Origin of the sequence: Cupriavidus sp. UGS-1 (genome assembly GCF_021213615.1) — a bacterium.
Classification (GTDB): Bacteria; Pseudomonadota; Gammaproteobacteria; order Burkholderiales; family Burkholderiaceae; genus Cupriavidus.
Window position 1 is genome coordinate 517,437 of sequence record NZ_JAJQJF010000001.1, and the last position, 89,613, is coordinate 607,049.

Consider the following 89,613-nt stretch of genomic DNA (forward strand, 5'->3'; position numbering starts at 1 on the left):
GACGATCATCGCGAGGAGCGCGCGCGCATCGGCATCGACCTGGTGATTCCCAGCGTGCTGCTCGACGCGGGCGCCGGGCCGGACTGGCGCTACCGCGATCCGGCCAGCGACCTGAGCCTGAGCCGCTCCGAGGGGCTGGGCGTGGCCAGCTTCGACCTGTTCGCGCGCGGCGGCTTTTCCGCGACGCCGGACGAGCCGCTGCGCTCGGATGCCGAGCGGCTGGCGCAGATCGATCCGTCGACGCTGGCCACCGCCTTCCAGGTCGCGCAGCACAATCCGCTGGTCGGGCTCGAGGGCCGCGCCGGCCTGGTGCGCCGGCTCGGCAAGGTCGCGCAGGCGACGCCGGCCGTGTTCGGCGAGCCCGCCAGGCTCGGCAATCTGTTCGACTATCTGAAGGCGCATGCCAGCGAGGGGCGCATCGACGCGGCCTTCGTGCTGCGCACGCTGCTGGTCGCGCTCGGGCCGGTCTGGCCCGGACGGCTGCAGCTGGAGGGCGTCTCGCTCGGCGACTGCTGGCGCCATCCGGCCAGCCCCGACGGGCTGGTGCCGTTCCACAAGCTGACCCAGTGGCTGACCTACTCGCTGCTCGAGCCGCTCGAGGACGGCGGCCTGACGGTGACCGGGCTCGATGCGCTGACCGGCCTGCCCGAATACCGCAACGGCGGCCTGCTGTACGACTTCGAGTTGATGGTGCCGCGCGATGCGAGCTTTGCCGAGGCGGTGCACCGGGTCGACGAGCCGGCCATCGTCGAATGGCGCGCGCTGACGGTGACCGGCCTGGACCTGGTCGCCGAGGCAACGCGGCAGGCGCTGGGCCTGTCGGCCGACGCCTTCCCGTTGGCGCGCGTACTGGAGGGCGGTACCTGGGCGGCGGGACGGCGCATCGCCGCCAAGCGCCGGCCGGGCGGCCCGCCGCCGTTCGCGATCGACAGCGACGGCACGGTGTTCTGAGTTCCCAGTCCGTGCAGGGCGCGGCCGCCCGCATGCCGTCAGCATGCCGTCAGCATGCCCCCCACGAGCCGCGCGCCTGCACGCCGTCGTTTCGCCCTGGCCAGATCCGGCCACCGCCGCATCGAGGAGTGCCATCATGACCGCCCTGTCTGCCGATCTGTCCGTCGATCCGTCCGTGGCGCTGTCCACGGGGCTTCCCACCGGCATGCCGCCCATCGCGCCGGCCGCCGCGCCTGTGATGGTGGTCGACCATCCGCTGGTGCAGCACAAGGTCACGCTGGTGCGCAGCGAGGACACCACCACCGACAACTTCCGCCGCCTGGTGCGGGAGACCGCGCAGCTGCTGACCTACGAGGCGACGCGGGATCTCGCGATGGAGACCGTGGCGATCAAGACGCCGATCGCGCCGATGCAGTCGCCGATGCTGTCGGGCAAGAAGCTGTGCCTGGTGTCGATCCTGCGCGCGGGCAATGGTTTCATCGACGGCATGCTCGACCTGCTGCCGGCCGCGCGGGTCGGCCACATCGGCCTGTACCGCGATCCGGAAACGCTCGAGCCGATCGAGTACTACTTCAAGATGCCTGACGATATCCAGGAGCGGCAGGTCATCGTGGTCGACCCGATGCTGGCGACCGGCAATTCCGCGATCGCCGCGCTGAACCGGCTCAAGGAGGCCGGCGTCACCGCGCTCAAGTACGTCTGCCTGATCGCCTCGCGCCCCGGCTTGCGGGCCTTGCAGGCCGCGCATCCCGACGTGGCCATCGTCACCGCCGCGATCGACGAACAGTTGAACGAGCACGGCTATATCGTGCCCGGACTCGGCGATGCGGGCGACCGGCTGTACGGCACGCGCTGACGCCGGGGCGCCCGTCCCGGCCCGGCCCGTGAAAGCGCTGCCGTTGCCCCCGCCACGCCGGACCGCGCCATGGACGCGCTAGCTCCCGCCGCGCGCCTGCAGGCGCTGGCCGGCCGCGACGGCAACGCGGGCCGCATCCGCCAGCGCAACGAGGCGCGCATCCTGCGCGCGGCCGAAGGGGTGTTCGCGCGGGCCGGCTTCGCGGGCGCGACCATGGCGGAAATTGCCGCGCGCGCCGGCGTGCCCAAGTCGAACCTGCACTACTACTTCCGCACCAAGCAGGCGCTCTACCGTGCGGTGCTGGCCAACACGCTGCGGCTGTGGCTGTCGCAGGCCGACATCATCAGCGCCGAGCGCTCGCCCGAGGCCGCGCTCGAGCAATACATCCGCGCCAAGATGCGGCTGTCGGCGCGCTATCCCGACGCGTCGCGCGTGTTCGCCAACGAACTGCTGCATGGCGCGCCGGAGATCGGCGACGTGTTGCGCGACGCGCTGCGCAGCCTGGTGGGACGCAAGTCCGTGGTGATACGCGGCTGGATCGCCGCGGGCCGGATGGCGCAGATCGATCCGAGCCATCTGTTCTTCACGATCTGGGCCGCGACACAGACCTATGCCGACTTCGAGGCCCAGATCTGCGCGGTGCTCGGCGTGCAGCGGCTGGAGCGGCGCGATTACGAACGGGCGACCGAGCATCTGGTTGCCCTGGTGCTGCGCGGCTGCGGGCTGACGCCGCCGGCGCCGTCCAACGCGGCAACGCCGTCCCGTCATGGCCGCCGCGCGCGCGCCGCGCCAGCACCTGGAGCGCAGCCCGTCGCCGGCGAACAAGCGACGCCACGGCGCTGCGCGTTCCAGCGCAATGCCGATCCCTTGCCGTAAGGCACACGCAATACCCCCGCATACCCGGAGGCCCGACATGCTCGATCTGATCGTTCGCGACTGCAACCTGCCCGACGGCCGCACCGGCATCGACATCGGCATCGCCGGCGGCCGCATCGTCGCGGTCGAGCCGGCGCTGCCGGCGCAGGCGGCCGAGCAGATCGACGCGGCCGGTCAGCTGGTGTCGCCGCCGTTCGTCGACGCGCATTTCCATCTGGACTCGACGCTGTCGCATGGGCTGCCGCGCGTGAACCAGTCGGGCACCCTGCTCGAGGGCATCGCGCTGTGGGGAGAACTGAAGCCGCAGCTGACGCAGCAGGCGCTGGTCGAGCGCGCGCTGGCGTATTGCGACTGGGCGGTGGCGCGCGGCCTGCTGGCGATCCGCTCGCATGTCGACGTCTGCGACCCGCGGCTGCTGGCGGTCGAGGCGCTGCTGCACGTGCGCGAGCAAGTCCGGCCTTACCTCGACCTGCAACTGGTGGCCTTCCCGCAGGACGGCGTGCTGCGCAGTCCCGGTGCGCTGGACAACCTGAAGCGCGCGCTCGACATGGGCGTGCAGGTGGTCGGCGGCATTCCGCATTTCGAGCGCACCATGGCGGACGGCGCGGCGTCGGTGCGGCTGCTGTGCGAGCTGGCCGCCGAACGCGGGCTGCCCGTCGACATGCACTGCGACGAGACCGACGATCCGATGTCGCGCCACGTCGAGACGCTGGCCGCGGAAACGGTGCGGCTCGGCCTGCAGGGCAGGGTGGCCGGCTCGCACCTGACCTCGATGCACTCGATGGACAACTACTACGTGTCCAAGCTGCTGCCCCTGATGCGCGAGGCGGGCATGGCGGCGATCGCCAATCCGCTGATCAACATCACGCTGCAGGGCCGGCACGACAGCTACCCGAAGCGGCGCGGCATGACGCGCGTGCCCGAGCTGCTGGCCGCCGGCGTGCCGGTGGCGTTCGGCCATGACTGCGTGATGGACCCCTGGTATGGGCTTGGCTCGGGCGACATGCTCGAGGTCGCGCACATGGGCCTGCATGTTGCGCAGATGACCGGGCAGCAGGCGATGCGCGCGTGCTTCGACGCGGTCACCGAGACGCCGGCGCGGATCCTGGGTTTGTCCGACTACGGCATCGCGCCCGGCCGCCGCGCCGACCTGGTGCTGCTGCAGGCCGCCGATCCGGTCGAGGCGCTGCGGCTGCGCGCGGCCCGGCTGCTGGTGATGCGCGCGGGCAAGGTCATCGCCAGCACGCCGCCAGCGACGGCCACGCTGCGTTTGAGCGGCAGGCCGGAGCGCGTCGATTTCCGCGTCGGCGGCGCGGCAGCGGGGCGGTTGCCCGCCAGGTAAATATTTTTTGTGAAAGGGTGTTGACGACCTCCGGTTCGATCTGCATAATTGCGGTCTTCGCATCGCAGCAAACGTGACGAAAGACACGGAAGCGGCGAAACGAAGCCCAGGTGGCGGAATTGGTAGACGCACTAGGTTCAGGTCCTAGCGGTGGCAACACTGTGGAGGTTCGAGTCCTCTCCTGGGCACCAAAATCCTGAAGAGAAGGCCGTTGCAAATCGCAACGGCTTTTTTTTTCGTCTGCGTTTTTCCTTCGCCGACTCTTCCCTTCGTCCGCGCTCTATCCGAGCGCCCGGTCGCGCGGTCCTCGCGTTCTCTCTGCGATTCCCCGCTGCCTCACCCGCCGATTCCATATCGCGACGCGCCGTTTCAGCAGGTGCGCATGGCCGCTGCCGCAGCGCGCGCGTGCGAGCATGGATCGGGTTGACGACCCTAACGGTTGCGTTGCCTTTGACCTATGCTCAGAACAAATCGGGCGCGCGGACATCAGCCCGAAGGTGGTCGCCATGGACATGGTCTTGTTGTCGAGAGAGAGGAAGACCGGCATTGCCGCTGGCCGGGCTTGCGTAGGCACCAACCATCGAAGGACCTGCCGCTGTCGCCGATGGCGCTACGGTTCCTGCGTCGCCGTGCTGCTGAGCGCGATCGCTCAGGCCGAGAGCGGGCCCCCCGGCAGCGAGGCCGTGCTCAGCTGGCAGCCACTGGGCGAGGAAGAGGCCGCCGCGCTGTTGGCCGCGCTGGACCCGGCTACGACGCCGCAACCCACCTCCACCTTTTCACCGCCCGACCCCTTCGAGTCCGCGCCCTCCACCGGGGACGGCGCCGTTCCCCAGCCATCGTCGCCCGAGGCATCGCCACCATCGTCCGCGCCGGTATTGCTGGCCTCGTTGCCGTCGACTCACGCCTCGGCATCGCCTTCGTCTTCGTCCTCCGCATCACGATCCGCGCTGGCGCAAATGGCTGCGGAATCCGACAGCGCGATTCGCGCCGCCCTGGCCGCCGAGCCGCGCGATGGCGCGCGGCGGCCCAGCTGGCTGCTGCACGCCGACGATGCGGCGTCCGCCAGCGGTTTCGTCGACACGCGCGTGCGCACGTTGTCGCTGGCGCTCGACGCGGTGCTGCCGCGCAGCGGGGTCACGATCCAGCCGCGCGTGCAGCTCGCCTACCAGCCGCGCGACGACGGCCTGCCCAACCCCGCGCTGGCCGCGATGCCGGCCGACGACCGCGCGACCGGGCTCGCGGTACGGCTCTACGGGGCACAGCCGACCCGGCTGGCCGGCGTCTATCCCTTCGTCGAGGCCGACCTGTGGCAGGACAGCAGCCGCAAGACCATCAACATCAACGGCACCCGCATCGACACCGACCTGCTGCGCGGCCTGTTCTCGTTCAATATCGGCGCGCATGGCAGCACCCGCGGCGGCGTCAAGATCTGGGTCAAGGTCAAGACCGGGCGCAATGCGGGCGGCATCATCGGCGCCCGCTACCGGTGGTAAGGGAGGGGCAGGGCATCGGCGCGCAAAAAAGGCTTGCGTTCCCATGCCACTGCGATACAATTGCGCCCTCGCGTGCGGCTGTAGCTCAGTTGGATAGAGTACTTGGCTACGAACCAAGGGGTCGTGGGTTCGAATCCTGCCAGCCGCGCCACCTATACGAAGGGCTTCCAGTGATGGAAGCCCTTTTTCTTTGCGCCCACCTCCTGGGTCCGCCTTTGCAGCGGACCTTCGCGCCGGGTCTTCGTGCATGGTCTTCGTGCAGGTTCCTCGTGCAGGTTCCTCGTGCAGGTTCCTCGTGCAGGTTCCTCGTGCTCGGATGCGTGACAGCCGTTACAGCGCGGCGCGACACGATGCTTCCGGCATTCCCTACACTGCGGCCATCCCGATTTGTGCAATGCCGTTCAGCCGGCATGCCGATTGCCATGAAGCCATCGAAGCTGCCGTTCTCCAGGCCGTTCTCCAGGTCGTCCTTCCTGCGGGCCTGCCTGTTCGTTTGCCTGTCCGCCTGCCTGTCCGTCAACGCCAATGCCTATACCGCCGATGATGGCGACACCACGACGAGCGCGGCGATCGCGGCGATCGTCGATGCCGCCGTCAAGCCCGCGATCGCGCAGCATCGGCTTCCGGGCATGGCGGTCGCCGTGACCGTCGACGGCAAACGCTACTTCTACAACTACGGGCAGACCGCAATGCGAGGCGGCCGGCCGGTGACCAAGGAAACGCTGTTCGAGATCGGCTCGGTCAGCAAGACCTTTGCGGCCACACTGGCAGCCTACGCCGAAGCGAGCGGCAAGCTGTCGCTGCAGGATCCGGTCAGCCGCCACCTGCCCGCGCTGCGCGGCGGCACCTTCGACAAGGTCACGCTGCTGCAGCTTGGGACGCATACCTCCGGCCTGCCGCTTGCGGTGCCGGAGCGAATCCGCAGCGAGCCCGACATGGCCGAATACCTGTCGGCATGGCGGCCACCTTACCCGGTCGGCACGCATCGCGTGTATTCGAACAATGGCATCGGCCTGCTCGGCGCGATTGCGGCGGCCCGCCTTGGCGGCGCGTACAGCGATCTGGTCCACGCGATCGTGTTCCAGCCGCTCGGCATGAAGCACAGCTACTTCAAGGTGCCCGCCGAGCGGCAGGCCGACCATGCGCAGGGATATACCGCGGCCGATGCGCCGATCCGGATGAAGGAGGGCTATCTATGGGAGCCGGCCTATGGCATCCGCTCATCGTCCGGCGATCTGGTGGCGTTTGTCGAAGCCAATATGCCCGGCGCCCGCATCGACGACACGTTGCGGCAGGCGATCGCGCGTACCCATGTGCCGCGCTTTCGCGCGGGACCGATCACGCAGGACCTGATCTGGGAACAGTATCGCTATCCGCCGACGCTGCAGCAGCTGCTGGCCGGCAATGCCGCGATCCTTCGCGCCGAAGCCGCGACGCCGATCGTCGCGGCGCCATCGGAGCAGCCGGCGTATCTGCACAAGACCGGTTCGACCAACGGCTATTCGGCCTATGTCGCGTTCGTGCCGGACAAGCGGATCGGCATCGTGCTGTTGGCCAACAAGGCGTATCCGGTCGATCAGCGGGTGACGATCGGCTACGAGATCCTGTCCCGCGTTGCCGAGCGCGCGAAGCGCTAGCGTGCCCCCTTCACGCCAGCACCGTCATCGAGGCACCAACGGAAACCGCACCCGCGCGACCACGCCCGATGGCACGTCGCGGCGGTTGGCGATGCTGGCGTCGCCGCCGTATCGCTCGGCGATCGCCTTGACGATCGCCAGTCCGAGACCGCTGCCTTCGGTGCCATGGACGTCGGCACGGAAGAAGCGGTCGAACACGCGGGGCAGCGCCTCGGGCGCGACGCCGTTGCCGGTGTCGCGCACTTCGATGCAGGCGAGCCACTCGTCGCGATAGGCGCGCAGGTCGATGGTGCCGCCGTCCGGCGTGTACTTGATGGCGTTGTCGACCAGATTGCTGAGCGCCGTGCGCACGTCGGCCAGGTTGGCGCGTACCTCCAGATCGTCCAGCTGTTCGACGCCCAGATCGATGCCGTGCGCCGCCGCGCGCGGCAGATGCATCTCGATGACGTCGGGCACCACATCGCGAATCGCCACCGGCTGCGACGAGGCCCGCTCGGGCGGAGCGTCGGCCCGCGCGAGCCGCAGCAACTGCGAGATCATGCGCGTGCTGCGCGCGATCACATGCTGCAGCGCGTGGTATTCGCGCAGGCTGTCCGGCTCCGACAGCGTGCGGCCGAGGTTGTCGGCCTGGATCTGCAGCGAAGTCAGCGGACTGCGCAGCTCGTGGGCGGCATCGGCGATGAACTTCTTCTCGACTCGCAGCGACTGCGACAGCCGCGTGATCATCAGGTTGATCGACTGCACCAGCGGCAGCAGCTCGCGCGGCACCTTGTCGGTCGGCAGCGGCTCCAGATGGCCGATGTCGAGCCGCGCCGCGCGCTCGCCCAACGCCCCGACGCGCCGCAGCGCGCGCTTGACCGTCACGAAGATCGCCAGCCATGCCAGCGGGATCATCGCCAGCGCTGGCGTGGCACTGGCGATCGCGGCGTCTTCGGCAATGCGCTTGCGCGAGGCCTCGCGCTGCGCGACGTTGATGGTCCACCTGGGCTCGTGCTGCGAGTACACGCGCCACCGTTCCTCGTCGACCGTCTGCGTCGAGAAGCCCGGCGGCGCCTCGCGGCCGATGGTGATCCGGTCGCTGTCCGGATGCAGCGTCGGCTCGGGCGCGCCGAGCCAGATCTGGATCACGATGCCGTCGGAGGCGTCGCGATAGAGGTAGAGCGGCTTGGTCGCGCGCGTCATGTCGTCACTGACGCGGGCCGCCACCTCCTGCAGGCGGCGGTCCAGCAGTTCATGGATTTCGGAGGTGGCCAGCACATACGTCCATGCCGTATGCAGCAAGGCGAAGACCGCGATCACGGTGCTGAGCGCCACGCTGAGCATCAGGCTCAACGAGCGGTTGCGCGATGGCGCGGCGCGCCGGGCCGGATGCGGTGCGCGGGGCGAGGCCTGGTGCGGTTCGGTACGGGCGGGCATGGGGATCTGGCCAGGTGCGCACCGGACTGCCGGCCGCGAGGTTCAGCTCGGGAGATCGTTGGGTGGACTGCTTGGGGGATCGCCGGGGCGATTGCCTTGGGCGCTGCCATCCTGCGTGCTCGATTCGGGCGCCGTGGACGGCGTATCGCGCTTGAGCTTGTCGCCGCCCAGCAGAACGGTCCAGCCGAGGCCGCGCACATTGCGGATGGAGGAAGCACCGAATTTCTTGCGCACCGAGTAGATCAGCACGTCGACGGCATTGCTTTCGACTTCCTGTCCCCAGCCATAGATCTTTTGTTCGAGTTGATTGCGCGACAGGATCGTGCCCGGCCGTTCGAGCAGCGCCAGCATCAGCGCGAACTCGCGCGCCGACAGCGTTTCGGTGTGGCCATCGACCGTCAGGCTGCGCGTATCGAGATTGAGCCGGATGGTGTCGTCGCCCAGGCTCGAGGTCGCGTAGCCCGCCTTGCGCCGAAGCACCGCACGCATGCGCGCCAGCAGCTCCGGAACTTCGAAGGGCTTCAGCACGAAATCGTCGGCCCCGGCGTCCAGGCCCTGTACCCGCGTGTCCAGGTCGTCATGGGCGGTGAGAATCAGCAGCGGTGTCTGGTTGCCTTGCACCCGCAGCCGCCGCAGCAGATCGAGGCCCCCCATGCGCGGCAGGCCAAGGTCGAGCAGGATGATCGTGTAGGACCCTTGCTCGACCGCCTGCTGGCCGGCGACGCCGTCGCGCACCCAGTCGACGCTGCACTGCATGTTTTCCTTCAGCGCGCGCATCAGGCTGGTGCCGATCTGCAGGTCGTCCTCGATCAGAAGGATGCGCATGATTTCCGCTCGATACGCCGTCGAAAAGATAAGCCGGAGAGACATCGGCTCGGTGCCGCTCCGTGACGCGCGGACAGGCCGGCGCGCGCTGCGGCTTTACTTATACCGCCGCGGAATACGCGGGGAAAGTGGCGCTTGTCCCCATCGGTGTGCCGTCGATGCTGTCAGCCGTGGAGTCGCCGGATCTCGGCGTGGCAGGTCGCTTTCCAGGATCGAAAGTCGCGTGCGATTTTCTGATGTGCCGGCAGCGATGGAAGACGACACTTCGCGCCGGTCGGACCCGTTTCCGGCCTCCCCGCCTCTGCTTTGTCCGCCTTTCACAGGCGGATTTTTTTTGCCTGCGTGGTTTCCTGCCGGCAGTCGCTACCCAAAGCGCGTGATCGCAGGATTCGGCCGTCCGCACCCCCGCTCGGAAGATCCTGCACCGTGCGCTCGCGCACGCGAACCGCCGTAGGCGTCTCACATTTCGAGTTGAGAGAAAGAAGTTATAAGAAATCGATCAAGACTTTCTCTAAACGATTCGAGTAGACCCTCAAATTCTCAAAGTTCATTCGATAAATGGTTTGATATCGATGCGCTGTCCCGCGCCGCTCAACGCATCGAATCGAACGCATCGAAACGACGCGCAACGACGCCGGACAGCGACGTCTTTCAGGTCATCACCGGATCGGTCTCCAGCTCCGGCGATGGAATGATGCAGCCACTGAGCACCAGTGTTCGAGGGAAAGATGGGGGCAGTCAAGCTAATGATCTTCAGCCGGTCCGGCCGGATCGAGTGCAACGGCGAGACGCACGAAGTGCCGGCATGCAGCCTGGTTTTTACCAACGGCAATGCGACGGCGATTCCGGCGCGCGATGGCATCGATACCTACGTCTTCCATTCGGGGGACTTCCAGGACATCTACCGCGAACTGCATGAGCTGGCGAGCCGCTACCGACGAGGTACGCAGTTCTGGCGCGAACCGGTCAAGCGGATCACGGTGCCGGAGGAAACGATCAACGTGATCCGGCATCTCGGTGCCGTCGAGCCGCGCGCGATGCTGCGCTTCGCCTATGTCTACTGCATGGGAACGGAGCCCGAGTATTTCTCCCGGCTTCTGCACCATCTGATCGACAGCAGCCGCGACTTCTTCGAGTTCATCGAGGAGAACAGCATGAGCGCGTGGCCGGTCACGCAGTACGCCAAGGCGCTCGGCATTCCGGTACGCAAGCTGAACGTGATGTTCTACGAGAAGTTCGGCGTGTCGGCCAAGAACTGGCTGCTGGAGCGCCGGCTGCAGCGGGCGAGGGAGCTGCTGTTGCTGACGTCGATGAAGGTCACCGATATCGCGCAGGAGTGCGGCTTCAACAGCCATGCGCATTTCAGCGTCAGCTTCCGCCGCCGCTACGAGGCCAGCCCCCGTCTGCTCCGGCAACACCACCAGAGTATCAACGACGCAGCGAACGAGGAATAGAAGGCGATGAGTCTGAACACAATGATCGATGGCATGGACGGTCCCGTCGCGTCCGCCAGTTTCAACATGGCCGAAGCGGTACAGCGCGCGGTGAGCACCGGCGAGACCACCGACTTCATCCTGGCCCAGAAGATGACGGCCGCCTTTACCAACATGACCGCGCTGCAAAGCTCGATCATCAAGGCGATGCACGACACCATCGCCGGCATCATCCAGAAGATCTAGCCATGCAGCGCTTGCCAACAGAGGTCAGGCGCCTGCTGGTCGAGCTGGCGTTCGCCGCCGGCAATCAGCGCCTGCACGCGGAGATCGACGTGTTTCTCGACACGTTGCACCTGCTGGTCGATGACGAGCAGGACCGCGCGATCTGCCGCGCGCATCTGTACATGCAAAGCGGCCGGCTCGTCGAGGCCCGTGCGTGCCTGGGCGACCGCAACGACCCGCCGGCGCTGTTGCTGGCGATGCTGATCGCGGCCCGGCGCGATGTCGCCGCCGCACCCCGCGTCATCGCCCCGTCTCCCCGCACACGTCACTGAGCGGACGCGTCACCGAGCACCGAAGGTTTTCATCATGACTATGGACCCTATCACCATCGCCGGCCAGATGTTGGCCAGTACGGCCGGCAAGGCGACCGGCAAGGAGCCCGCGGCGGCCGACATCCAGGCGTTCATGGACGCGATGTCGGCCCGCGTGCCAAAGCCCGAGGCGATCGTCGCCGAGGCGATGCGCAAAGCGGACGCCACGGTTTCCGCGCGGGTCGAGACCATCACCGCAGGCAGCGCACTCGATCCTGCCGCGATGAAGCGGGCACAGCAGGCCATGCTCGAGATGCGCAACGGCGTCGACCTGATCGCGAAAATCGCGGGAACGCTGTCACAATCGATCAACAAGTTGACGACGATGCAATGAAGCGCTTCCGCACGATGGCCCTGGCCGTGCTCGCCACCATCAGCATGGCCGGCTGCAAGATGACGCTGTACTCGAACGTCGGCGAGGCCGAGGCCAACCAGATGCTGGCCCTGCTGATGCTGCGCCATATCGCGGCCGAGAAGGTGGTCGAGAAAGGCGGCGCGGTGACGTTGCGCGTCGACAAGGGCGAGTTCATCAATGCCGTCGAAGTCCTGCGACAGAACGGTTATCCGCATCACAAGCGGCTTGGCATGGAAGACCTGTTTCCATCGAACCAGCTGGTGACATCGCCCGCGCAGGAGCGCGCCAAGATGCAGCTGCTCAAGGAGCAGCAGCTCGAAAGCATGATCTCGGCGATGGACGGCGTGATCGGCGCCAAGGTCTCGATCGCGCAGAAGGTCGACGAGAACGGCAAGCCGACCGGCACGCCATCGGCGGCAGTCTTCATCAAGTATTCGCCGCAGTTCAATCTCGGCAACTACGAGGTGCAGATCCGCAGTCTGATCCGCGATGGCATTCCCGATATCGCGTCCGACCAGATCAGCGTGGTGATGCAGGCCGCGGACTACCGCTATCAACCACCCGCGGCCGAGGCGCCCCCGCCGCGCTGGCGCCAGTGGCTGCAGGCGCAGCCGGCACAGGCAGCGGCCGCGGTGGCCGGCGGCGTGCTCGCGCTGTGCGCAATGGCCGGACTGTCGCTGTGGATCGCCCGCCGCAAGGGGAGTGCCGATGTCTGATGCCGCCAATGCCGGCGCGCGCGCGCAACAGAGCCTGTGCCCCGCCGTGCAGCGGCTGCACGCGCTGGCGTGGCGGCCAGGCGCCGTGATGCACCAGGGGTGGTGGGGCTATCTCGGGCTGGACGCCTGGCAAGACGACTACCGGCGGCATCCGGGCAGCCGGCGCGCGCTCGATGCGCTGATCGTGCAGCGCCGCGGGTTTCCCGCCGGCCCGCTGCCCGCGACGCTGTCGGACCAGCAGCGGCGCCTGCTGGCCATCGAGCCGCGTTTGCCGATGCTGCTTGTCGCGCTCGGAGCGGTGGCCGCGCGGGCCCCCGAACTGTTGCTGCTGGGCGATTACCGCCGGCAATTGCTGGCGGTACTGGGCGACGACGGCTGCGACCAGCTGGCTGCGCTGGTGCCCGACGGCAAGGGTGCGGCCCTGAGCCGGCCGCCCGAGCAGATCGTCGAATGGCTGCGCGAACTCGGCAGGTTGTGGCTGGACCAGACGTTGCCCGGCAGCACCGTCTGGCAGGCGTTGTCGATCTGCCTGCCACCGCCCGGCTCATTGTTGGCGACACCGCCGGCCGGCCTTGCCTTGCCGATGCTGTTTCGTCTGGAACGTCTGCTATGAATCCCTTTGGACTGACGATCACCGCGGTCCGCGGTGAGTTGCCCGTGGGCGGCATCGTGCCGGCGGCAATGCTCGACCAATACATCGATGCGGCGGCGGCGCTTCGCCGCAACCGGTCGCGGGCCGCCGCCGTGCTGCTGGCAAGCCGGCGCCACCGGGCGCGGGCGCGCCTTCAGGCCGAGCAAATCCTGGTCGAAGCAACCGCCGAGGGCGAGCGGCGCGCGGATGCGGCGGCGCGGGCGGCCCACGATGCGATCTGCGAGGACGTGCTGCGCTGGCTGGTGCACGAGAACGAACTGGAGGCGGTCATCGCGGAGCGGCTGGAGTTGCGCTGCCGGATAGTGATCGCCGATGCGGTCGCCAGCTTCGCCGGCGAGGCCGAGCGCGCGGCGTTGATCGCGCAGCGCGTAGCGGCCCGCTGGCGCGAGCTGTCGTCACACGGCGCCTTCACGTTGCGGTTATGCCCCGACGACGTCGAAGCAGTGGCGGCGCGGCTGCCGGCGGAGCCGGGGTTCACCATCAGCGCCGAGCCGGCGCTGACCTCCGGCCAGGCGCTGGTGGACAGCCCCTACGTCCAGCTGCGCATCGATCTGGACCGTCATCTGGCCGTGCTGTTGGCAGCCATCGGCGTCGAGCCAAGCGCAGCGAGCCCGTGCGCAGGCGAGCCTCACGCGGTCAGCGAGCGCGGGGACGAAAACGATCCGGATGCCCTTGCCAACCAGCTTGACGGCCTCGTAGAGGATGTGGACCGGATGGCAAGAGGCCGGCTTCTCCCACCGCAACGCGACCCCGGCGTGCCCGATGCCGATTCGACGGGATGGCCCGCATGAACCCGAAGGTACAGGGCGCCAAGCCCGTCATTCCAACCGGCCCGGCGCCGGCGGTCCTCCCGGGGCAGGGCGGCGGTGCGGCCAGCCGCGGGCCCCAGCAGGTCAGCCCGGCTCGTTCCGCGATGGATCTCGCGGCTCGCGCGCTGAACGCGTCCCGCCGCCTGCACGAAGCCGGGCTCAACAACGTGCATTCGTCCAAGCTGCACGCGCTGCTGCGCGGCGACCGCCGCAATGATGCGCTGCTGGCGCGCGCCTTCGTCGGCAAGCTCGCCAAGTCGCTGCTGGCCAACAAGGACCCGCGCATCGAGCAGCTGCTGCAGCAGTTCGGCGATATCGAGGACGTCGACAGCCTGTTCGCCGCGATCGAACGCAGCGAGCTGCATCCGGCGGCGATGGCATTGCTGCTCGCCGCGATGGCCGAACAACACCGGCCGGGACGCAAGCGTAGCCGTCTGGAGGAGGCGCTGGAGCGGCGGCTCGGCGCCAACGGCGATTGGGAACTGGCCATGCTCGGCTGGCTCGAGTTCGGCGCGATGACGCCGGAACTGATGTCGCAGCTGAAGTCGCTGTATCAGCGCGCCGGTGTGGTGCAGCAGGGCATGGCGGCGTTCCTGGACCAGTTGGCAGGCATCGGTGAGCGCCGGCGCAAGGTCAAGGTGCTGATCCGCGCACTGGGCGCCGAACTGAGCGGCATCGACGACGATGCCGCCGAGGGCATCAAGCTCGCCGCGGTAGTGCGAGACCTGAAACGCCTGCTGGTCTTCCTCGGATGCGAGGAGCAATGCGGCCGGATCGCGCGCGCCCTGGGCGAACCGCCGGTCGAGCCCGATACGGTGTTGCGGCTGCTGATTCGCATGGTCGACCAGCCGTGGCTTTACCACGACTGGATCTGCGGCGAAGTCGGCGGCATGGAGCTGGGCCGGGAGCGCGGCTTCAAGCTGGTCCGGGACATCACCCGTCTGGCCAAGCTGCTGCCCGAGCCGTGCTTCCGCGACGACGACCACAGGCAGCAGGTGCTGACGGCACTGAACGAGTTCAACGACCGCGCCGAGAACGCGGACCCTGCCGAGGGCGACCCCACGGGCTGACGCCCCTTCAGGTATCGGCCCGATGCCGCGTGCCGCGACTGCCGCGCACGATGGCGACACAGCAAGCAATGAGGACAGCAAGCGCGTCCGGTGGCTCGCGCCGCCGGGGTCGCGCCTGGATCACCGATGGATATTGGAACGCTGCGCAATCTGGAAAAGCTGTTTCGGCTGATGGACGTCAAGCCCGTCACGATCGAGCCGCGCGTCGAAATACGCGACGGCGAGATCCAGGTGTTCATGGAAGTGCGCGACCGCCGCGTGCTGCTGTCCACGATGCGGCCGGTCGATCGCTACGTGGCCGACGCCGCGCTGCGCTCGCTGTTGACGCGCTGGTCGCCGGCCTGCATGGCCGGCGTGCCGCTGCGGGTCTTCCGCGTCGACGACTGCCTGTTCGTGTCGGGCGCGATGCCGGCGGGCAGCGGTGCCGAGCTGTGGTACCGGACGGTCCGGGCACAACGCAGGCTGCTGGAAGCCTGCACGAAGGAGGAAGCATGAGGTTCGTCTTTGCGGCGTTGCTGTTGCCGCTGGCGCTGCTGTGGGGCACCGCGATCGCCGGGTTGGTGTTGGCGATGGCGCTGGCACTGGTGCTTGGCGCGATCGCCTTCGGCCTTGGCTGCCGGACCGCCGTTGCACTCGTCGATGCGATCCGGCGTATCCGCCGGGCATGGCCCGGAGCCCGGCCATGATCAAGCGCTTGAGTACCTGGCTCGCCACCGTCGGCGGCCGGCAGGACGTGGTGCTGGCCGTGATGCTGATGGTGGCGGTCTTCATGATGATCCTGCCGCTGCCGACCATCCTGGTCGACCTGCTGATCGCCATCAACCTGGGCCTGGCGCTGCTGTTGCTGATGACGGCCATCTATGTGCGCGATCCCCTGGACCTGTCCGCGCTGCCGTCGCTGCTGCTGATCACGACGCTGTTCCGCCTCGCGCTGACCGTCAGCACCAGCCGCCTGATCCTGCTGCAGCACGACGCGGGTGAAATCGTCACCGCCTTCGGCAACTTCGTCGTCGGCGGCAATCTGGCGGTCGGCATCATCGTCTTCTCGATCATCACGGTCGTGCAGTTCATCGTGATCACCAAGGGCGCGGAGCGCGTGGCGGAAGTCGGCGCCCGCTTCTCGCTCGACGCGATGCCCGGCAAGCAGATGAGCATCGACGGCGACCTGCGCGCCGGCACGATCGACGCCAGCGAGGCCAAGCGCCAGCGCCAGCTGGTGCAGAAGGAGAGCCAGCTGTATGGCGCGATGGACGGCTCGATGAAGTTCGTCAAGGGTGACGCGATCGCCGGCATCATCGTGATCCTCGTCAACATCGTCGGCGGCATCGCGGTCGGCACGATGCAGCACGATATGGGCGTCGGCAAGGCGCTCGAGGTCTACTCGGTGCTGTCGATCGGCGACGGCCTGATCGCGCAGATCCCCGCGCTGATCATCTCGATCGCCGCCGGCATCGTGGTGACGCGCGTGCCCGGCGAGAAGCGCGAAAACCTGGCGCAGGACCTGGTCAACCAGTTCTCGCGCCAGCCCAACGCGTTGATGATCGCCGCCGGCGTGCTGCTGCTGTTCGCGCTGGTGCCGGGCTTTCCCGCAGTAATTTTCATGCCGCTGGGCGTGCTGCTGGGACTGATCGCGTTCTATGCACGCCGCCGCGCCAGGGCGCTCGCCGCCAATACCGCCGACCAGGGCGGTGCGGCGGCCGGCGCAGAGGGCGAGGCGCGCATGACCCCCGGTGCGGAGCCGCTGTCGCTGAAGCTGGCGAAAGATGTGGCGGCGCTGCCCGGTCTGCTCGACGCGCTCGAGACCCTGCGCTGGCAGAAGTTCGAGCGGCTCGGTCTCGCGCTCCCGAAGATCGAGATGGCTGTCGAGGCGGGTCTGCCCGCCGGCAGCTTCAGCGTGCTGCTGTACAGCGAGCCCGTGCTGAAGGTGGCCATGCCGGCAGGCCGGCTGCTGCTGGCGCGTCAGTCCAGCGCCATGCCGGTCGCCGAGCGCGTCGACAACCTGCCGTTCGGCGGACTGACGCTGCAATGGATCGCGCCCGAGCACCAGGCCTCGCTGGCGCAGTCAGGGTTGTCGCTGCTTGCCGGCGCGCAGGCCGTGTCGTACGCCGCCGCGCTCGCCGTCGACCGCTTCGCCGACGAATTCATCGGCGTGCAGGAAACCCGCTATCTGATGGACGCGATGGAGGCCCGCTACGGCGAGCTGGTCAAGGAGCTGCAGCGCCAGCTGCCGATCAGCAAGGTCTCGGAGGTGTTGCAGCGCCTGGTGGCCGAAGGCATCTCGATCCGCGACCTGCGCACCATCTTCGAGGCGTTGATCGAGTGGTCGCCGAAGGAAAAGGAGACCGTGATGCTGACCGAGTACGTCCGCGTCGCGCTGCGCCGCCAGATCGTCGGGCGCCATGCGCGCGGTGAAGGGCGTATCCATGTCTGGCTGATCGGCGATGGCATCGAGAACATGATCCGCGACTCGGTGCGCCAGACCGCCGCCGGGGCCTATTCGACGTTGCAGGGCGACCAGATCGAAGCGATCGTGGCGCGCATCAAGGCCGGCATTGCCGGTCGCGAGGACATGGAGGGTGCGCTGGTCACCGCGATCGATGTGCGCCGCTTCCTGCGCAAGTTTCTCGAGCGGGAGCTGTTCAGCGTGCCGGTACTGTCGTACCAGGAACTGGGCGACGACGTGCAGCTGCACGTGCTCGGCAATATCGACATGATCGGAGAGTACGACGATGCGTATGCCTGATGCCGATGCGATCGTCTCCCGGGTGGCCGGCCGCCTGACGTTGCCGGCGCTGGACGATGGCGTGGAGCGTTTCGGCCGCGTCGTCGAAATCGGACCCACGCTGATCAAGGCCAGTCTGCCCGACGCGGCGCTGGCCGAGCTTTGCCTGATCGGCGCCGACATGCAGGCGGAGGTGGTCGGCCTGCAGCGAGAGATCGCGCTGCTGTCGCCATTCTCCGAGCCGGTCGGCATGAGCTGCGGCGCACTGGTGCGCCCGCTCGGCACCGAGCATCGGATTCCGGTCGGTCCGCATCTGATCGGCTCGGTGATCGACGGCCTGGGCCGCCGGATGAGCGGTCCGCCGGTGCCGCCCGCATGCGAGACGCGCGCGCTGGAGGCACCGGTGCCCGATCCGTTGACGCGCACGCTGATCGACCAGGTGTTGCCGCTGGGCGTGCGCGCGATCGACGGCATGCTGACCTGCGGCCGCGGGCAGCGGATCGGCATCTTCGCGGCCGCGGGAGGGGGCAAGAGCACGCTGCTCGGCATGATCTGCGACGGCAGCCTGGCCGATGTCGTGGTACTCGGGCTGGTGGGGGAGCGCGGCAGGGAGGTCCGGGAGTTTCTCGACCAGACGTTGACCGCCGAGGCGCGCGAGCGGTCGGTGGTGGTGGTGTCGACCTCGGACCGCCCGGCGCTGGAACGCCTGAAAGCCGTCTATACCGCGACCACCATCGCCGAGTACTTCCGCGACCAGGGCCTGAACGTGCTGCTGATGGTCGATTCGCTGACGCGCTTTGCGCGCGCCGGCCGCGAGATCGGCCTGGCCGCCGGCGAACTGCCGGCCGCCGGCAGCTTCCCGCCCAGCGTGTTCGCGCGCCTGCCGCGCTTGCTGGAACGGGCCGGCTGCGCGGCCACCGGCAGCATCACCGGCATCTATACCGTGCTGGTCGAGGGCGACGACATGACCGAGCCGATCGCCGACGAGGTCCGCTCGATCCTCGACGGACATATCGTGCTGTCGCGCGAGCTCGCGGAAAAGAACCACTATCCGGCCATCGATATCCCGGCCAGCATCAGCCGCGTGATGCACCAGGTCACCAGCGAGCCGCATCGGCAGTGGGCGGGCAAGGCACGCCGGCTGCTGGCCCAGTACAAGGAAATCGAACTGCTGGTGCGGGTCGGCGAATACGAACGCGGACACGATGCCGAGGCCGACGACGCGCTGGACCGTCGCGCCGGGCTCGAGGCCTTCCTGTGCCAGGGGACGGGCGAGCGCGCCGACTACCAGGGCACGCTGCGCCAGCTGCGGCAGGTCGCGGAGGGATGATGGCCAGGCCCAGCACCGCACAGATGCTCGAGCAGTTGCGCACGATCAAGACGTGCCGCGAAGGCGTGCTGCGTCATCGCGCCCGTCGTGTCGAGGCCGACATGCGCGAATGCAGGCAGCAGTCCGATACCCGCAGGGCCGAGCAGGCCGAACTGCGCGTCCAGTGGCGCGCCGCCAACCAGACCGAGCAGGCGGTCGGCCCGCGCGATTTCCACAAGCTCAAGCAACGGTTCGCCGATTTCTATCAGCGCGAACAGCAACTGCAGGCCGCGCTGCGCAAGCTCGCCGATCAGACCGCCGATTGCCAGGCGCAGGCGGCACGCATTGCCCAGGCGCAGAAGGAGAACCTGCGCGGCCAGGAGAAGCTGGCCGCGCTGATCGAGGAGCAGCGATGAGTGTGACTCCGGTGGGCGGGGTCCCGCCCAGGGGTGGCCGCGATCGCGACGAACGTCACAACGTGGAATCCCGGCAGACCGCGCAGTTCGATGCGGCGATGCGCAAGCGCAGGCCCGCCCGGGAGCGGGGCGGCGAAGACAACGAGGCTGCGGTGCCGCCCTCCGTGCCGCCATTCGTGCCGCCGGCATGGTGGTCGATGCTCGGCGGCGCGCGTCCCGAGTCGGCGGCCGCGGCGGCCTGTGGTGGGCCCGACAGCGGCCGCGCCGACGCGGCCGCTTCGAGCGAACTCGATGCCGACCGGTTCGCACCGGGCACGCAGACGCGCCTGAGCGGCAACGGCTTGCATGTCCGCTTCACACAGGGCAGCTGGGCCGGCATGGAACTGCAGGCGTCGCTGCACGCCGGGCAGATCGTCGTCACGCTGCGGCCGCTGAACCGCCAGCAGCACAAGCGCCTGGTCGAAGCGAAGGCGTCGCTGAGCGACGAGGTGGCCAGGCAGACCGGTGAAGTGATCCGATTGGAGGTAGCCGATGCTACTCGATGAATGGAGCGACCAGGACCTGGAACTGGCGCGGGCGATCGGAGCGGGCCGGTCCGGCGCCGCAGCCGGAGGCCGGCGCGCCGGCATCGGCAGCAGTGCCGAAGGCGATGGACTTGGCGCGCTGCAGGCGCTGCGGCGGCACGATGCCGCCGACCCGCTTGCTGACCCGATGGCGGATCCGCTGATGGATCCACTGATCGATCCGCTGAGGGATCCGCTGAGGGATCCGCTGAGGGATCCGGCCCGGCCGCTCGATCCGTTCGACGACGGATTCGACGCTGCCCCCCAGCCGGACCTCCATGCCGATCGCCGCGATGGCGCGAAGGAGCACGGCATCGGCGGTATCGCAAGCATCCGGGACGCCGACGTGCACGCCGAAGGCGCCGCGATCGTGCTGGACCTGAAGTCCAGCGGCGGCGACGGCGTGGTGCTCTCGATATCGATCGACGGGCAGCGCGCCCGCGCGTGGGTCGATGCCGATGCCTGGTGCGATTGGCTGGCGCCGCGCCTGGCGGTCCAGCGCTTCCCGCAGATCCCGCCGGACCTGCTGGGCCTGCTCGGCGACTGGACGTTGCTGCCGCTTCAGCACCATGCCAACCGGGCCGGTCTGGGCTTGCCGCGCTTCTGCTCTGCCGAGCCCGGCAGTTGCGCGCGTGCGATCGCGCCGACGCTGACGTTGTGCCGCGCCGACGCCGAGCTGGACCTGCGCCTGCTCGACTGGCCCGAGCCCTGGATCGCCGCGCTGGCGCAGACCATGGAAGACCGGCGGCCGCCGCTGACGATCCCGCCGATCCCCGTCGCGCTGGCCGCAGGGTGGGTCCGCCTGACGCGCGCGCAGCTCGCCGGGCTGAGCCCGGGCGACGGCGTCGTGCTGGAGCGGCCCGCTGCGATCGAGCACGGCCACGCCTGGCTCGTCGCGGAGCGCCCGCTGGCGCTGGCGTGCCTTGCGCACGGCGCCTGGCATATCGAACACGCATGCAACGAGGAAACCAGCATGGAACAAGGGACCGAGGCCACGCTGCGCGGCAGCCAGCTCGATGACGCCAACATCGTATTGACCGCGGTGGCGGAAGTGGGGCGCCTGTCGTTGTCGCTCGACACGCTGCGCGAACTGCAGGCCGGGCAGACGCTGGAGCTCGCCCATGCCAGCCACGGCCGGGTCACGCTGACGGTCTCGGGGCACGCGGTCGCCAGCGGCACGCTGCTGCGCGTCGGCGACAAGCTGGTGATGCGGATCGAGTGAAGGCCGGTGATTTCAGGCATGGGCCCGATGCCGGCGCTTGCCGGGCATGCCGAGAATGATCGCTCACCCACGGACCAGATCATGTCGCTTGCCGATCATCCTCTGCAGCTGATCCTGCTGCTGTTCGCGCTGTCGTTGCTGCCGTTGTTCATCGTGATGGGAACGGCCTTCCTGAAGATCTCGATCGTGCTGTCCACGTTGCGCAATGCGCTCGGCATCCAGCAGATTCCGCCGAACATGGCGATCTACGGGCTGTCGCTGGTGCTGACGCTGTTCATCATGGCGCCGGTGGGCATCGCGATCGGCGACAACCTGAAGGCCAATCCGATCAAGATGGAAGCGCCGGACCTGTTCGGCCAGGTCGAAACCCGTGTGCTCGAACCCTACCGCGAGTTCATCAAGAGCAAGGCGAGCCCGCAGCAGGTCCGCTTCTTCATGGACATCGGCGAAAAGATGTGGCCCGAGCCCTATCGCAACCGGATCCCGGACGACTCGCTAGTGGTGCTGATCCCGGCGTTCACCGTCAGCGAACTGGTCGAGGCCTTCAAGATCGGCCTGCTGCTGTACCTGCCGTTCGTCGCCATCGACCTGATCGTCTCCAACGTGCTGCTGGCGATGGGGATGATGATGGTGTCCCCCGTGACGATCTCGCTGCCGATCAAGCTGCTGGTGTTCGTGCTGATCGGCGGTTGGGAAAAGTTGCTCGGCCAGCTGATCCAGTCCTATCTATGAGCAACGAAATCATCGCGCAGCTGGCGTCGAACCTGCTGTGGCTGGTGCTGATGCTGTCGCTGCCGGTCGTGGTCGTCGCCTCGGTGGTCGGCGTGCTGGTCAGCCTCGTGCAGGCGCTGACTCAGGTCCAGGACCAGACCATCCAGTTCCTGCTGAAGCTGATCGCGGTCTGCTTCACGCTGGTGATGACCTATCACTGGATGGGCGCCACGCTGATCGGCTATACGAACATGGCGTTCGAGCAGATTTCCGTGATGGGGAAATAGGTGGACGGCTGGCAGCATATCGTTCCGACGCTCGCGCTGACGATGCTGCGTCCACTCGGCATGCTCGTGCTGATGCCGATGTTTTCGGCACGCGCGCTCGGCGGCGGCCTGATCCGCAATGCGCTGGTGCTCGTGATGGCGCTGCCCGCGCTGCCGATGCAGCTCGGGCATGCCGCCGAACTCGCGGGCCGCCTCGGCGAGCTGTCGGTGCCGTCCCTCGCCGTGCTGGTGATGCAGGAGTTCGTGATCGGACTGGTGATGGGCTTCTGCGCGACCATTCCGTTCTGGGCGATCGACATGGCCAGTACTGTGATCGACACCGTGCGAGGGACCTCGATGGCGTCGGTGCTGAACCCGATGCTGGAAGAACAGTCGTCGGTGTTCGGCGTGCTGTTTACGCAGGTCCTTGCCGTGCTGTTCCTGGCCGGCGGCGGCTTCAACGCGATGCTGACCGCGCTCTACGCCTCGTATCAGAGCATGCCGATGCTCGGCGGCTGGCATCTGTCGGCGGGCTTCCCCGGGTTTATCGCGCACCAGTGGCAGATGATGATGGAGCTGTGCATCGGCTTCGCGCTGCCCGCGCTGGTGGTGATGGTGCTGATCGACGCCGCGCTGGGCCTGGTCAACCGCTCGGCGCAGCAATTGAACGTGTTCTTTGTCGCGATGCCGATCAAGAGCGCGCTGGCGCTGTTCGTGCTGGCGATCGGCATGAGCTACGCGCTCGGCGCCTTCCAGCAGCGCTTCGACGCGTTCGGCGGCGTGGTCGCCAATCTGCTCGGGACCATGCGATGACCGAGAAGACCGAACAGCCGACGCCGAAGAAGATCCGCGACGCGCGCCAGGAAGGCCAGATCGCCAAGAGCGTGGAGATTGCCACCGGCATCCAGCTGGCGGTGCTGCTCGGCTATTTCTGGGTGCGTGGCGAGGACATCGTCGACGCCTTCCAGAACATCATCGAGGTGGCGATTGCCAGCATCGGCGAGCCGCTGCGGGTCGCCATGGGGCGCGTGGCGACGGTTACCGGCATGCTGATGCTGCATTTGCTGGCGCCGGTCGGCATCGTGCTGGTTCTGGCCACCGTCGGCGTGGTCATGGCGCAGATCGGTCCGCTGTTCGCGCCGAAGTTCATCAAGCCGAAGGGCGAGCGCGTCAGTCCGCTGAAGAACGCGAAGCAGCTGTTCTCGCTGCGCTCGCTGTTCGAGTTCGGCAAGTCGCTGCTCAAGGTGTCGATCCTCAGCATTGCCTTCTATCTGCTGATCAAGCGCTACCTCTACTCCTTCCAGTTCCTGCCGCTGTGCGGTACCGAATGCGGGCTGCGGGTCACCGGCGTGCTGATCGGCTGGCTGTGGGGAATCCTGGTGCTGTTCTACGTGGTGTTCGCCATCGCCGACCTGGCGTTCCAGAAGCGCAGCCTGACCAGGCAGCTGATGATGAGCCGCGACGAGATCCAGAAGGAATTCAAGAACACCGAGGGCGACCCGCACATCAAGCACAAGCGCAAGGAGATCCATCGCGATATCCAGAGCGGCAGCATGGCGGCGAATGTCAAGCGGTCGACCGCGGTGGTGCGCAACCCCACCCATGTCGCGGTCTGCCTGTATTTCGTGCCCGGCGAGACGCCGCTGCCGCAGGTCATCGAGAAGGGCGCCGATGCGCGCGCGAGACGAATGATCGCGATCGCCGAGGAGGCCGGCGTGCCGATGGTCGAGCAGGTCCATGTCGCGCGCCGGCTGTATGCGCGGACCGACGTCGGCGACTACATCCCCGCCGAGCTGTTCGAGCCGGTGGCCGAGATCCTGAGCCTGGTCAGCGAGATGAGGCAGGCGGAGGAGGCGCTGGACGGCGATCTGGACGGCGATCCGGACGAGGAACCGGACGCCGATTCGGAACGCGACACCGAAGCCGGCACCGATTCCGATTCCGATACCGATACCGACGCCGCCAGCCCGAAGCCGGGCCCGGACGGTCGCGGCGACCCTCGCGGCGATGGCGGCCGCGACCCACGTTCCGAACCCCGTCGCCCGGCCGATCGCTAGGCCGGCACCAGGGACGGTTCCCCAATTGGAGAGCGTTTTCGTGATGAGGACGATAACGGCGGTCCCGGTGATCGCCTTGCTCGGCGGCCTGACGGCTGGTGTTGCTCACGCCGGCGATCCCGCGCCGGCGGCGGCGTGGACCGCGATCGAGCCGCGAGCGGAGCCTGGCGACGACAAGGGCGGTGGCCGGCCCGCCGGTGCTTTCGGCAATGTCTGGGGCGTGCAGAGCGCCGCGGAGCGGGAGGCGAGGGCCATCGCCGATAGCGAGCGCGGTGCATCGCCTGCCGCGACGTCGCCAATGCCAACGGCGCCTGCCGCGCCAGCGCCCGCGATCCGGCAACCTCGCGGCGGAGGTGGCGTCGATGTCGGCCGGCTGGCGCTCAGCACGCTGGCGCGGCACGCTGCGCGCGCCATGGGGCAGGACAACGCGCGCGTGCTGGGTCTCGATGCCATCGCGCCGACCGTCGAATCGCCGATGGCCCGCGCCGATGCGCCACCGCCGGCGCCCGCGGCGCCGCACGCGCGCACCGTCGCCTTCCAGCCAGGTTGGGCTGGAGAGGGCAGCGTATCGAGCCGGGACCTGCCCGGCGCGCGTGCCTCGACGCGGCCGCGCCACGCGCAACTGGCGCAGGCGCCGCCGAATACGCGGCTGGCATCGGCCTACGACGAGCTGATCGACGAAGTCGCGCGCCGGCACGATGTCGCGCCGCATCTGGTCCGGGCGGTGATCAAGGTCGAATCCAATTTCCAGCCGAACGCGCGCTCGCCAAAGGGCGCGGTCGGCCTGATGCAGGTGATGCCCGCGACCGGGCGACGCTTCGGCGCCGCCGATCTGCGCGATCCGCGCAGCAATCTGAGCGCCGGCACGCAGTATCTGCGCTGGCTGCTGAACCGCTTCGACGAGGACCTGACGCTTGCGCTGGCCGCCTACAACGCCGGCGAGGGCGCGGTCGAAAAGTATGGCCGCCGCATTCCGCCATTTGCCGAAACGCAAGGCTACGTCAGCAAGGTGCTGGCGCATCTCGGCCTGACAACGGGGACCGAGGCAGCGTCATTGCGAGCGGTTCCGACGGCCGGCGGCGATGTCCGCGGCAACGGTGGCACGACCGACGAAGGCAGCGGCGCCAAGCCGAGCCGCACGGCAAGGGCCGGCGGCAACGACACCGTGGCACGCCAGCAGGCCGATGCGGCGCTGCGCTCCGTGTCGAACTGGCTCGGCGCGGTGCTGACGTCGAGCGCGCGGCCGCCGAGCCGCGCGGCGACGGAGGAGGCGGCGACCGACAGGACGGCGACCGGCAGGGCGGCCACGATACCAGCCATGGCGGCGGATGCGTCCGTCGACGGGTCGACCTGGACGCGCTTGCCGCTTCCGGTGCCAGTACGCAGGGGACCGGCCTGATGTCGCTGCTGCACACCATGCCGCCACCACCGCCATCGCCACCATCGCGCTGCACCGGCGCGCGGCTTTCAGGTCATGACCGGATCACGCCTCCGTGGCCACTACCCGATGATGCATCGATGAACCCGCCGTCCCTTCCCGGCCAACGCGGCGCCAACGCCTGGCTGCGCAAGCTGATGGACTGTCCCAGCGTCGCGGTGATCGCCGCCAATGGGCCCACCGCGCAGATCGAGGTCGGCGGTGTGTCGGCCCGCGCGTGGTGGCTCGAGGCCGGGCTCTGCGTGGGGCTGCGGATCGAGCTGGGGAGCGACCCTCCCGAGGGCTGGCTCGATGACGCGACGCTGTCGCTGGCGGCAACACCGGCCGCGACCGACGACGCGCTGGCGATCGACGGCGAGGCGTGGCTGCTGTGGCATCGCTACGACCACGACATCGAAGCGAGCCAACTGGAAGAACGGCTTGCGCTGCAACTGGCGCTGGCGCGCCGGCTGGCGGAAAGCGCGCAGACGGCGGCGTCCGGACCGGGTTCGGATATTGGAAGATTGATATGAACGCAATGCAGCTGGGCAAGCTGTCGATCGTTGCCGCGACCCTCGCCCTTGCGCTGAAGGCGCAGGCGGCATCGGGCCCGCTGGGCCTGTCTGGCCCGGAGTTCTCCGTGTCTTCGCGCGGCATGAAAGTCGCCGCGCTGCTGCGCGACCTCGGGGCGAACTATGGCGTGCCGGTGATCGTCAGCCCGGACGTCAACGATACCTTCGTCGGCACGATCGAAGGCCGCCAGCCGGAGCGGCTGCTCGACCAGCTGGCGCAGCTGTACAACCTGGCCTGGTATTTCGATGGCCGCGTGCTCTATGCCTACAAGGCCGGCGAGGTCAGGACCGAGGTCGTCACGCCCTCCTATCTCGATGCGAACGAGCTGGCGCAGTATCTGCGCGAGGCCGGCGTGTTCAAGGGCGGTACCTGCTCGGTGCGGCCGGTCAGCAATTTCAATGCGGTCGAGGTGTTCGGCGTGCCGGTCTGCGTGCAGCGGATCGGCAAGCTGGCCAAGGACCTCGACGAGAAGACGCTGAACCAGACCCAGAACAAGGAGGTCGTGCAGGTCTTTCCGCTGCGCTATGCCTCGGCGGTCGACGGCGCGTACACCTACCGCGACCAGCAGGTCGTGATTCCGGGCGTGGTCACCGAGCTGCGCGAAATGGTGCGCAGCCGCGCGATCCCGGCGCCGACCGAAAGCGGGCAGGTGGTGCCGCCGGCAGGCACGCAGCCGACCTTCTCGGCCGACGCGCGCAACAACGCGGTGATCGTGCGCGACCGCAAGGCCAATATCCCGCTGTACGCGGAGCTGATCAGGCAGCTCGATCAGCGGCCGCGGCAGATCGAGATCTCGGTGGCGATCATCGACGTGGACGCCGCCGACATGCGCGAGCTGGGCCTCGATCTCGGCGGCAGCGTCGGCCTGGGCAATTCGCGCATCAGCTTCAACGCCGGCAATGCCGCGGCCGCCGACGGCACCTTCTCGACGGTGCTGAGCAATACCGCCGACTTCTTCGTCCGCATCAACGCGCTGGAACAGAACTCCAAGGCCAAGGTGCTGTCGCGGCCGTCGGTGGTGACGCTGAACAACGTGCAGGCGGTGCTCGACCGCAACATCACCTTCTACACCAAGCTGCAGGGCAACAAGGTTGCCGAGCTGGCCTCGGTCGCGGCCGGCTCGCTGCTGCGCGTGACCCCGCGCCTGATCGACATGCAAGGGGAGCAGGAGGTAATGCTGACGCTCGATATCCAGGACGGCAGGCAGGAGCCGCCGGCCAACAACATCGAGCAGCTGCCGCAGGTGCGCAATTCCGGCATTGCCACGCAGGCGATTTTGCGGCCGGGCCAGAGCCTGCTGCTCGGCGGCTTCGTCGAGGAAAAGCAGCGCCAGGGCCAACGCAAGATTCCGCTGCTGGGCGACCTGCCGCTGGTCGGCGGCCTGTTCCGCAACGAGACCCGGGAGAACCTGAGCGTCGTGCGCCTGTTCCTGATCAAGGCGGAACCGCACGCCCTCAACTGAAGTGGTCATGAAATACCGATACCAGATCAAGATCCTCAGCGGGCCGCTGTCCGGACGCCGGCTGCGCTTGCCCGAGGGCGAGTTCACCATCGGCGGTGCCGATCCCGACCTGGACGCGATGCTCGAAGGCGGTGGCAGTGCGGTGCTCGACTGCACCAAGCAGGGCGTGTTGCTGCGCACCGAGGTGCCCGTATGGATCGAAGGCGTGCCCACCCGGATGGAGCAAGCGCCGTTGCCGCTGGAGAAGGTTGTCGACATCGGTGGCCTTGCGCTGCTGGTCGGCGATGCCGAGCGGACGCTGTCCGAGCGCAAGGTGCCGCCACGGCGCGACGGTCGCCGCGGCATGGCGGCGACCGTGCTGGCCTACGCCGGCCTGGTGCTGCTGATGTCCGGCAGCGCGGGCGCGGCGATCTGGGCCTACGGGATGCTGCAGCCGGACAGCGCCGTGGTCGATCGCGACGAATGGCTGGCCGAATGGCGCAAGCGCGCGCGGCAGCAGGGCATCGACGTCGCCACCCAGCAGGACGGGCTGACGGTGCTCGGCGGCAGTTGCATGGATTCGAGTGCGCGCAACGCGCTGGTCGACAAGCTGCGCGAGCACGGCAAGCCGTATCGCGACAACACCTTGTGCCAGGACGAACTGGTGCGCAACGTGCAGGCCGTGCTGAACCTGCATGGCTTTGGCGAGGCCCGCGCGCGGCCCGGCCCGGCGGGCGGCACGGTGGTCATCCAGGGCACGATCCACGCCGATGCGCGCTGGCGCCGGGCGGTGTCGATGCTGTCGTCGATGCAGGGCCTGCAGCGGTGGTCGGTCGAAGACCCGGTCGGCGCCAGCGTCAAGACGCTGATCGGCATGCTGCGCGATGCGGGACTGATCGGCCGGCTCAGCGTCGCGCGGGAGAAGGACCTGATCCTGATCACCGGCGTGCTCGACGAGGGCGGACAGCGCAGCCTGTCCGCGGTCACGCACGCGTTCGCCGGCTCCTATCCCGAGGCGCCCAAGGTCATCTTCCAGAACATCCCGACCCGGTCGATCCAGACCGGCATCTTTCCCGCGCCGGTGGTCAGCTTCGGCGGCAGCGGCGAGCTGGCCTTTCTCGATCTGGCCAACGGCACACGGCTGAAGACCGGCAGCCGGCTGCCGGCCGGCCACGTGATCGTGCATCTGGACCGCAACGGCATCGACCTCGAGCGCGAGGGCGAGCTGATGCATCTACCGCTGGAGCTTTGATGGAACCCGATCCGACCGCCACCCCCGCCGTGTATGGCACCAGCATCGAAGGCCGTCTTGCCGAGGACCGCGACGGCGCGCTGCGCAAGCGGCTGCGCGCCGATCTGGCGCGCGCACGCCGGGCCATCGACGCGCAGCTGCTTGAGCCGCAGACGCCGGAGGCCTTCGCCAGGCTGACCGCGCTGCGCGAGGTATGTGCGGCAGGGACACGCACGATCGACAAGATCTGGCGCCGCCTCGCGGAAACGCAAGCGTAGGCGGCGCGTCGGGCTGGCGCACTCGACGGCCAATTCGGCGGCCAATTCGGCAACGCAGTCGGCAACGCAGTCGGCAACGAATTGGCGCAATACCCGAACGCAAACCAAATGCTTTAGCACCCCGGATTTTTCAATAGATTCATGAAGCCTTGATCCGTAGAGTCACCACAACGGGCTTCGAATGGAGAAGCAAGATGGAAGAAGAGCAATTGTGGAAGCAGGCCGTGGAAACGCTCGAACGTCTGCGCGCGACGCTGCAAAGGGAGATGAACGACTGGGCCGAAATCGAACGGCGCATCGACGATCTGCAGCTGCGGGCGGCCAGGGATCCCAAGGCCGCGCAAGAGCTGGCCGCGCTGGCCGCCTTCCTGGAAGCGAGCCGCAACAACGGCGATGACATCCAGGGCCGGATGGAGCAGCTGCAGGCCATGATCAAGGAAATGAACCTGCGCGCCGCGCAGGACCGCCGCGAAATCGAACGCTACAAGCAAAAGGTGTTCGGTGCGGGTGGTGATGAACAACAAACCGCTCCGGTGCCGCCTCGCGCCGAGGGCACGGCGGAAAAGCCCAAGAAACGCGTGCGCCGTTTTGCATGACGAGGCCGTCCTGTCTTGAATCTTGAATATTGAATTGGAGTAGAAAAATGCCTGGACAAATACAAACGCGGCCCAATCCGGAGCTGCTGCTGCAAACCGACGCGCCTGCCAAGGAAGTGCCCCTGACGACCGCCGATCCTGCGCCGTTTGTCGGCGGCCTGCTGGTGCCGCGCAACTACGACACCAAGCCGGTCACCGATTCCGCCTGCTTCGCGATGATGTTCCAGGCGATCGAGAACCAGCGACTCGAAGTCGGCTCGCGCATGGACGAGTACAAGTGGAACAACGAAACGGCGCGCGCGATCGAGAAGCTGAAGAACGCGACCCAGATCGCGATCGACAAGGACATCGGTTCCGATCCGAACAAGACCACCACGTTGCCGAGCGATGTCGCCCGCTACATGTGGGACAACAACCTGCAGATCGACGGCGTCTTTCCCCGCAAATACGCAAGCTTCGAGGAATTCGCGAGCCAGAAATACTCGGCCGCCCAGTTGCGCACTGCCATCGGCAGCCTGGATATCAAGAAGACCGAGTACACCGACATGAACAGCCAGTACATGCAGCAGACCAATATTGCGCTGAGCCTGCTGCAGGTGGTCCAGCAACTGCTGACGTCGCTGATCGACATGGTCAAGCGCATCAAGGAACAGATCACGTCGAAGGTCTGATCGCGCAAGCCAGGGGAGAGCACCGTGCAAAGCGTGCTGAAGCAGACAAGCCCATCCGCAGCGGCGTCGGTTGCAGACGCCGGCCTCGTCGACGGCGATCGCGCTCCGGCGCCTCACGAGCCGATCGCAGCGATCGAGCCAAACGAGCCGAACGAGCCGGACGAGCCGAACGAGCTGGACGACCAGATCGCGGCCCGGCAGGGCGTCGAGCGCTATTTCGCCGAGGGCGGAAGCCTGCGCGCATTGTTCGGGCTCGATGCCGCCGCGCTCGAGGTCCTGTACACGTACGCCTGCCAGCGGTACGAGGCGAACGATCACGAAGGCGCGCGGCAGCTCTTCCTTGCGCTGGCGGCGATCGACCCGCATGGCTACGACTACTGGCTGTCGCTGGGGCTGAGCCTGCAGAAGCTGCATCGGCACGACGAGGCGATCTACTGCTTCACGCGCTGCGCGCAGCTGCGCATGTGGGAGCCGAAGCCGCCCTATCTGGCCGGGATCAGCCTGCAGCTGTGCGGCGACTATCAGAAAGCGGCGCAAGCCTATTCGGCCGCGATCGGGTGGTGCGGGGAGCAGGACGCCTGTCAGGGACTGCGCGGTCTCGCCGAACAATCGTTGCGGTCGTTGCGGGCCTTGCAGCCCGCAACGCCGCTGGCGGCCGAGTACGAAGGTATGGAGGAAGGAAAACAATGATCGGTGCCAATGCACTACAGCCCATCGGGCTGGTTCCCGGCGGGGAGAGGCGGGAACGCCTCGATACGCAGTGGGAGGCGAGCGGACCCGGCCGGACCGGCCCGGTCGGCGGCAGTACGGCCACGCGCGTCACCATGCCGGTGGCTTCGGGGCCGGCGGTCGAGGAGGCCGATCAGGCCGACGAGGTCGCTCGAGCCGCCGCCCTTGCCGCTTCACTGTTGAAGCCACCGCCGCCGGCGCTGCGCGAGGTCGATCGTCGAACCGCCGAGCGCGCGTGGGACAGCGTCATGGATGTGTTGTCCGGCGCGTTCCGTGCCGCGAAGGCGGCTTCGAAGCAGGACGAACGGGGAGTTCAACTGGCGCTGAACGACCTCGGTAGCGCGACCGAATCGATGCACGCGTTCTATCGGCGCGCGCTGAATCCCGAGGCGGTGCTGATGGAACTGCAGGTCGAGAGCGGCATCTTCACGGCCGAAATGATGAAGGCCAACCTCGACCACACGCTGGCGCTGCGCAAGGAAGAAATGGCGGCGATCGAAGAGAAGCAACGCAAGGAGCAGGAGGCCGCCGAGAAGCAGAAGCAGATGCAGCAGAAGGCCGGCAAAGGGCAGGTGCTGGGGCTGGTGCTGAACTGGGCCATGGCCGCCGCGCAGGTCGTGACCGGCGCGTTGAAGATCGCCACCGGGCAGCCCCAGGGTGCCATCGACCTCGCGGCTGGCCTGGTGGGACTGGCGAAATGCACGCTGCAGACCATCGAGATGGCTCACCCCGAACTCGCCGGCAAGCTTCGCCACCATATCGACGAACTGGCGAAATGGGAAATGGGCTTGAGCGTGGTGGCCGGCCTCGCCAGCGTGGTCTCGGTGGCGAGGATCGCCAAGGCGGCCAACGCGATCCTCGGCACGGCAGCCGGCGAGCTGCTGACCACCGGCGTGGAGCAGGGCGGCAAGCGAATCAGTTCGGTCGGCGTGACGCTGGTCAATGCGATGGAGAAGGGGGGTGACGCCGCCGAGGCCGCATCGCAGCTGGTCAAGAACATCGCGCAGACCCTGGTCGACGATGTCGCCGTGCAGCTGCGCAATTCGCTGCGGGTTGCCGGCGGCAGCCAGAAGCTGGCGGAGGCCTTCGCCAAGTCGTTCACCAACGAGGCGGTGCAGAAATTGGTCGAGCAGTCGCTATGGCAGGCGGCCAAGCAGGTGCGCGGATTGACCACCGAGGTCATCCAGTCCACCTTCATCGACCAGGTCAAGAAGCAGCTGACGCTGGCGACGATGCGCGCGGCGGTCAATTTCACGGCCGCGCTGGAGGCGGCGTCGACGACGGCGCGGGTGGTCGCACCGGCGGCGCAGCAGATCACCGTCAATGCGCTGCGCATCGAGGGCGCCAACAAGAAGGAAGAGATTGAGCGCGTGATGATCCACGCGATGATGCTGCAGTTCCTGATCGACTTGATCGGCCGCCAGATCAAGGAGAACAAGAACGCGCTCGAACGGGTCACCCAGGACCATATCGACAATACCGAGAACATCACCAACGCAATCGGCGAGGTTCGCGACGTGGCACTGCAGGCGGTGACCGCCGGCGTTTGATTGCCGACAGTCGTTCCCTTTTCAAGAAGCGGGCGGTGGCGCCGCATCGGCAGGCCGCCGCCGCCGACATCGCGGAAGCGATTTCACTGATTTCACAGGAGCAGCAACGATGAACATCATCACCAATCCGGCCGGCGTCGCGACGCAGCAGCCGATCGCCGTGCCGCAAGCGCCGGCGGCCAGCAGCGAGACAAAATCGGCCCAGGCCATGATCCTGGAATTCCAGGCGTTGATGAGGAAGCTGTACAACACCTACGTGGAGTGCCATGCGGCGCTCGAGAAGAACGTGGCGGACCTGCAGAAGCTCGCCTACCAACGGGCCATCGAGGCGAAGGACCAGCGCAAGAGCGCCGAGGTGGGCAGCGGCATCACCGGGATCGTCACCGGCGGATTCAGCCTGCTGTGCGGCATCGGCGGCGGCGTGTACGGCGCCAGGAATCCGGCGATGGGTTTCGGCATGGGCGCGGACATGGGATCCCATCTGGGTACCCCGGCCGGCAATATCGGCAATATGGTCGGGCAGATCGTCACCGCCGGCACGCGCGGCAAGGCAGAGGAGGCGCAGATCCATGCCGATCTCGCGCGCAACGTTTCGGACTCGGCGGCGCGCGACTCGGGCAAGGCACGCGACAACGCCGACCAGCACCACGATCAATATCTGCGTGAAGCTGGCCAGCTGACACAGGAAATGATCGCGGCCATCAAGGCCACGGTCGCCCCGCGGTAATCGATCGTGGCCGCGCCGAACCATTCCGACAGCGAATCGCCGCGGGCCGCGGCCGTCGTGCCGGCAGACCCGGTCACCGGCTTTCTGCTGTCGCGCGGCCTGCAGACCGTCATGGCCTATCTCGGCGAGTCGGCGTTCGAACTCGGGCGCCGGGTGCGGTTTGGCGGCCTGGATCTGATCTACCGCTTCGAGCAGGGCACCTTGTTGATCTGCGATATCGCGGCGTACGACGTCGCGGCGTACGGCGGGCCCGGCATATCGAGTTCGTCGGATTCGTCGTATTCGCCGTATTCGCCGGCTCCGCCGAGCGCCGCAGGCGACGTCGGCGGCGCGATGCGCGCGCTGGTATCGCTGATCCATGCGATCGAGCGATCGGTGCCGGAGGTCCAGACGGTCGAAGGGCTGGTGCCGTTGATGGAGGGCAAAGCGGGCGGAGGCGATGGGGGCGATGGGGGCGATCGGGGCGATCGGGGCGATCGGGGCGATGGGGGCGATCGCGGCGATGTCGACGAGCAGCAGCTTGGGCGGCGGTTGCTGTCGCTCTATCGCAAGCTCGGCGCGCAATGCTGGCCGGAAGACGATGCTGGCATGGTGCGGGTTCGCTATCGGATGCGGGGCGGCCAACGGCAAGGCGGCCGGCACAGCGGTGATGCCGCATGACGCTACGGCGCAGCCCGGTCCGCGCGGCATGGCCCGGACCGTGGCTGCCGAATCGGCCCGATCAGATGTCGATCAGGCCGAGCCGCCGCGCCCATTTGGACAGGTCAGCGACGTGATGGGCGTCGAGCTTGCGCATCAGGTTCATCCGATGCGTTTCGACGGTCTTCAGGCTGATCGACAGGCGCTCGGCGACACGCCGGTTGGTGTGTCCCTCGGCGACCAGCTTCAGTATCTGACGCTCGCGCGGCGTCAGGCCCGCGGCGGCCACCTGGCTGCCGTCGTTCCCGTCGGCGCGGCGCATCGCGTCGACCTGTTCGAGATCGATGTCGGGATCGAGATAGGCCATGTCCTGCCGCACCGCATGCAGCGCCGCCATCAGCTTTTCCAGGTTGCTGCGCTTGAGCACGTAGGCGTGGGCGCCGGCGCGCAGCGCGGCCGCCGCCCGGTTCTCCGAATGCAGGCCGGCCAGTACCACGACCCGGATGCTCGGCCATCTGCGGCGAATCGTCGCAATGGCATCGACGCCGTCGAGCGAGCGCAATTGGAGGTCCATCAGAATCAGATCGGGATGGAGCTGCAGGCAGGCATGGACGGCGCCGTGGCCGTCCGAGGCTTCGCCGACGATATCGACGGTCGGGTCGGCCTTGGTCAGCAGGGACTTCAGGCCCTCGCGCATCACGGCGTGATCGTCGACAAGGACCACCCGCGTCGCGGGCAGGTGCGCGGCAATGGGGCGGCGCGCCGACTGCACCAGCCGAGGCAGTACGGCGAGGCTGTTCAACGTTGGGATAGTCATGTGTTGCTCCGAAGACGATGCCGGAATCCGAGTCGCGTCCGATGCCAGGTGTTGGCTCGATGGCCCTCGGTTCAGGATGGCGCCAGTCTAGGTAGCGACAATGAGCAATAAATGATGGAACGATGAGATGGAAATGAGGGCCGCCGATCGGCAGCATCGACACCCGGTATCGAGTTCGATCGATGCCATGGATCGAGGTGTGAACGACGCCACTGGAGCGCGACATGAACAGACTGGATGGATTTGACCGCCTGCTGGCGGAGTTCGGCGAATCGATCGGGATTCCCGAAATGGCGTTCGACGAGGATGGCCTGTGCCATATCCGCGTCGACGAGGAGTACCCGATCACCTTCCGCCGCGATGACGACAACCACAATCTGGTGCTGGTCGGATTGATCGCCGAGGAACTGCCGCAGCGGCTCGGCCGTGAACTGGTCGGCGAGATGCTGGCCACCGGGGTCGAACCGCTGCGCGACCACGGCGCGGCGCTCGGGCTGGAGCCGCAGTCCGGCACGCTGATCCTGCATCAGACGATGCCGCTGGCGAAGATCGACCGCACGGTGCTGGAGACGATGCTGGGGAACTTCATCCTGATGCAGAAGGACTGGTCGGCGCGGATCGCCGGTGCGGATGCCGACGGCGCGGAGGCGGAACCGGCCGGCCAGGCCGGAACCCGAGCAGGCCACGCACTGCCGGCCGGTCCGTTGGCAGGCCGGCCGCCCGCCCCCGGCAGTGCCGCCGGCGCGCCAGGCGCACCTGGCGCACCTGGTGCGAAACCCGGCTCGCCGGGCGCCGGTCAGCCCGGTTCCAGGGCCCCGGCCAAGCCGGCCGCGACGGAACCACGCTACCACCCGCATCTGCATCACCGCTGATCGCTGGGCCAGTGGGGCCATTGGGTCAGCGGGTCAGTGGGTCAGTGGGCTACTGCGGGCTACTGAGGGCTGACCGTTGGTCCGCCGCCGGGTTCGCGCCCCCGGGCGCGTGCCGTGGTCCCACGGTGCGAAGATCGACCGGCCGCGGCGTGCGGACGCCACACTGTCGTTGACAACCCCGGCCCAGGCTATCCATCATTCTGGTCGGAAAAGAAGGCGCCCCGGATCGGCATTTGCCGTTGGGACAGCCGCACAAGAAGGAACGGGAAATGATGCAGTGGATTCGCCTGGTGGCGGGCGCGGCGGGAGTCGCCGCGCTGTTGGCGGGGTGCGCGGCGGTGCCGCCCGACGAGTCGCCGATGCGGGTGGCAGTACAACCGACGCGGGACGACGCCCGCGCTCTGGCCGTCGAAGTCTATACCTACGCCTATCCCCTCGTGCTGACCGATGTCACGCGCGAAGTCATGGCGGCACGGGCCGCGGCCGGCGCGGCCGGTCAGACAGCCGTCAATACCTTTGTCCACCAGCGCGGCGCGCCGCGCCCCGGGGCCTCCGACATCGCGAGCCCGGACGCCGACACGTTGACCTCGATCGCCTGGCTCGATCTGTCGCGCGGGCCGGTCGTGCTCAGCGTGCCGGATACCCAGGGCCGCTACTACACGATCCAGTTGCTGGACGCCTGGTCCAACGTGTTCTCCGCGTTGGGCAAGCGGACCACCGGCACCCAGCGCGGCAACTATGCGATCGTCGGTCCGGACTGGACCGGCGCCTTGCCGGCCGGCGTGCGCGAGATCCGCTCTCCGACCGCGATGGCATGGGCGGCGCTCCATATCCAGGTCGACGGCAAGCACGATCAGGCGGCCGCGCAGCGGCTGCGGAACGGCTACCGTCTGACGCCGCTGGCAGCCTGGCCGAATGGCCGCCGCGCCTTGCCGGCGGTGCCGACGATCCCGCCGGCGGCGGTCGACCTGGAGACGCCTCCGGTCGAGCAGGTCGCCGCGATGGACGCGCAGGCGTTCTTCAACCGCTTTGCCTCGCTGCTGCCAGCCAACCCGCCGACCGCGGCGGAGGAGGGCATGATGCAGAAGGTACGCGGGCTGGGCATCGTGCCGGGCGCCCCGTATTCGACCACCGTGCTGGAACCGGAAACGGCGCGCGCCCTGCAGGACGGCGCGACGCGGGCGCTGGCCCGCATCGTCGCGCTGGCGCGCGGCGGCGAGGGCGCGGCGTCAGGGGCCTGGCTGTCGCGCAAGGACGCGGGGCGCTACGGCACCGACTACGACCGCCGCGCCGCCACCGCGTGGCTGGCGCTGGGGACCAGCCTGGGCGAGGACACGCTGGTGTTTCGCGCCAATGCGGACGCCAGCGGCCAGCCGCTGCACGGTGGGAATCGCTATGTGATCCGCTTCGACAAGAACGCGCTGCCGCCGGCCAAGGCGTTCTGGTCGCTGTCGCTGTACGACCAGGCGCAGGATGTTGTCGCGAACCCGTTGAACCGCCATGCGATCGGCAGCCGCGACCGGCTGCGGCGCAACCGCGACGGCTCGGTCGAGATCGTGGTCCAGCATGCGCGGCCGCCGCGGGCGCAGGCGGCCAACTGGCTGCCGGCTCCCGACGGTCCGTTCAATCTGATGCTCCGGCTCTACTGGCCGCAGCCGGCGGCGCTGGATGGCAACTGGAGCGCGCCGCCGGTGCGCAAGATCGGCGCGGACTGAGCGTCAACAGCGCGCGCCAACTGCTGGCGCCAACGCAGCAAAAAGGGGCGGCCCGGAGCCGCCCCTTCGTCATTGCGCCCGCGCTGCAGCGCCGCTGAAGGCGTCCATCAATGCGCCATCAATGCGCCCATCAATGCCCCCATCAATGCGCCGCGCAATCGCATTGGCCCGCCGGATGGGCCGCACGCTCGCGTGCCACCGGCTGGCCCCGCAGACCCGCCGGACCCTCCGCCGCCAGCCGCTCGCGCAACTGCCGGGCCGCGGCCACCATATTGCGTAGCGCCGCCTCGGTCTCGGACCAGCCGCGCGTCTTCAGTCCGCAATCGGGATTGACCCACAGCCGCTCGGGCGGAATCACCTGGCAGGCGCGCGTCAGCAACTGGCCGATCGCCTCGACGCTGGGCACGCGCGGCGAGTGGATGTCGTAGACGCCCGGCCCGATCTCGTTCGGATAGTCGAACGCGGCAAATCCGTCGAGCAGCTCCATCGCCGAGCGCGACGTTTCGATCGTGATGACGTCGGCATCGAGGGCGGCGATCGCCGGCAGGATGTCGTTGAACTCCGCGTAGCACATATGGGTGTGGATCTGCGTATCGTCGCGGACCACGGCCGCGGCAATGCGGAAGGCGCGCACCGCCCACTGCAGATAGTTGTCCCAATCGGCGCGCCGCAGCGGCAGGCCCTCGCGCAGCGCCGGCTCGTCGATCTGGATCACGCGGATGCCGGCCTGTTCGAGATCCGCCACCTCGTCGCGAATCGCCAGCGCCAGCTGCAGCGCGGTGTCGGCGCGCGGCTGGTCGTCGCGGACGAACGACCATTGCAGCATCGTGATCGGGCCGGTCAGCATGCCCTTCATCGGCCGCTCGGTCAGCGACTGCGCATAGCGGGCCGTATCGACGGTGATCGGCTCGGGCCGGTAGACGTCGCCATAGATCAGCGGCGGCTTGACGCAACGCGAGCCATAGCTCTGCACCCAGCCGAACTCGGTAAAGGCATAGCCGCACAGCTGCTCGCCGAAGTATTCGACCATGTCGTTGCGCTCGGCCTCGCCATGCACCAGCACGTCCAGGCCCAGCGCCTCCTGGCGGCGCACGGCGTCTTCGATCTCGGCGCGGATGCGCTGCAGATAGGCCAGCGCGCCGAGGTCGCCGCGCTTGAAGGCCGCGCGGGTCTGGCGGATTTCGGCGGTCTGCGGGAACGAGCCGATGGTGGTCGTCGGCAGCGGCGGCAGCTGCAGCGCCGCGCGCTGATCGGCGATGCGCTGGGCGAAGGGGCTGCGGCGATCGGCCATCTCCGGCGTCACCGCGGCCACGCGCTGGCGCACCTGGCCATTGACGACGCGGCGCGACGCGCGGCGGCCGGCCTGGGCGGCATCGGAGGCGGCCAGCGCGTCGGCCACCGCGGCTTCGCCGTCGTTCAGCGCGGCCGCCAGTACCTTCAGTTCGTCCAGTTTCTCGGTGGCGAACGCCAGCCAGTTGCGGATTTCGGGGTCGAGGCGCGTTTCCGGCGCCAGCGACACCGGCACATGCAGCAGCGAGCAGGACGGTGCCAGCCACAGGCGGTCGCCGAGTTCGGCGTGCAGCGGTGCCAGCCGCGCGAGGATCGCGCGCAGGTCGGCGCGCCAGATATTGCGGCCGTCGATGACGCCGGCCGACAACACGGCACCGGCCGGCAGCACTTCGCGCCAGGCCTGCCACTGCTGCGGCGCGCGCACCAGGTCCAGGTGGAAACCGTGCACCGGCAACGCGGCGGCGCGGGCGGCGTGGTCCGCCGCCGAGTCGAAGTAGGTCGCCAGCAGCAGCTTGACGCCGCAGTCCCCGAGGGCGGCGTAGGCGGTGTCATACGCGTCCAGCCAGGCACCGTCCAGCTCGAGGCACAGCGCCGGCTCGTCGAGCTGCACCCATTCGATGCCGCGCGCCTGCAGCCGCTGCAGGATGTCGCGATAGGCGGCGGCCAGCCGCGGCAGCAGCGTCAGTCGGTCGAAGCCGGCGACATGGGTCTTGGAGAGCCACAGCCAGGTGACCGGTCCCACCAGCACCGGCTTGACGCGGTGGCCCAGCGCCAGCGCCTCGTCGATCTCGTCGAACAGCCAGTCGACCCCGCCGTCGAAGCGCGTGTCGGGGCCCAGTTCCGGCACCAGGTAGTGGTAGTTGGTATCGAACCACTTGGTCATTTCCATCGCCGGCTGCGCCGCATTGCCGCGGGCCAGCTCGAAGTACTGCGCCAGCGTCAGCGTGCGGGGATCGAAGCCGAAGCGCGCGGGCAGCGCGCCGAGCAGGGCGCTGGTGCCCAGCATCTGGTCGTAGTAGGCGAAGTCCCCGGCCGCGACCAGGTCGAGGCCGGCGTCGGCCTGCAGGCGCCAGTGCGTCTTGCGCAGGCCGGCGGCGCACTCGCGCAGCGCCGCCTCGCTCGACTCGCCGCGCCAGAACGCCTCCTGGGCAAACTTCAGTTCGCGTTTCGCGCCGATGCGTGGGAATCCCGGAATATGGGTGCGTGCCATTTCTCGCTCCAATCTCGCTTCAAAACAAGTTGGCGCACAGTGTCCGGTCGCGGGTAAAATGAATCAAGTGATATGTTTTAAACAAAATATGAATGAATTTCATATAACGCGCCGATATGCGGCTTCCTTCGGCGGCGGCATCCCGATGATTTTCTTGACACCCGGCGCCCTCCGGCTTCGGACGACACCATGATCGAGGTCCGCCATTTCCGCTCGCTGGTCGCCATCGCCGAATCCGGCAAGCTCGCCGCGGCCGCCGAGCGCGTCCATGTCAGCCAGTCCGCGCTGTCGCATCAGATCAAGGCGATCGAATCGCACTACGGCCTGTCGTTGTTCGACCGTACGCGTGGCGGCCTGCGTTTCACGCCGGCAGGGGAGCGGCTGCTGGCGCTGTCGCGCGAGGTGCTGGCGTCGATCAGCGCGGCCGAGCGCGATCTGGAGCGGCTCAAGGGCGATACGCGCGGGGAGCTGCGCATCGTGCTGGAGTGCCACACCTGCTTCGACTGGCTGATGCCGGTGATGGACGAATTCCGCACGCGCTGGCCCGAGGTCGAGGTCGACCTGGTGGCGGGCTTTCATGCGGACCCGCTGGCGCTGCTGGCCGAGGGCCGGGCCGACATGGTGATCGGCTCGCTGCCGCCGACGCGGCGGGGGCTGGCCGTGGTGCCGCTATTCCGCTTCGAGATCCTGGCAGTGATCGCCAACGAGCATCGGCTGCGCAACCGGCGGCGGCTCGAGGCGGCCGACCTCGAGGGCGAGACGCTGATCACCTATCCGGTGCCGGAGCCGCGCATCGATCTGATCCGCGAGGTGCTGGAGCCGGCCGGCATCCGGCTGCAGCGCCGTACCGCGGAGCTGACGGTGGCCATCCTGCAGCTGGTCGCCAGCCGGCGCGGCGTCGCGGCGCTGCCGAACTGGGGCGTCAAGAACTACGTCGACCACGACTATGTGCTGGCCAAGCGCATCGGCGCGCGCGGGCTGTGGAGCGAGTTGTATGCGGCGATGCCGGCCGCGCTGGCCGAGCGGCCGTTCGCGCGGGACTTCGTCGCGATCGTGCGCGAGACCTGCGCGCGCGATCTCGACGGCATCGAGCTGCTGCCCGACGACGCGGCGCAGCGGGCAGGGGGCAGGGAAGGCGCGAAGGAAGTCAAGCGAGGCGACCGAACCGGGAACTGAACGCGGCCGCCCCGCCGCGAACCCTCACAGCTCGAGCACGATCCGCCCGCATCGGGCGCGCGAACAGCAGCTCATCATCTTGCCGTTCGCCTCGCGCTCGGCACGTGTCAGCACCACGTCGCGATGATCGATGTCGCCGGCCAGCACGCGCACTTCGCAGGAGCCGCACAGCCCTTCCTCGCAATCGCTCTGCACGTCGATATTGGCGGCGCGCAGCGCGGCGAGCAGCGTCTGGTCGGCGCGCACCGTGACGACGATGCCCGAGTCCTTGAGCTCCGCCTCGAAGGCCTGTTCCTTGCTCGGATCGAGCGCGCCCAGCGTCGAGGTGAAATGCTCGACCCGCAGCGCGTCCTCGGGCCAGTTTGCGCAACAGGCGGCCAACGCGTCGAGCATCCGCGCCGGGCCGCAGGCATAGATCTGCGTCGCGGCATCGGGCTGGCCGAGCAGCGCGCCCAGGTCGGCGCGCGCGCCTTCGTCCCTCGCGTAGACATGCAGCCTGTCGCCATGCAGCGCCGCCAGCTCGTCGAGCAGCGCCATCGACGCGCGGCCGCGGCCGCAGTAGTGCAGCTGGTAGTCGATGCCGAGCTCCTTCGCGCGCCGCGCCATCGCGCTGATCGGCGTGATGCCGATGCCGCCGGCGATCAGGATCAGCCGGCGCGCGCTTTCGTCGAGCCGGAAGTGGTTGCGCGGACCGCGGATGCGCAGCCGGTCGCCGGCCTTCAGTTCGCGATGGATCCACGCGGAGCCGCCGCGGCTGTCAGCCTCGCGCAGCACCGCGATCTCGAAGGCGCGGCTGTCGGCCGGATCGCCGCACAGCGAATACTGGCGCGACACCCCGGTATCGCCGCATTCGACATCGATATGCGAGCCGGGCGACCAGCGCGGCAGCGGCTTGCCATCCGGTGAAACGAGCCGCAGCCGCACGATGTCGTCGGCCACGCGCGTCATGCTCTCTACCACCACGGTGCGGTTGATCGCATGGCTGGACGGCTCGCCGATCCGCACCGGCGTGCGCACCTGCAGCAGCGCGGGGTTGCGCCGTTCGGGGTTCTGGCTCGGGTCCCACTCGACCCACAGATGCTCCGGTCCGCGGAACGAGGTGTTCGGCACGTAGGTGAATGTCTGCTCCGACAGCTTCATATGCGGCAGCCGGCGCGTGAATTCCTCCAGGAAGATCTGCATCTCCATCCGCGCCAGGTTCTTGCCCATGCACTGGTGCGCGCCGTAGCCGAACGTCAGCTGGTCGCTGGCATTGGCGCGGCGGATGTCGAACAGGTCGGCGTCGGCGAAATGGCGCTCGTCGTGGTTGGCCGACGACGTGACGATCAGCAGCTTGGCGCCGGCCGGAATGTCGACGCCGCCGATCTGCACGTCGCGCGTGGCCAGCCGCCGCCAGGCCGCGACCGAGCCGTTGTGCCGCAGGCATTCCTCGACCGCGTTGGGGATCAGGCTCGGGTCCTCGCACAGCTCGCGCCAGGCGTCGGGATGCTGCAGCAGCAGCTTGATCGCGTTGGCGCTGGCGTTGGCCGTGGTCTCATGCGCGGCGACGATGCCGGCCATCATCATCGAATGCAGATAGGAATCGGTGACGACGTCCGGATATTCCTTCTGCTTGCGGATGCCGTACTGCATCCAGCCCGGGCCCGACGGATCCTGCCGCATCTTGTCGAGGATGCGCCCGGCGAGCTGCCAGAAGTTGCCGACCGCGTGCGCGACCTCGACCTGCTCCTCCGGTTTCGGGCGGCCCCAGGTATTGACGGTATGGGCGATCGAATACTTGCGCAGCAGGTCCATGTCCTCCTCGGGCACGCCGAGGAAATGCAGCGCGACGGTCAGCGGCACTTCCCACAGGATCTGGTCGACCAGGTCGGCCTTGCCGTCGTCGATGAAGCGATCGACGTATTCGCGCGTCAGCCGGCGCACCATCGGCTCGTGGTGCTGCAGCTGTTCGGGCGTGAACGGCTCCATCAGCACGCGCCGGCGCGGCATGTGCGCGGGCTCGTCCTCGTTGACCAGCGTGCGGTTCATCGCGTAGCCGTAGGAGGCCAGCACTGCGTTGGCTTCGTCGCCGGTCGGCGTGATCTTCTCCAGCGCGATCGACGGGCTGAACGTCAGGTTGTCGCGGAAGATCGCCTTGATGTCGTCGTAGCGCGTGACGACCCAGTATCCGAGCCTGGGGCTGTAGAACACCGGCTCCTGCTCGCGCGCCCAGCGCACGTAATCGGGCGGGTCCTGCTGGTAGCCGTCCTCGAACGGGTCGAAGTCCGCGGCGCGCGCGCTGACCGGGCAGCCGGTCGGGCTCAAGGGCGTTGCAACGGCATCCGCGCTGGCGTTCGCCTGGCCGTGCGGCTGGACATGAAAAGGGCATCCCTGCGCACGGGCAGGTTCGGTGCGTTCGCTCATGGTCGATCCTCTACAACAGGTAGGCGCAGCGGGCAGGGCCGACGATGACCCCGCCCGCCGTGCTCATTCGAGCGTGATATTCAGGTCGCGGATCAGCTTGTGCCACAGCGCGGTCTCGCTGCGCAGCAACGCGGCGAATTGCTCCGGCGTGCTGCCGACCGGCGCGACGCCGAAGTCGACCAGCTTGCGGTTGACCTCGGGTTGCTTGATCGCCGCGGCGACGCTGGTCTGCAGCCTGGCGATCACGTCGGGCGGCGTGCCGGCCGGCGCCACCATGCCGACCAGCGCGGCGGCCTCGACGCCCTGCAGGCCGACCTCCGCAAAGGTCGGCACATTGGGCAGCTGCGGCAGCCGGGTGGCGTTGGCCACCGCCAGCGGACGCAGCTTGCCGGCCTTCAGGAAGGCGGCGCCCGCGGCCAGGTCGGTCATCATCGCCGGCACCTGGCCGCCGACCACGTCGAGCAGCGCGGGCGCGGCGCCGCGATAGCCGATATGCACCATGCGCAGGCCGGCCCGCTCCTTCAGCAGTTCCATCGCCAGATGGTGCGGGCTGCCGGCGCCGGCCGAGGCGTAGCTGACCTTGCCGGGGGCGGCCTTGACCTTGGTCAGGAAGTCGCGCGCGTCCTTGTATTCGGCATTGGCGCCGACCACCAGGATCATCGGAAACTTGCCCAGCAGCGAGACCGGCGCCAGGTCGCGCGTCGGGTTGTAGCTCAGCGTCTTGTACAGCGCCGGGTTGAAGACCAGCGTGCCGTTGTCGGCCGACATCACGGTATAGCCGTCGTGCGGCGAGCGCGCGGTCTCGGCCGCGGCGATCGCGGTGTTGGCGCCGGGTTTGTTCTCGACCACGATCGGCTGGCCGATATGGGTCGACAGCTGCTGGCCGATGGTGCGGGCCAGGAAGTCCGAGCCGCCGCCGGCGGCATAGGGCACGATCCAGCGAATCGGCTTGCTCGGGAAGCTCTGGGCGGCGGCCTGCGGCGCCAGCGCCAGCGCGGTCAGCATCGTGCCGGCGAGCGCCAGCATCGACGAGATCTTTCTCATTGTTTGTCTCCTCTCGGGTGGGTGAGCGGACGGTGGGCCGTCTTCTTGTTGCCGCGTTTGCCGACATGGATCGATGCAATTACGTCAGGCGTAATGCGGTTATGCCAAAAGTAATTGGCGGTCTGCGGGCTGTCAAGAGAAAATTACGTTGTGCGTGCTAGCATTACGCTATACGTAATCAAACAACCAAGCGCTCGAAAAAGGGAGCGACCGGAATGGCCAATCAGCGAAGCGAAGCGGAGACGGGGGAGGGCAGCGGCGAGCGCGGCGGCGCCGGCGTGCAGGCACTGGAGACCGGGCTGTCGGTGCTGGACGCGCTGTCCGGCGCCCTGCACCCGATGCCGCTGAAGGACGTGGCGCTCGCCGCCGGCATGCACCCCGCCAAGGCGCACCGCTACCTCGCCAGCTTCGTCAAGCGCGGCTATGTGGAGCAGGACGACACCGGTCGCTACAGCCTGGGGCGCAATGCGCTGCGGATGGGGCTGGCGTGCCTGGCCCAGCTCGATCCGCTGCGGCTGGTGACGCCGGTGCTCGACGACCTATGCGCGTCGACCGGCGAAACGGTGCTGGCTGCGGTATGGGGCAGCCACGGGCCGACCGTGGTGCAGTGGCGCGATTCGCTGCGGCCGGTCACGGTCAATGTGCGGCCGGGCTCCGTGATGCCGCTGCTGTCTTCGGCGACCGGCCGCGTCTTTACCGCGTTTCTCGATCCGGCCGTGACGGCGTCACGGATCGAGGCCGAACTGACGGCGCGCGCCGCGCTGCAGCCGCCGCGCTTTCCGCGCGATGCGGCCGAGGTCGCGCAGCTGCGTGAACAGGTGCGGGCCAGCGGGATCGGCAGCGTCCATGGCGATCTGCTGGCGGGCGTCGATTCGGTCAGCACACCGGTATTCGATCGGGACGGCCGCATCGTGCTGGCGATCACGGCGCTGGGCAACGCAGCCACCTTCGACGGACGGCTCGATGGTCCGGTCGCCGCGGCCATCCAGGCGGCGGCCGCCGATCTGTCGCAGCGGCTCGGCCACGGCTTGCTGGCCGAGCCTGCCTGACAGGGGGGCGCCGAAGGCGGGCGTGAACGCCGATCAGTGAACCGGCGCGGCGGCGGGCGAGTCCGCGGTCGCGCCATCGCGGCGCCGGACGGTCGTCGCCTCGGGCTGGCCCGCGGTTTCCTCGACCACGGCAACTTCCCGCACGTCGACGCCGTTTTCCAGGCGCTTGACCAGCAGAGAGAATAGCGCCGGCTCTTCAGCGGTCACCGTCAGCCGCAGCCATTGGCCGGCGCCAGGCAGTGCGCTATGCGAGAGCGTCATCGCGGCCAGTCCCAGTCCGGTACGGCGCGCCGTCGCCAGCGTCCACTCGATTGCGCCGATCAGATCGTGCTGGTCGAGCAGCAGCGCGAGTTGCAGGGCGGGCGTGGAGGCTTGGGCGGACATGACGGCAACCGGTGGTAGTGACGATGTAGTGAATCTACCAGCCGGTAGCCAGAATGTGCTTCTTAATATTCTGAATCTCAGGTCCGAAGCAGAATGAATCGGATAGTATGTGGCTCTCGTGGAGAGAAATCTTCTTTCTCGACCGAATTGACCGACTCCAACCGTTTCCCATGGCCGATCCGACCAGCACCGCCACGATGCCTCCCGCCGCGCGCCCGCCAGGCAAGCTCGCCCCCAAACTGGACGAAACCGACCGCCGCATCCTGCGCGCGCTGCGCCGGGACGGCCGTCTGTCCAATCTGAAGCTGGCCGAACAGGTCGGGCTGTCTCCCACGCCATGCTGGAACCGCGTCCGTGCGCTCGAGGAGGCCGGCGTGATTCAGGGCTATACCGCGTTGTTGAACCAGAAGGCGCTGGGCCTGCCCGACACCGTGCTGATCGAGGTCACGCTGGAGCGGCACGACGACGACATGCTCGACCGCTTCGGCCGCGCACTGGCGCAACTGCCCGAGGTCATGGAGGCGTACCTGCTGACCGGCGAGTATGACTATCTGATCAAGGTGGCGGTGGCGGGCACCGAAGGCTACGAGGAGTTCCTGCGCCACAAGCTGTACAAGCTGCCCGGGCTGCGGCACAGCCGCTCGACCTTCGTGCTGCGCTGCATGAAGCGCGAGCCGTCGGTCGAGCCCTGAGACATGCGGTGCGCCGCGGTGGCCTGTCGGCGTCGAGCCCGTTTTTATTCGACCACTTCCAGCTGGAATTCCCCGCTCGGGCCGTCGTAGCCGATCCGCAAGCGCGCGCCGTTATGGCGGCACGATTTCGCTACGCTGCGCAGTTCCGCCTGGCGTTCGCCGCGCCGCAGATGCGAGCGTGCCTTGGTGCTGATTTCGGTGGGACCGCAGTCGTCATTGCGGCATTGATAGCGCATCCATTGCCCATATGAGCGCGGGCGTGCCGATGCTTCCGTGATGGTTGTGCACAGCGGACAACGTTGCAAGGCTTCCTTCATTGCCATTCCCATTCGGTGTCATTTGCGCGGTCATCGTGCGAGCGTTCGGAAAAAGCGCTGCCAAGCTCACTCCAATGAGCGCAAGCGATTGACGCAAAGTGATTTAACGCAAGAAAGTGCTGCCGGAAGAAAGCAGATTATCGGCACAGAGGGATGGGCTTGGCTACCCCCAAATCGGTAGCCCCTCGGCGGGAGGGTCGGCACCGCGCGATCGGGCGATCGCCGCGGTGCCATGATGCCGCCCTCGACCGAGGGCATGGCAGCAGGATCGGCGGCGCTCAGGCTGCCTTGGCGACGACGGCGCCGGCGGCCGGCTTCGCCTTTGCGGCTGCCTTCGGTGCAGCCTTCTTCGGAGCCTTGACGACCTTGGCGGCCGGCTTCGCTGCCTTCGGTGCAGTGGCCTTCGGTGCAGCCGCCTTCGGTGCAGCCTTCCTCGGCGCGGCGGTCTTCGCACCGGCCGGCTTCTTTGCCGACTTCGCGGCCTTCGCGGCCTTGGCCTTTTCCTTCTGCGCGGCCAGCTTGTCCTTGGCAGCCTGCTTCTCGGCCTGCAGTGCCAGCTTGGCGGCGGCGACGGCCTCGGCCACTTCGCGCTTGGCGGCGTCGATCGCCTTCTTGGTGTCGGCGCGCAGCTTCAGCAGGCGCTTCTTCGCGGCTTGCGCTTCGCGTGCCAGCACGCTGGCCTTCTTGGTCGGCGCCGCCGGCTTGGCGGACTTCACTGCGCGCGGTGCGCTTTTCTTGTTGGCAACGGCCATTGTTCGATATACCCGAAATGTGGTTTATGGAGCGCGGAGTATAACCGGTCACCCGTGTCGGAAGAAACGTTCTCGTCGCATCGTGCGCGGCCATTGCACGAGAAAACGATCGTCTATGCTGCCTACTGGATTTGCCGCGCGAGAGCGGCAGTGTTGCGCGGCGAGTCCTTCAGTCGATTCATTCCCGGTGGCGAATCGAATTCCGATTCGATTCCAGACTGACAACGCGGCCACCACGCCGCGCAAGGAGCGACAGAAATGACCGATATGAATTCCGGCGCTTCCCCCAGCCAGGGCAGCACGGCGATCCCGTGCGTGCGCTATCGCGATGCGCCGTCGGCAATCGCCTGGTTATGCGATACCTTTGGTTTTACCCGGCACCTAGTCGTGGAAAACGATGACGGCACCATTGCCCACGCGCAATTGCGTTACGGCAAGGGCATGGTGATGCTGGGTTCGGTGCTCGATTCCCCGTATGGCAAGCTGATGCGCCAGCCAGACGAAGTCGGCGGCGGGCAGACCCAAAGCATTTATCTGGTCGTGCCGGATCCCGATGCGGTATTCGCGCGCGCCCAGGCTGCAGGCGCGCAGATCGTGCTCGATCTGAAGGATCAGGATTATGGCGGCCGCGATTTCAGCTGCTTCGATCTGGAAGGCCATCTGTGGACCATCGGCAGCTATGATCCGTGGGTCAGCACGTCGTAACGACAAATCGCATTCCGACCCATTCCATTTCAAAAACAGTTCCGAAAACAGGAGACGCCTCGATGGCAAGCCAGATCTTCGTCAACCTCCCCGTCAAGGACCTCGACCGCTCGGTCGATTTTTTTACGCGGCTCGGCTATCGCTTCGATCCGAAATTCACCGACCGCAATGCCACCTGCATGATCGTGTCGGACCAGATTTACGTGATGCTGCTGGTCGAGGAGTTCTTCAGGACGTTCACCGGCAAGGCCATCTGCGATACCGGCAGCAGCAACGAAGTGATACTCGCGCTGTCGATGGACAGCCGTGCCGCGGTCGACGACATGGTGTCGAAGGCGGTCGCAGCCGGCGCGCGCACGCCGAACGAGCCGAAGGACTACGGCTTCATGTATCAGCACGGCTACGAAGACCTGGACGGCCATCTGTGGGAGGTGTTCTACATGCAGCCGGAGGCCGCGCAGTAGTCGTAGACCCCATCACGGCGTGGGTGGCGGCGCGTTGCGCTCTCAGCTGCTCGCCGCCTGCAGCGCCGTCACCAGCGCCATCAGCGGCCCGCTGTGCTGGGCGCGGCGCAGCCACATCGCCTCCACCGGCGGCAGGTCCCAGCGCAACGCATGGGGCAGCAGCGCGGCGCCGCCGCCGTTGGCAAGCTCCGCCGCGACCGCGCGCGGCACGATCGTGATCGTGCGCGGCTGCGTCCGCAGCAGCGTGGCGATCGTCTTGATCGAATAGGTCTCGACCAGCGGCAGCGGCGGCGCCACGCCCGCGGTCGCAAACATCGTGTTGATCGTGCGGCGTGTCGGCGTCTGCGGCGGCGGCATGATCCAGTCGAGCGTGGCGAGCCGCGCCCAATCGAGCGGGCCGCGCGACAGCCGCGCCGCCGCGCGCGACGGCACCACCAGCGCCGGCTCCTCGCGGTACAGCGGCATCTGCACGATGTCTTCGCCGGCGGCATAGAAGGAGCGCGCGATCACGCAATCGACCTCGTGCGCGCGCAACGCGCCGACCAGTTCGTCGGTGGTGCCCTCGCGCACCAGCACCGCGATGCGCGGCTGCTGGCTCAGCGCATGCGAGCAGGCCGCGTCGAGTATCGCCGGCGCGATGAATGGAATCACGCCGATCCGGAGCCTGCCGCCGAGCCCCGCATCGAGGACCGCCAGCTCGTCGCCGAGCGCGCGTGCGTCGGCCAAGGCGAGCCGCGCATACGCCAGCACCGCGGCACCGGTCTCGGTGGCCTCCAGTCCCGCGCGCGATCGGTGAAACAGCGGCGTCAGGAAGATCTCCTCGATCTCGCGCAGCGCCTTGGTGACCGCCGGCTGGCTCAGGTTCAGCTCCGCCGCCGCGCGCGACAGCGAGCGATGCCGCTCCAATACGAGCAGCAGCGACAGCTGCTTCAGGCGCAGGCGGGAGATCAGGTTGTGCTGCAGGCGGTCGGCGAAGGCGGGCATGGCGAAGTAGGAAAAAGGCGAAGGGGTTGGATGCGGGAGTCGTATCCCGGTCGTATCCGCAGTCGTATCCCCAGACGTATAACCATTCGGGAATGGAAGAATAATGCAATCGTCCGTTCTGGTTATTCGATCTTTCTATACTTGCCCCATTCCTGCCAAGTCAGGCCGCACTCGGAAACCAGCATGTTCACCACCCGCCCCGAAATCGTCGGTACCTTCGGCGTCGTCTCGTCGACGCACTGGCTCGCCTCGCAGACCGCGATGGGCGTGCTCGAGCGCGGCGGCAATGCCTTCGATGCGGCGGTGGCCGGCGGTTTCGTGCTGCAGGTGGTCGAGCCGCATCTGAATGGCCCCGGCGGCGAGGTGCCGATCCTGCTGTGGAGCGAACGCGAACGCGCGGTGCGCTCGATCTGCGGCCAGGGTCCCGCACCGGCGCTGGCAGATCCGGCCGCGCTGCGCGCGATGGGGCTGGAGCTGATGCCCGGCATCGGCCTGATGCCAGCTACCGTGCCCGGTGCGTTTGGCGCCTGGTTGACGATGCTGCGCGACTACGGCACGTGGTCGCTGGCCGACGTACTGGCGCCGGCGATCGCCTACGCGCGCGACGGCTTTCCGCTGGTGCCGCGCATTTCGCAGGCGATCCTCGCGGTGCGCGAACTGTTCCAGCGCGAATGGCGCGATTCGGCCGACGTCTGGCTCCTCGACGGCCGCGTGCCGCCGCCCGGCAGCCTGCACGCGACGCCCGCGCTGGCGCGCACCTACCGGCGCATCGTCGAAGAATCGCAGGCGGCCGGCGGCACGCGCGAGAAGCAGATCGATGCCGCGCTCGATTGCTGGTATCGCGGCTTCGTCGCGCGCGAGATTGATACCTACTGCCGCACCCAGCAGGTTCGCGACACCACCGGCGAACGCCATCGCGGCCTGCTGCGCTACGAGGACATGGCGGGCTGGCAGCCCGAGGTCGAGGCGCCGCTGACGCTGGATTTCGGCCGCCATACGGTCGCAAAGTGCGGCGTCTGGAGCCAGGGCCCGGCCTTCCTGCAGCAGCTCGGCATGCTGCGGCACGCGGGGCTGGAGGCGCACGAACCGACGTCGCCGGGCTTCGTCCACCGGATCGCCGAGGCGGCCAAGCTGGCGATGGCAGACCGCCTGGCCTGGTATGGCGACCCGCGCTTTGCCGACGTGCCGGCGCAGGGTTTGCTCGACGCGGACTATCTGCGGGCGCGAGCACAACTGATCGGGGAGCAGGCATCGCGCGAGTTGCGTGCCGGCAGCGTCGACGGCCGCGCGCCGCGGCTGCCCGATCTCGACGCAGCCGAACGCACGCTGGCAAACGCCGATACGCGCTTCGGCGTCGGCGAGCCGACCTTTGCCGCGCTGCCGCCGGTGCAGCAGTGGGCCGAGAAAGAGATCTTCGTCGGCGACACCTGCCATCTCGACGTGATCGACCGCGACGGCAATATGGTCGCCGCCACGCCGTCCGGCGGCTGGCTGTCGTCGAGCCCGGCCATTCCGGCGCTGGGCTTCGCGCTCAATACGCGGCTGCAGATGACTTGGCTCGAGCCGGGCCTGCCCAATTCGCTGGCGCCGGGCAAGCGGCCTTGCACCACGCTGTCGCCGTCGCTGGCGTTGCGCGACGGCGAGCCTTACATGGTGTTCGGCACGCCCGGCGGCGACCAGCAGGACCAATGGTCGCTGGCCTTCTTCCTGCGCCACGCGGTGCACGGCATGAACCTGCAGGAAGCGATCGACGCGCCGGCCTGGCACATCGACCACTTCCCGGGCTCGTTCTGGCCGCGCCAGACCGTGCGGAACCGGCTCAGCATCGAATCGCGCTTTCCGCAGGCCACGCTGGACGCGCTGCGCGATGCCGGCCATGAATTGCGGGTCGGCGAGCCGTGGTCGGAAGGACGGATGTCGGCCTGTTCGCGCGAGCGCGACGGCAAGGGCAGGCTGGTGCTGCGTGCCGGCGCGAATCCGCGCGGCATGCAGGGCTATGCGGTGGGACGTTGACAGCGGGGATGCCTTGAGAACGGGGATGCCGCGGCACGGCCGGCACAGGCGTCGGCATGTCACGGCACGATCGAACGACAAAATGACAGAACGACAGAACGACAGAACGACAGACCGGACGCGCGGTGCGCCCGGCATGACATACGGGGAGAAGCGAGGATGAACGCGAGGAGGAAAGCGACCATGAAGACGACGATTCGAAGCTGGCTGCGCGGCGTGGCCGCGCTGGCGCTGTGCTGCGCCGCGGGCACTGCGGCGGCGCAGGACTATCCGACCAAGCCGGTCACACTGGTGGTGCCGTGGGCGCCGGGCGGTTCGACCGATATCCTGGCGCGCGTGCTGTCCGAACGGCTGACGCGCTCGCTGGGCCAGCCGGTGATCGTCGACAACAAGCCGGGCGCGTCGGGCAATATCGGCTCGGCGATGGTCGCGCGCGCCAAGCCGGACGGCTATACGCTGCTGATCGGCTCGATGAGCACGCATGCGATGAATCCGGCGATGATGCCCAACATGCCGTTCCGCGGCGTCGAGGATTTCACGCCGCTGGGCCTGCTGGCCTATGTCACCAACACGATGGTGGTTCACCCATCGGTGCCGGCCAACAACGTCAAGGAACTGATCGCCTATGCACGCGCCAATCCCGGCAAGCTGGCCTACGCCAGCGCGGGCCCGGGTTCCACCAACCATCTAAGCGCGGTGCTGTTCGAGAAGATGGCCGGCGTCGAGATGCTGCACGTGCCGTACAAGGGCGGCGCGCCGGCCGTGGTCGACACGGTGGCGGGCCAGACCCAGCTGCTGTTCTCGGCCGGCACGCAGACGCTGCCGCACGTCAAGGCCAACAAGCTGAAGCTGCTGGCGGTGACCGAGGCGAAGCGCTCGCCGTTGCTGCCCAATGTGCCGACGGTCGCCGAGACCGTGCCGGGCTACGAACTGGCGGTCTGGTATGGCGCCTTCGGTCCCGCCGGCATGCCGCCGGCACTGGTGACGCGCCTGAATGCCGAGATCAACAAGGTGATGCAGCTGCCCGAGGTCAAGGCAAAGATGGACGCGATCGGCGTGGAGACGACCACGTCGACGCCGCAGCAGTTCGGCCAGGTGCTGCGCCGCGATGCCGAGCGCTACGGCAAGCTGATCCGCGACCTGAAGATCAGCGCGGAGTAAGCGTGAGCGAAGCATCGAATCTGCGGGTGGATTCTGCGATGGCAGCGTTGGCCGCGCTGCGGCCGCGATTGTCCGCGCAGCAGGCGTCCGCGCTGGAGGTTGCGGTTGCCCAGTCCGAACGGACCGCCGCGCTGTTCGACGCGGTCGGCGCCGCCACGCTCGCGCTGCTCGGTCCCGGGCTGCTGACAGTCAATCTGTGGCGCCCGGACAGCCGCGAGGTGGTGCGCCAATGGTCCAGCGATCCCGCCGCCTATCCGGTCGGCGGCAGCAAGCGCAAGGGCGATACGCCGTGGGCGCGCCAGCTGCTGGAGCGCTGCGAGGTCTTCGTCGGCGAGGGCGACGCGGCGCTGGCCGAAGTATTCGACGATGTCGTAACGATCCGCGCGCTCGGGCTGAGGGCAGTGGTCAATGTACCGATCGGCGAGCGGGGTCGCTGCATCGGCACGTTCAACTACCTCAGCCCGAGGTCGGCGTGGCAGGCCGACGAGGTCGAGACGCTGCGCCAGTTGGCCGGCCTGGCCGCGCCGGCCGTGGCGCATTGCCGTGCCGGTCACGCCGACCACGCCGGTCACGCCGAGCCGGTGCGCGACGCGCGCTAGCTGCCGATCGGCTCCGGCGCCGGCTGCACGAAGCGCCGCGACAGCAGCGCCTCGCGCGGATGGTAGTAGCGCAGCGTCAGCGAGAACCGTCCGGCCGGCGCGGGCAGCCAGTTCGCCTCGCGCGCCGGCTCGGGCCGCGCATGCTGCAGCCACAGGTCGATGCTGCCGTCGGCGTTGACCTGTAGCCCAGGCGTGCGGTCGCCGATCGTATAGCGGCCGATCGGGTTCTCCGTGAAGAAGCGCCGCCCATCGGGCGCGAACTCGTACATCGACAGCGACCAGAACGCGTCGACCGGCATCGCCGGCGGGATATGCAGCCGGTAGGCACGGGCCCCGTCCAGCCGTTCGCCGGCGGCATCGTTGACGCAGGTCGCGTAGATCGCCTCGGCGCGTTCCAGCGCGCCCAGTCCGATCAGCGACACATGGGCGCGGTAGGTGTAGTCCTTGCCGAAGTTGCCCAGATGGTCCGGGCCCGACTGCCACGGCCCCGATTCGGAGCCGTTGCCGAAGCCCGGCGTGCGCGCCAGCTCCTTGCGCAGCGCCGGCAGCATCGTGCGCCACGCTTGCTGGACCGGCGCCGGCAACTGCGCGAAGACGTCGCGATGGCCCGGGCGGACGCCGGCTTCGGCAAAGCCCGCCACCAGGTCTCGCTCGTCGGCAGGGACCGGATTGCGGCCCAGCACCTCATTGACCAGATCGAGATAGCGCGCCGGATCGGCCTCGTCGGGCACGGTCTTCAGCAGGCCGCCATCGCCATCGGCGCCATTTCCGCCATCCCGCCGCGCCACCGGCTCGAGGCCGATCGCGTCCTGCAGCGCATGCACCGCCGGCAGGTCGTGCTCGCCATCGACCAGCAACCGGCCCAGCAGCCAGACGTCGTTGCTGGGGCAGCGTACCAGCCGCGCACCGGCCGGCGCGTCGCCGGCCCAGTCCGGCCCCGCCAGCAGAAATTCGGCCGCCCGTGTGCCCGTGGTGCGGTTGCCGATGCAGGCGAAGTTGTTGGTGAAGATGTCCAGCAGCGCGATGCTGTAGTAGCGCTCGCCCATGTCGGGCAGCCGCAGCAGCATCGGTCCGTCGTGCAGCGCCAGGTACGACAGCGTATAGAGCGTGTCGTTGTTGGGCTGCGTCACGGTGCGGGCGCGATGGTCGAGCAACCGGCGGTAATGCAGCAGTCCATTGACGGGCACGCGGTTGCGATTCTGCGGGTTCTGCGTGATCTGCCAGCGGACCTGAGCGAGGTCGTGCACCGGGAAGGTATAGATGAAGGCCTCGCGCAGGCGCGCGGCGAGGGCGGGATCGGTCGTGGTGTTTTCCATGGCTTGCGTCGTGGCGTCTAGAAGATGGTGCGGATGCCCAGCGAGATGCCGAGCTGCCCCTTCGCGTCGGGGCGCTTGTAGTAGACCTGCGAGGTCGCCGGCGCGTAGCCGACCGATTGCCCGTTGGGCAGGTAGGCGATGTTGTCCCAGTTCAGCGAGGCATTGCGCGCGTACATCACGCCGGCGAACACATCGGTGCGCTTGGTCAGGCGGTAGTCCGCCAGCGCCAGGTACTGCTGCGGATTGGCCGGGTTGACGCTGGCGCCGCCGATATCGGCGCGCTTGATGTCGTCGTAGTACCAGGCCAGGCTCAGCCGCAGCGCGGGCGTGGTCTGCCAGTGCACGCCGGCCCAATACATGTCGTCGCGGTGGGGCAGCAGCGTCGGGGTGCCCTCGCCGGGCGCGACCGAGTTGCCCCAGCGGTAGCCGGCGACGAACTTGAACGCGCCGATCTCGTAGCTGCCGGCCAGGAAGGCCCGCATGTCGCGGCCGTAGTCGCCCGAGGACGAGGCGCCGGCAGCCTGCGCCGCGTTCAGCGTCTTGACCTCGTCGTAGGCGGCCGCCACGCCGAAGCCGTTGGTGTAGTACGACACGCCGATGCCATAGGCCGAGCCCGCCGCCAGGCTGCCGGTGCGCTCTCCGAACGACCAGTGCGTGTGCAGCGACAACGGCCCGAACTTGCCCTGGTACTGCACCATGTTGTTCTCGCGGAAGTTCGGGCCGGCCATGCCGACCACCGGCTCGAACTCGGGCGCGTAGGCGACCGGCGTGAAGCTGCCCAGCGCAAGGAACGACGAGGTGTACTGGCGGCCGAAGGTGATGCGGCCGAGCTTGTCGTTCTTCAGGCCGACGAAGGCCTGGCGGCCGAACATCGCGTTCTGCCCCATCCGTCCGTCGTCAGTGTTGAACTGGTTCTCCAGCACGAACAGCGCCTGCGTGCCGCCGCCGAGCTCCTCGGTGCCGCGCAGGCCGAAGCGCGACTGCGCGATGCCCGACGAATTGAGCATCGTGCGCGAGCCGCTGCCAGGCGCCAGCACGCCGCCGCTGACGTTCTGCGAGTTGTTGACGTACTGCAGGCTGGCGGTGACCACGCCATACAAGGTCACCGACGATTGCGCATGCGCGCCCTGCGCCATCAGGCCGGCGGCCGCCGCCGTGATCCACCATCGCTTCATGCCGTGTCTCCTCCGCGTCTTGCGGTGTTTTCGTTGCCCGCTCGCGTTTAATACGTCGTATTACGCGGGTCCGGAACACCATAGCGCCGCATCGCGATTCGAAAATCTGGGGATTACCCCGATGCGCCCGGCACGCCGTTGGCGGCGCCGGAGTTCTCGGGTTAATCCCTAGTATTAGAACGGCGCGACGCGACTATGCTGACAGCGAACCTCGCGATGGTCGCGGGGAAAACGCGGATTGCACGCATGAAGCTGAAACAGATTCGCTCGGTGATCGGCGAGGACGCCGAGACGGCGGGGCGGCGCAAGACAGCTGCGCCGGCCGCCGAGGACGACGCCCAGGTGCCCGGCACCGCGGCCAGGATGCTCGAGATCGCCGAGCGGCTCTTTGCCGAGCATGGCGTCGAGCAGGTGCCGCTGCGGCAGATCGTGATCGAGAGCGGGCAGCGCAACCGCTCCGCGCTGCACTACCACTTCGGCTCGCGCGAGGCGCTGGTCAGCCATCTGCTGAACCGGCGGCTGCACCAGATCAACGTGATTCGCCATCGCTATCTGGACCGGCTTGTCGCCGAGGGCCGCGACACCGATCTGCATGCGGTGGTCGAGTCCACCATCCTGCCGCTGGCCGATGCGGTGCGCGATACCGACTGGGGCCGGCACTATCTTCAGGTGCTGGCGCAGACCACGTTCAGTCCGAACCTGCTGAAGAAGGGACTGGTCGAACGCGACGCGGTGTCGGCGCTGATCCGCGTGCGCAAGCTGGTATTCGCGCTGTGTCCGCAGGTGCCGCGCGAGGTCATGAATCTGCGGCTGACCTGGTTCAACGACACCGTGGTCTATTCGCTGGCGCACTGGTATCGCGATCAGGGCCGCCGCGGCGGCGAGCCGCCGCTGTCCGAGCTGATCGACTTCTGCGCCGCGAGCCTGAGCGCGCCGGTCGGTTCCCGCGTCGGCCGGCGCTAGCGCAGCCCACCTTTCCCTGGCGTTGCCCACGATGACGCTCCCCAACGGAGCGGGGCGGCGCTCGTCCTTCGTTCTGTCACAGGAGTCGTTCGCATGCAGGATTTCGAAGCGCGCCCCGCCGCGCTGGCCACCGGCGATGGGGTCGAGGCCGTCGCCCCGGGCGTCTGGAAGCTGCACGGCCAGGGCCAGTCCTTCGTCGCGCGGATCGCCACGCAGACCACCACGCAGGCCGGTGCCGCCGATGGCGATGCGCTGCTGCTGGTCGATGCCGGTCCCGGCGGCGCCATCACGCGGAGCATGATCGACGCGCTGCGCAGCGTGACCTCGCTGCCGCTGGCGGCCATCGTCTTCAGCCACGGCCATCTCGGCTACAACAGCGGCTTGCCGCTGTGGCTCGCGCATTGCGCGGAACGCGGCGACCCCGCGCCGCGCGTGATCGCCCACGCCAACGTGCTGCCGCGCCAGGCCCGCTACCGCGCCACCATGCCGCTGCAGGAGGCGCTGGCCGAGGTCCAGTTCCGCCAGCCGCGCGGACGCCTGGGCGGCAAGCTGAGCCAGCACGCACCGACCGAGACCTTTGCGCAGGGGCTGACCGTCGGCACCGGTCCGCGCCGCGCCGAGCTGCTGTGGGCGCCGTCGGAGACCGACGATGCGGTCGCGGTCTGGCTCCCCGAAGCGCGGATCCTGTACGGCGGTCCTGCCGTCATCGATTCGATCCCGAACATCGGCACACCGCTGCGCACGCTGCGCGACGCACCGCGCTGGGCGCGCACGCTGGAAAACCTCGCCGCACTCGAGCCGCAGCGCGTGGTGCGGGAATTCGGCGCGGACCTGTGCGGCGCGCAGGCGGTCGAGGTACTGCGCCATACCGCCGGCGCGCTGCACTGGCTGCACGACGAGGTGATCCGGCTGATCAACCAGGGCATGGACGAGCGCGAGATGCTGGCGGCGCTGCGCTATCCGGAGGCACTGTTCGGCAAGCCATGGATGCGGCCGAGCTACGGCGATCCCAGCTATATCGCGCGCGACATCTACCGCGCCGAAAACGGCTGGTGGGACCGCAACGCGACCTCGCTGCATCCGGCGCCGCCGGAGCAGGCGGCCGCGCAGATCGCCGAGGCGGTCAGCGATCACGACGCGCTGATCCGCCATGCCCAGGCGCTCGCCGACAAGGGCGAGATTCAGCTCGCGCTCCATGTGATCGACGTGCTCGCCGGCGCGCCCGGCAATGCGCCGACGCTGCGGCGCGCGCGCGAACTGAAAGCCGGCTGGCTGCGCCAGCGCTCGCGCCAGGTCGCCAGCTATGTTTCGCGCAGCCTCTACCTGGCCTGCGCCGACAGCATCGAACGCGGCGAGCGCCACCCGTTCAGCCGACCGCTCAGCCAACCGTTCAGCCGATGACAGGGAGGAACCGAATGATGTCGTTCGACAGCAAGGAAGAAGCGCGCATCAAGGACATGGACAGCGGCGCGCCGCAAGGTAGTCGGCGGCGAACGCTGCTGGCGCTGATGGCCATGATCGCCGCGCCGCTCGCGGCGGGGCCGGCATGGGCGGCCGATGCCTGGCCGTCGCGGCCGATCCGGCTCGTGGTGGCGTCCTCGGCGGGCAGCGGCACCGACCTGTTCGCCCGCGTCATCGCCGAACGGCTGGGCAAGCGGCTGGGACAGACCGTGGTGGTGGACAACAAGCCCGGCGCGACCGGCATCATCGGCGTCGATGCCGTCGCCAAGGCCGCGCCCGATGGCTATACGCTGCTGTTCACCTATGCGGCGTCGGTCGTCATCAACCATACGCTGCAGCCCAAGCTCCCCTACGACGCGCTGCGCGACCTGGCGCCGGTCGCGCAGGTCGGCGAGGGCGGAAACTTCCTGGTGGTCACGCCGGATTTCCCCGCGCGGAACCTGCGCGAGTTCGTCGCCGCGGTCAAGGCCAGACCCGATGCCTACGACTACGGCTCGTGGGGCATCGGCTCCGGCGGGCACCTGACGATGGAGGCGCTGAAGATGCAGGCCGGACTGCGCATGCGCCACGTCCCGTACAAGGCCGTGGGGCAGGTACTGAACGATCTGCAGGGCGGCATGATCAAGGTGGCCTTCGTCGATACCTCGTCGTCGCTGCCGCTGATCCGCTCCGGCAAGATCCGCGCGCTGGCGATCAGCGGCAGCCGCCGCGGCTCGGTTTCGCCCGAGGTGCCGACCATGCGCGAACAGGGCTATCCGTTCGATACCAACAGCTGGTATGGCCTGTTCGCGCCCGCCGGCACGCCGGCGCCGATCGTCAAGCGGCTCAACGCGGAGATCAACGGCATGCTGGGCGACCCGCAGATCCGCGAGCGCTTCGCGCTGATGAACATGGCCAATCCGCCCGCGAAGACCAGCGAGGCCTTCGCGGCGACGATCCGCGACGACATCAAGGTATGGGGCGAGATCATCCGGGCCAACGGGGTGACGGTCGACTGAAGGCGGCGCGGCGCCCGCGGGTATGTGTCTTGCGTCGGCAATGGGAAGGGCTGCGGCGCCGCGCTGTCGCGGCAAGCCGCAGGCTGCACCGTCCACCCATTGCAAACGGAGATGCGCATGAAGGACAAATCTTCAGGGATCCCGAATCCCGTGGCCCCGCAGTCCGTCGAGTCGCTGAAGCCGGAAAAGGGCTCGCTGTCGCAGGAACGCGGGCAGAATCCGGCCGCCGAAGCCGACACGCTGCCGTCGGAAAGCAACCCGGCGGGCAGCGGCGCGCAGGGGCAGCACGGCCAGGGCCAGGGCCAGGGGCAGCAGCAGGGCGGGAAGCCAGGCGAAAAGGCCGGAGAAAAGTCGGGCAAAAAACCGGGTCCCACGGCAAACGAGGTGATGAACGAGCAGGTATCGCCACCGGACGAGCAGGGCGACCGGATGCAGTCGGACCGGCCGCATATCGGCGGTTGACGTAGCCCTGCGTGCACGAAGCCGCGCCCGCCGTTCAGCCTGGTGCCACAGTGGCCGAGATGAGTAGCGAAGTAGTCCAAATACAGCGTTGACTACTTTGCTACTCACACGCCTCCGCCGTGGAACCAACGCCGCAGCGATAGCGGACGGATCTAGGATTCGATGGATGCCGCGCGGCTCCGACCGGCGGCCCGTTTGCGCACCGACATGACCATGGGGTGCTGCTCGAAGTGGGCAAGCAGATTGCTCTTCTGCATGTCGGTGAGCTGCGACGCGACGATCATCTGCGGCCAGTTCTTCACGGCCGCCAGGACGGTACGCTGGATCGCCGCGGCGGCCGGTTTCTCGAGCAGCCGCAGATGTCCGCAAAACTGGCGCAGCATGGCTGGCGACAAGTGCTGATGGCGCCCGCGTGTGCCGTCCGCGGATGGCGGCAACAGCTCCGGTGGCACGATGAAGATGGCATGGCCGGTACGGCGCTGATAGGCGCTGTAGCCGACGATGTCGTAGGCGGGAGACAAGGTCGGTGTGATGCCGTCCCGGTAGATGACGCCCACGTTCTTCAGATGCATGTCCGGGTTGCCAAGCAGCTCGTTGACCGTCATCCGCCGCAGCAACTCGTGCACTGCCGCCTCGCCCAGAGAGGGTTGCGCCAGCATGATCGCGGCCATCGCGAGATAGCTGTGGCGGTACTTGTCTTCGGGCTCGACAGCCATGATCTGGCCGAAATCCTCCACATGGAAACGTGAGCCGGGCGCCCGGTCGAAACGCGTGACCGCCAGAAAGTTCGTGGCGCCGGTGACGTCGTTGCCGAGGTCGTAGCCATGCTCGACGGCGAGCTTCTCCAGCGGTTCCAGCTTTGCCTCGCAGACATCCACGCCCGCCGCCCGGGCCAGCCGCAACGATAGTTCTTCCAGTTCGGGCAACAGCGGATGACCGACGACGGGCAGCTTGGCGATGATGTGGGTGTCCTGCATCTTTGTGCGGCCCACATAGCGGTCGCCATCCCGGATGACGCCGACCTTCGGCTGCACGCCGGAAACGGAGACGCCATCCTCCATCGGCTCCTCGACGACGCTCATTTCCAGCGAGTCGGCATCCTGCGTCACCAGATGCGCGGCTTCCTGCCGCGTCAGTGTGACGGGCCGCGCGTGGACATTGCCCGGCAAGTCTCTGCCGGTCGCCGCCAGCATCTCGAAATGGTCGTCCGGTTCGCAGCCACGGACCGCGGCAACATGATCCCGAAACACGCCTTCGGGCAGCAGCCCCTGGAAGAACGGGGGCAGCAGCCAGCCCTTGCGTCTGGATTGCCGGCCGTTGAACACCGGCGCCGAGACATTGGCCCACAAGGCGCGCTGCGTTTCCGGGTCGTCGGCGCGCATCGACAGCGACAGGGTAGGGGCCTTGTCTCCCAGCGCAACGAAGGCGTCGTCCGCGACGAAGCGCAGAATCGGGTTGTCGGTGCCGTACTGAAACAGCAGGCCAGCGCGCTGTTCGCCGAGATAGATGGCCAGGGTCTTGAGGTTCATTGCGGGCGGTTGGACTTCAGGCGTTGGAGAGCGGCATCGACCACCGATGGAATGGCAGGCTGCGCGGGACCCGCCGCCCCGAACAGCGGTCGGGCTTCCCGCGGAACCAACATCAGCTCGAGGCCAAGCCGATCGGCGACGGCCAACAGCGTGGAAACCTTGAAGTCCTGATTCCCTTGCAGAACATGGCTAAGGGTCCGAAAAGTGATTCCGGCGTCATGGGCAAGTCGGGTCTTGCCGTAGCCGACACGTTCGGTCTGGGCGGAGAGGACTTGGGACACCTCTTCAATGGTTTTCATTGTACTAAAGTATCATTTTTCGCCATAAAGATACTTTAGTATCGGTGCTGCGGGCAGTCAATGACGATAGCAAAGTATCATATTCATCGGAAACGATACTTTAGTATCACTGCGCGCTGTTTAGAAATCCACGATGGAGCTGCTGGCGAGTGGCGGTGGACTGTTCGCGGACGGGGCTGCGTCTCCATGACTGCCGACCGCGGCACGTGACCACCGCCGGCATGCCTTGGACTCAAACCGCGGTATGCCCCCCATCGGCCATCACCAGCGCGCCGGTCACGAAGCTCGCCTTGTCCGACGCCAGGAAGGCGATCACCTCGGCGATCTCCTCCGCTTGCGCGGCGCGGCCCAGCAGGTTGTTCTTGCCGTGTTCGGCGAGGAACTCGCGGCCGTTCGGCATCTGGTCGTCGAGAATGCCGGTCACGATATCGCCCGGCCCCACCGCGTTGACGCGGATGCCGTGCTGGCCGTTTTCGGCCGCCAGCACGCGAGTCAGCTGCGCGACCGCGCCCTTGGAGGCGGCATAGGCGCCGATGGTCGGTAGCGCGACCACGCAGGCGTAGGAGCCGACGTTGACGATGGCGCCGCGCCTGGCGGGCACCATGGCCCGCAGCGCTTCGCGGGCGTGCACGAACATGCCGCGCGCGTTGATCGCAAGAATCTGGTCCCATTCGTCGACAGTCATGTCGGCGACCGTGCGGTTGATGATCCGGGCCGCATTGTTGACCAGGATGTCGAGCCGGCCGAAGCGAGCGATCGCCGTATCGACGGCGGCGCGGGCGGTGGCTTCCTGCGACACGTCGCCGGTGATGGCGACGATCTCGCCGTCGATCTCGAGTTCGGCAACGGTGTCCTTGATGTCCTCGGCCACCACGCGCGCGCCGCGGCGGTAGAGCAGTTCCACGGTCGCGCGTCCGACTCCGCCGGCCGCGCCGGTCACGATGGCGACCCGGCCTTCGAGGTCGCGCTGGCCTTGCTGTGCATTCATGATCTGAACTCCGTACAGTAAAAGAGGAAGGGCCGCGATGGCGACGTTCGACCGTCGATGCCATCGCTTGCCGTCACTGTACGAAGTGCGAGCGCGCAAGCCCATGCCGAATCCTATGGGGGGCTTGCCCAATTCTCTGCAGGACTTCCTTGGCCGATTTCTCCGGCGCAGGACCCGCGCAGGACCCCCGCAGGACCCGCGCCGCGCTCAAGCGGCGCGTGCCCAATCCACCCGTGTGCGCAGCGCCATCGCTTCCTTCATCATGCGTGCCTCGTCGATCGGGCTGCGGCCGAAAAACCGCTTGAATTCCCGGCTGAACTGCGACGGACTTTCATAGCCGACCTGGCTGGCCGCGACCGATGCGTTGATGCCCTGCTGGATCATCAGCATGCGCGCCTTGTGCAGCCGCGTGGCCTTGATGTACTGCAGCGGCGAGGTGCCGGTGACCGCCTTGAACGCCGCGTGGAAGGCCGCCACGCTCATCGCCGACGCGCTGGCCAGCGCGTCGACCGACAGCGGCTGGTCGTAGCCCGCATGGATCATGCGCAGCGCCTTGCCGATGCGGCCGAAGTTGCTCTGGTAGGCGAGCGATGCGCGCAGGGCCTCGCCCTGCGGGCCGCACAGCACGCGGAAATAGATCTCGCGCAGGATGGCCGGGCCCAGCACCGCGGCCTCCATGTCGGAGGTCAGCGCTTCAAGCAGGCGTACCACGGCGTCGCCGAGCCTGTCGTCGAGCGGGGTCGAGTGGATGCCGGATACCTCGGCGGACCTCGCGCTCTCCGCCGCGGATGCCGCTGCCGGTGCCGATGCCGGCGGCACCGACAGCGCCAGCTCGGCCAGCACGCCGAGGTCCACGCGGATCGAGATCGCCAGCATCGGCTCGTCGGGCGAGGCCTCGGTCTGCGACTCGAATGGGATCGGCAGCGACAGCACGAGGAAATGCTGGGCGTCGTAGACGAACTCGCGTCCCGCGAAGAAACCGCGCTTGCGCCCGCTGCACAGCACGATGATGCAGGGGTCGTAGAGCACCGGCGTACGCGGCAGCGGGCCGTTGGCGCGCAGGAACTTGACCGCGTCGAGCGCGGACATCGTGTATCCCTCGGCCGGCGCCAGGCGGCCGATCAGTGCCGCCATGCGTTCTTCACGCTGGCGGCGGGACTGCTCGGACCCGAATGGTTGTGGCGGCGTTGGCGTCGGAGCGGCGGTGACGGACATGGTCGGCATGGACGATGGCGTGGCGGCGAACGTGGGACGCCGGGATGGGCGCCAGTGTAGCGCGCGCTGGCCGGGCCGCGGCCGTGCAGGGCCGCACCGCCGGCACGGTCTGGAGGATCAGGCAAGCGCCCCCGAGTTTTGAACTAACGGGCGCCGGGGCCCGCTGCCTACCATGGCAGCCATCCATCCACACCTGAAGGAGTTCGGCATGAGCAAGACCTGGTTGATCACCGGCGCGGCGCGTGGCATCGGCGCGTGCATCGCCAAGGCGGCGTTGGACGCCGGCGACAACGTCGTCGCGACGGGACGCGATCCACAGCGCATCGAGCAGACCCTGCCGGGGTACGGCGAGCGCTTGCTGGCATTGCGGCTCGATGTCACCGAACCGGCGCAGGCGCGCGACGCGGTCGACCGCGCCGTGGCGACCTTCGGACGCATCGACGTGCTGGTCAACAACGCCGGTTACGGCCAGCTTGGCATGTTCGAGGAGAACAGTGCCGACGCGGTCGTGCGGCAGTTCGACACCAACGTCCATGGCACGCTGCACGTGACCCGCGCGGTGCTGCCGGTAATGCGGCGCCAGCGGGCGGGGCGCATCTTCAATCTGTCGTCGATCGGCGGCATGGTCGGTTTCGAGGGCGCGTCGATCTACTGCGCGGCCAAGTTCGCGGTGGAGGGCTTTTCCGAGTCGCTGGCGCTGGAGGTGGCGCGTTTCGGCATCCAGGTCACCATCGTGCAGCCGGGCTTCTTTCGCACCGATTTTCTCGATGGATCGTCGGTGCGCTACGGGGCCGAGTCGATCCCCGACTATGCGCCGGCATCGGCGGCGCTGCGCGGCGGCTACGACGACTATAGCCACCGGCAGCCGGGCGACCCCGACAAGCTGGCGCGGGCCATCGTTGAACTGGCCGGCGTGCCGCGGGCCCCGTTGCGTTTCGCGGCCGGCACCGATGCGCTGGGCTACATCGGCGGCAAGCTCGACACTGCGCGCGCCGAACTCGAGCAGTGGAAGGCGTTGTCGGCCTCGACCGATCATGCGGCGCCGGGGGCGTAGCCCTGCCGTATAGCGCGCGGATGCCGGGACGCCCGGACGAACGAACGCCCCTCTCCCGCGAACGGGAGAGGGGCCGAGGAGAGGGGGGAAGGGTTGCCGGCGGGACCGCCAGCGTTCGAGGCTTGCTGCGGTACTTACTGCGGTGCGCTCGCGCCGGTGCGCGTATCGGTGCTGCCGCCCGAGCCCGCGGCTGCGCCCGTGCCCGTCCCCGTGCCGGTGCCGGTCGAGCCGGCAGTGCCGGTGCCGGTGGTGCCGGTCGCGCCGGTGGTGCCCGATCCGGTGGTGCCGGTCGTGGTGTCGGCCGAGCCCGTGGTGCCCGTGGTGCCGCTCGTACCGGTGCCGGTGGAACCGGTGGTGCCGGTAGTGCCGGTAGTGCCCGTGCCGGTGCCAGCGCTGCCGGTGGTGTCGCTCGGGACCGGGCCCATCGGCGCGCTGGCCGCGGTGCTGTCGGTGGTGGCGGCATCGTCGCCGCCGCGGTTACAGCCGGCCACCAGGCCGCCCAGCATGGCGACGCTCAAGGTTGCAACGGAAATCCAGTTTCGCTTCGTCATGGTATGGCTCCTATAGTCGTCCCCCATCGGACGAAGGCAACGGCCGTACCAGGGGCGCGAAAGCGCCATCTCGCGTGATCCCGGCGTGGCCTTGCCACGCTTCTTGCATCGGCTGCGGTTTTTCGAGGAGCGCAGCGATGACGAAACCCTTCACGCCCATGCGGCGCACGCTTCTGAAAGCCCTCGGGGCCGGATTGCCGGCCGGAGCCGCGGCAACCGGGCTGGCCGCCGATAGTGCGCTGGCGGCCCAGCCGGGCCCGGCCAGCGCGGCGGCGGCCAATCCCGGCGGTGTGTCCCATTTTTTCAATGCGCGCGAAAGAATTACCGTGGATGCGATCGTCGCCAGGCTGATTCCGAACGACGAACTGGGACCGGGCGCGCGCGAGGCGGGCGTGACCGATTTCCTGGACCGTCAACTGGCCGGCGCGTGGGGCAGCGGGGACCATTTCTATCGGCATGGGCCGTTCCAGGCAGGCACCCCCGAGCAGGGCTACCAGCTCGCGCTGACGCCCGCGCAGGCATTTCGCGCGGGTTTGGCGGCGATCGATCAGGTCAGCGCGAAGCGGCATGGCGGCAAATCGTTTGCGCAATTGCAGCCGCGCGAACAGGACGCGTTGCTGACGGCGCTGGAAAAGGGCGAGGTCGAACTGGGCGCGCTGCCCGGCAAGGTCTTCTTCCAGATGCTGCTCGACGGCACCATGGAGGGCTTCTTCGGCGATCCGATCCACGGCGGCAATCGCAATATGGCGGGGTGGAAGCTGGTCGGTTTTCCCGGCGTCTACGCCAGCTATTCGAACGATATCGAGCGCCATGGCGTGGCCTATATCCGGCCGCCGATGTCGATCGCGATGGCGCGCGCCTCGGGGCATGGCGCCATGCACGGGGGCGGCCACGGAGCCGGTCATGGTGCCTCGCCCGCCAGGGCTGCATCGGTGCCCAAGGGAGGGCGGCCATGAGCAAGACCCTCGATCGTGTCGACGCGGTGATCGTCGGCGGCGGCTGGACCGGCTCGATCATCGGCAAGGAACTGGCCGCGGCGGGGCAGCGCGTGGTGATGCTCGAACGCGGCGAGCCGCGCTGGCCCTCGCCCGATTTCCAGGCGCCGACGGTCCACGACGAGCTGCGCTATACGCGGCGGCACGCGCTGCATCAGAACACCGCCACCGAGACCTTCACCTTCCGCAACAACACCAGCCAGACCGCCTTGCCGATGCGGCGCTGGCAGTTCGCCTATCCGGGCACGCATCTGGGCGGCTCCGGCAATCACTGGTCCGGCGCCTACTATCGCTTCGACCCGACCGACTTCAAGCTGCGCAGCCATTACGAGCGCCGTTACGGCAAGGGCATCTTCGCGGCGGACCTGACCGCGCAGGACTGGCCGCTGAACTACGACGAGCTCGAGCCGTACTACGACCGCTTCGACTATCTGATCGGCGCCTCGGGCTTTGCCGGCAATCTGAAGGGCAAGATCCAGCCCGGCGGCAATCCGTTCGAGCCGTGGCGCTCGCGGCCGTATCCGAATCCGCCGATGAAGGTTGCGCACGCCTCGGCGCTGTTCGGCGAGGCCGCCGCCAAGCTGGGCTATCACCCCTACATCCAGCCGTCGGCGCTGTCGACGCGGCCCTATACCAATACCGAAGGGCTGCCGATGAGCGCCTGCGTCTACTGCGGGTTCTGCTCGAACTTCGGCTGCGAGCATTTCGCCAAGGCCTCGCCGCAGGTCTGCATCCTGCCTGCGGCGATGAAGCTCGATACCTTCGCGCTGCGCACCGGCGCGCAGGTGCTGCGCGTCGAGCTCGACAAGGACCGCAAGCTCGCGCGCGGCGTCACCTATGTCGATGCGGGCGGGCAAGAGTTCTTCCAGCCGGCCGACATGGTGTTCCTGTGCGCGTTCAGCGTGCACAACGTGCGGCTGCTGTTGCTGTCGGGCATCGGCAAGCCGTACGACCCGGCCACCGGCCAGGGCGTGGTCGGGCGCAACTACACGCACCAGACCACCTCCGGCGTCAACCTGTTCTTCGACGAGAAAACCCACATCAACCCGTTCATGGGCGCGGGCGCGGCGGCGGTGACCATCGACGATTTCAGCGCCGACAACTTCGATCACGGACCGCTGGGCTTCGTCGGCGGCGGCTATATCCAGATCCAGGTGGTCAGCGGCGCGCCGATCGGCTACCACCCGACACCCAGGGGCACGCCGGCCTGGGGCAGCGAGTGGAAGAAGGCGGTGCGCCGCTACTACAACCATTCGGCGTCGATCACGATCACCGGCTCGGCGATGCCGACGCGCGGCGGCTACCTGTCGCTCGATCCGACCTATCGCGATGCCTGGGGCCAGCCGCTGCTGCGCATCACCTACGATCTGCCGGACAACGACATCAAGCTGTCGGCCTTCCTGACCGAGAAGGGCGACCGGATCGGCAAGGCGATGCGCGGGGTGGTCGCCACCGAGCCCGGCCCGCGCAAGCGGCCGTTTACCGCGACCAGCTATCAGTCGACGCACCTGAACGGCGGCGCGGCGATGGGCAGCGATCCCTCCAACAGCGTGGTCAACCGCTTCGGCCAATGCTGGGACGTGCCCAATGTGTTCGTCACCGGGGCCTGCCTGTTTCCGCAGAACTCGAACTTCAATCCGACCGGCACGGTCGGCGCCACCGCGTACTGGATCGTCGACGCGGTCAAGCGCGACTATGTCAAGGCGCCAGGGAAGCTGATCGCATGAACACGCCGAACGAAGTGGAAGCCGGGCGCAATCGCGCGACCTGGTGGGTCGGTGCCCTGGTGCTCGGCATCGGCGCCTTTCCGCTGTATGCGCTGCTGTTCCAGGTCTGGCCCGACCTGTTCGCGCCGGAGCCTGGGCCGCGCCAGGCCGCCTCGGCCGGTGGAGCGGGCCAGGCCCCGGCACCCGCCGCGGCGTCGGCACCCGTGGCCGCGGCCAGCGAGGCGGTGGTGCGGCGCGCGACGGATTTCCTGCCGAAGGAACCGGCGTGGTCGCAGGCATTGCGGGCGTCCGGACAGGAAGCCGACAAGCGCGGCGCGACGATCGCCGCCAGCGGCAATGGCGCGGGAGCGGTGGCCTGCGTGTCGTGCCACGCGGCCGGCGGATCGCCCGGCGCGGCGGGCGCCGCGGTGCCCGCCGGCGCCTTTCCGTCGCTGGTCGGCATGCCCGGCGAGTATCTGGCCAAGCAGCTGTTCGATTATCGCGATGGCCGTCGCGTCGATCCGGTGATGGCGCCGATCGCCAAGGCGCTCAAGGACGACGAGGTCGCCGCGGTGGCCCGCTACTACGCGAGCCAGCCGGCGCCGTCGTCGACGCTGGCCGGCGATGGCCAATCCGGCCAGTCGGCCGCGCTGACGCTGCACGCGGCCGGCGACAACGGCCGGGCATTGCCGGCCTGCGCCAATTGCCATGGCGTCGAGGGCGAGGGGCAGGGATTCCTGTTGCCGCGGCTGACCGGGCAGCCGGCCGACTATCTGGCCAGGCAACTCGATGCGTTCCGCACCGGCAGCCGCCACAACGACGACGATGGCGCGATGCGCGGCATCGCGCAGCGGCTGGGCGAGGCGGATGCCCGCGCGCTGGCGAGCTTCTACGCGCAGGGTGGGGCGCGCTAACGATGCGGCGGCGATGCGCTGGCGTCGAGCAGGGCGGCGCGCTCAGCCGCCGACCGACACGCCGCAGGCCACACGCCACGCCGCCGGTTCGGTGATCTCGTTGGCGGCCTTTGCCGCGGCCGAAGCGGGCACGCCGCCGGCATTGACGGCGTGGGTTGCGGCATTCGCCGGAGCATTCGCCGAACCATTCGCTGCGGCGTTCGCTGCGACATTCGCGCCAACCCCCGCGCCTGCACCCGCCCGCATCACCCGGTTGCGCCCTTCGCGCTTGGCGCGATAAAGCGCACGGTCGGCCGCGTCGAACAGCTGCTCCCAGCTGCGGCGCGCATCGCCGGCGTCCTCGGCCTGCGCGATGCCGATGCTGACGCTGGCATGTCCGCCGATTTCCTCCGGCAGCGCGATGCCAGCGATCCGGGCCCGAATCCGTTCGGCCAGCAGCACCGCTTCCTCTTCGCCGGTGTTCGGGCACAGCAGGCAGAATTCCTCGCCGCCGAAGCGTGCCGCGACGTCGCTGGAGCGGCAGGCGCGGCGCAGCGTCTCGGCTATGTGCTTGAGCACCTGGTCGCCCGCCTGGTGGCCCGCGCGGTCATTGACCTGCTTGAAGCGATCGACGTCGATCACCAGGCAGGACAGCGGCTTGCCGGTACGCCCGGCCTCGGCCGCCAGCGTCATCGCGGCGTCGTCGAGCGCGCCGCGATGGAACAGCCCGGTCAGCGAATCGAGGCGGGCGCGCGCGCGCTGTTCGGCCAACTGGCGCTCCGCGCTCAGCAGCGTGAAACCGACCACGCCGGACAGCACCGCGATCAGCATCAGCAGCAGCGGCGCCTGCGCCAGCATGCCGGGCTCTTCGGGGCCGAGCGGACTCCAGGCGCCGGCACCGCCGGCGGCCAGCGCCAGCGCGAGGCACAGGCCCTGCGCGGCCAGTTGCGCGCAGCAGGCCACCCAAACCAGCGCATGGCCGATCGTATGCGAACGGCGTTCGCGGTTGAGCAGGCGCAGCGCCTGCCAGACGACCAGCGCGGTGATCGCATGGCCCAGCGTGCGGATCGCGCGCTCCGCCATCACGGCGTCCTGTACCGTGGCGATCAGCGCCAGCAGCGCCACCGAAGCCACGCCGCCGGCGACCATCGCGCGCAGATGATGCGGGGCCATCGCCATGCCGCTCGCGGCCAGGCCGCGCACCAGCATCAGTTGCGCACCGAGGCACAGCGCCTGCGCCAGCACCGCCCACAGCGGGGCAGGGGCGATCGCACCGAGCGCGAGCGCCATGCCGCCGAGCGAGGCGAAGGCATGGGCGTCGGTCCAGCGCGCACGATGGCCAGCCTGCGCGGCGCCGTAGCGCAGGCCGATCGAGATGCCCAGCGTGCTGGCGAACAGCACCAGCAAGGTCAGATAGGCAGTGGGTAAATCCGGCGACATGCAATCGTCTCCCTGTAGGCGCGCGGCGGCACCGCGACACCGTTGGTGTAAGGCAATGCGCCCCCGGCCATGGCCGGGGCGGCGCGAATACTTGTCAGAGAGCTTGACCCGGATGACGCCGTCGACATTCCCGAAGCTGCGGTCCCTGGTATGGCTCTGTGTTGCCGGTACGCCGACAGGCGCAGCCTGATCCCAGTTGCAGTTGCCATCGCGATTGCATTCGGAACTGCAATGGCAAGCGCGCAGCGAGGCCGCGCATCGAGGCACGGCTTGTGGTTTTTTTCATGATGGTGATTCTACTGATTGCGTCGAATCGCGCGTGTGCGGCATGCCACGTTTGACAATTGTTGACATTCCCTTTTTGTACCGTTCGCTAGGATTCGGCTCGTAGTTACAAATTGATATCCGGGCCGGGGGAGCGACGACGCCGCGTCGTCGAGGCAATAAAACGGGGAAGTCATGGGGAAGCAAGAGGCGGTGCGCATGACGCCGCTGGAGTCCGGGGCAGCCGCTCCCGCGCGCGAACGTCTGCTGCCTCCGGCGTTCGCAACAGGCATTGCCGCCGCGATGGCGCTTTGCCTCGCGCTGATGTTTCCGCGCGAACCGCTGCGCGACCGTCTGCTTGGCGAAGGGGGGAATGGAGGCCGCGCGCTGGACGGCCCGGCGCTCGCCTATATGGAAGCCTGGCTGCGCGTGTCGCCGCCGGATGCCGCGCTGATGGCGGAGCTGGCCGAGCAGTTTGCGCGCGACGGCAGGCTGGACGAAGCGCAGACGCTGCTGGCACGGATGCATGCCACGGCCGGCGAGGCCGCGCTGCCGATGCTGCGCGCGCGGCTCGATATTGCGCGCCAGCGGGCCAACGCCGCCGCGTCCGACCTGCCGGCGCGCGAGCGCTATCGGACCGAGCTGCGCACGCTGCTGCGGCAGGCCGCGCGGATGCCGGCCCCGCCGTCGGACCTGATCGCCTTCGCGGCGCAGGCGCGCGCGCTCGGCGCCGGCGACCTGGAACTCGCCTTCTACCGCGCGCTGGCGTGCCCGCAGCCCGCCCATGCCGCGATTGCCGGGTATCGCCCGCCGGCGGTTCCGATGCGGTCCGAATGGCGCGACAACAAGCAGCCGCCGCCGCGGGTGCGCGGTTGATGCGGCCGAATCTGGCAGCCCGGCCGGGCTGCATCTGGAGAAGTGAATGACTGCAACGGCGATGGGCGACCGGCGCGCGGCTGCGGGCAGCATCGCCGCGGCCCGCCGGGCGGACGACGTCCGTGCGGCATGGCTGGCGCCCGCGATGGGTGCGGCCAGTGCCCGTACCGCGATGCTCGAACTGACCGTGCTGATGACCGCGGCGATGGGGCTCGGCTACGCGGCGATGCCCGGCAACCCGCTGCTGCTCGACCTGGGTTTCCCCTGGGCCTGGCTGCTGCCACTGGTACTGGCGCTGCGCTACGGCACGCTTGCCGGCATCGGTGCGGCGCTGATGCTGCTCGGCGGCTGGTTCCTGTTCCACCAGATCGGCGCCCAGCCCGGCGCGTTTCCGCGGCCGTTCTTCATCGGCGGCACGCTGCTGGTGCTGCTGGCCGGCCAGTTCGGCGACGTTTGCGCAAGCCGGCTGGCGCGCCAGCGCTCGATCCACCGCTATCTCGACGAGCGGCTGACCGCGCTGACCAGGCAGCACTACCTGCTGCGGATCTCGCATGCCCGTCTCGAAAACGATCTGCTGGCAAAGCCGGCGACATTGCGCGATACGCTGGCCCAGCTGCGCGCCGCGACCGCGGAACAGGCGGCCGCCCCGCAGCGCCGTGCCGAGCCGCCAGCCGGAGCGGCGATGCGCCGCGAGCGTGCGCCGACCCCGTCGCTGACCGCTGCCGCACCGATGCTGCAGCTGGCCGCGCAGGCGTGCCAGCTCGAAGCCGCCGCGCTGTATCGCTGCGACGGCGAGCGCGTGCTGCCCGAAGCCGTGGCGACCGTCGGGCCCGGCTGCCGGCTCGATGACCGCGATCCGCTGCTGCGCCGCTGCCTGCAAACCCGGCAGCTGGCGCATCGCCGCAGCGACGGTGGCGACGGCGTGCCGAGCCGCTATCTGGGGGTGGCGCCGGTATTGTCCGGCCCCGACCGGCTGCTCGGCGTGCTGGTGGTCGAACGGATGCCGTTCCTCGCGCTGCATCACGACAATCTCGCGCTGCTGCTGGCGCTGCTCGGCTACTACGCCGACGGCGTCGAGCACGCCGCGGCGGCGCGCGCGGTCGAAGATGCGCTGCCCGACTGCCCGCACGATTTCGCGCTCGACTATGCGCGGCTGGCAAGGCTGCGGCGCGACGCGGGCATTCCCAGCACGGTGATCGCGCTGGCCTTCGGCACCGACGAGCACAGCGCCGACTGGTTCGAGCAAACCGTACGCAGCCATCGCGCGCTGGACCTGGCGTGGCCGCGGGAGGGCGGTGCGCAGCGCGTGCTGATGACGCTGATGCCGCTGGCCGATACCGAGGCCGCTACCGGCTATCTGCTGCGGATCGAGCGGATGCTGCAGGCGCAGTTCGGCATCGATTTCGAACGGGGACGGATCGGCGTCCATACGCTGCCGGTGCCGGCCGATGGCGATCCCGAGCCGCTGCGGCGCCTGCTGGGACGCTGTGGCGGCGGTTCGGCAGATGGCCGGCCCGGGCGCGGCCACGATGCTTGAGGTCCCGCTCGTTCTCGCCGGCGTCACGGTGCAGGCAGCCGCGCTGGCGGCGCTGCTGCATGGCGACGGCGCTGCCGGCGCGCTGCTGGCGTACCTGGCGATGCAGGCGCTGGCCGCCGCGCTGCTGGCGATGCCGCTGCGGCGATTGCTGTCGCGGCGCGTGCGTGTGCCGTCGGGCGCGACGCTGGTGTATCTGTTTGCCGCGGGCGCCTTCGTTCCGCTCGGCGGCGTGCTGGTTGTGCTGTTTGCCGTGCTGCCTTCGATGCGGGTCGGCATGGCACCGTCTGCCTGGCGGCCCCGCGCCCTCGCGACGCAGCGGGTGGCGCTGGTGTCGCTGCCGGACTTTGCGTCGGGTCCAATGTCGTGCGTTGCGCCGCGGACCGACGGCAACGATCGTTCGGCCGTTGCCGCGCGCCGGCCAGCATCCGCGAGCGCCGATGCCGGTGCAGCGGACGCGCATCGCCTGAGCGCGCTGGCCGCACTGCAAGCGATGCCCGCCCGCAGCGTCAGTCCGCTGCTGCGCGCGTTGCTCGACGACGACGTCGAGGACGTCAGGCTGCTCGCCTACGGCATGCTCGATGCGGCCGAGCAGCGGCTGACGCGCCGGATCCTGCAGGCGCAGGACCGCCTGCATGCGTTGGGCGACGGCGATGCGGCCGGTCGCGCCGCCACGCACGAACAGCTGGCGCAATTGCACTGGGAGCTGGTCTATCAGAACCTGGTGCAGGGCGACGTGCGCAGCCACACGCTGGCGCAGGCCGACCTGCACGCCGAGGCCGCGCTGCAGGCGCTGTCAGAAGCGCCGGGCGCGACGACGCTGTACGTACCGGCGGCCGATGGCTCCGGCGTGGCAAGCCCCGTGGCGAGCCTGTGGCAGTTGCGCGGCCGGCTGGCGCTGGCGCGCCGCGATCCCGCCGCCGCGCGCGCGGCGCTGCGGCGCGCCGCAGCGCTGGGCTTCCCGCGCCAGCGTGCGCTGCCGCTGCTGGCCGAGGCGGCCTTCATGGAAGGCGATTTCGCCGCGGTGACAACGGCGATGCGAAGCCTGCGCCAGGCCGCGTCGCTGCCCGCGGCGCCGCAGCTTCAGCCCTTGCTGCGCTACTGGACATCATGATCGCGACCACGCAGAACATGCCGGACGCGGCCTTGGCGGCCCCAATCCCGGCCTCCCGCGACGCCTGCCGCGACGCCTCCCGGCCCGCGGGAGTCGATGTCGCGCTGCTGCTCGAGGGCGGCCATCCGTTTGCGAGGACCGGCGCACCGGGCTGGGCCGCGCGGATGATCCGGGCCTTTCCGCAGACGACGTTCGCCATCGTGCTGCTCGCCGACCGCCCGCTGGACAGCGGCGAGGGCGTGGACGCGCTGCCCGGCAACGTGCTCGATCTGCAGACGCATTTCCTGCACGACGAAGATCCGGCCGACGCGATGCCGCGGCTTCGGGCCGACGAACAGGCCTTCGCCGAGGCGGCGCGGTGGCACGATCTGCTGCGCCTGCGTGGCCACGGCGGCAACGCGGGCAACCCAGGCAACGCAAGCCATGGCCAGGCAGGGGGGCATGCGCAGGGCGGGGCCGCGATGCGCGCGCTGATCGACGAGCTGGGCGACGACGGCCGCCTGTCCGAGCACGCCTTCCTGCACAGCCGAGCCGCCTGGGACACCATCGTCGAGCAGTACCGCCGCTACTGTACCGACGTCTCGTTCTCCGACTACATCGGGACCGTGCGTGCGATCCACCGGCCGCTGTGGCGGCTGGCGCGGATCGCGGCCACGCTGATGCCGGCGCGCGTCTACCACGCGGCATCGACCGGCTATGCCGGCTTCCTGGGAACGATGCTGCGCTACCGGCACGACCGTCCGTTGCTGGTGTCGCAACACGCGATCCAGACGCGCCAGCATGGCATCGATCCGGGGTATTGCCGCGACCTGTCGCTGCGCTTTTTCGCATCGCTGGGCCGCGTCTGCTACGACGCCGCGGACGAGATCGTCGCGCTGTACGAGGGCAATCGCCGCCGGCAGGTGCAGGACGGCGCGCCGGCCAGCCGCACGCGCACGATCCCGAACGGCATCGACCTGCCCGCGCTGGCGCCGCTGCGCGCGCTGCGTCCCGCCCAGGTGCCCCAGGTCCTGTGTCTGGCGGGCGAAGTCGTGCCCCGCAAGGACGTCAAGACCTTCATCCGCGCGATGCTGACCGTCGTCAGGCACTGTCCCGATGCGCAGGGCTGGATCGCCGGACCCGAGGACGAGGATCCGGAATACGCGCGCGAATGCCGCGCCCTCGTGCGAAGCCTGGGGCTGGCCGGCCACGTGCGCTTTGTCGGCGCTCGGCCCATCGACGAACTGCTGCCACAGGTTGGCATGCTGGTGCTGAGCTCGATCAGCGAGGCGCTGCCGCTGCCGGTGCTGCAGGCCTTCGCCGCCGGCGTGCCCTGCGTGGTCACCGACGTCGGCGCCTGCCGCGAACTGATCGACGGCGTCGGCGACGAGGATATGGCGCTCGGCGCCGCGGGGGCGGTCGTGCGGATCGGCGATGCGGCGGCGCTGGCGCGCGAAGCGGTCGCGCTGCTCGGCGATGGCGAGCGCTGGCGCGCCGCCCAGCGCGCGGCCATCGTGCGCGCGGAGCGCTATTACACGCAGCATGCGACGGTGGCCAGCTACCGCCAGCTGTACCAGCACCTGGCCGCGAAGCCGCACGCCGATGCCGGCGGACGCGGCGGCGTGGGCCGTCCGGTGCTGCCGGCCACGCCGCCGGCGGCCGAACGGCTGTCGGCCGGCCGTTGCCCGTTTGCCGGAGCGCCATGATGGTGGACCTGACCTTTTTCCTTCGCCGCCTCCGCGACCGCAACCGCGTCGGCGGCACGCTGCAGGCGTACGGCTTTGCCGGCGTGCTGGCCTGCGGCGCCTGCGCGCTGGCGCTTGCCGGCCTGTTGCCGATCGCCATGCGCGCATTGCCGGACCGCTTGCCGGCCGGACTGTCGTCCGCGCTGGCGATGCAGTTCCAGGTATCGGCGACCGGCCTGATCGTCGCCAGCCTGATCCTGACCGGACCGCTGCAGCTCCATCTGGTGCGCTTCGCCGCCGATCGCCTCGCCGAAGGACGCGGCGAGCTGGTGCTGCCGGGCCTGCGCGCGACGGGACTGGCCGTCACCGTGCTGGCGGGATTGTTCGGCGTGGCATGCCTGCTGTGGGCGTTCCCGCAGCAGTCGGCGCCGTATCGCGCGTTGATGCTGGCCGGCTTCGTGCTGATGTGCCATGTCTGGATCGCCGTGGCCTTCCTGGCCGGCATGAAGCAGTACGGCACGATCGCCTGCGCCTTCCTGGCCGGCGTTGCGGGGGCGTCCGTCGCCGCGCTGGCGTTGCGCGGCTTCGGCGTGGAAGGGCTGCTGGGCAGTTTCGCGATCGGTGCGCTGGTGCTGCTCGCCGGCACCACGATGCAGATCCATCGCCACCATCGCAGCCGGCGCCTGCTGTCTTTCACGGTGTTCGCGCGGCGTCATCGCTATCCGAGCCTGATCGCCATCGGCCTGCTGTATCCGCTCGGGCTCTGGGTCGACAAGCTGCAGTTCTGGTACCACGCGGGCACGGGCCAGGCGGTCATCGGTCCGCTGCATGCATCGGCGATCTACGACATCCCGGTGTTTCTGGCCCATCTCGCGGTCGTGCCCGCGCTGGCCGTGTTCCTGCTGCGCATCGAGCGGGATTTCGTCGCCCATTACGATGCCTTCGTCGACGCTGTGCGCGGCGGCGGCTCGCTGCAGCGCATCGAAGACGCGCGCAACGCGATGGTGCGGGCGGTCCGGCTGGGCCTGTACGAGATCGTCAAGGCGCTGGCGATCGCGGCGCTGCTGCTGTTCGCGCTCGGGCGGCCGCTGCTGGCGCTGTTCGGCATGACGCAGCTGTACCTGCCGCTGCTGCATGTCGACATGGTCGCCGCGGGCCTGCAGGTGGTGCTGCTTGCCACGCTGAGCCTGTACTTCTATCTGGACCGGCGCCGCGAGGTGTTGCTGCTCGGCGCGGCGCTGCTGGCGTTGAACGCGGGCCTGACGCATCTGACGCTGACGCTCGGGCCCGCGTGGTACGGCTACGGTTTCGCATTCGCGGTGCTGATCGTGGTGGCGATCGCGCTGGTGCTGCTGGACCGCCGGCTCGAGCGCCTGGAATATGAAACTTATATGTTGCAGTAATGCGAATCGGACGGCTCCAATTGCGCCATCGCGGGCGGGTATGGTGACCGACGCTTTACAATTCGACACATTTCATCGATCCCATCCATGAAGTCGCGCTTGCCGGAGCCGCCGTGCGGCAAGACGCGAACGGACCTGTAACCGAGAAGAAAATGAACATCGCATCGGTCGAAGACGATCCCAGCCAGGCCGAACTGATTCAGCAGATCCTGATCAGCGCCGGGCATACCTGCGACAGTTATTCGAGCGGCAAGGCCTTTTTGCGCGCAATGCGCGAGCGCTCGTACGACCTGCTGGTGATGGACTGGCAGTTGCCAGATATCAGCGGCTATGACGTGGTAACGCACGTGCGGCTGCATTCGGGCCAATACCCGCCGATCCTGTTCCTGACCAGCCGGTCGCTGGAAGAGGACATCGTCACGGGATTGGCCGGCGGCGCCGACGACTACATGATCAAGCCGGTGCGAAGGGGCGAGCTGCTGGCGCGGGTGGGCGCGCTGCTGCGCCGGACCTATCCGTCGGCCCCGGCCAACGAGGCCATCGTGGTGGGCGCCTATCGCCTCGACCCGGTGGCGCGTACCGCCAGCCTGAACGGCGTCGAGGTCGATATCGCGCCGCGCGAATTCGATCTGGCGCTCTATCTGTTCCGCAACATGGACCGGCTGCTGGCGCGCGACGTCGTCGAGCAGGCGGTCTGGGGGCGCTCGCTTGGCGCCAGTTCGCGCACGCTGGACACCCATCTGTCGCGGCTGCGCATCAAGCTCGGCCTGCGGCCGGAGAACGGCGTGCGGCTCGCCTCGGTGTACTCCTACGGCTATCGTTTCGAGCGCTGCGCGGGGCAGGCCGATGGCGCGTAAGGGTGGTGTGCTGACGACCACCGGGGCCGCCGCGGCCGTCACGGTCGTCACGGTCGTACGGGCCGCCGTTGCCGCATGGACGCTGCTGGCATTGGCACCGGCGCAGGCGGGCCCGGCCGGTGCCGACGGCGAATATTTCCTGCACCAGGTGGAACCGGGCGATACGCTGTTCTGGGTCGCGCAGCGCTATACCGGCCGCGCCGACGTCTGGCGCGAGCTGCAGGCGCTGAACCGCGTCGCCGATCCGTATCGGCTGCCGGTCGGCACCCATGTCCGCATTCCGCTCGCGCGCATTCCGGTGACGGTCGCCAGCGCGCGCGTGGTGTCGGTGGTCGGACAGGCCGATGCCAACGGCGCGGCGCTGCGGCCCGGCATGCGCGTCGACGAGGCGGCCTGGCTGCAAACCGGCGCCGATGGCCTGGTCACGTTCGAGCTGCCCGACGGCACCCGCGTCGCGATGCCGCCGAGCACTCGGCTGCAGGTCAAGCGCCTGCGCGTGTTCGCGGGCACGGGCCTGGGCGACACCGTGATGCAGGTCGACCGCGGCGGCATCGAATCGCGCGTCGCGCCCGCGGGCACCGGCGTGGGCCGCTTCGAGATCCGCACGCCGATGATGGTCACCGGGGTGCGCGGCACCCGCTACGCCGTCGACGCGGGCCAACCCGACGAACCTGGCCGGCGAGCCAACAGCAGCGCGGTGCTCGAGGGAACCGTGGCGGTGCGCGCGCGGCGCGCCAGGCGGACCGTCACGGCCGGCCACGGCATCGCCGTCGGCAGCGCGGGCGACGCGGTGGTGCACACGCTGCTGGCCGCGCCGACGCTGAGCGCGGTGCCGGCCGAGCCCATCTACGCCAGCCACGCCGAAGTGGGCTGGCAGCCGGTCAAGGGCGCGATCGGCTACCTGGTGCGCGTCACGCGCGATGCCGAGCGTACCGAAGCGGTGTTCGCCAGTACCGTCACGCCCGCGTCCGCGGCGCTGACGGGCTTGCCCGATGGGGCAGCCTATCTCGAGGTGCGCGCGATCGACCGCAACCGTATTCCCGGCAACGCGGCGATCGCGCCGCTGACCGTGCGGCTCAATCCGCCGGCGCCCTATACGGTCGAGCCGGCGCCGCGCAGCACGGTGCATGGCGCCGTAGTGCAACTGCAATGGGCGGCGGTCGACAGCGCCGTCGAGTACCGCTTCGAAATCGCCTCCGACGAGAGTTTCGGCACGCTGGCCGCGCAGGGCAGCACCCGCGAGGCGGGCACGCAGCAGACGCTGGCGCCGGGCGACTGGTGGTGGCGCGTGCGTTCGATCGATGCCAAGGGGCAGGCCGGGCCGTGGAGCGCGCCGGTGCCGTTCCGCATCCTGCCGCCGGCGCCGGGCGTCGCCGTGGTCGAGGACAACGGTGGCCCGCTGCGGCTGCGCTGGGGCGCGGCCGGACAATCGGCCGCCTTCGCGCCGCTGGCCTATCGGGTGCAGCTGGCCGACGAGCCGCGCTTTGCCCGGCCGCTGCAGGACCAGCGCATCGAGTCGGACACCGCGGCGCTGCCGCGGCCGCCGGCCGGCGTCTATTACGTGCGGGTCGCGCGCATCGAGCGCGACGGCAGCGAGTCGCCGTTCTCGGCGCCGCAACGCATCGAAGTCCACGAGCATCTGCGCGACGGCACGGGCGCTCCGATCGGAACTGCCGCCGGCAGTGTGCGCCGTGGCGGATAGCCGGTTCCGTCTGCCCCAGTTGCGCACCGCCGCGGGCAGCGGCCTGATCGCGGGCTTTCATCGGCGCACGCTGATCGAATGGCTGGTGCTGACCATGCTGGTGATGGTGCTGGCCGCGGTGCGCGCCGATTTCGGCGCCAGCCAGCGGCTGGACCTCGCCGTCTACGACATCGGTATCGCCGCGCAGCAGCACGCGCCGCGCGACGACATCCTGATCGTCTCGATCGACGATGAATCGCTGTCCGCGGTGGGCCGCTGGCCGTGGCGCCGTTCGCTGCTGGCCGGGCTCGTCGATCGGCTGGCCGACGGCGGCGCGCGCGTGATCGGTCTCGACGTGCTGCTGGTGGAGCCGGACTGGCGCCATCCCGAGGACGACGAGGCGCTGGCCGTCAGCATGGCGCGCGCCGGCAACGTGATCATTCCCGCGCTGGCCGAGCCGGTGCGGGACGGCTACCGCCTGAACTATCCGCTGCCGGCGCTGGGCGCGGACGTCGGCCATATCAATATCGCGACCGATGTCGACGGGCTGGCCCGCCATATCTACCTGCAGGAAGGGCTGCCGGGCCAGATGCTCGACCATTTCGTCGTGCGCCTGGTGCAGTTCGGCCAGCCGCAGCGGCCGCTGGCAAGCTACCGTCAGGTGCCGGTCGACGAGACGCTGTCCGGCGAATGGCATCGGCGCTATCGGCTGGGCATCCCGTTCGCCGGGCCGATCGGCACCTTCCGCACGGTGTCGGCGATCGACGTGCTGAGCGGCGCGATTCCGCCCGAGCTGTTCCGCGACAAGCTGGTGCTGGTCGGCGCCGGCGCAACCGGCCTCGGCGACATGTTCTCCGCGCCGCTGTCGAAGAACGGCGCCGGCATCAGCGGCGTCGAGCTGCTGGCCAATTCCGCGCAGGCGCTGCTCGACGACAACGGCATCGTGCCGGTGCCGCGCGCCTGGTACTGGCCGCTGACGCTGCTGCCGGTGCTGCTGGCCTGCCTGGCCGCGCTGCTGATGTCGCCGCGCGATGCGCTGCTGGTCAGCGCGGCGGTGATCGTCGGCCTGTTCGGCGCCAGCGTCGCGCTGATGCATTTCGATCGGCTGTGGTTCTCGCCGGTACCGGCGATCCTCGCCTGCCTGGTGTTCTACCCGCTGTGGAGCTGGCGCCGGCAGGAATCGGCGCTAAGCTTCCTGTCGGCCGAAGTCGCGCGGCTCGAACGCGAGCCGGCGCTGCCCGGCGGCACGCTGGACACCCGCATGAGCGCGCTGTACCGGATGATCACGCGGCAGCGCGACCTGCGCCGCCTGCTGTCCGACGGGCTGGAAAACCTGCCCGATGCGACGGTGATCTGCGATGCCGACGGCAGCATCCTGCTGGCCAATGCCGGCGCGGTCGCGCTGTCGCCGCGGCTGCTGTCCTCGCTCAATGCCGAGGGCGGGGCGCGCCCGCTGCTCGATACGCTGATCGCCGACATCTTCGCGCCGCCGCAGGGCGGACTCGAATACTGGGATCGGCTCAGGCGCGCGGCCGACAGCGGCGCGGCGCCGACGCGGGGCGAGCGCGCCGGGGTCGAGCTGCAGACGCATGACCAGCGCGCGATGCTGTTGCGCGGAGCGCCGCTGCGCGGCAACGGGGGCGAGGTCGCCGGCTTCAGCGTCAGCTTCATCGACATCACACAGGTACGGCTGGCCGAGCGCCAGCGCGAGGAAACGCTGCGCTTCATCTCGCACGACATGCGCTCGCCGCAGGCGTCGATCCTTGCGCTGGTCGAACTGCAGGCCGACCCCACGCGCGCGCTGGAACCGCCGGTGCTGCTCGACCGCATCCGCCATCACGCCGGCCGCACGCTGGCGCTGGCCGACGATTTCATCCAGCTGGCGCGGGCCGAATCGCAGCATCTGCGCTTTGCGGAGATCGACCTGACCACGGTGCTGATGGACGCCGCCGATTCGCTGTGGGCGCTGGCGCAGGCCCGCCGCGTGACCGTCGCGGTGCAGACCGGCAACGAGGAGATGATGCTGTATGGCGAAGCGGCGTTGCTGATGCGCGCCGTGTCGAATCTGATCGACAACGCGGTCAAGTACAGCCCGCCGGGCGGCACCGTGACCGTGCGCGCCGGCCGCGTGCGGCACGACGACGGCAGCGACGGCGGCCTGATGGTGTCGGTCTCCGACCAGGGGCCCGGCTGATGCCGTCGGGACGATTCCTGATGGAGGAGTTCTACTACGCCGGCGGCCTGCCCGCGGTGCTGCGCCGGCTTGGCGAAGGCGGCCTGCTGCCGCATCCGGGCGCGCTGACCGTCAACGGCAGGACGCTGTGGGACAACGTCAAGGACGCGCCGAACTTCAACGACGAGGTGATTCGCCCGCTCGATCGTCCGCTGATTGCGGACGGCAGCATCCGCGTGCTGCGCGGCAATCTGGCGCCGCGCGGCGCGGTGCTCAAACCGTCGGCCGCGACACCTTCGCTGCTGAAGCACCGTGGCCGCGCGGTCGTGTTCGAAAACCTGGAGCACTACAAGGCCCGCATCGTCGACGAATCGCTCGAGGTCGACGCCGACTCGGTGCTGGTGATGAAGAACTGCGGACCCAAGGGCTACCCCGGCATGGCCGAGGTCGGCAACATGGGCCTGCCGCCGAAGCTGCTGCGGCAGGGCATCAAGGACATGGTGCGGATCTCCGATGCGCGCATGAGCGGCACGGCCTACGGCACCGTGGTGCTGCACGTCGCGCCGGAGGCCGCCGCGGGCGGCCCGCTGGCGGCGGTGCGCGACGGCGACTGGATCGAGCTGGACTGCGAGGCCGGCACGCTGCATCTGGACATCTCGACCGAGGAGCTGGCCGACCGCATGGAGATGTTCCGGCCGCCGAAGCCAGACGGCCGCGCGGGCGAGGGGGGCTATCAACGCCTCTATGTCGACCACGTGCTGCAGGCCGACCAGGGTTGCGATCTCGATTTCCTGGTGGGCTGCCGCGGCGCCGAGGTGCCGCGCCACTCGCATTGAGCCCGGATGGCACGGCAACCGATGAACGGCAACCAGGAGCACACCCAATGCCATTGACAGGCAATCTGCTGATCGGCGCCGCCGCGCTTCGCGGCAGCGGCGAGGCCTTCCACGCGGTCCATGCGGCCAGCGGTGAAACGATCGCCGAACCCGTTTTCCACGGCGCCTCGAACGCCGAGGTCGACCAGGCCTGCGCGTTGGCCGCCGAGGCCTTCGACGCCTACCGGGCGCTGTCCGACGCAGCGCGCGCCGCGTTTCTCGACGAGATCGCCGCGCGCATCGAGGCGATCGGCGATGCGCTGATCCTGCGCGCGATGGACGAGACCGGCCTGCCGCGCGCCCGGCTCGAAGGCGAGCGCGCCCGCACCACCGGCCAGTTGCGCATGTTCGCGGCGCTGGTACGCAGCGGTGACGCCTGGGACGTCCGCATCGAACCGGCGCTGCCGCAGCGCCAGCCGCCACGCACCGATCTGCGCCTGCGGCGCATCGGCATCGGGCCCGTGGCGGTGTTCGGCGCCAGCAATTTCCCGCTGGCATTCTCGGTCGCCGGCGGCGATACCGCATCGGCGCTGGCGGCAGGCTGCCCGGTGGTGGTCAAGGCCCATCCCGCGCACCCCGGCACTTCGGAACTGGTCGGCCGTGCGGTGCAGCAGGCGGTAGCCGCGGCGGGTCTGCCAGAGGGCGTGTTCTCGCTGCTGTTCGATGCCGGCCACGCGGTCGGCGCGGCATTGGTCGCGCATCCGGCCATCCAGGCGGTCGGCTTCACCGGCTCGCGGCGCGGCGGTCTCGCGCTGATGGCGATCGCCGCGGCGCGGCCCATACCGATCCCCGTGTATGCCGAGATGAGCAGCGTCAATCCGAATATCCTGCTGCCTGCCGCACTGGCACGGCGCGGCGACGCACTGGCGCGCGACTTTGTCGCCTCGGTGACGCTGGGCTGCGGCCAGTTCTGCACCAATCCGGGCCTCGTTCTGGCAGTCGGCGGCGAAGCGTTCGAGCGCTTCGTCGCGGCCGCGGCCGGCGCGATCGCGGCCGTGCCCGCCGGCGTGATGCTGACCGCCGGCATCGCGCGCGCCTATGACGACGGCGTCGAACGGCTGGCTTCGCATCCTGCCGTGACCACGGTCGCGCAAGGTACCCGCACGGCGGGGCGCGCCACCGCGAGCCTGTTCCGCGTGCACGCCGCCGATCTGCTGGCCGACGCTAACCTGGCCGAGGAATGCTTCGGTCCCTGCAGCGTGCTGGTGGAATGCACGGATGCCGGGCAGTTGCGCAAGGTGCTGGAGCAGTGTGAGGGTCAGCTGACCGTGACGCTGCATCTGGATGATGACGACCACCACGCTGCCCGCGCACTGCTGCCGGTGCTTGAGCGCAAGGCCGGCCGCATCCTGGCCAACGGCTTTCCGACCGGTGTCGAGGTGTGCGACGCGATCGTGCATGGCGGTCCGTTCCCGGCGACATCGGACGGGCGCAGCACCTCGGTCGGCACCGCGGCGATCGAACGCTTCCTGCGTCCGGTCTGCTACCAGAACCTGCCCGATGCGCTGCTGCCCGACGCGTTGCGCGACGGCAATCCGCTCGGCCTGCGGCGCCGCATCGGCGGCAAGCCGGAGGGGGCGCCCGCGCCAGCCTGAGGCTCGCGCATCGCCCATCCCATTTCCAAGAACAAGGTGAGGAGACCCATATGAACAGCCATTCCACGGCCGGGCTGGAGCAGCCCGTACCGCTGCCGCACGACACCGCCGACACCGCCGCCGCCGACGAATCGCGCATCATCGGCATGCTGACCCGCAAGCTGATCCCGTTCCTTGCGCTGATCTATGTCGTGGCCTACATCGACCGCTCGGTGGTCGGCTTCGCCAAGCTGCATATGAACGCGGCGGTCGGCATCAGCGATGCCGCCTACGGTCTCGGCGCGGGGCTGTTCTTCATCGGCTATTTCCTGTGCGAGGTGCCCAGCAACCTGGCGCTGGAGCGCTTCGGCGCGCGCCGCTGGTTCGCGCGCATCCTGCTGACCTGGGGCCTGATCACGATGGCGATGGCGCTGATCCACAACGCCACCACCTTCTACGTGCTGCGCTTCCTGCTGGGCGCGGCCGAGGCGGGACTCTATCCCGGCATCCTGTACTTCCTGACCAAGTGGTTTCCGATGCGGCATCGCGCCCGCATCATCGGCCTGCTGGTGCTGGCGCAGCCGATCGCGCTGATCATCACCGGCCCGATTGCCGGCTGGGTGCTGTCGACGCCGGGGCTGTTCGGCATGTCGAACTGGCAGACGCTGTTCGTCGTCAGCGGCCTGCCCGCGGTGCTGCTGTGCCTGCCGACGCTGCGGCTGGTGCCGGAGTCCCCGGCGGACGCGAAATGGCTGTCGGCGCGCGACCGTGCCTGGATCGAACGCGAGCTGGCGGCGGACCGGAAGACCTTCGCGCTGAAGTCGCACGGCAATCCGCTGAAGGCGCTGAAGGACAAGCGCGTGCTGCTGCTGTCGCTGCTGTTCCTGCCGTTTCCGCTGAGCATCTACGGCCTGTCGCTGTGGTTGCCGACCATCATCAAGCAGTTCGGCGTCACCGACGCGAGTACCGGCCTGCTGTCGGCGGTGCCGTACCTGTTCGCGGTGGTCGGCCTCTACCTGGTGCCGCGCCATTCGGACCGCAAGGGCGAGCGCTACTGGCACATCGTCGTGGTATCGGGTGCGGCGGCGCTGACGATGGCGGCCAGCGCCTGGGTCCAGACGCCGGCGCTGCAATTCCTCTTCATCTGCCTGACGGCCTTTTCGATCTATTCGATCCAGGCGGTGGTATGGGCGTTGCCTGGCCAGTTCCTGACCGGCGCCAGCGCCGCGGTCGGCATCGCCACCATCAATTCGCTGGCCAACCTCGGCGGCTACCTCGGCCCCTATGGCATCGGCCTGATCAAGGACGCCACCGGAAGCCTCGCCGCCGGACTCTATTTCCTCGCCGCGATGCTGGTGTTCGCGGTGGTCATGACCTTCGTGGTACGCGCCGCGCTCGAGCCGCGCGCGGCCCGCTGATACGACAAGCCCTGCCCATGCCTGACAGCTACGCTTCGCCGCGCTATCGCGGCATCTTTCCGGTGGTGCCGACCACCTTCACCGAAACCGGCGAACTGGATCTGCCGAGCCAGAAGCGCGCGGTCGATTTCATGATCGACGCCGGCTCCGACGGCCTGTGCATCCTGGCCAATTTTTCCGAGCAGTTCGCGCTGTCGGACGACGAGCGCGAGGTGCTGACGCGCACCGTGCTCGAACATGTGCAGGGCAGGGTGCCGGTGATCGTCACCACCACGCACTACAGCACGGCCGTCTGCATCGAGCGCAGCCGGCGCGCGCAGCAGATGGGCGCGGCGATGGTGATGGTGATGCCGCCCTACCATGGCGCCACCTTCCGCGTGCCGGAGCCGCAGATCCACGAGTTCTATGCGCGCCTGTCCGATGCGATCCGCATCCCGATCATGATCCAGGATGCCCCTGCCAGCGGCACCGTGCTGTCCGCGCCGTTCCTCGCGCGCATGGCCCGCGAGATCGAACAGGTGGCGTACTTCAAGATCGAGACGCCGGGGGCGGCCAACAAGCTGCGCGAACTGATCCGGCTCGGCGGCGACGCGGTGGAAGGGCCGTGGGATGGCGAGGAAGCGATCACGCTGCTGGCCGACCTGGAGGCTGGTGCGACCGGCGCGATGACCGGCGGCGGCTTTCCGGACGGCATCCGGCCGATCATCGAGGCGCACCGCCGGGGCGATGCCGAACTGGCCTTCGCGCTGTACCAGCGCTGGTTGCCGCTGATCAACCACGAGAACCGGCAGGCCGGCATCCTTGCGGCCAAGGCGCTGATGAAGGAGGGCGGCGTGATCGCCTGCGAGGCCCCGCGGCACCCGCTGCCGCCGATGCATCCGGAAACCCGCAGGGAGCTGATCGCGATCGCGCGGCGGCTCGATCCGCTGGTGCTGCGCTGGGCGAAATAACCAGACAGCGGCAGGGGTGGCTACATGGCGGCCTTGCGAGGCGGCCATGTTGCATGGCGAAGGCCGGCGGCCTGCTTGCCGTCGTCCTGGCCGTTTCCGCTGACGGCCTTACTCGCCGTCGGTCCACTCCACCTGCACGCCGAGGCTGCGCAGGTTCTCGACGAAGCGCGGATGCGCGCGCCGGATCGGCGCCGCGTTGCGGATCTCCGAGCGGCCGTCGATGCTGGCCGCGACCATGAACAGCGCGATGGCCACGCGAATGATGTACGGGCTCTCCACCACGGCCGGCGCCAGCGTGTTGCCGCCGAAGGTGATCAGCCGGTGCGGGTCCGACGAGAACACATGCGCGCCGAACTTCGACAGCTCGCTGGTCCAGCCCAGCGCGCTGTCGTAGACCTTGTTCCAGAACATCGCATTGCCCTGCGCGCGCACGCCCAGCGCGATGAAGATCGGCAGCAGGTCCACCGGGAAGTAGGGCCACGGCGCGGCCTCGACCTTGGTCAGCACGTTGCTGGTGAACGGCGTCTGCACCTGCAGCGGGCCAGAACGCTCGGCGCGCGACCAGCCATCCTCGTGCACGATGCGCACGCCGAACTTCTCGAAGGTGCGATCGATCAGCGGGAAATTCGCCGGCGCGCCGTTGCGCACGACGACGTCGCCATTGGTGATCGCGCCCAGCGCGAGGAACGTCGTGATCTCGTGGAAGTCCTCGTCGAAGGTGAACTCGCCGCCGCCGAGCTTCTCGCCGCCATGCACGGTCACGCGCGAGGTGCCGATGCCCTCGATGCGCGCGCCCATCATCGTCATGAAGCGGCAGAACTCCTGCACATGCGGTTCGGACGCGGCGTTGGTCAGCGTCGAGGTGCCACCGGCCGCGGCCGCGCACATCACGAAGTTCTCGGTGGTGGTCACCGACGCGTAGTCGAGCCAATGGTCGATCGGCCGCAGAGGACCTTCGCTGTGCAGCAGCAGCGAGCCCTGCGCGCGTTCGACCTCGCCGCCGAAGCGGCGGAAGATCTCGACGTGAGGATCGATCTCGCGCACGCCCAGCGTGCAGCCCTTGACGTTGTCCTCGAGCCGCGCGACGCCGAAGCGGCTCAGCAGCGGCGGCACCAGCATGATCGAGGAGCGCATTTCCTCGGGCAGATGGTGGCGGGCGGGGTCGAACACGGTGTCGCGGTGATGCAGGTCCAGCGTGCCGCTGTCATGGTCCATGCGGACATCGGAGCCAAGCGTGCGGAAGATATCGAGGATCTTGCGCACGTCGGTGATGTCCGGCACCCGGTGCAGCCGCACCGGCTGGTCGGTCAGCAGGGTGGCGCACAGCACCGGCAGGACAGCGTTCTTGTTGGCGGAGGGTACGATGCGGCCACGCAGCGGCGTGCCGCCATGCACGATCAGATTCGACATGAGGGGAGAGCGTCCGTGCCGCGCCGGCAGGCGGCGCCGAACGGCGGTAAGCGGTGGAAACGGACGGCATTGTACTGCCCCGGCCGCCGGCGCGGGCGATCGCCGGCGCCGCTATAATGCCCGGCTGCGGGCGCGCCGCCGCCATGCGGCCTTTGCATCGCCTGCGCCATCCCGCCACGCAACTTCATCGCGCAACCCGGCCCCGATCCGCGTCGACATGAACGCCCCGTTTCCGATCCGCAAGGAGTGCCCGCCCGGGGCCTGCGTCTGCGGGCGCGAGCAGCTGCTCGACGATCCGCAGGCGGACATCCGCGTGCTGCGGCTGACCAAGGAAGAGGAAAAGCGGCTGATCGCGCGGCTCGAGGACGTGCGCACGCTCGACGACCTGCGCCGCATGCAGCAAAGAATGTACGAGCTGCTCGGCATCACGGTGACGATCGAGCCGAGCATTCACGGCGTGCGGACCGTGCGCGGCTTCAATATCGAGCTGGCCGAACAGTTGGGGCTGTGCAAGAAGACCCGGCAGACCATTCCGGCCGCGATCCGGCGCTGCCTGGAGCGCCATCCCGAGATCGCCTACGCGATTCTGGATGCGCAAGGGCTGCTGGGCGAAGGCTGACGTTCTCCCACGCCTACCTCCGTCACCCCGCGAAAGCGAGTCCCAGCGGCTCTTGTTGCGCCGAAGCCAAAGTCACTGGGTCCCCGCATGCGCGGGGACGACGTAAATCGATTCCACGGCGCCCGTCGGCCCCAGCGCCATCCCGAGATCGCCTACGCGATTCTGGATGCGCAGGGGCTGCTGGGCGAAGGCTGACGTTCTCCCACGCCTACCTCCATGGTCCGCGGAAAGCGGGGACCCAGCGGCTCTTGTTGCGCCGAAGCCAAAGTCACTGGGTCCCCGCATGCGCGGGGACGACGTAAATCGATTCCACGGCGCCCGTCGGCCCCAGCGCCATCCCGAGATCGCCTACGCGATTCTGGAT

The 89,613-nt window shown here is 68.7% G+C and carries 84 protein-coding genes, 2 tRNA genes and 2 pseudogenes (1 of these 88 cut by a window edge); 69 read left to right on the forward strand and 19 right to left on the reverse strand.

Features of this window, described 5'->3' with window-relative positions; all coding sequences use genetic code 11:
- The 8 genes and pseudogenes from LRR16_RS02145 to ampC all read left to right on the forward strand — a co-directional run.
- Nucleotides 1-951, forward strand: the 3' portion of a protein-coding gene (locus tag LRR16_RS02145; protein ID WP_064576906.1) for a URC4/urg3 family protein. 345 nt of this gene lie to the left of the window's left edge; the window shows 951 of its 1,296 coding nt (coding positions 346-1,296); its start codon lies beyond the left edge, outside the window; its stop codon occupies nucleotides 949-951.
- 205 nt (nucleotides 952-1,156) lie between these two features.
- Nucleotides 1,157-1,807 carry a uracil phosphoribosyltransferase gene (upp, locus tag LRR16_RS02150; protein WP_232204722.1) on the forward strand — a complete coding sequence of 217 codons (651 nt, stop codon included), beginning with the start codon at nucleotides 1,157-1,159 and terminating at the stop codon, nucleotides 1,805-1,807.
- Between the two features lie 69 nt (nucleotides 1,808-1,876).
- Nucleotides 1,877-2,539 (forward strand): annotated as a pseudogene (locus LRR16_RS02155) (TetR/AcrR family transcriptional regulator); the annotation flags it as partial.
- Nucleotides 2,540-2,720: 181 nt separating this feature from the next.
- Nucleotides 2,721-4,025: an amidohydrolase family protein gene (locus LRR16_RS02160; RefSeq protein WP_064576905.1), complete on the forward strand. Its 1,305-nt coding sequence runs from the start codon at nucleotides 2,721-2,723 to the stop codon at nucleotides 4,023-4,025.
- 104 nt (nucleotides 4,026-4,129) lie between these two features.
- Nucleotides 4,130-4,216, forward strand: a tRNA-Leu gene (locus LRR16_RS02165).
- A 765-nt stretch (nucleotides 4,217-4,981) separates the two neighbouring features.
- Nucleotides 4,982-5,518, forward strand: a complete 537-nt coding sequence (locus tag LRR16_RS24475; protein WP_370646739.1) for a hypothetical protein — start codon at nucleotides 4,982-4,984, stop codon at nucleotides 5,516-5,518.
- A 74-nt stretch (nucleotides 5,519-5,592) separates the two neighbouring features.
- A tRNA-Arg gene (locus tag LRR16_RS02175) sits at nucleotides 5,593-5,669 on the forward strand.
- A gap of 271 nt (nucleotides 5,670-5,940) precedes the next feature.
- Entirely contained in the window at nucleotides 5,941-7,155 is a 1,215-nt protein-coding gene (gene ampC, locus LRR16_RS02180) for a class C beta-lactamase (RefSeq protein ID WP_232204656.1), read from the forward strand.
- Between the two features lie 24 nt (nucleotides 7,156-7,179).
- On the opposite strand, the gene LRR16_RS02185 is transcribed toward ampC, so the two are convergent.
- Both LRR16_RS02185 and LRR16_RS02190 read right to left on the reverse strand, forming a co-directional pair.
- Entirely contained in the window at nucleotides 7,180-8,571 is a 1,392-nt protein-coding gene (locus LRR16_RS02185; RefSeq protein WP_232204657.1) for a cell wall metabolism sensor histidine kinase WalK, read from the reverse strand.
- Nucleotides 8,572-8,613: 42 nt separating this feature from the next.
- The gene (locus LRR16_RS02190) at nucleotides 8,614-9,396 is read right to left on the reverse strand and encodes a response regulator transcription factor (protein ID WP_370646740.1); all 783 of its coding nucleotides are present in this window, start codon (nucleotides 9,394-9,396) and stop codon (nucleotides 8,614-8,616) included.
- Between the two features lie 728 nt (nucleotides 9,397-10,124).
- On the opposite strand from LRR16_RS02190, the gene LRR16_RS02195 reads away from it, so the two are divergent.
- The 30 genes from LRR16_RS02195 (at nucleotide 10,125) to LRR16_RS02340 (ending at nucleotide 34,166) form a co-directional block, all read left to right on the forward strand.
- Nucleotides 10,125-10,850, forward strand: a complete 726-nt coding sequence (locus LRR16_RS02195) for a helix-turn-helix transcriptional regulator (protein ID WP_064576902.1) — start codon at nucleotides 10,125-10,127, stop codon at nucleotides 10,848-10,850.
- Between the two features lie 6 nt (nucleotides 10,851-10,856).
- Nucleotides 10,857-11,075: an EscF/YscF/HrpA family type III secretion system needle major subunit gene (locus LRR16_RS02200; protein WP_006578323.1), complete on the forward strand. Its 219-nt coding sequence runs from the start codon at nucleotides 10,857-10,859 to the stop codon at nucleotides 11,073-11,075.
- Between the two features lie 2 nt (nucleotides 11,076-11,077).
- Nucleotides 11,078-11,386, forward strand: coding sequence for a DUF1039 domain-containing protein (locus LRR16_RS02205; RefSeq protein ID WP_006578324.1), 309 nt, complete (start codon nucleotides 11,078-11,080; stop codon nucleotides 11,384-11,386).
- Between the two features lie 40 nt (nucleotides 11,387-11,426).
- Nucleotides 11,427-11,759: a type III secretion system inner rod subunit SctI gene (sctI, locus tag LRR16_RS02210; RefSeq protein ID WP_064576900.1), complete on the forward strand. Its 333-nt coding sequence runs from the start codon at nucleotides 11,427-11,429 to the stop codon at nucleotides 11,757-11,759.
- On the forward strand, nucleotides 11,756-12,496 hold the full coding sequence (gene sctJ, locus LRR16_RS02215) for a type III secretion system inner membrane ring lipoprotein SctJ (protein ID WP_232204658.1): 741 nt from the start codon (nucleotides 11,756-11,758) through the stop codon (nucleotides 12,494-12,496). Before sctI ends, sctJ begins: the two co-directional genes overlap by 4 nt.
- Nucleotides 12,489-13,109, forward strand: a complete 621-nt coding sequence (locus LRR16_RS02220; protein WP_232204659.1) for a type III secretion system domain-containing protein — start codon at nucleotides 12,489-12,491, stop codon at nucleotides 13,107-13,109. Before sctJ ends, LRR16_RS02220 begins: the two co-directional genes overlap by 8 nt.
- Nucleotides 13,106-13,939, forward strand: coding sequence for a hypothetical protein (locus tag LRR16_RS02225; protein ID WP_232204660.1), 834 nt, complete (start codon nucleotides 13,106-13,108; stop codon nucleotides 13,937-13,939). The genes LRR16_RS02220 and LRR16_RS02225 overlap by 4 nt, the downstream gene beginning before the upstream one ends.
- Nucleotides 13,936-15,027, forward strand: a complete 1,092-nt coding sequence (locus LRR16_RS02230; RefSeq protein WP_232204661.1) for a TyeA family type III secretion system gatekeeper subunit — start codon at nucleotides 13,936-13,938, stop codon at nucleotides 15,025-15,027. Before LRR16_RS02225 ends, LRR16_RS02230 begins: the two co-directional genes overlap by 4 nt.
- A 126-nt stretch (nucleotides 15,028-15,153) precedes the next feature.
- Entirely contained in the window at nucleotides 15,154-15,522 is a 369-nt protein-coding gene (locus tag LRR16_RS02235) for a hypothetical protein (protein WP_006579055.1), read from the forward strand.
- On the forward strand, nucleotides 15,519-15,713 hold the full coding sequence (locus LRR16_RS02240; RefSeq protein WP_064576896.1) for a hypothetical protein: 195 nt from the start codon (nucleotides 15,519-15,521) through the stop codon (nucleotides 15,711-15,713). The genes LRR16_RS02235 and LRR16_RS02240 overlap by 4 nt, the downstream gene beginning before the upstream one ends.
- On the forward strand, nucleotides 15,710-17,770 hold the full coding sequence (locus LRR16_RS02245; protein ID WP_232204662.1) for an EscV/YscV/HrcV family type III secretion system export apparatus protein: 2,061 nt from the start codon (nucleotides 15,710-15,712) through the stop codon (nucleotides 17,768-17,770). Before LRR16_RS02240 ends, LRR16_RS02245 begins: the two co-directional genes overlap by 4 nt.
- A complete protein-coding gene (locus tag LRR16_RS02250; RefSeq protein WP_232204663.1) occupies nucleotides 17,757-19,079 on the forward strand; it encodes an EscN/YscN/HrcN family type III secretion system ATPase in 1,323 nt (440 codons plus the stop codon). The genes LRR16_RS02245 and LRR16_RS02250 overlap by 14 nt, the downstream gene beginning before the upstream one ends.
- A complete protein-coding gene (locus tag LRR16_RS02255) occupies nucleotides 19,079-19,474 on the forward strand; it encodes a hypothetical protein (RefSeq protein WP_232204664.1) in 396 nt (131 codons plus the stop codon). The genes LRR16_RS02250 and LRR16_RS02255 overlap by 1 nt, the downstream gene beginning before the upstream one ends.
- Before the next feature lie 62 nt (nucleotides 19,475-19,536).
- Nucleotides 19,537-20,019, forward strand: coding sequence for a hypothetical protein (locus tag LRR16_RS02260; protein ID WP_232204665.1), 483 nt, complete (start codon nucleotides 19,537-19,539; stop codon nucleotides 20,017-20,019).
- The gene (gene sctQ / locus LRR16_RS02265) at nucleotides 20,006-21,259 is read left to right on the forward strand and encodes a type III secretion system cytoplasmic ring protein SctQ (RefSeq protein WP_232204666.1); all 1,254 of its coding nucleotides are present in this window, start codon (nucleotides 20,006-20,008) and stop codon (nucleotides 21,257-21,259) included. Before LRR16_RS02260 ends, sctQ begins: the two co-directional genes overlap by 14 nt.
- An 81-nt stretch (nucleotides 21,260-21,340) precedes the next feature.
- Nucleotides 21,341-21,991, forward strand: a complete 651-nt coding sequence (gene sctR / locus LRR16_RS02270) for a type III secretion system export apparatus subunit SctR (protein WP_232204667.1) — start codon at nucleotides 21,341-21,343, stop codon at nucleotides 21,989-21,991.
- A complete protein-coding gene (sctS, locus tag LRR16_RS02275; RefSeq protein ID WP_232204668.1) occupies nucleotides 21,988-22,257 on the forward strand; it encodes a type III secretion system export apparatus subunit SctS in 270 nt (89 codons plus the stop codon). The genes sctR and sctS overlap by 4 nt, the downstream gene beginning before the upstream one ends.
- Complete coding sequence (gene sctT / locus LRR16_RS02280) at nucleotides 22,258-23,049, forward strand: type III secretion system export apparatus subunit SctT (protein WP_232204669.1); 792 nt, start codon at nucleotides 22,258-22,260, stop codon at nucleotides 23,047-23,049. It abuts the gene before it with no gap.
- A complete protein-coding gene (locus LRR16_RS02285) occupies nucleotides 23,046-24,293 on the forward strand; it encodes an EscU/YscU/HrcU family type III secretion system export apparatus switch protein (protein ID WP_232204670.1) in 1,248 nt (415 codons plus the stop codon). The genes sctT and LRR16_RS02285 overlap by 4 nt, the downstream gene beginning before the upstream one ends.
- Nucleotides 24,294-24,336: 43 nt before the next feature.
- Nucleotides 24,337-25,692 (forward strand): lytic transglycosylase domain-containing protein, encoded by a 1,356-nt coding sequence (locus LRR16_RS24480; RefSeq protein WP_370646744.1) that lies wholly within the window; start codon nucleotides 24,337-24,339, stop codon nucleotides 25,690-25,692.
- Between the two features lie 119 nt (nucleotides 25,693-25,811).
- The gene (locus LRR16_RS02295) at nucleotides 25,812-26,243 is read left to right on the forward strand and encodes a hypothetical protein (RefSeq protein WP_232204671.1); all 432 of its coding nucleotides are present in this window, start codon (nucleotides 25,812-25,814) and stop codon (nucleotides 26,241-26,243) included.
- Nucleotides 26,240-27,745: an EscC/YscC/HrcC family type III secretion system outer membrane ring protein gene (locus LRR16_RS02300; RefSeq protein WP_232204672.1), complete on the forward strand. Its 1,506-nt coding sequence runs from the start codon at nucleotides 26,240-26,242 to the stop codon at nucleotides 27,743-27,745. The genes LRR16_RS02295 and LRR16_RS02300 overlap by 4 nt, the downstream gene beginning before the upstream one ends.
- A 7-nt stretch (nucleotides 27,746-27,752) precedes the next feature.
- Nucleotides 27,753-28,976 carry a type III secretion system inner membrane ring subunit SctD gene (gene sctD, locus LRR16_RS02305; protein ID WP_232204673.1) on the forward strand — a complete coding sequence of 408 codons (1,224 nt, stop codon included), beginning with the start codon at nucleotides 27,753-27,755 and terminating at the stop codon, nucleotides 28,974-28,976.
- Nucleotides 28,976-29,233, forward strand: coding sequence for an EscE/YscE/SsaE family type III secretion system needle protein co-chaperone (locus tag LRR16_RS02310; protein ID WP_006577085.1), 258 nt, complete (start codon nucleotides 28,976-28,978; stop codon nucleotides 29,231-29,233). Before sctD ends, LRR16_RS02310 begins: the two co-directional genes overlap by 1 nt.
- A gap of 194 nt (nucleotides 29,234-29,427) precedes the next feature.
- Nucleotides 29,428-29,829 (forward strand): hypothetical protein, encoded by a 402-nt coding sequence (locus LRR16_RS02315; RefSeq protein ID WP_064576884.1) that lies wholly within the window; start codon nucleotides 29,428-29,430, stop codon nucleotides 29,827-29,829.
- Nucleotides 29,830-29,876: 47 nt separating this feature from the next.
- The gene (locus LRR16_RS02320) at nucleotides 29,877-30,500 is read left to right on the forward strand and encodes a hypothetical protein (protein ID WP_064576883.1); all 624 of its coding nucleotides are present in this window, start codon (nucleotides 29,877-29,879) and stop codon (nucleotides 30,498-30,500) included.
- Between the two features lie 24 nt (nucleotides 30,501-30,524).
- Nucleotides 30,525-31,190, forward strand: a complete 666-nt coding sequence (locus LRR16_RS02325) for a SycD/LcrH family type III secretion system chaperone (RefSeq protein WP_232204674.1) — start codon at nucleotides 30,525-30,527, stop codon at nucleotides 31,188-31,190.
- Nucleotides 31,187-32,779, forward strand: a complete 1,593-nt coding sequence (gene sctE, locus LRR16_RS02330; RefSeq protein ID WP_232204675.1) for a type III secretion system translocon subunit SctE — start codon at nucleotides 31,187-31,189, stop codon at nucleotides 32,777-32,779. The genes LRR16_RS02325 and sctE overlap by 4 nt, the downstream gene beginning before the upstream one ends.
- 109 nt (nucleotides 32,780-32,888) lie before the next feature.
- Nucleotides 32,889-33,506 (forward strand): hypothetical protein, encoded by a 618-nt coding sequence (locus LRR16_RS02335; protein ID WP_232204676.1) that lies wholly within the window; start codon nucleotides 32,889-32,891, stop codon nucleotides 33,504-33,506.
- A gap of 6 nt (nucleotides 33,507-33,512) precedes the next feature.
- Nucleotides 33,513-34,166, forward strand: coding sequence for a hypothetical protein (locus LRR16_RS02340; RefSeq protein WP_232204677.1), 654 nt, complete (start codon nucleotides 33,513-33,515; stop codon nucleotides 34,164-34,166).
- 61 nt (nucleotides 34,167-34,227) lie between these two features.
- On the opposite strand, the gene LRR16_RS02345 is transcribed toward LRR16_RS02340, so the two are convergent.
- A complete protein-coding gene (locus tag LRR16_RS02345; RefSeq protein ID WP_156526583.1) occupies nucleotides 34,228-34,962 on the reverse strand; it encodes a response regulator in 735 nt (244 codons plus the stop codon).
- Nucleotides 34,963-35,186: 224 nt separating this feature from the next.
- Here LRR16_RS02345 and LRR16_RS02350 point away from each other — a divergent pair, with 224 nt between their 5' ends.
- Nucleotides 35,187-35,834, forward strand: coding sequence for a type III secretion system chaperone (locus LRR16_RS02350; RefSeq protein WP_232204678.1), 648 nt, complete (start codon nucleotides 35,187-35,189; stop codon nucleotides 35,832-35,834).
- A 269-nt stretch (nucleotides 35,835-36,103) separates the two neighbouring features.
- On the forward strand, nucleotides 36,104-37,549 hold the full coding sequence (locus LRR16_RS02355) for a DUF1254 domain-containing protein (RefSeq protein ID WP_232204679.1): 1,446 nt from the start codon (nucleotides 36,104-36,106) through the stop codon (nucleotides 37,547-37,549).
- A 142-nt stretch (nucleotides 37,550-37,691) separates the two neighbouring features.
- On the opposite strand, the gene metE is transcribed toward LRR16_RS02355, so the two are convergent.
- Nucleotides 37,692-40,049: a 5-methyltetrahydropteroyltriglutamate--homocysteine S-methyltransferase gene (gene metE, locus LRR16_RS02360; RefSeq protein ID WP_232204680.1), complete on the reverse strand. Its 2,358-nt coding sequence runs from the start codon at nucleotides 40,047-40,049 to the stop codon at nucleotides 37,692-37,694.
- A 189-nt stretch (nucleotides 40,050-40,238) separates the two neighbouring features.
- Here metE and LRR16_RS02365 point away from each other — a divergent pair, with 189 nt between their 5' ends.
- Nucleotides 40,239-41,225: a LysR family transcriptional regulator gene (locus LRR16_RS02365; protein WP_064576877.1), complete on the forward strand. Its 987-nt coding sequence runs from the start codon at nucleotides 40,239-40,241 to the stop codon at nucleotides 41,223-41,225.
- A 24-nt stretch (nucleotides 41,226-41,249) separates the two neighbouring features.
- On the opposite strand, the gene LRR16_RS02370 is transcribed toward LRR16_RS02365, so the two are convergent.
- Nucleotides 41,250-43,628, reverse strand: coding sequence for a cytochrome P450/oxidoreductase (locus tag LRR16_RS02370; protein ID WP_232204681.1), 2,379 nt, complete (start codon nucleotides 43,626-43,628; stop codon nucleotides 41,250-41,252).
- A 63-nt stretch (nucleotides 43,629-43,691) separates the two neighbouring features.
- Nucleotides 43,692-44,672, reverse strand: coding sequence for a tripartite tricarboxylate transporter substrate binding protein (locus tag LRR16_RS02375; protein ID WP_232204682.1), 981 nt, complete (start codon nucleotides 44,670-44,672; stop codon nucleotides 43,692-43,694).
- Nucleotides 44,673-44,887: 215 nt separating this feature from the next.
- Between LRR16_RS02375 and LRR16_RS02380 the strand changes: the two genes are divergently transcribed.
- Nucleotides 44,888-45,721, forward strand: coding sequence for an IclR family transcriptional regulator (locus LRR16_RS02380; RefSeq protein ID WP_232204683.1), 834 nt, complete (start codon nucleotides 44,888-44,890; stop codon nucleotides 45,719-45,721).
- A 33-nt stretch (nucleotides 45,722-45,754) separates the two neighbouring features.
- Here LRR16_RS02380 and LRR16_RS02385 read toward each other — a convergent pair whose 3' ends face one another.
- A complete protein-coding gene (locus LRR16_RS02385; RefSeq protein WP_232204684.1) occupies nucleotides 45,755-46,105 on the reverse strand; it encodes a hypothetical protein in 351 nt (116 codons plus the stop codon).
- Nucleotides 46,106-46,302: 197 nt separating this feature from the next.
- Here LRR16_RS02385 and LRR16_RS02390 point away from each other — a divergent pair, with 197 nt between their 5' ends.
- Nucleotides 46,303-46,797 carry an Lrp/AsnC family transcriptional regulator gene (locus LRR16_RS02390; protein WP_064576955.1) on the forward strand — a complete coding sequence of 165 codons (495 nt, stop codon included), beginning with the start codon at nucleotides 46,303-46,305 and terminating at the stop codon, nucleotides 46,795-46,797.
- A 44-nt stretch (nucleotides 46,798-46,841) separates the two neighbouring features.
- Here LRR16_RS02390 and LRR16_RS02395 read toward each other — a convergent pair whose 3' ends face one another.
- Nucleotides 46,842-47,033 carry a hypothetical protein gene (locus tag LRR16_RS02395; RefSeq protein ID WP_023263347.1) on the reverse strand — a complete coding sequence of 64 codons (192 nt, stop codon included), beginning with the start codon at nucleotides 47,031-47,033 and terminating at the stop codon, nucleotides 46,842-46,844.
- Between the two features lie 359 nt (nucleotides 47,034-47,392).
- Entirely contained in the window at nucleotides 47,393-47,866 is a 474-nt protein-coding gene (locus tag LRR16_RS02400; RefSeq protein ID WP_232204685.1) for a fumarate hydratase, read from the reverse strand.
- A 258-nt stretch (nucleotides 47,867-48,124) separates the two neighbouring features.
- Here LRR16_RS02400 and LRR16_RS02405 point away from each other — a divergent pair, with 258 nt between their 5' ends.
- Entirely contained in the window at nucleotides 48,125-48,571 is a 447-nt protein-coding gene (locus LRR16_RS02405; RefSeq protein WP_082928648.1) for a VOC family protein, read from the forward strand.
- 62 nt (nucleotides 48,572-48,633) lie between these two features.
- Nucleotides 48,634-49,035: a VOC family protein gene (locus tag LRR16_RS02410; RefSeq protein ID WP_006576867.1), complete on the forward strand. Its 402-nt coding sequence runs from the start codon at nucleotides 48,634-48,636 to the stop codon at nucleotides 49,033-49,035.
- A 42-nt stretch (nucleotides 49,036-49,077) separates the two neighbouring features.
- Here the strand turns inward: LRR16_RS02410 and LRR16_RS02415 are convergent, their stop codons facing one another.
- The gene (locus LRR16_RS02415) at nucleotides 49,078-50,019 is read right to left on the reverse strand and encodes a LysR family transcriptional regulator (protein ID WP_006576866.1); all 942 of its coding nucleotides are present in this window, start codon (nucleotides 50,017-50,019) and stop codon (nucleotides 49,078-49,080) included.
- Between the two features lie 183 nt (nucleotides 50,020-50,202).
- On the opposite strand from LRR16_RS02415, the gene LRR16_RS02420 reads away from it, so the two are divergent.
- The 3 genes from LRR16_RS02420 to LRR16_RS02430 all read left to right on the forward strand — a co-directional run bounded on the left by LRR16_RS02420 (nucleotide 50,203) and on the right by LRR16_RS02430 (nucleotide 53,792).
- Nucleotides 50,203-52,032: a gamma-glutamyltransferase family protein gene (locus LRR16_RS02420; protein WP_232204686.1), complete on the forward strand. Its 1,830-nt coding sequence runs from the start codon at nucleotides 50,203-50,205 to the stop codon at nucleotides 52,030-52,032.
- Nucleotides 52,033-52,215: 183 nt separating this feature from the next.
- Nucleotides 52,216-53,193: a tripartite tricarboxylate transporter substrate binding protein gene (locus LRR16_RS02425; protein WP_232204687.1), complete on the forward strand. Its 978-nt coding sequence runs from the start codon at nucleotides 52,216-52,218 to the stop codon at nucleotides 53,191-53,193.
- Between the two features lie 38 nt (nucleotides 53,194-53,231).
- A complete protein-coding gene (locus tag LRR16_RS02430) occupies nucleotides 53,232-53,792 on the forward strand; it encodes a GAF domain-containing protein (protein ID WP_232204688.1) in 561 nt (186 codons plus the stop codon).
- On the opposite strand, the gene LRR16_RS02435 is transcribed toward LRR16_RS02430, so the two are convergent.
- Together LRR16_RS02435 and LRR16_RS02440 are read right to left on the reverse strand one after the other, a co-directional pair.
- Entirely contained in the window at nucleotides 53,789-55,108 is a 1,320-nt protein-coding gene (locus tag LRR16_RS02435) for a DUF1254 domain-containing protein (protein ID WP_232204689.1), read from the reverse strand. The genes LRR16_RS02430 and LRR16_RS02435 overlap by 4 nt on opposite strands.
- Before the next feature lie 17 nt (nucleotides 55,109-55,125).
- Nucleotides 55,126-56,283 carry a porin gene (locus LRR16_RS02440; protein ID WP_064576866.1) on the reverse strand — a complete coding sequence of 386 codons (1,158 nt, stop codon included), beginning with the start codon at nucleotides 56,281-56,283 and terminating at the stop codon, nucleotides 55,126-55,128.
- A 246-nt stretch (nucleotides 56,284-56,529) separates the two neighbouring features.
- Between LRR16_RS02440 and LRR16_RS02445 the strand changes: the two genes are divergently transcribed.
- From LRR16_RS02445 to LRR16_RS02460, 4 genes are all read left to right on the forward strand, one after another.
- Complete coding sequence (locus LRR16_RS02445) at nucleotides 56,530-57,246, forward strand: TetR family transcriptional regulator (RefSeq protein WP_232204690.1); 717 nt, start codon at nucleotides 56,530-56,532, stop codon at nucleotides 57,244-57,246.
- A 93-nt stretch (nucleotides 57,247-57,339) separates the two neighbouring features.
- Nucleotides 57,340-58,647, forward strand: a complete 1,308-nt coding sequence (locus LRR16_RS02450; protein ID WP_232204691.1) for an alkyl sulfatase dimerization domain-containing protein — start codon at nucleotides 57,340-57,342, stop codon at nucleotides 58,645-58,647.
- A 56-nt stretch (nucleotides 58,648-58,703) separates the two neighbouring features.
- On the forward strand, nucleotides 58,704-59,705 hold the full coding sequence (locus LRR16_RS02455) for a tripartite tricarboxylate transporter substrate binding protein (RefSeq protein WP_064576953.1): 1,002 nt from the start codon (nucleotides 58,704-58,706) through the stop codon (nucleotides 59,703-59,705).
- Between the two features lie 111 nt (nucleotides 59,706-59,816).
- Complete coding sequence (locus LRR16_RS02460; protein ID WP_023263333.1) at nucleotides 59,817-60,167, forward strand: hypothetical protein; 351 nt, start codon at nucleotides 59,817-59,819, stop codon at nucleotides 60,165-60,167.
- A gap of 152 nt (nucleotides 60,168-60,319) precedes the next feature.
- Here the strand turns inward: LRR16_RS02460 and LRR16_RS02465 are convergent, their stop codons facing one another.
- The 4 genes from LRR16_RS02465 to LRR16_RS02480 all read right to left on the reverse strand — a co-directional run bounded on the left by LRR16_RS02465 (nucleotide 60,320) and on the right by LRR16_RS02480 (nucleotide 64,117).
- Nucleotides 60,320-61,696 carry a type II toxin-antitoxin system HipA family toxin gene (locus LRR16_RS02465; RefSeq protein WP_006576258.1) on the reverse strand — a complete coding sequence of 459 codons (1,377 nt, stop codon included), beginning with the start codon at nucleotides 61,694-61,696 and terminating at the stop codon, nucleotides 60,320-60,322.
- Nucleotides 61,693-61,995 (reverse strand): helix-turn-helix transcriptional regulator, encoded by a 303-nt coding sequence (locus LRR16_RS02470; protein WP_006576257.1) that lies wholly within the window; start codon nucleotides 61,993-61,995, stop codon nucleotides 61,693-61,695. Before LRR16_RS02470 ends, LRR16_RS02465 begins: the two co-directional genes overlap by 4 nt.
- Nucleotides 61,996-62,227: 232 nt before the next feature.
- Nucleotides 62,228-62,983 carry an SDR family NAD(P)-dependent oxidoreductase gene (locus tag LRR16_RS02475; RefSeq protein ID WP_232204692.1) on the reverse strand — a complete coding sequence of 252 codons (756 nt, stop codon included), beginning with the start codon at nucleotides 62,981-62,983 and terminating at the stop codon, nucleotides 62,228-62,230.
- Nucleotides 62,984-63,190: 207 nt separating this feature from the next.
- Nucleotides 63,191-64,117 carry an AraC family transcriptional regulator gene (locus LRR16_RS02480; protein WP_082928647.1) on the reverse strand — a complete coding sequence of 309 codons (927 nt, stop codon included), beginning with the start codon at nucleotides 64,115-64,117 and terminating at the stop codon, nucleotides 63,191-63,193.
- 289 nt (nucleotides 64,118-64,406) lie between these two features.
- Between LRR16_RS02480 and LRR16_RS02485 the strand changes: the two genes are divergently transcribed.
- Nucleotides 64,407-65,252: an oxidoreductase gene (locus LRR16_RS02485; RefSeq protein ID WP_232204693.1), complete on the forward strand. Its 846-nt coding sequence runs from the start codon at nucleotides 64,407-64,409 to the stop codon at nucleotides 65,250-65,252.
- Nucleotides 65,253-65,386: 134 nt separating this feature from the next.
- Here the strand turns inward: LRR16_RS02485 and LRR16_RS02490 are convergent, their stop codons facing one another.
- Complete coding sequence (locus LRR16_RS02490) at nucleotides 65,387-65,803, reverse strand: hypothetical protein (RefSeq protein WP_064576859.1); 417 nt, start codon at nucleotides 65,801-65,803, stop codon at nucleotides 65,387-65,389.
- Nucleotides 65,804-65,940: 137 nt separating this feature from the next.
- Here LRR16_RS02490 and LRR16_RS02495 point away from each other — a divergent pair, with 137 nt between their 5' ends.
- Genes LRR16_RS02495 through LRR16_RS02505 form a run of 3 tightly spaced genes read left to right on the forward strand, consistent with a single transcriptional unit; the run spans nucleotide 65,941 to nucleotide 69,418 of the window.
- Entirely contained in the window at nucleotides 65,941-66,759 is an 819-nt protein-coding gene (locus LRR16_RS02495; RefSeq protein WP_023263330.1) for a gluconate 2-dehydrogenase subunit 3 family protein, read from the forward strand.
- The gene (locus LRR16_RS02500; RefSeq protein ID WP_006579035.1) at nucleotides 66,756-68,525 is read left to right on the forward strand and encodes a GMC family oxidoreductase; all 1,770 of its coding nucleotides are present in this window, start codon (nucleotides 66,756-66,758) and stop codon (nucleotides 68,523-68,525) included. The genes LRR16_RS02495 and LRR16_RS02500 overlap by 4 nt, the downstream gene beginning before the upstream one ends.
- A complete protein-coding gene (locus LRR16_RS02505) occupies nucleotides 68,522-69,418 on the forward strand; it encodes a c-type cytochrome (RefSeq protein ID WP_232204694.1) in 897 nt (298 codons plus the stop codon). Before LRR16_RS02500 ends, LRR16_RS02505 begins: the two co-directional genes overlap by 4 nt.
- Nucleotides 69,419-69,460: 42 nt before the next feature.
- Here LRR16_RS02505 and LRR16_RS02510 read toward each other — a convergent pair whose 3' ends face one another.
- Nucleotides 69,461-70,837 (reverse strand): diguanylate cyclase, encoded by a 1,377-nt coding sequence (locus tag LRR16_RS02510; protein WP_232204695.1) that lies wholly within the window; start codon nucleotides 70,835-70,837, stop codon nucleotides 69,461-69,463.
- A gap of 459 nt (nucleotides 70,838-71,296) precedes the next feature.
- Here LRR16_RS02510 and LRR16_RS02515 point away from each other — a divergent pair, with 459 nt between their 5' ends.
- From LRR16_RS02515 to LRR16_RS02570, 12 genes and pseudogenes are all read left to right on the forward strand, one after another.
- The gene (locus LRR16_RS02515) at nucleotides 71,297-71,977 is read left to right on the forward strand and encodes a hypothetical protein (RefSeq protein WP_232204696.1); all 681 of its coding nucleotides are present in this window, start codon (nucleotides 71,297-71,299) and stop codon (nucleotides 71,975-71,977) included.
- A 46-nt stretch (nucleotides 71,978-72,023) separates the two neighbouring features.
- Nucleotides 72,024-73,514, forward strand: a complete 1,491-nt coding sequence (locus LRR16_RS02520) for a PelD GGDEF domain-containing protein (protein WP_232204697.1) — start codon at nucleotides 72,024-72,026, stop codon at nucleotides 73,512-73,514.
- Nucleotides 73,507-74,625, forward strand: coding sequence for a lipopolysaccharide N-acetylglucosaminyl transferase (locus tag LRR16_RS02525; RefSeq protein WP_232204698.1), 1,119 nt, complete (start codon nucleotides 73,507-73,509; stop codon nucleotides 74,623-74,625). The genes LRR16_RS02520 and LRR16_RS02525 overlap by 8 nt, the downstream gene beginning before the upstream one ends.
- Nucleotides 74,622-76,310 carry a GT4 family glycosyltransferase PelF gene (pelF, locus tag LRR16_RS02530; RefSeq protein ID WP_232204699.1) on the forward strand — a complete coding sequence of 563 codons (1,689 nt, stop codon included), beginning with the start codon at nucleotides 74,622-74,624 and terminating at the stop codon, nucleotides 76,308-76,310. Before LRR16_RS02525 ends, pelF begins: the two co-directional genes overlap by 4 nt.
- Nucleotides 76,310-77,692: an exopolysaccharide Pel transporter PelG gene (pelG, locus tag LRR16_RS02535; RefSeq protein ID WP_232204723.1), complete on the forward strand. Its 1,383-nt coding sequence runs from the start codon at nucleotides 76,310-76,312 to the stop codon at nucleotides 77,690-77,692. Before pelF ends, pelG begins: the two co-directional genes overlap by 1 nt.
- 152 nt (nucleotides 77,693-77,844) lie before the next feature.
- The gene (locus LRR16_RS02540) at nucleotides 77,845-78,549 is read left to right on the forward strand and encodes a response regulator transcription factor (RefSeq protein ID WP_006579049.1); all 705 of its coding nucleotides are present in this window, start codon (nucleotides 77,845-77,847) and stop codon (nucleotides 78,547-78,549) included.
- Nucleotides 78,539-80,251 (forward strand): FecR domain-containing protein, encoded by a 1,713-nt coding sequence (locus LRR16_RS02545; protein ID WP_232204700.1) that lies wholly within the window; start codon nucleotides 78,539-78,541, stop codon nucleotides 80,249-80,251. Before LRR16_RS02540 ends, LRR16_RS02545 begins: the two co-directional genes overlap by 11 nt.
- A gap of 103 nt (nucleotides 80,252-80,354) precedes the next feature.
- Nucleotides 80,355-82,424, forward strand: coding sequence for a CHASE2 domain-containing protein (locus LRR16_RS02550; protein ID WP_232204724.1), 2,070 nt, complete (start codon nucleotides 80,355-80,357; stop codon nucleotides 82,422-82,424).
- Nucleotides 82,421-83,239 (forward strand): annotated as a pseudogene (locus LRR16_RS02555) (dihydroxy-acid dehydratase); the annotation flags it as partial. The gene LRR16_RS02550 and the pseudogene LRR16_RS02555, both read left to right, overlap by 4 nt.
- A 47-nt stretch (nucleotides 83,240-83,286) precedes the next feature.
- On the forward strand, nucleotides 83,287-84,873 hold the full coding sequence (locus LRR16_RS02560; RefSeq protein WP_232204701.1) for an aldehyde dehydrogenase (NADP(+)): 1,587 nt from the start codon (nucleotides 83,287-83,289) through the stop codon (nucleotides 84,871-84,873).
- Between the two features lie 50 nt (nucleotides 84,874-84,923).
- Nucleotides 84,924-86,270, forward strand: a complete 1,347-nt coding sequence (locus tag LRR16_RS02565; RefSeq protein WP_006578496.1) for an MFS transporter — start codon at nucleotides 84,924-84,926, stop codon at nucleotides 86,268-86,270.
- A 17-nt stretch (nucleotides 86,271-86,287) separates the two neighbouring features.
- Nucleotides 86,288-87,220, forward strand: coding sequence for a dihydrodipicolinate synthase family protein (locus tag LRR16_RS02570; protein ID WP_006578495.1), 933 nt, complete (start codon nucleotides 86,288-86,290; stop codon nucleotides 87,218-87,220).
- Between the two features lie 108 nt (nucleotides 87,221-87,328).
- On the opposite strand, the gene LRR16_RS02575 is transcribed toward LRR16_RS02570, so the two are convergent.
- The gene (locus tag LRR16_RS02575) at nucleotides 87,329-88,630 is read right to left on the reverse strand and encodes a UDP-N-acetylglucosamine 1-carboxyvinyltransferase (RefSeq protein WP_064576662.1); all 1,302 of its coding nucleotides are present in this window, start codon (nucleotides 88,628-88,630) and stop codon (nucleotides 87,329-87,331) included.
- Nucleotides 88,631-88,847: 217 nt separating this feature from the next.
- Between LRR16_RS02575 and LRR16_RS02580 the strand changes: the two genes are divergently transcribed.
- Complete coding sequence (locus LRR16_RS02580; protein WP_006578493.1) at nucleotides 88,848-89,249, forward strand: hypothetical protein; 402 nt, start codon at nucleotides 88,848-88,850, stop codon at nucleotides 89,247-89,249.
- Nucleotides 89,250-89,613 lie beyond the last annotated feature (364 nt).

What these genes read in the sequence shown, in the direction of transcription:
- upp (WP_232204722.1), top strand. Translation starts at nt 1,157, where the DNA reads ATGCCGCCCATCGCGCCGGCCGCCGCGCCTGTGATGGTGGTCGACCAT.
- LRR16_RS02160 (WP_064576905.1), top strand. Translation starts at nt 2,721, where the DNA reads ATGCTCGATCTGATCGTTCGCGACTGCAACCTGCCCGACGGCCGCACC.
- LRR16_RS24475 (WP_370646739.1), top strand. Translation starts at nt 4,982, where the DNA reads ATGGCTGCGGAATCCGACAGCGCGATTCGCGCCGCCCTGGCCGCCGAG.
- ampC (WP_232204656.1), top strand. Translation starts at nt 5,941, where the DNA reads ATGAAGCCATCGAAGCTGCCGTTCTCCAGGCCGTTCTCCAGGTCGTCC.
- LRR16_RS02185 (WP_232204657.1), bottom strand. Translation starts at nt 8,571, where the DNA reads ATGCCCGCCCGTACCGAACCGCACCAGGCCTCGCCCCGCGCACCGCAT.
- LRR16_RS02190 (WP_370646740.1), bottom strand. Translation starts at nt 9,396, where the DNA reads ATGCGCATCCTTCTGATCGAGGACGACCTGCAGATCGGCACCAGCCTG.
- LRR16_RS02195 (WP_064576902.1), top strand. Translation starts at nt 10,125, where the DNA reads ATGGGGGCAGTCAAGCTAATGATCTTCAGCCGGTCCGGCCGGATCGAG.
- LRR16_RS02200 (WP_006578323.1), top strand. Translation starts at nt 10,857, where the DNA reads ATGAGTCTGAACACAATGATCGATGGCATGGACGGTCCCGTCGCGTCC.
- LRR16_RS02205 (WP_006578324.1), top strand. Translation starts at nt 11,078, where the DNA reads ATGCAGCGCTTGCCAACAGAGGTCAGGCGCCTGCTGGTCGAGCTGGCG.
- sctI (WP_064576900.1), top strand. Translation starts at nt 11,427, where the DNA reads ATGGACCCTATCACCATCGCCGGCCAGATGTTGGCCAGTACGGCCGGC.
- sctJ (WP_232204658.1), top strand. Translation starts at nt 11,756, where the DNA reads ATGAAGCGCTTCCGCACGATGGCCCTGGCCGTGCTCGCCACCATCAGC.
- LRR16_RS02220 (WP_232204659.1), top strand. Translation starts at nt 12,489, where the DNA reads ATGTCTGATGCCGCCAATGCCGGCGCGCGCGCGCAACAGAGCCTGTGC.
- LRR16_RS02225 (WP_232204660.1), top strand. Translation starts at nt 13,106, where the DNA reads ATGAATCCCTTTGGACTGACGATCACCGCGGTCCGCGGTGAGTTGCCC.
- LRR16_RS02230 (WP_232204661.1), top strand. Translation starts at nt 13,936, where the DNA reads ATGAACCCGAAGGTACAGGGCGCCAAGCCCGTCATTCCAACCGGCCCG.
- LRR16_RS02235 (WP_006579055.1), top strand. Translation starts at nt 15,154, where the DNA reads ATGGATATTGGAACGCTGCGCAATCTGGAAAAGCTGTTTCGGCTGATG.
- LRR16_RS02240 (WP_064576896.1), top strand. Translation starts at nt 15,519, where the DNA reads ATGAGGTTCGTCTTTGCGGCGTTGCTGTTGCCGCTGGCGCTGCTGTGG.
- LRR16_RS02245 (WP_232204662.1), top strand. Translation starts at nt 15,710, where the DNA reads ATGATCAAGCGCTTGAGTACCTGGCTCGCCACCGTCGGCGGCCGGCAG.
- LRR16_RS02250 (WP_232204663.1), top strand. Translation starts at nt 17,757, where the DNA reads ATGCGTATGCCTGATGCCGATGCGATCGTCTCCCGGGTGGCCGGCCGC.
- LRR16_RS02255 (WP_232204664.1), top strand. Translation starts at nt 19,079, where the DNA reads ATGGCCAGGCCCAGCACCGCACAGATGCTCGAGCAGTTGCGCACGATC.
- sctQ (WP_232204666.1), top strand. Translation starts at nt 20,006, where the DNA reads ATGCTACTCGATGAATGGAGCGACCAGGACCTGGAACTGGCGCGGGCG.
- sctR (WP_232204667.1), top strand. Translation starts at nt 21,341, where the DNA reads ATGTCGCTTGCCGATCATCCTCTGCAGCTGATCCTGCTGCTGTTCGCG.
- sctS (WP_232204668.1), top strand. Translation starts at nt 21,988, where the DNA reads ATGAGCAACGAAATCATCGCGCAGCTGGCGTCGAACCTGCTGTGGCTG.
- LRR16_RS02285 (WP_232204670.1), top strand. Translation starts at nt 23,046, where the DNA reads ATGACCGAGAAGACCGAACAGCCGACGCCGAAGAAGATCCGCGACGCG.
- LRR16_RS24480 (WP_370646744.1), top strand. Translation starts at nt 24,337, where the DNA reads ATGAGGACGATAACGGCGGTCCCGGTGATCGCCTTGCTCGGCGGCCTG.
- LRR16_RS02295 (WP_232204671.1), top strand. Translation starts at nt 25,812, where the DNA reads ATGAACCCGCCGTCCCTTCCCGGCCAACGCGGCGCCAACGCCTGGCTG.
- LRR16_RS02300 (WP_232204672.1), top strand. Translation starts at nt 26,240, where the DNA reads ATGAACGCAATGCAGCTGGGCAAGCTGTCGATCGTTGCCGCGACCCTC.
- sctD (WP_232204673.1), top strand. Translation starts at nt 27,753, where the DNA reads ATGAAATACCGATACCAGATCAAGATCCTCAGCGGGCCGCTGTCCGGA.
- LRR16_RS02310 (WP_006577085.1), top strand. Translation starts at nt 28,976, where the DNA reads ATGGAACCCGATCCGACCGCCACCCCCGCCGTGTATGGCACCAGCATC.
- LRR16_RS02315 (WP_064576884.1), top strand. Translation starts at nt 29,428, where the DNA reads ATGGAAGAAGAGCAATTGTGGAAGCAGGCCGTGGAAACGCTCGAACGT.
- LRR16_RS02320 (WP_064576883.1), top strand. Translation starts at nt 29,877, where the DNA reads ATGCCTGGACAAATACAAACGCGGCCCAATCCGGAGCTGCTGCTGCAA.
- sctE (WP_232204675.1), top strand. Translation starts at nt 31,187, where the DNA reads ATGATCGGTGCCAATGCACTACAGCCCATCGGGCTGGTTCCCGGCGGG.
- LRR16_RS02335 (WP_232204676.1), top strand. Translation starts at nt 32,889, where the DNA reads ATGAACATCATCACCAATCCGGCCGGCGTCGCGACGCAGCAGCCGATC.
- LRR16_RS02345 (WP_156526583.1), bottom strand. Translation starts at nt 34,962, where the DNA reads ATGACTATCCCAACGTTGAACAGCCTCGCCGTACTGCCTCGGCTGGTG.
- LRR16_RS02350 (WP_232204678.1), top strand. Translation starts at nt 35,187, where the DNA reads ATGAACAGACTGGATGGATTTGACCGCCTGCTGGCGGAGTTCGGCGAA.
- LRR16_RS02355 (WP_232204679.1), top strand. Translation starts at nt 36,104, where the DNA reads ATGATGCAGTGGATTCGCCTGGTGGCGGGCGCGGCGGGAGTCGCCGCG.
- metE (WP_232204680.1), bottom strand. Translation starts at nt 40,049, where the DNA reads ATGGCACGCACCCATATTCCGGGATTCCCACGCATCGGCGCGAAACGC.
- LRR16_RS02365 (WP_064576877.1), top strand. Translation starts at nt 40,239, where the DNA reads ATGATCGAGGTCCGCCATTTCCGCTCGCTGGTCGCCATCGCCGAATCC.
- LRR16_RS02370 (WP_232204681.1), bottom strand. Translation starts at nt 43,628, where the DNA reads ATGAGCGAACGCACCGAACCTGCCCGTGCGCAGGGATGCCCTTTTCAT.
- LRR16_RS02375 (WP_232204682.1), bottom strand. Translation starts at nt 44,672, where the DNA reads ATGAGAAAGATCTCGTCGATGCTGGCGCTCGCCGGCACGATGCTGACC.
- LRR16_RS02380 (WP_232204683.1), top strand. Translation starts at nt 44,888, where the DNA reads ATGGCCAATCAGCGAAGCGAAGCGGAGACGGGGGAGGGCAGCGGCGAG.
- LRR16_RS02385 (WP_232204684.1), bottom strand. Translation starts at nt 46,105, where the DNA reads ATGTCCGCCCAAGCCTCCACGCCCGCCCTGCAACTCGCGCTGCTGCTC.
- LRR16_RS02390 (WP_064576955.1), top strand. Translation starts at nt 46,303, where the DNA reads ATGCCTCCCGCCGCGCGCCCGCCAGGCAAGCTCGCCCCCAAACTGGAC.
- LRR16_RS02395 (WP_023263347.1), bottom strand. Translation starts at nt 47,033, where the DNA reads ATGCGCTATCAATGCCGCAATGACGACTGCGGTCCCACCGAAATCAGC.
- LRR16_RS02400 (WP_232204685.1), bottom strand. Translation starts at nt 47,866, where the DNA reads ATGGCCGTTGCCAACAAGAAAAGCGCACCGCGCGCAGTGAAGTCCGCC.
- LRR16_RS02405 (WP_082928648.1), top strand. Translation starts at nt 48,125, where the DNA reads ATGACCGATATGAATTCCGGCGCTTCCCCCAGCCAGGGCAGCACGGCG.
- LRR16_RS02410 (WP_006576867.1), top strand. Translation starts at nt 48,634, where the DNA reads ATGGCAAGCCAGATCTTCGTCAACCTCCCCGTCAAGGACCTCGACCGC.
- LRR16_RS02415 (WP_006576866.1), bottom strand. Translation starts at nt 50,019, where the DNA reads ATGCCCGCCTTCGCCGACCGCCTGCAGCACAACCTGATCTCCCGCCTG.
- LRR16_RS02420 (WP_232204686.1), top strand. Translation starts at nt 50,203, where the DNA reads ATGTTCACCACCCGCCCCGAAATCGTCGGTACCTTCGGCGTCGTCTCG.
- LRR16_RS02425 (WP_232204687.1), top strand. Translation starts at nt 52,216, where the DNA reads ATGAAGACGACGATTCGAAGCTGGCTGCGCGGCGTGGCCGCGCTGGCG.
- LRR16_RS02430 (WP_232204688.1), top strand. Translation starts at nt 53,232, where the DNA reads ATGGCAGCGTTGGCCGCGCTGCGGCCGCGATTGTCCGCGCAGCAGGCG.
- LRR16_RS02435 (WP_232204689.1), bottom strand. Translation starts at nt 55,108, where the DNA reads ATGGAAAACACCACGACCGATCCCGCCCTCGCCGCGCGCCTGCGCGAG.
- LRR16_RS02440 (WP_064576866.1), bottom strand. Translation starts at nt 56,283, where the DNA reads ATGAAGCGATGGTGGATCACGGCGGCGGCCGCCGGCCTGATGGCGCAG.
- LRR16_RS02445 (WP_232204690.1), top strand. Translation starts at nt 56,530, where the DNA reads ATGAAGCTGAAACAGATTCGCTCGGTGATCGGCGAGGACGCCGAGACG.
- LRR16_RS02450 (WP_232204691.1), top strand. Translation starts at nt 57,340, where the DNA reads ATGCAGGATTTCGAAGCGCGCCCCGCCGCGCTGGCCACCGGCGATGGG.
- LRR16_RS02455 (WP_064576953.1), top strand. Translation starts at nt 58,704, where the DNA reads ATGGACAGCGGCGCGCCGCAAGGTAGTCGGCGGCGAACGCTGCTGGCG.
- LRR16_RS02460 (WP_023263333.1), top strand. Translation starts at nt 59,817, where the DNA reads ATGCGCATGAAGGACAAATCTTCAGGGATCCCGAATCCCGTGGCCCCG.
- LRR16_RS02465 (WP_006576258.1), bottom strand. Translation starts at nt 61,696, where the DNA reads ATGAACCTCAAGACCCTGGCCATCTATCTCGGCGAACAGCGCGCTGGC.
- LRR16_RS02470 (WP_006576257.1), bottom strand. Translation starts at nt 61,995, where the DNA reads ATGAAAACCATTGAAGAGGTGTCCCAAGTCCTCTCCGCCCAGACCGAA.
- LRR16_RS02475 (WP_232204692.1), bottom strand. Translation starts at nt 62,983, where the DNA reads ATGAATGCACAGCAAGGCCAGCGCGACCTCGAAGGCCGGGTCGCCATC.
- LRR16_RS02480 (WP_082928647.1), bottom strand. Translation starts at nt 64,117, where the DNA reads ATGGCGGCACTGATCGGCCGCCTGGCGCCGGCCGAGGGATACACGATG.
- LRR16_RS02485 (WP_232204693.1), top strand. Translation starts at nt 64,407, where the DNA reads ATGAGCAAGACCTGGTTGATCACCGGCGCGGCGCGTGGCATCGGCGCG.
- LRR16_RS02490 (WP_064576859.1), bottom strand. Translation starts at nt 65,803, where the DNA reads ATGACGAAGCGAAACTGGATTTCCGTTGCAACCTTGAGCGTCGCCATG.
- LRR16_RS02495 (WP_023263330.1), top strand. Translation starts at nt 65,941, where the DNA reads ATGACGAAACCCTTCACGCCCATGCGGCGCACGCTTCTGAAAGCCCTC.
- LRR16_RS02500 (WP_006579035.1), top strand. Translation starts at nt 66,756, where the DNA reads ATGAGCAAGACCCTCGATCGTGTCGACGCGGTGATCGTCGGCGGCGGC.
- LRR16_RS02505 (WP_232204694.1), top strand. Translation starts at nt 68,522, where the DNA reads ATGAACACGCCGAACGAAGTGGAAGCCGGGCGCAATCGCGCGACCTGG.
- LRR16_RS02510 (WP_232204695.1), bottom strand. Translation starts at nt 70,837, where the DNA reads ATGTCGCCGGATTTACCCACTGCCTATCTGACCTTGCTGGTGCTGTTC.
- LRR16_RS02515 (WP_232204696.1), top strand. Translation starts at nt 71,297, where the DNA reads ATGGGGAAGCAAGAGGCGGTGCGCATGACGCCGCTGGAGTCCGGGGCA.
- LRR16_RS02520 (WP_232204697.1), top strand. Translation starts at nt 72,024, where the DNA reads ATGACTGCAACGGCGATGGGCGACCGGCGCGCGGCTGCGGGCAGCATC.
- LRR16_RS02525 (WP_232204698.1), top strand. Translation starts at nt 73,507, where the DNA reads ATGCTTGAGGTCCCGCTCGTTCTCGCCGGCGTCACGGTGCAGGCAGCC.
- pelF (WP_232204699.1), top strand. Translation starts at nt 74,622, where the DNA reads ATGATCGCGACCACGCAGAACATGCCGGACGCGGCCTTGGCGGCCCCA.
- pelG (WP_232204723.1), top strand. Translation starts at nt 76,310, where the DNA reads ATGGTGGACCTGACCTTTTTCCTTCGCCGCCTCCGCGACCGCAACCGC.
- LRR16_RS02540 (WP_006579049.1), top strand. Translation starts at nt 77,845, where the DNA reads ATGAACATCGCATCGGTCGAAGACGATCCCAGCCAGGCCGAACTGATT.
- LRR16_RS02545 (WP_232204700.1), top strand. Translation starts at nt 78,539, where the DNA reads ATGGCGCGTAAGGGTGGTGTGCTGACGACCACCGGGGCCGCCGCGGCC.
- LRR16_RS02550 (WP_232204724.1), top strand. Translation starts at nt 80,355, where the DNA reads ATGGTGCTGGCCGCGGTGCGCGCCGATTTCGGCGCCAGCCAGCGGCTG.
- LRR16_RS02560 (WP_232204701.1), top strand. Translation starts at nt 83,287, where the DNA reads ATGCCATTGACAGGCAATCTGCTGATCGGCGCCGCCGCGCTTCGCGGC.
- LRR16_RS02565 (WP_006578496.1), top strand. Translation starts at nt 84,924, where the DNA reads ATGAACAGCCATTCCACGGCCGGGCTGGAGCAGCCCGTACCGCTGCCG.
- LRR16_RS02570 (WP_006578495.1), top strand. Translation starts at nt 86,288, where the DNA reads ATGCCTGACAGCTACGCTTCGCCGCGCTATCGCGGCATCTTTCCGGTG.
- LRR16_RS02575 (WP_064576662.1), bottom strand. Translation starts at nt 88,630, where the DNA reads ATGTCGAATCTGATCGTGCATGGCGGCACGCCGCTGCGTGGCCGCATC.
- LRR16_RS02580 (WP_006578493.1), top strand. Translation starts at nt 88,848, where the DNA reads ATGAACGCCCCGTTTCCGATCCGCAAGGAGTGCCCGCCCGGGGCCTGC.